This is a genomic window from Kosakonia sp. PSU_27 (genome assembly GCF_039409795.1).
Taxonomy (GTDB): domain Bacteria; phylum Pseudomonadota; class Gammaproteobacteria; order Enterobacterales; family Enterobacteriaceae; genus Kosakonia.
In genome coordinates this window covers 345,714-461,056 of the sequence record NZ_JBCIVK010000001.1, presented here as the reverse complement: position 1 = coordinate 461,056, position 115,343 = coordinate 345,714, and the positions used below count along the sequence as shown (strand labels likewise).

The window sequence follows — 115,343 nt, the reverse complement described above, 5'->3', positions numbered from 1 at the left end:
GCCATCAGCGCAAAAGTCGCTGCGCCAACCCCCATTCCCAGCGAGGTGACTAAACCATGCACACATGAATGCGCCAGTGAATTACGCGCAACGTAAATAAAACTCGGACCTGGGCTCATTACCCCCATCATTAGCACGGCGGCGATCGCAATCAGACTGGACAAAAGCACGGGAAACCTCCTGACAAGGCGAGACTAAAGTGACGTGATGACTCTAGCAGAGAGAAAACATAATGTATTCACCGGGAAAGGATAACAATCGTAAAAATATATTGTACAAAACCCCACCATTTTTGTCTGATATCAAAATTCTAAGTAAATTTAATTAAATATATCGTAGGTTAATCAGTGCAATATTAAATATAAAATTTAACTTAGGACTGGCGCGAATTATTTGATAAGATTTTTCTTAGTGAGACATTATGCTATTAGCAAGGAGAACTTATGCGCTGGGATATTACGGATATGCTGCTTTCCCCAACGACCGGCACGGCGTTTGCTGTCGCCAGGAATAGTGAGCATCTGTCGGTTATTGTCTGGTATCGCGGCAACTATTTTTTACGACCAAACAACTATTTACATACTGATGGCGCACGGGTATCCATTGATGGAAAACCACAGAATTTTCGCGTTATTCATACCATGCCCTTTTTCCCTGCTATCTGGCGCACTTTAAAAACCAGTTGTCATTGTCCTGGTAATGATAACGTTTCATTACGGAATTGTGAAAAGCAGCAGACGTGTTTATTTGAACTTTGTCCCTATGGAATAAAAATGATTTCCTAGGTTAATATCACGTTGATATTTATTCCCTGGACGGACAAATAAATATTCCCCTGTAGATGAAAGCGAAAGAAAATCATCGGCCACTGCGCGTATCTGCCACGTCCTGCTCCGTGAAAGATACGCGCAATATCCTGTTTAAGATTTACCTGATAGCCCGGAGGGCTCCTCCGGGCAAACGTCAGCGTTTTAACGGCTGCCCTGCGGTTTCGCGGGCGCGCAGCACTGTCAGGAAGGTGATGAGCGCCGCGCCCATCACATAGAAGGCGGGCGAAAATTTATCGCCGGTGCTGGTAATGAGCCAGGCGGAAAACCAGGGTGTGATGCCGCCAAAGAAGGCGACGGCAAAGTTATAGGCGATAGACAAGCCGCCATAGCGCACGCTGGTAGGGAAAAGTTCCGCCATTGCGGCGGTACAGGCGCCATCAAATGCGGCGATAAACGCCCCCAGCATCACCATTGCCAGCACAGCAGAGAGCACATCGCCGTTCGCCATTACCATCATGGCCGGGTAACTCAGCAGAATAAACCCGGCGCACCCGGTCAGCATTAACGGTTTACGGCCATATTTATCCGACAGATAGCCCATAAACGGCACCAGCACCGCCACGGAAAAGAGACCAATCGTGGTGATGGCGTAAGCGTTAAGTTTCGAGAAGTGCAACTCGGTGGAGAGATAGCTCGGCATAAAGGTTTGCAGCGTCCAGTGCCCGACCGCTTTGATCACCACAAAACCGACACAGAACAGCAACGCGCCCCACGCGGTGGTTACCGCTTTACGCAGCGGCGCGGATTCGGTTTGCCCGTTTTTCATGGCGTCGAGAAATTCTGGCGAATCTTCCAGATGTTTTCGTAAATACAGACCGACCCAGCCCAGCGGCCCGGCAATCAAAAAGGGAATGCGCCAGCCCCAGTCGCTCATTGTGCTTTCACCGAGCGTTGCCGTCAGCAGAAAGACCAGCCCGGAGCCGACGACAAACGCCATAAAACCAAAGTTATCGATCCAGCAGGTGAAGTAGCCACGGCGCTCCGTGGGGGCATATTCCGCCAGGTAGGTTGTCGCGCCCGAGCTTTCGCCCCCTGCGGCAAAGCCCTGAATCAGGCGCGTTATCACCAGCAGCACCGTCGCGGTAATACCAATCTGATGATAAGTCGGTAGCAGCCCCATTACGAAGGTGGCACCGGAGGTGAGCAGGATCACCGTTGCCAGCACTTTTTGCCGCCCTTTTCTGTCACCCAGCGAACCGAAAAACAGCCCGCCAAGCGGGCGCATAATAAAACCCGCGCCAAAGACCGCGAACGACGAAAGCAGTGCGACGCTCGGATCGCCCGCCTGGAAAAACTGCAGGCCGATAATGGCGGCGAGCGTGCCATACAGGCCAAAGTCAAACCATTCGACAAAGTGACCAATGCCGGTGGCGAGCAGCACTTTGCGTAATTTGCGCGATCCGGCTGCGTGTTCTTGTGTTGCCATCCGATCGAGAGACTCCTGTACTGGCTGTGTCATATCCCCTCCGCCCGATAGTGTTTCTATAATAGATATAATATCTACACTGCTTGTACGAATTGCGCACAGCACGGATGGCGTAAAATGTGATTTCCGCCCTGCTTTTCAATGTGGAAAACCCGACAGGATCACATTTTAGACGCGCAGAAATGAAAAAGCCCCGCAGGATGCGGGGCCAGCAGCGAGGAAGCGTTAGCCGCGTTTTTTTGGCATCATACGCAGCAGTGTGTTGTCTTTAAAATAGTAGTGATGCGCCAGCGCCGCACCGGCATGCAACGCAATGACAAAATAGCCAACATTGGCCAACAGCTCGTGGAACTCTTTAAGCGTATCCACCAAATCATAATTCGCTTCGGCGGCATACGGCATCGTAATACCGAAAGCAATCCACGGACCACCGCGGTTATACATCATCAGCAGGCCAATAACGGGCAAGGCAATAAACAGCAGGTAAATGACCAGATGCCCAAGGTGCGCCAGCCCGGTCATCATCGCTGACGGTTTCGGCTCAATCGGCGGCGTCGGGCTTTTCAGCCGCACCAGCAGACGCGCCAGCATCAGCACCAGAATCGAAATGCCGCATGAAACGTGGACCAGATTGAAATAAGGACGATAGCTGCGCGGGAAGAATCCGCGTAGTTCCATGGCGCAATAAGCGCCAATAACCAGCAGGAACACCAGCCAGTGAATGGCGATTTGTAATCCGGAATATTTGCTACGCATAAGGAACCCCAAAACGAACGAACCGGCGTTCAACATACCGGGCTTTCCTTAAAAATTCATTAACTTTTCCTTATCATTTTTCAGGGACTTACCACTGCCTGAATGGGATTCATTTGCCCAATAACGCCCGCCAGGTTATCACTAAATAAGTGCAAAACGGTGATTCATTACATTCTGATGGAGAAGATCGATGAGCAAAATTGGCATTAATGGATTCGGGCGCATTGGGCGCCTGGTGTTACGTCGCCTGCTGGAAACCAACAGCGGCGCAGAGGTGGTGGCGATCAACGATCTGACCTCACCCAAAGTGCTGGCCTATTTGTTAAAGCATGACTCCAACTACGGTCCGTTCGGCTGGAGCGTGGATTTTACCGAAGACGCGCTGATCGTTAACGGCAAAACCATCACGGTATATGCGGAAAAAGAGGCGAAAAATATTCCGTGGCGCAGCGCCGGTGCGGAGATCATCGTTGAGTGTACCGGTTTTTATACATCAAGCGAAAAATCGCAGGCGCACATCGACGCCGGGGCCAAAAAAGTGCTTATTTCCGCTCCGGCAGGCGAGATGAAAACTATCGTCTACAACGTTAACGACGACACGATTAATGCGCAGGACACCATTATTTCTGTGGCTTCCTGCACCACCAACTGTCTCGCGCCGATGGCCAAGGCATTGCAGGATAATTTCGGCATTAAAGTCGGCACCATGACCACCATCCACGCCTACACCGGTACGCAGGCGCTGGTCGACGGCCCGCGCGGGAAAGATCTGCGCGCCTCTCGTGCCGCCGCGGAAAACATCATTCCGCACACTACCGGTGCGGCGAAAGCCATCGGTCTGGTGATCCCGGCATTGAGCGGCAAGCTGAAAGGCCACGCGCAGCGCGTACCGGTGAAAACCGGCTCCGTTACCGAACTGGTATCCATATTAGAGAAGAAAGTAACGGTCGATGAGATCCATCAGGCGCTGAAAAAAGCCACCGAAAATAATGAATCTTTCGGCTATACCGACGATGAGATCGTCTCGTCTGATGTTATCGGCAGCCATTTTGGTTCCGTTTTTGACGCCACGCAAACCGAGATCACCGAAGCTGGCGGTGTACAACTGGTCAAAACCGTCTCCTGGTACGACAACGAATACGGTTTTGTCACTCAGCTGGTTCGCGTACTGGAAAAATATCGCGCACTGTAATCTCTCCATCCACGCCGGGTAATAACCCGGCGTATTCAAACCAGGCAGCACATGAGAAATATCAGCCCGGAAGATTTACTCACCCTGATGAACGTGGCGGTACAACACGCCACAACGTTCCCCGTCTGGCCAACCGGCGAAGCTCCGGGTGCCGCGGTAAGCCCGGTGAAGTTTCAGCTTGAAGAGCATCATACCGGCCCCTCGCCTTTTGACCGATCCGTCACCGGCGTACGCGCTCCGCACATTACTGTCTACGCGCCACAAAACCCGAACGGTGTCGGTATTCTGGTCACGCCCGGCGGCTCTTATCGCCGCGTGGTGCTGGATAAAGAAGGCAGCGCGCTGGCCCCCTGCTTTAATGCCAAAGGTTACACCCTGTTTGTCATGACCTACCGCCTGCCCGGCGACGGGCATGAGGAAGGTGCGGACGCGCCGCTGGCCGATGTGCAACGCGCGATACGCGTCATTCGCGCCCGTGCGCAGGAGTGGCGACTCGATCCTGAACGTATTGGCATTATGGGTTTTTCCGCCGGCGGCCACGCCGCAGCAAGCCTTGGCACACGCTACAACGAAAACGTCTATCACCCCGTTGATGAGATGGATAAGCAACACGCCCGCCCGGCGTTTATGGCGCTGGTCTATCCGGTTATTACCATGCACCAGGAGATTGACCACCCGATGTCACGCCAGCAGTTGATTGGCGATACGCCGGGCGACGAACAGATCCGTCGCTACTCCGCAGAGCAAATGGCCGATGAAAACACACCGCCGACCTTTCTGTTGCACGCGGTCGATGACCCGGCAGTGAAAGTGGAAAATAGCGTGGTTATGTTCAGCGCCCTGCGCCGCCTTGGCGTGCCGGTTGAGATGCATCTGTTCGAACAGGGGAAACACGGTTTTGGCATTCGCGATGCGCTGGGCTTACCGGTGGCAATATGGCCGGAACTGATGATGGCGTGGATAGCAACCAAAGTATGAAACGAGCCCCCGCCATGTGCGGGGGCTACGTATATCAGGACTGCAGATAGACCATTTGCGTTTGCAGATACTCGTTCAGGCCGTGGCGTCCATCCGCCCCACCAATGCCCGATTTGCGCCAGCCCGCATGGAAACCCTGCATCGCTTCGAAATTCTCGCGGTTAATGTAGGTTTCACCAAACTTCAGCCCCCGCACGGCTTTCATTGCTGTCGTCAGATCGCGGGTATATACCGACGACGTGAGGCCATAATCGCTGTCGTTGGCCATCGCCAGCGCCTCTTCCAGCGTGTCGAACGCAACCACCGGCAGCACCGGGCCAAACGTCTCTTCATGCATGATGGCCATCTCCTGGCGCACATCGAGCAGCAATGTCGGCGGGTAAAAATAGCCTTTGCCGGCGACCGCCTTGCCGCCGAGTACCACGCGCGCGCCTTCAGACACGGCGCGCTCGACCTTCTCTGCAACGCGTTGCAGTGCCGCCGCATTGATAAGCGGCCCCATCGCTATATCGTTGCGCTGCGCCGGATCGCCAAACTGTACCGCTTTCATGGCTTCGCCAAGTCGATTGACAAAGCGGTCATAAATGCCTTTTTGCACATACACGCGTTCGGCGCAGTTACACACCTGCCCGGTATTGATGACGCGGGAATCAACAATCGCTTTCACGGCCAGCTCAAGATCGGCATCATCAAAAACAATTGCCGGCGCTTTGCCGCCCAGTTCAAGACATACTTTGGTGATGTTTTTCGCCGCTGCCGCCATGATTTTCTCACCCGCGCCAACGCTGCCGGTCATGCTGACCATCGCCACTTTCGGATTCCCCGCCAGCTCCTGTCCAACGGTTTCCCCGCGCCCGAGCACCAGGTTAAAAACGCCTTTTGGTAAGCCGACATCATGGACGATTTTCGCGAAGGCGATCGCGTTGTTCGGTGTGAATTCGCTCGGTTTAATCACGATGGTGTTGCCGGTAATCAGCGCAGGTGCCATTTTGCGGGCAATCAGGAAGAACGGGAAATTCCACGGCAGAATGCCGGTGGTCACACCCAACGGGCGTTTAAACACGAAGATGTTTTCGCCCGGACGGTCGCTTTGCAGAATTTCGCCTTCATAGCGCCGCGCCCACTCGGCCATATAGTCGATGTAATCGGCGGTAAAGGAGACTTCCACCTCCGCCAGTTGCTGGATTTTTCCTCCTTCGGCGACAATCAGCGCGCTAATCTCACGCGCGTTTTCACGAATGCCCGCCGCGATTTTGCGTAACCAGCCCGCGCGCTCAATAGCGGGCAGCGCTTCCCAGCCTGGCTGCGCCCGTTCGGCGGCGTCAATGGCTTTGCGCGCGTCTTCGGCGGTGCCATCGGGAATACGCGCCAGGATCGCTTCGGTTGCCGGGTTGATAACATCCAACCACGTATCGCCTTGCCAGCTCACGAATTGACCATCGATAAACATAGGGTGCTGTACCGGTGCTGTCATGCCTCGCTCCTGTAATGACATTGTTTTTAACAAGTGAATTCGTTGTTAAAAATCTATCCGCGCACGACATTTTTCCTACAGACAGGGGCAACTTTTGTGAGAGAACGCATAAAAGGGGCGCTAAAAAGCAACAAAACCGTGACAAGTACAACGGAGGAAATGCCCGTTTGCGGCAACGTCTGCGCAAACGGGCATTGAGGTTACAAAGCGCGGCTACCGAGCGCCGCAGTAAGCGTGGTATCGGCCATTAAAACCTGCCACGCAGCGTCGACTTCCTCCGGGAAATCAACATGAACGATAAAATCACGGCCGTTTGGCCCGTAGCCACTGGCATCATCGCGCAGACGCGGCACTTCCCCCAGCAGCAACGACAAATAACGCTCAACCGACCATAAACCTCGCTGCTGCGGCTGGAATGCCAGCCCCTCGGCCGTGTTGGTTAACTGCGGAGTAAAACCGGGCCAGCTCAGCCAGTGCGGCGCATCGTGACACTGCTGGCTGACGCGGGCAAACGTCGCCATTGTGCGGCGCTGCATGGTGGGATCCTGCACCACCATCACGGTTTTCGGTTTTACCCCCTGCGACATCAGCATATCGATGCTGAACCTGGCGTTCTCGCCGCAGTTGGTGGATTTGTCCTCAATCAGGATCTGTTTCGCATCAATCTGCCAGAACTGGCGTGCGATATCGGCCAGAATTGCCGCTTCGCCGCGCCCGGTGGTACGCACGACGTTATAGCGTGGATGCCGGGCGACAGCCGAATAAAGAAAGGTGGTGGAGTGCCCGACGCCACCGCTTATCAGAAGCGGCGTTTGCTGCGCCGCCGCCAGTGAGCAGGCGGCATCAATCGCAGGAATGACAGCATTACCCGCGAGGATCACCACATCAGCCCGCACGGGCGTGGGCTTACCGACAAAATCATTTTGCGCCAGCCACGCACCCAGCGTATTTGCCGCCGCCAGCGTGCGCTCTGATACGGCAGGAAAAGTCGTCATCAGCATAGAACCTCCTTCGCTTTAACTTACAGCCTACCGCGTCAACACCCGCAGTACAGGGGATCACTCCGAATCCTGTTCGCAGCGGTTCAGGTAAGTTTCTGTAGCCTTTTTGAAACATGTGCAATAACCCACGATGCAGGGATTACCGCTTTATCTGCCCCATTGAAGACAGCGCCTGTAACCCGGCGTTAAGCAGGCAAAACGGCATACTTTTATGCTGCACGCATTCGTGCACTAACGAAACCGCACCTACCGGTCACAACGCTTTTTCGAAACATATCGCTTCCGGCCTGCCAATATAGGTGCCGTAGTTTTCACGGATCCGAAAGCCGTTGCGCTGATAGAAATCAACGGCACGCTGGTTGATTTTGCGCGTCTCCAGCCACAGCGCATGAAAACCGCGCTCCCGCGCATGCTGCTCAAGCGTGCGGAGCAACCGAGCGCCTACGCCGCGCGTGCCGGGGCGCGCATACATGCGCTTGATTTCACCGATCCCGGCGGACAATTCACGAACCGCAACGCAGCCCACCGCCACCGCGTTTTCTTGTGCCAGCAAAAAGAAGCCCCGCTCACCTAAGGCAGCGGCGTCAAACGAGGCTCTGCCGCTGCTGCCTGTGAGGTGTTGCAGGTAATCAGAAAGCGCGTCCTGAAGTTGCAGGCATGCAGGATCGCTTGCCCCGGTAAGCGTAATGGTTAGTGCACTCATTGTGACGTTGTCACCTATAATTGTTTATTTTTATCAATAAAGCAGATCACTTAACGTCAGTAACCTATATTTTTCTTATGCGCTTGCATTGCCTTTGACGGCACAAGTAGAATCATTAGCCCGCTAACCATTCACGTTAACAACCTTTGTTTCTATATGGATTACAGCTGTCCCCCGACATCTTCATGCGCGCACAACTTACCGTCGCGAACGATCACCCTTAGCCCGGTCAGGAAAATGTAATGCGTTTGCCGAAAAGCGACCCGTATAGCCCACGCGAATGGCAGCCGCATGAAAAACCGATGCTGCTGGGTTCGCCTTCCACCCCTTATCACAGCACTCCGCGCCGTATCGCCTATGGTGTCGTTGGCCTGCTGGTTTGCATGACCGGCGCGCTCGGCAACGCGATGGTGACAGCTAATTTGCAAAACCTGCAAGGCACGTTTGCCGCCTGGTCGACGGAGATCGCCTGGCTGCCCGCCGTGTATGTGATGACCAATGTGTCAATTAACCTGCTGCTGGTAAAGTTTCGCCAGCAATACGGTCTGCGCGCATTTACCGAGGGGTTTCTGGTGCTGTATGTACTGGTGACCTTCTTCCACCTGTTTATCAACGATCTCAGTTCTGCCCTGTTTGTCCGCGCCGCGCACGGCATGGTGGCGGCGGCACTCAGTTCGCTCGGCATTTACTATCAGATTCAGGCCTGGCCGGCGAAACATCGCTTAAAAGCGCTGACCATTGGTATTACCGGTTCGACGCTGGCGATTCCGATTGCCCGCCTTTTTTCTACCGAGCTGCTGCAACTGGATGAATGGCGCGGGCTGTACCTGTTCGAACTTGGGCTGGCGCTGCTCTCGCTTGGCTGCGTGATCGCCTTAAAATTGCCGCCGGGCGATCGTAAAAAAGTGTTTGAAAAGAAAGATTTCATCACTTTCTTTCTGCTCGCACCAGGCATGGCGCTGCTGTGCGCGGTGCTGTCGCTGGGTCGGCTGGACTGGTGGTTTGAAGCGCCCTGGATCGGCTGGGCGCTGGCAGGCGCCGTGGTGCTGATCGTCTCGGCGATAGCCTTTGAACACAACCGCAGTAACCCGCTGCTCAACACCCGCTGGCTCTCCAGCGGCAGCATTGTGCGTCTTGGGCTGATTATGCTGCTGATCCGCATCGTGCTCGCCGAGCAGAACACCGGCGTGTTTGGCTGGCTGCAATATGTTGGCCTGCAAAACGAGCAAATGACCAGCCTGGCGTGGTCGATCCTGGCGGGGATCATCTGCGGTATTACCGCCAGTTGCCTGACGATTAAACCCCAGCGACTGGCATGGCCGATTGTCACCTCGCTGGCATTGATGATTATCGCCTCGCTGCTTGATAGCCAGTCCACCAGTTTGACGCGCCCCAATCAGTTGATGGTAAGCCAGTTTTTACTCGGTTTTGCCAGTGCGTTTTTTATCGCACCAGCGATGCTGGCAGGGATTGGCGGCGTGGTGGCGGAGCCGCGCAACCTGGTCAGTTTCTCGGTGCTGTTTGGCATGAGCCAGAATATTGGCGGGCTGCTGGGTTCGGCGATCCTCGGCACGTTTCAGACATGGCGGGAAAAGTATCACTCCAGCCTGTTAGCGGACCAGCTCACTACCTTAAACCCACTGGTCAATGAGCGTTTGCAATATTACAGCCAGATGTTTCAAAGCCAGCTTGGCGACAGCACATTGCTTAGCGCGCAGGCGGTAACGCAGCTGCAAACGGTGTCGACGCTGGAAGCGAATATTCTGGCTTACAACGATACTTATCTGCTGACGGCCAGCATTGCTGCCGCCACGCTGATTTGGATTTTATGGCGCTTGTTGCGCCTGCGTATTACTGCCCGACTTGTGTTGAAGCGGGCCACTGGGAGCAAATAATAATGTTACTGGAGTGTCTATGAGCCAGCAGGATGCCGCCAAAGAGCGGGCCAATACCCGCAGCAACTTACGTGTGGTTTCTCTTTTTTCCGCCGCCGCGATTGGCCTGGTGGGCGTACTGGTGATCCTTTACGCCTGGCAGTTGCCGCCGTTTACGCGCCATACCCAGTTTACTGATAACGCCTATGTACGTGGCCAGACAACATTTATCAGCCCGCAGGTGAACGGCTACATCACCGACGTGCCGGTACAGGATTTCGCCGTCGTGAAAAAAGGCGATCTGATTATGCAGATCGATGACCGAATCTACCGCCAGCGCGTCGATCAGGCGAAAGCCACGCTGGCGATGAAGCTGGCTGCGCTGGATAACAACCTCCAGCAGCGAAAAAGCGCGCAGGCCGTCATTGCCCGCAACGAAGCCGCGCTTGCCAGCGCCAAAGCGCAGGATTTGAAATCCCAGGCAGATTTAAAACGCGTGAAAGCACTGACCGCAGACGGCTCGCTCTCCATTCGTGAACGCGACGCCGCCCTCGCCACCGCCGCGCAGAACACCGCCAGTATTGCCCAGGCACAAGCGACGCTTGAGATGTCGCGCCAGGATCTGCAAACCACCATCGTTAATCGCGGGTCGCTACAGGCAGATGTGGAAAACGCCAAAGCGGCGCTTGAACTGGCACAAATCGATCTGCAAAACACCCGTATCGTCGCCCCTCGCGATGGGCAACTGGGGCAAATCAGCGTGCGCCTTGGCGCGTATGTCACCGCCGGAACACACCTGACCTCGCTGGTGCCATCGCAACGCTGGGTGATCGCCAACCTGAAGGAGACGCAACTGGCAAATGTGGTTGTCGGGCAGCCAGTGCGCTTTACCGTCGATGCGCTGGACGGGCGCAGCTACCACGGGCGCGTGGAGAGCATCTCACCGGCCACCGGCGTGGAATTTAGCGCTATCAGCCCGGATAACGCCACCGGTAACTTTGTCAAAATCGCCCAGCGCATTCCGGTGCGTATCCAGGTGGAGGCGAAACCCGACGAACTGGCAAGGCTGCGCCCTGGAATGTCGGTGCAGGTACATATTGATACGCGGGAGGCAGAGCAATGAAGCGGCGTCTCACCGTTGTCGCGCTGAGTCTCACCCTTGCCGCTTGCCAGTCTGCCGATGTTCAGCAAGCCCAACCGTCGCTGCAGATCCCGGCGGCCTGGCGCAGCGAGGCGGGTCCGGTCAGCAAAACGGATAGCGTCTGGTGGCGTAACTTTCACGACAGCCAGCTAAACCGCTATGTCGACCAGGCACTACGCCACAACAGCGACGTGCTGATCGCCCGCGAGCGGGTCAATGAATATCAGGCGCGGGTTTACGCCGCCGACAGCGCCCTGTTCCCCGAACTGGACGCCGGAATTTCCGGCACCCGCGCCCGGGCGCAATCTGCCGCCACGGGTTTACCCGTTTACAGCACCTTGTACAAAGGCAATCTGACGGCCAGTTACAACGTCGATATCTGGGGAGCCAGCCGCAGCGCGTCTCGCGCGGCAGACGCCTCGCTGGAAGCCCAGAAAGCAGCAGCAGCGGCGGCCGATTTGACGGTGGCAACCAATGTCGCTTCCGGTTATCTCACGCTGCTGTCGCTGGATGCGCAATTACAGGTCACGCAATCCACGCTGGCAGCGCGGGAAGATGCGCTCAAACTTGCCCGGCGACAGTATGAGACCGGCTATACTTCCCGGCTGGAGCTGATGCAAGCGGATTCCGAGTTGCGCAGCACGCGCGCGCAGATCCCGGTGCTGCAACATCAGATAAGCCAGCAGGAAAATGCGTTGAGTGTGCTGCTGGGTAATAATCCGGGTGCGGTGAATCGTGGCGAATTTGCGGCGTTAACACCGCTGACATTGCCCTCGCAATTACCGTCAAGTTTGCTCAACCGGCGGCCGGATATTGTGCAGGCACAGCGCCAGTTGGTTGCCGCCGATGCGACACTCGCCGCGTCGCAGGCGAAATTACTGCCGTCGATTAACCTGACGGCAACCGGCAGTATGCAGGACGATACGCTGCCCGGTTTGCTGGATAATCCGCTGCGGCTGTGGAGCATTGGCGGCAGCATTCTTGCCCCGTTGTTTAACCGCCAGGCGCTGAATGCGCAGGTCGATGTCTCGATGTCGCAGCGTAATCAGGCGCTTTACACCTATGAAAAAACCGTGCGCAACGCGTTCAAAGAGGTGAACGATAGCCTTGATGCCATCACCCGTCTGGGCGAGCAACTCACCGAGCTTGCCGGGCAGGTCGATGTCGCGCAGGAGACGTTACGCATTGCGCAAAACCGTTATCACAACGGTTATTCCTCTTATCTGGACGTGCTGGACGCCCAGCGCACGTTGTTTTCCGCTCAACTGAGCGCGGTGCAGGTTAAAAACAATCTGTTACTGGCGCAGGTGGATCTCTATCGTGCACTGGGAGGTGGCTGGTCCGGGCTGAATTAAGTTTCTAATAAACCAGGAGTAATGCTATGCAGCAGAAGTGGTCCGCGGTTGACGAATACTTAGTAAAACAGCTGATTCCGGAAGATGAAATCCTGACGCAGGTGCTGGCAAATAACCAGCGCGCAGGGCTTCCGGCCATTGATGTTTCGCCCGCTCAGGGGCAATTACTGGCGCTGTTTGTGCGCATGGTGCGGGCGAAGCGCATTCTTGAAATCGGTACGCTCGGCGGTTACAGCACGGTGTGGATGGCGCGCGAGCTGCCAACCGGCGGCGAACTGCTGACGCTGGAAGCCGATCCGCTACACGCGGCGATAGCGCGTGAAAACCTGCAGCTTGCCGGGGTGGCGCATCAGGTCACCGTTGCCGAAGGCCCGGCGCTGCAGACGCTGGAAAACCTCGGCGAACGCCCGCCGTTCGATCTGATTTTTATCGATGCCGACAAACCCAATAACCCGAACTACCTGAAATGGGCGATGCACTATGCCCGTCCGGGTACGCTGATTATTGGCGATAATGTGGTGCGCGACGGCGCAGTGACTAACCCGACGACCACCGATGCCAGTGTGCAGGGCGTGCGTAAATTCATCGAGATGATTGGCGCCGACCCGCGCCTGACGGCCACTGCCATGCAAACGGTCGGCGTCAAGGGATGGGACGGCTTTACGCTTGCCTGGGTGAATGCGTAAGGTTACCGGTGCAAATCATTGCGGATGGGAAACTCGCTTAGCTGGCAACACGCGAAAGCGATGATAGTCGCCCGGTAGGCATCGCAACCGGGCGACTATCTGTCATCAGGCGCTAATCTGCTCCATTGCCTGCAGGATACGCTTATCGGAGATGGGATACGGTGTCCCCAGTTGCTGCGCAAAGTAGCTGACGCGCAGCTCTTCGATCATCCAGCGGATCGCTTTGACATCCTCATCTTCCCGGCGTGCCGGCGGCAGTTTATTCAGCCACTGCTGCCAGGCTTGCTGTGTCTGCTCCACTTTCAGCATCTGTGCGCGGTCGCGGTGCGGATCGACGGCCAGTTTTTCCAGCCGCTTCTCGATGGCTTGCAGGTAACGCAACGTGTCGCCCAGACGGCGGAAACCGTTGCCGGTAACAAACCCGCGATACACCAGCCCGCTCATTTGCGTTTTGATATCCGACAGCCCGAGCGCCATGGTCATATCCACGCGCCCTTTCAGCCGCTTGTTGATATTGAACACCGCCGTCAGGATCTGTTCGACCTGTTTGGCGATCTCCACCACCGTTTCGTTCAGTTCGGCGCGCACTTTTTCATGCAGCGCAGCGAAGCTCTCTTCCGTCCACACCGGGCCGCCCGCGTCATCAATCAGTTTGTCCACGCCACAGGAAATGCAGTCATCAATCAAATCCAGCACTTTGCCGTACGGGTTGAAATAGAGCCCCAGCTTGGCTTTGTTGGGCAATTTCTCGTGCAGGTATTTAATCGGCGACGGAATATTTAGCAGCAGCAGGCGGCGGATACCGCGCCACATCGCCTGTTGCTGCTCCTGCGGGTTATCAAACAGCTTGATCGCGACACTGTCACGTTCATCGACCAGCGCAGGCCAGGCTTTTACCTTGTAGTTACCGCGTTTTTGCTCGTAGCTTTCCGGCAACTGGCCAAAACTCCAGATATGCAAACCGCTCTGCTCGATGCCGTCATCGGCCACCGCAGAAAGAGTTTCCTGCACTTTGCCTTTCAGGCGCTCTTTCAGTTCGGTCAGCGAGCGCCCTTCCAGCAGCTTCTTGTTCTTGTCATCCACTACGCGGAAGCTGATTTTCAGGTGATCGGGCACCTGATCCCAGTGCCAGTCGTCGCGATCGACGGTAACCCCCGTCATCCTGCGCAGTTCGCGCTCCAGCGCATCCAGCAATGGCAGTTCCAGCGGTGTAACGCGCCCCAGAAACGCTTCGGCGTAGTTTGGCGCGGGAACGAAGTTGCGCCGCGTCGGTTTCGGCAGTGATTTAATCAGCGCAATCACCAGTTCGCGGCGCAGGCCGGGAATTTGCCACTCAAACCCGCTCTCTTCGACCTGGTTTAATAACGGCAGCGGGATATGTACCGTGACGCCGTCGGCATCCGCGCCCGGTTCAAACTGATAACTCAGACGCAGCTTCAGGTTGCCCTGATGCCAGAAGTTGGGGTAATCGAGCTTACTGACGCCCTCTGCGCCCTCTTTAATCAGCATGCTCTTTTCGAAGTTGAGCAGATCGGGGGCTTCACGGCTGGCCTTTTTCCACCAGTTGTCGAAATGGCGGGCGGAAATCACCTCGTGGCTGATGCGCTGGTCATAAAACTCAAACAGCGTTTCGTCGTCCACCAGAATGTCGCGGCGGCGGGATTTGTGCTCCAGTTCTTCCACTTCCGCGCGCAGTTTCAGGTTGTCGCGAAAGAAAGCATGCCGGGTTTGCCAGTCACCCTCGACCAGCGCGTGGCGAATAAAGAGCTCACGACACAGCATCGGGTCAATCTGGCTGTAGTTCACTTTGCGCGCCGCAACGATTGGCAGACCATAAACCGTCACTTTTTCCGTTGCCATTACCGCGCCCTGCGCCCGCTCCCAGTGCGGTTCACTGTACGAACGTTTAATCAGGTGCTGCGCTACCGGTTCAACCCATTCCGGATCGATGCGCGCGGCGATGCGCCCCCACAAACGGCTGGTTTCCACCAGTTCCGCAACCATTGTCCACTTCGGCGGTTTTTTGAATAAACCCGAGCCGGGGAAGATGGAAAAACGGGCATTCCGCGCGCCGGTAAATTCCTGTTTATCGGCATCTTTCATACCAATGTGCGACAGCAAACCGGTTAACAGCGCGATATGAATTTCGCGATATTCCGCAGGCTCGCTGTTGACCGGGATCCCTAACTCTTTCACCACCTGGCGCAGTTGGGTGTAGATATCCTGCCATTCGCGCACGCGCAGATAGTTCAGGTAATCCACCCGGCACTGACGACGGAACTGGTTTGACGAGAGCGCTTTTTGCTGCTCGCCCAGGTAATTCCACAGGTTCACAAAAGCGAGGAAGTCAGACTCTTTATCATGAAAGCGCTGGTGCTTCTCGTCTGAAGCCTGCTTTTTATCCAGCGGTCTTTCGCGCGGATCCTGAATCGACAGCGCCGAGGTAATGATCATTGCTTCGCGCACGCAGCCATGTTTTTGCGCTTCCAGTACCATACGCGCTAAGCGCGGATCGACCGGCAGTTGCGATAGCTGGCGGCCCAGCGGCGTCAGTTTGTAGGCGGTCTGCTGCTCGTCGGTGGTGATCGCGCCCAACTCTTCCAGCAGGCGAACACCGTCCTGAATATTGCGTTTATCCGGCGCTTCAACAAACGGGAAGGCGGCGATATCACCGAGCCCTAAAGCCGTCATTTGCAAAATGACCGACGCCAGGTTGGTGCGCAGAATTTCCGGATCGGTAAATTCCGGGCGCGACAGGAAATCATCTTCTGAATAGAGACGAATACAGATCCCTTCCGACACGCGGCCGCAGCGCCCTTTACGCTGGTTGGCAGAGGCCTGTGAAATCGGCTCAATCGGCAAACGCTGCACTTTGGTGCGATAGCTGTAGCGGCTGATGCGCGCCGTACCCGGATCAATGACATATTTGATGCCCGGTACGGTCAGCGACGTTTCCGCCACGTTGGTCGCCAGCACGATGCGCCGCCCGCTGTGCGGCTGGAATACACGGTTCTGCTCACTGTTTGATAAACGCGCATACAGCGGCAGGATCTCCGTGTGGCGCAGATCGCGCTTGCTCAGGGCATCAGCGGTATCGCGGATTTCCCGCTCGCCGCTCATAAAGATCAGAATATCGCCTGCACTTTCGCGCCCAAGCTCATCCACCGCATCAAAAATCGCCTGGAGCTGGTCGCGTTCCGTGTCGTCCGCTTCTTCGACAATCGGCCGATAGCGCACTTCCACCGGGTAAGTGCGCCCGGACACTTCGATAATCGGCGCGTTATTGAAATGGCGCGAGAAACGTTGCGGATCGATGGTGGCGGAGGTGATGATAATTTTCAGATCCGGGCGGCGCGGCAGTAATTCACGCAGATAACCCAGCAGAAAATCGATGTTCAGGCTGCGTTCGTGCGCCTCATCGATAATGATGGTGTCGTACTGCATCAGCAAGCGATCCTGCTGGATTTCCGCCAGCAGAATACCGTCGGTCATCAGCTTGACCATGGTGTTGTCGCTAACGTGATCGCTGAAACGTACTTTGTAGCCAATGCAACCGCCCGGCTCAGTTTTCAGCTCTTCGGCAATACGGTTGGCAACGGTGCGCGCCGCCAGACGACGCGGCTGGGTATGACCAATCAACCCTTTAATGCCGCGCCCCAGCTCCATGCAAATTTTCGGTAACTGCGTGGTTTTACCGGAGCCGGTTTCGCCCGCCACAATCACCACCTGGTTATCGCGGATAGCTTCCAGGATCGCCTGTTTTTTCTGGCTGACCGGCAGGTTGTCCGGGTAATCAATGGTCGGGCGCGCGGCTTCGCGCTGCGCCACTTTTCCGGCGGCTTCGCTTATCTCTTGCGCCAGCGTCTGCAGCAGTGCTTGCTGAGATTCAGGATTTTTAACTTTCTTGCTGCCATGCAGGCGGCGGGCGAAGCGCTGCTGGTCGCGTAGCATCAGGGTGCTGAGCTGCGCGCTGAGATCGGTAATCGTCAATTTCTGTTGTTCTGTCATAGCGTTATTGGGCAGAGCACTGCCGGGAAACATCTTAAGTTCGCAATCGCAGTAGGATAGCACATCGCCGCAATCCTTTTCTTGTTCAAGAAATTCGAACATAGGATTCGATATATTGCGCTATTCATGTAGAGATTTTGTGAATAGAGTGTCATGACGTCACGGGGCAACCCATTGCAAATACAATAAAGGAAACACCCAATGAGCAAAGTTTTAGTTCTTAAATCCAGTATTCTGGCAGGGTACTCACAGTCTGGTCAGTTAGCCGATTATTTCGTTGAACAGTGGCGTGAAAAACACGCGGCGGATCACATTACCGTGCGTGACCTGGCCGCTAATCCGATCCCGGTGCTGGATGGCGAACTGGTTGGCGCGCTGCGCCCGAGCGATGCCCCGCTGACACCGCGTCAGCAGGAAGCACTGGCGCTCTCCGACGAGCTGATTGCTGAGTTGCAAGCGCATGACGTGATTGTCATTAACGCCCCGATGTACAACTTCAACATCCCGACGCAGCTGAAAAACTACTTCGACCTGGTGGCACGTGCTGGCGTAACGTTCCGTTATACCGAAGCAGGTCCGGAAGGGCTGGTGAAAGGTAAACGCGTCATCGTGGTTTCCAGCCGTGGCGGTATCCATAAAGACACTCCGTCCGATCTGGTTGCGCCGTACCTGAAATTGTTCCTCGGCTTTATCGGCATTACCGATGTGAACTTTGTCTTCGCAGAAGGTATTGCTTACGGTCCGGAAGTGGCGACCAAAGCGCAGACCGACGCCAAAGCCGCAATCGACAGCCTGGTGGCTGCCTAAGATTTCCCCCTCTCACCTCCTGGTGGGAGGGTGCTTTTCCCCGCTTTTCCGGCTATTCACCTTCCGCAATATTATCGGCTGGATGCTTACCCGCGCCGCCTGTGGTTACGACACATCCCGCTTTTTTATCAAACCCATGACGCGGTGGCTGATTCACCGGAGTGCGAAAGCGCTGGCAGGTTGCCCCAGCACCTTGCTCAGGAAGGTAACGCGCCGCTTACGGTTTCTTCATCCATTTACCGTTAATGCCCTGCACGTAGTCGCCGGGCTTCGCACGTTCCACCAGTTTCTGTCCGGCCATTCTGGCCACGTCATCCACCGCGATGTTGTTGCGATCGGCCAGTTGCTGGTAGCTCTCAGTGCGCGCTTTGTTAATGCGTTCCACCAGCGCCAGCGTCTCTTTATCCTGGCTTATCGGCGCGACATATCCATTGAGTGTTTCACCGACGCGCCCCTGGGTGCGGGCCTCATCAAGCGTCAGCGCCTGAGCGGTTGCGCTGAAAAGGCCAACGGCCAGCAGCGCGCTTATGACACGTTTTTTCATCATCGCCTCAGAACAAGTCGCTGCGGGTTTTCAGCAGGGTTTCGACGTCTTTATCCACTTTGATGTGAATTTCATGCTCGATCTTCACGTTCATATTGATGGTGATCGGCTCCTTTGGCGCTGCCACCTCAATACGCGGCGTGCAGGCAGCCAGCAGCATTGTCGCCATCAATACGGGCACGGCTTTCAGGGTTCTCATTTTTTATCCTCACACTCTTCGCCCTTCGCGCAGCGGGCTTGCGGTAGCGCCGCGTGTTGCTCAAGCCATGACTGCAAATTGTCGCCAAAACGTAAACTGCGCCATAAGGTGAATACATTCTCCTCATGGGTATAGTTCAAATTCACGGTACTGCTTTTGCCATCGACAAAACTGGTGCCGCGCAGGGTGGCCTGCAGCGTCAGCAGCCCCAAATTATCCAGATTGATCTTCGTCCATGAGCGGGAAATTTCCATATAGCGCAGCCAGTTAATCGCCGCGCCCGCAGCCATGTTGTCCTTCACCACCGCATCAGCGGTATCTTTATCGATCCGCAGCGTCATCGGGCCAGGGTTATGCAGCCAGCCATCTTTAATGATCCATTGCGGGTTATCCAGCCACAGCGGCAGCGCGCCGTCAAACGGCCCGGAAAGCGCGAACTGCTTCGGATTCACTGCGCTTATCAACTCACTGGCGGAAATGTGCTTCAGACGCAGCAGTGCCGGGTCGTGCTGCGGCATACGTAGCTGCTGCATGGTCACTTTTCCGCCCAGTACATCGACGCTGACATCACTTAAAACGAGCGGATTATCCTCGCTCCACGGCCACGCGCCCTGCAAATCAGCGGTGATGTTTTTCGCTGTCACCTGGTTTGTTATCTCACCGATGCGCAATGAAACCGGTCTGCGGGTTCCCAGTTGCCAGCGCCCTTCGCGGTAGCGGAATGGCAGCACAAAATCGACGCCGCTGATTTGGTTGTCCGGCGTCCAGACACTGCCGCTTTTTAGCACGCCGTGACCGCCCGCTTCAAAACCCTGGTCCGCTGCGGCGGAAAAGGCGACCTGCGCATACAGTGCGCCATTGAGCAGCTTCATTTTCCAGTCCGGGGGAATAAGCGGCTGGAATACCGAGAGCGCCTGGCGCGGCCACCATGCCTGCCCGCGTAAACGCTCACCGTCCCAGCGGCCATTAACCTGCACCGGGCCAATCGTGTCGGCCTGCAACGCCCCCTTAAACTGGAACATGGTTGGATCGTTGCCTTCGACGCTGAATGTCAAGGTCGAAGGCGGTAAGACACTTCCCGCGCTGAAGCTGGTTTGCCCGGCATCCAGCGTCAGTGCGCCGGTGAACTGCGGATTTGCCGCGTCACGCACCCACTTTACTGGTGCATCCAGCACTAACCGGGGCGCAGCCATGTGCATCGCGCCATATTGCAACTGGTCAAAGCCGGTCGAGAGATCGTTAAGTGTGATCGTGTTGTTATTCCATTCGCCGCGACCGGCGACATCCCAGCGTGCGTTCATCGGCGTGAAATTGCCGTCGCCCCAGTAGCGCCAGCGCCACAGGCCGTTGTCCGGCAGAAAATCCTGCGCCTGACCATCAAGATGCAGACGGAAATCCCCCATCGCATTTTCATGCGCGCGAAGGATGGCCTGCAAACGCCCGTCAATACCATGCTGAGTGAGTTTGACGCCCGCCAGCGGCCAGCGCACTTCATCTATATTTAACGAATCAATCACCCGTCCGCGCGAGCGCAGCAGCGCGCCAGGCGTAAAAGCCAGTTGCGGATCGTCAATACTGCCGCTCAGATGGGCGGGAAGCACCGCATAAAACACCAGATCGCCCTGCTTTGCTTCTCCGGTCAGTTGCAGCGGCATATCGTTCTTGTCACTACCAAGACGGCCAGGGCCAATTGTCAGTACCGCGTTACCTTTCCCGGCATCACCCTGCGTCAGGACGTTTAACCGGCCACTGAACTGCGCCTTTTCCAGCCCCTGTTGCCAGTTATCCACTTTTAAACCGACCCGACCGCTCAGCGGAAAACCCTGATAGGGCCAGCTCCAGCGTCCATCGCTGATGGTCAATTGGTCGGGCGTAAGCTGCCACGGCAGATCGAGTAGCGGATCGCCCTGATCGCGCGCCATAACCACCAGTTGCCCTTCGTTATCGCGCCAGTCGAGATCGACATCCACCACGCCCGGCTGCTGCGACAGGGTTAAGGTGCTTTCCATATGTCCGTTAACGGGTACGCTGTCTGGAACATCCGGCAGGGTAAATTCGCCACCGAGTGTAAACGGCGGCTGATCATCGACAAGACGCAGCGCCATGCGGCTAACCGTCAGCGTCTGCCCGCGCAAACGGGCATGGAGATCAACGCGCTCGCCGGAGTATGTGAGTTGCTGCACATCCGGTGTCAACGACGCGGATAATTTACCTGCCCACGTTTTCCATGGCGAAACGGTAAAACGCTCCACCGTCAGCCAGCTATAAGGCAGCATGGCTTGCCATTCGGCCAGCGTACGCGGCGCGGCAGAAACAGTTTCACTTTGTGGCAGTTTATTCAGGCAGGCGGTGTTAATATCCAGCGCGCCAATATGAAGCTGCCAGCGGCTGGGGTGTGTGAGTTCGGCGTTCTGTAATGACGCCAGTTGACAATCACCGACCAGATAGCGCAGATCGGGGATGTTTAACGCATGTCGGGTGAATCGCGGGCTCTCCTCCATCGCGATACGCGTGCCCGCCGGCAGCCAGATCCCGACCAGCGTCGGCACCCATTGCGCAAGCGTCAGCAGCAGCGTAAGCGGCAACAGAAGGAACAGTAACACCAGTGCGATGGCGGCTTTGTATTTACCCTTCATGGGTAGCTAATATCCTGATTTTGCATATGATTAAGCCGATTCTGGCGGTTATTGTGGCATGTTTGACCGCCCCTTTGAAGGCGCGAGTCGTTTTAATCATAGTCTGGCGAGTGCATTTTCAGTAGTTACAGAAAATAGTGTTTTAATATCATTAACTTATGGATTCAGCGTATGTTCACGAAAGGCTCTTTAATTCGCGGCTGGTTTATCGGTACCACCGTTTTCACCTGCTTTACCTTCAGCGATTATCTCAGTGCTAACTACTTTCACGACTCCAAAATTCCATGGCTTATCGGCGTATTCACCGCTCTGGCGATCAACTGGAGCGCCATTGGCTCGTTGAAACAATTGCGCTAGCAGCGGATATACTGAAACTGGACACATTCACCGCACCCATGGTTGTCAATAAAATTTGAACGTTTACATAATAATTTTAAAACGTGATAATGTGGGTAGAAAACCATTGGAGAAAGTCTTATGAAACTCGCGATATACAGCACAAAGCAATACGATAAAAAGTATTTGCAGCAGGTAAACGAGAAATATGGCTACGATCTTGAATTTTTCGACTTTCTGTTAACCGAAAAGACTGCCAAAACCGCGAACGGCTGTGATGGGGTCTGTATTTTTGTTAACGACGATGGCAGCCGCCCGGTGCTGGAAGAGCTGAAAAAGCTCGGTGTGAAGTTTATCGCCCTGCGCTGTGCCGGGTTCAACAACGTTGATCTTGACGCGGCAAAAGAGCTGGGGTTGCAGGTCGTGCGTGTTCCGGCCTACTCACCGGAAGCGGTGGCAGAGCATGCCATTGGCATGATGATGACCCTGAACCGTCGCATTCACCGCGCGTATCAGCGTACCCGCGATGCTAACTTCTCCCTGGAAGGGCTGACCGGTTTCACCATGTACGGTAAAACGGCGGGCGTTATCGGCACCGGTAAAATTGGCGTTGCCGCCCTGCGCATTCTGAAAGGGTTTGGCATGCGCCTGCTGGCGTTCGACCCGTACCCGAGCGCAGCGGCGCTGGAGCTTGGCGTGGAGTATGTTGATCTGCCGACGCTGTTTTCGCAGGCGGATGTTATCTCCCTGCACTGCCCGCTCACCCCAGAAAACTTCCACCTGCTTAACCGCGACGCCTTTGCTCAGATGAAAGATGGCGTAATGATCATCAATACCAGCCGCGGTGGATTAGTGGATTCGCAAGCGGCGATAGAAGCGCTGAAAACGCAAAAAATCGGCGCGCTGGGAATGGATGTGTATGAAAACGAACGCGATCTGTTCTTTGAAGATAAATCCAACGATGTTATTCAGGACGACGTGTTCCGTCGCTTATCAGCTTGTCACAACGTGCTGTTTACCGGTCACCAGGCATTCCTGACGGCCGAGGCGTTGATTAGCATTTCCGAAACAACGCTGGAAAACCTGCGCCAGTTACGCGACGGCGAAGCCTGCCCGAACGTGCTGGCCTGATTGTCCGGGGTTCCCCTGCCTGCACGGGAACCCTTTCGGACAAACCCCGATGACGCCCAGGCTAAGCCTGTTAGAATCCCCCACGTGATGGATAACCCCTTAGAGGACGAGATGAAGAAAATTATGACTTTGGTTGCGTTGAGCGTAGTGCTTTCTGGCTGCGTGAGTTCCCGCACCGACACATTGAAGCCACAGCAACTGGCAGATCAGCGTTTTGTGCTGACCACCGTGAACGGCCAGGCCGTGCAGGGTAATGGCCCGGCCCCGGAAATCCGTTTTGATAAAGACCTGCGCGTGTCCGGCAAAATGTGCAACGGCTTTATGGGCCAGGGAAAACTCTCTGAAGGCAAATTGACCGTCAAACAGATGGGCATGACCATGATGCTCTGCCCTGACCAGCAGCGTAATGAACTGGACCACACCATTAATGCGATGCTCAGCGAAGGTGCGCAGGTTGATCTTACTGACAACCAGCTGACGCTGGCGACGGCGACGCAAACCCTGATTTACACGCGCGCGGCGAAGGCTCAGTAACTGCCGCAGCTTCCGGTGGCAAGCGACTGTTCACTGCAGCGTTTGCCATTTGGTAAGGCGCACATTCCCACCATTGAACCATCGAGTTGCCGGGCAACAGACAACGAACCACCAATCATAGCGCAATTTGCCTGACCACCATTTGACATTGCGGCTTTAAGCCCCGGCGCTACGTGTGCTGCGGTCGCTTGCTGAACGGGTTCACTGCTGCATGCCGATAATAATAAAGCGGCACATCCTACTAAAAACGCTGCGCGCATTTCTCTCCCCCTGCCCCTGTATCCTCAGGATAATTAAAAAAAGCGAAACCCAAGCATCATAGGCAGCAAGACGCAATACGTCGAGAGCTGAAAAGCATCTTTATGCGACCTGGAAACATTTTTTTGCGTTTTTTTGGGCGGGTGAACACAATTCGTCGCAAACCGCGATTCAGCGGGTTCGTCAACTCAGGTTCAGTGGCAGGCGTTCCGCAGGCTACATCGCCACGAATGGCACGCTTTGGGCACATCACGCAACTTGGCGGTTTGAGGTAACAACACGGTCGCGTCCTGAAGATTTCGCTGCGTAAAGCGCCTCATCGGCGAATTCAATGAGCATCGCCTCGCGCCCCTTCAATGCGGCGGCAGATCCAGCGGCAACACCAATGCTCACACTCACGACGCCAAGCGGGCTTTGCTGGTGGGGAATATTCGCAAGCTTAATATTATGGCCTATCTTTCTGGCAATATTTCCGGCGGAATTCGCATCCGTTTCAGGCAGAATGACCACAAACTCTTCTCCGCCATATCGGGCGGCCAGAAAAGAAGTTTCGCTAATGGTCTTTTTCAAATTTTCGGCGACTGCCTGTAAACAGCCGTCACCGGCAATATGCCCGTAATTGTCGTTATATTTTTTAAAGTAATCGACATCAATTAATAGCAGTGCAATCTGCTGTTTGTTGCTGGCACATTTTGCCACTTCGTTCACTAAAGCCTCATCGAATTTGCGCCGATTCGCCAGCCCGGTTAAGCCATCTTCCGTGGCCATCACTTGCAATTCGGCATTCTCAGACGCCAGCGACTCTTTTGCTGCCGACAGCTCTTTGCCGATGCGGATACGGTTGCGAACATCCTGAATAAGGTAATAGCTGGAGAAACTGACGCAGCCGATAAGAAACAGGATGATAGCAGCAAGAATTTCAGACTGACGACGCCACGAAGCCATGGCTTCATCGATGCTAACGGCAACGGTTGTCACCAAACCATAGCGTTTATTTTTTTGAAATGAATAAATGCGCTCTATTTTATCGAAACGCGACACTGACGTTGCGATCCCGGAATTCCCTCTTTTTAAATAATCCGTAAATAATGGCGAGTCCGAAATTTCCTTACCCATATATTTATCATCAAAAGGATAACGTAAAAGCACGATCCCCGCGTCGCTGGTTAGCGCAATCGCGCCCTGCTTTCCAATGTCCAGCTTTCCATAGGTTTGCAAAAAATTGGCGATGTTCAGCGTCAATACAGCAACCCCTTTAAAATTCCCTTCGTTATCCTCCAGCCGTCGACTCACGGTGATCACCCACTGGCCATTTGTTCTGCTCACCACAGGCGGGCCGATAAAGATGTCCTTTGAATTATTATCCCGGTGGTGGATGAAGAAAAAGCGGTCAGCGCTATTACTCCTGCCCAAAAAATTCTCCTGCAAAGCGATAACTTTATTTCCTTTATCATCATAAATAATAATGTTATTCAGCTGGGTGAGAAGCAGGTTCTGGTCGGCGAGTATTTTCTTAATATTCACTAACTGAGCGGGATCCATGCCATATATTTCCGTTATGTCAGAAATGTTTTTTATCAACATCTCGCTTTGCCGGATAATTCCCTCTGAATAGGTATCGAGGGTATGGCTCAGGTTGGATATATTCGTATTAAGTTCATTCCGCGTATGGTTTTTGGTACTCAGGATTTGAACAATCAGCGTGATGGATATCGCGAAAAAGACAACAGTAATGAAACTTGCCGCAAAAAAGATCTCTTTTTTTCATCTTATTTTTACCCGCTACGACTCCTTCACAAGCACGACTGTAACTGTAAATCTTAAGTATCAAAAACACACATCTAAAGGTTTGAGAGCATTTAATTCATTAAGTTATTTACTGTACTCAAACGCAACGGCCGATAATAGCAGGATTGCAAATCCTTGTTTGTTAAGAACAGATGACCATCCTCTTTTTAAACAAGGCGCGATTACCCACCGCCATCATTTACCGTACATGGTCATTGCGATGATTCCACGTTCTATTATCGTGCAGCGCGACGATCGTTGCTGCTTTACACGGCCAATTTATGCGGGAAATTGCCGACGATACGCTTTTTTAGCGTCATTAAGACTCTGCGCATTAGCCCCACCGGCCAAATCGGGGTTGTCTGCCTGCAGCGGATCATCTTCCCAGTGGCAAACAGGACAGATTTCCCACGCACCGCTTTCTGTAAGCGTTTCGCCACCGCAGCAAGGGCAGCGCAAAAGCTGTCTTGTCATTGATTTTCTCCCTCATTAAATGCATTCCGGCGCGAGAGTAACAGGCAACGCCCGCACACGTGTCACCAGGTCTCGCCATCACCTGCCATTAAATCGCAATTCATTGATTCCCGTTATACCTCAGGACACAAAAGCGAAAATTGCGCGCGCAGTGGTTTGCTAAAATAACAGGATAACTACAGGGCTTGCCGCCGTTTCACAAGCCCCTTCCTATTGAGCAATGCAAGGGTGCCATATGATTACTATTGACGGTAATGGCGCGGTCGCGTCAGTCGCTTTCCGCACCAGTGAAGTTATCGCCATATACCCCATTACTCCCAGCTCGACGATGGCTGAACAGGCCGATGCCTGGGCCGGAAACGGCCTGAAAAATATCTGGGGCGACACGCCGCGCGTCGTGGAAATGCAGTCGGAAGCGGGGGCGATTGCCGCCGTACACGGAGCTTTGCAGACCGGTGCGCTCTCCACCTCGTTTACCTCATCGCAGGGTTTGCTGCTGATGATCCCCACGCTTTACAAGCTGGCGGGCCAGTTAATGCCATTTGTTCTGCACGTCGCCGCGCGCACCGTTGCCACCCACGCGCTCTCTATTTTTGGCGATCATTCCGACGTGATGGCGGTTCGCCAGACCGGTTGTGCAATGCTCGCTGCCGGTAGCGTGCAGGAAGCACAAGATTTCGCGCTCATTTCGCACATGGCAACCCTGAAAAGCCGGGTGCCATTCATTCATTTCTTTGATGGTTTTCGCACCTCGCACGAAATTAACAAAATCGTGCCGCTGGCGGATGACACCATTCGCAACCTGCTTCCTCAGGCGGAAATTGATGCGCATCGTGCCCGCGCGCTCAACCCGGAACATCCGGTGATCCGTGGTACTTCTGCCAACCCGGACACCTATTTCCAGTCTCGCGAAGCGACCAACCCGTGGTACAACGCGGTGTACGAGCACGTTGCGCAGGCGATGGACGATTTCGCTACCGCCACCGGGCGGCAGTACAAACCTTTTGAATATTATGGTCACCCGCAAGCCGATCGCGTGATCGTGCTGATGGGCTCGGCGATCGGTACCTGCGAAGAGGTGGTCGATGAGCTGCTGACACGCGGGGAAAAAGTCGGCGTGTTGAAAGTACGCCTCTATCGCCCGTTCAGCGCCGCGCATCTGTTGTCCGTGTTGCCGGAAAGCGCGAAAACCGTTGCCGTGCTGGATCGCACCAAAGAGCCGGGCGCCCTGGCCGAACCGCTGTATCTGGATGTGATGACCGCGCTGGCAGAGGCGTTTAATAACGGCGAGCGGGAAACCCTGCCGCGGGTGATTGGCGGGCGTTACGGTCTGTCGTCAAAAGAGTTTGGCCCCGAATGCGTGCTGGCCATTTTTAACGAGCTGCGCGCGGCGAAGCCCAAACCGCGTTTTACCGTCGGTATTTACGACGATGTGACCAACCTTTCTCTGCCGCTACCGGAAAACACCCTGCCGTCGCATGCGAAATTAGAAGCGCTGTTCTATGGGCTCGGCAGTGACGGTAGCGTGTCGGCGACCAAGAACAATATCAAGATTATCGGTAACTCTACGCCGTGGTATGCGCAGGGTTATTTTGTCTATGACTCGAAAAAGGCTGGCGGCCTGACGGTTTCGCACCTGCGCGTCAGTGAAAAACCGATCAACTCGGCTTATCTGGTGTCGCAGGCGGATTTTGTCGGTTGCCACCAGTTGCAGTTTATCGATAAGTACCCGATGGCCGAGCGCCTGAAACCGGGCGGTATTTTCCTGCTCAACACGCCTTACAGCGCCGATGAAGTCTGGTCACGTTTGCCGCAGGAAGTGCAGGCGGTGCTCAACCAGAAAAAAGCGCGTCTCTATGTGATTAACGCCGCGAAAATCGCCCGTGAATGTGGACTTGCCGCCCGCATTAACACCGTCATGCAAATGGCGTTCTTCCATCTCACAAATATTCTGCCGGGCGACAGCGCGCTGGCTGAATTGCAGGGTGCGATTGCCAAAAGCTACAGCAGTAAAGGTCAGGAGCTGGTGGAGCGAAACTGGCAGGCGCTGGCGATGGCCCGCGAATCGCTGTTCGAAGTGCCGCTGGAAGCGGTTAATCCGCAAAGTGCCCATCGCCCGCCGGTGGTCTCTGATTCGGCACCCGATTTTGTCAAAACCGTGACGGCGGCCATGCTGGCCGGTCTTGGCGATGCATTGCCGGTCTCCGCGCTGCCGCCGGACGGCACCTGGCCGGTGGGCACCACGCGCTGGGAGAAACGTAATATCGCCGAAGAGATCCCAGTCTGGAAAGAGGAGCTTTGCACCCAGTGTAACCACTGTGTTGCCGCCTGCCCGCACTCGGCGATCCGCGCCAAAGTGGTCTCGCCGCAGGCGATGGAAAACGCCCCGTCGAGCCTGCATTCACTGGATGTGAAATCCCGCGATATGCGCGGGCAGAAATATGTGCTGCAAGTCGCGCCGGAAGATTGCACCGGCTGTAATCTGTGTGTGGAAGTTTGCCCGGCAAAAGATCGCCAGAACCCGGACATCAAAGCCATCAACATGATGTCGCGCCTTGAACACGTTGAAGAAGAGAAAGTGAATTACGACTTCTTCCTCGACCTGCCGGAGATCGACCGCAGCAAACTGGAGCGCATCGACATTCGCACCTCGCAGTTGATTACCCCGCTGTTTGAGTATTCCGGGGCGTGCTCAGGCTGTGGCGAAACGCCGTATATCAAACTGCTGACGCAACTGTATGGTGACCGGATGATGATCGCCAATGCCACCGGTTGTTCATCGATTTATGGCGGTAACCTGCCCTCGACGCCCTACACCACCGATGAAAACGGGCGCGGGCCGGCGTGGGCGAACTCGCTGTTTGAAGATAACGCCGAGTTCGGCCTTGGGTTCCGCTTAAGTGTGGATCAGCACCGCCAGCGTGTTATGCGATTAGTTGATCAATTCGCTGAACATATTCCGGCGGAACTGAACGCGGCATTGCACGCGGAAGCGACCCCGGAAGCGCGCCGCGCACAGGTGGCAGAGCTGCGCACCGCGCTGGCGTCTGTGGAAGGTGCGCAACAGCTGTTGACCGATGCCGATGCGCTGGTCGAAAAATCGATTTGGCTGATTGGCGGCGACGGCTGGGCGTACGATATCGGCTTCGGCGGCCTCGATCATGTACTGAGCCTGACCGAGAACGTCAATATTCTGGTGCTGGATACCCAGTGTTACTCCAACACCGGCGGCCAGGCCTCAAAAGCCACCCCGCTCGGTGCGGTGACCAAATTTGGCGAGCATGGCAAACGCAAGGCGCGCAAAGATTTGGGCGTCAGCATGATGATGTACGGCCACGTTTACGTCGCGCAGATTTCGCTCGGCGCGCAGCTCAACCAGACGGTGAAAGCCATTCAGGAAGCAGAAGCCTACCCCGGCCCGTCGCTGATTATCGCTTACAGCCCCTGTGAAGAGCACGGCTATGATTTGGCGCTGAGCCACGATCAGATGCGCCAGCTCACCGCGACCGGCTTCTGGCCGCTGTACCGCTACGATCCGCGCCGTGAGGAAGAAGGGAAAGTTCCGCTGGCGCTGGACTCGCGGCCGCCGTCCGATGCGCTGGCGGAGACCCTGCTTAATGAGCAGCGTTTCCGTCGTCTCAATGCCCAGCAGCCGGAAGTGGCGGAACAATTATGGAAAGATGCCGCCGCAGACCTGCAAAAACGCTATGACTTCCTGGCCCGGTTGGCAGGGAAAGCGGAGAAAAACGCAGCGGAGTAAGCCAGCTGCTGAAAAAGCCACCGGTTAACGCTGGTGGCTTTTTTAACGCACCGATTTAGCATGACACCCGCAGGAAGCGCGCTGATAATCACCGTTTCAGTCCGCACGGCAAGGAGCGAATTTATGCATCATCACTCAGTCACCTCATCACGCATCGCTTCTGTCGGTTATGACGAACGCACCCGCACGCTGGAAATCTGTTTTCACGATAAAAGCGTCTACCAGTATCTGGGCGTGCCGGAACGTATCTTTTCTCTGTTTCTTACCGTGGTGTCCAAAGGCCGTTTTTATGATGGCGTGGTAAAAGGCAAATATCCGGAAAGAAAAGTCGCCTGAACAGGTAGCTACCGCTGCATTAATTTCCTGTCAGGATGGAGAGCAGACAACCCGCATCAGGAATCGCTATGTCAGCACTTAACCACCCCACTCCCTATTACGCAGTGATTTTCACCTCCGTGCGCACCGACGTTGATGATGGCTACGGCGCCATGTCCGATCGCATGATGGAACTGGCGGTGACTCAACCCGGCTTCCTGGGCGTGGATTCCGCCCGTGAAGAGGTTGGTATTACCGTCTCTTACTGGACATCGCTTGACGCTATCAAAAACTGGAAGATGAACGCCGGGCATCTGATTGCGCAGAAAACCGGGCGTGAAAAGTGGTATCACTCGTTCACGACCCGCATCTGCCTGGTGGAAAAAGAGTATTCTTTTCAGGCGCTGGACAAGTAACAGTGTGCTCGTGCACCACGCACAATGAGCGCAAAACGCACCGCATTGAACAAATAAGCGCACGCTTTTTCGTTACGCTGTATTCGACATTCAACGGAATGTGATGAAAACAAAGCGAGGATTATGATGACATCCCGGACGCTTGAGCCAACGCCCGTAATCAAACGCCAGCAATTGCAGGACATCACCGTCACGATACTCAGTGACGGTTACCTTGAAGGCAATTTTGCGCTGTTGAACGGTATTGAAACCGACCAGGCCGAAGCGTTACTGACCGCCAGTGGCGTTTCGCCCCTGCCGCGCATGAATATTAATGCCTGCGTGGTCGAAACCGCCGGACACACCATTCTCATCGATAGTGGAACCGGTACGCCCGACGGCGCAAGCGGCGCGTTACCGGCTGCCCTCGCCACAGCGGGCATTGATCCCCGCCGTATCGATACCGTCCTGTTAACCCATGGTCACCGCGATCACATTGGCGGTCTTGCCGGCCCGCAGCAGACTCCTCTGTTCAGTAACGTGCAACGCCTGTTCGTGCATGAGAAAGAGCTCGCCTTCTGGCGGGATGAAACGCTGTATGCCAGCGCACCGGAAGGGCTCAAGCGCTCATATGACATCGCAAGGAATGCATTCAGCGCGTACGACGACCGGCTGGTGACCTTTAAGCAAGAGGATATTCTGTCCGGTATTCAGGCGGTGCCGCTTTTTGGTCATACCCCGGGTCACAGCGGTTTTCTGCTTGGCAATGAGAAAGACGCTTTGCTTATCTGGGGTGATATTGTCCATTTCCCGCACATTCAGATAGCCCGGCCTGATGTCTCGATTGCTTATGACCGCGACCCGGCGCTGGCGGCAAAAACGCGCAGCGCCCTGCTGGATCGCGTCGCGAGAGATAATATTGCCGTTTGCGGTATGCACTTTAACTTCCCGACCACGGCAAAACTCAGCCGTAGCGGTAAAAGCTACGCGTTGCATTACGCGATGTAAGTTTCTCCGGCAGGAAAACCTGCCGGAACCGGCCTTGCAGAGAAGATCGAATGATAAGCCCCGCTTTACACGCCGATGCACGCGAAACAGAAATCCTGCTCAATGAATTACTGGAGCTGGCCTGTTCGGAACTCGCCTTCCCCTGCTGTTGCCTGCGCGCCATGCAAAGCTGGCAGGTTAATAAGTTTCAGGTCGAAGGTACGACCTTCTCCTTCCCCCTGCGCGGCACGTTTCGTTACCGCGAGCAGGATAAGTGGGTCTGCGTACCGCCCGGCGAGATGCTGGTGTTCCCCAACGCCCGTAGCATTGATATTGAGTGTACGCCCGATCCCGACAGCGGCGAGTTTCTCGCGCTGACGGTGTTAATGGCCGAGGAGCAACTGGAGGCCGCCCGGCTGTTACTGCGCGTTTTACCCCCGTCAACACCCGGAAACGTCGGCGCTGAACCGCTGGCACAATTTATCGCCCCGATGACCCGCTGGGTCGCCGCGCTGCGGGCCGGAAACCGGGCACTATCAATACATGCAATGCTTGAGATTGTGATCAGATTGTTTGAGATGGGACATCACGGTTTGTTGCGTCTTCAGCCGCCGGGGATAGCTATGACGATACGCAACATGGTAAGCAGTGATCCGGCGCATCACTGGTCTACCGGTGAGGTTGAAGAGCGGCTCAATATTAGCGGCGCCACACTTCGCCGCCGTCTTGCGGCTGAAAATACCACGCTCAGCGCGGTGATCACCGATGCACGGATTGCCGGTGCGCTTCAGTTACTGATGACAACCCGCATACCGATAAAAACAGTTGCCGCGCGTGTTGGCTACGCGTCGGTCGCCAGTTTCAGCCGTCAGTTCAGTAAACGCTACGGCGCAGAACCTTCCGTTTTTCGCTAAAACAAACAGGCTCAATGGCATATTTAGCGCGAATCGCCTGCGCCCCGTTTCTTTAAGCAATGTCCGGGGCACAGGATTTTACAGCGGGTCGTAAGATTCAGTCTGGCGAAAGCCGTGTTTTTTATAAGCCACAATCAGCAACGCGCACCGATTCAATCAGCTTTGCAAAACTGTTTAAGGAGCACATTCCCTGCGCATTTTTCTCACTGCACGCCTTGAGCGCAAGATCCACCCGTCCCGGCGGGTTATCCAGCGAGAAAGCGCGCCTCTCTCTCATCTCCTGCAGGGTCTGATAAACGAACGACACCTGAACCCAGTCCGTGTTGTCGCTTACCCGTTTCCAGCGTTCGAAAACCAACTCTCCGCCCGGCGGGGTATTATCGGGTTGCGACGGCAGCGACCAGTTAAGATCTAACGCACCGCTGAGATTGGCGAGATTGGTATCATGTCCGGCAATAAACAACACAGAAACAGGAAATGTGATGCCATAGTAATGCTGATCAGCGCCGTTGGTGGTCAATGCCGTGCGTATTAAATCAAGTAAAGGGGTCGCCCGGCTCCGCGCCACTTCAGGTGTTCTTTGTAACAGATCAAACTGGGCATTATGCAGGCTTAATAGCGATTGCCATTCTTTTTCTCCTGCGATCCTTCCCCACGCCACGTCCGCCATCCCCTGGGCTTGCTGCAGGAGGAAGATTTCCGTAAGTGTTGAAGAAAGCCCCCACGCGCCAGGCAAGGAGACGTTATCAGGCTTGATGTTGAGTCTGGTGGGGATATCTTTGGTGAATGAACACGCATGGCTATCCCCGGCGGTTTTGCATTTCTCTGAGGCAGGGAAATTTAAAACGTGCTCCAGAGTCTGAAAAGCTGGCTGATATTTCTGCGTGAATTGCTCAATACTTCCTCCCGCTTTCGTTAAAATCGCCTCATTCACCGCCGATGTGTTAAATGAACATTTACCCGTTTTTATCGGGTTAAAAAGCGGGTCTGTCTTCGATTTGTCTTGCTGATAATGCACAGGAACAGGACATTCAGGCGCCAGCCCCGCCAGGAATGCTTCACCTGTTTTGCGGGTTCGTTGATCGGTGTCGGCAATCACTGCCACATGCCTCTCGTCCGGGCAGGTTTTATCTGTCAGTAACCCCGTATCTGCCAGCCGCAGACGCTGATAATGCCCCAGTGCCGCTATAAGTTGTCCTCCGCGCGGCGTGAGCCATCCCAGCGGCACATCCCACTGGGGCCACTGAAAGGGTGTCACTTCGCGCATTTGTGGCGTGAACTTGGTTGGCGCGCGAACCCCGTGACGACTAACGATCACGACGCGCTCCAGCTTCATTCCGGGGTCTTCTTTTGCCTGTAATTGAAATGAAAAAAAGAAAAGGAGTAACACTCCTGCGCGAACAATCATTGCTCTTATCACTTTTACCTCCCTTCGATGATTAGATAACGGCTTGTTTCTTCACAAGCTGATTACACATCCTGGCGAAAATGATTTTACTCCTCTATTGATGAATAGGTTTTATACCGCACCTGAAAAAAGATGAGCTATGCCCCTTTCATTTATTGCCTGCGCCTGGTACCAGCCGTAAAACGTGCTGGTATTCGCCGCCGGAATCCGTACCATACGCGACATACTTTTGCCTGCTGGTGCTTGACTGCCAGCACAAGCCCATTTTCATCGCCAGTTAATGTGCATGAAAAGGGCAAAGGGTTTACGAAATTTACGGTGCATGGCGAGAGGAAATGAACCAGGATCAGAAAGGCATGCTCATCAGCAGCAGCCCTATCATGATGTGGTTTGCCCCTGCGGTGCCCCTGACGCTTCCAGAGACAAAATAATGATTGAAAAGCAAGAGATTACAAAGAAAGAACAGTACAACCTTAACAAACTGCAAAAGCGTCTGCGCCGTAACGTGGGCGAGGCCATTGCCGACTTCAACATGATTGAAGAAGGCGATCGCATTATGGTTTGCCTTTCCGGCGGCAAAGACAGTTACACCATGCTGGAAATTTTGCGCAACCTGCAACAGAGCGCGCCGGTCAACTTTTCGCTGGTGGCCGTTAACCTCGACCAGAAACAGCCAGGTTTCCCGGAACATATTCTGCCGCAGTATCTGGATACGCTGGGCGTGGAATACAAAATTGTGGAAGAAAACACGTACGGTATCGTTAAAGAGAAGATCCCGGAAGGCAAAACCACCTGTTCGCTCTGCTCACGCTTACGTCGCGGCATTCTTTACCGCACAGCGACGGAACTGGGTGCGACAAAAATCGCCCTTGGTCACCACCGCGATGACATCCTGCAAACGCTGTTTTTGAACATGTTCTACGGCGGAAAAATGAAAGGGATGCCGCCAAAACTGATGAGCGATGATGGTAAACACATCGTGATTCGCCCGCTGGCGTACTGCCGCGAAAAAGATATTGAGCGCTTCTCGGAAGCCAAAGGGTTCCCCATTATTCCGTGCAACCTGTGTGGCTCCCAGCCGAACCTGCAACGCCAGGTGATTGCCGATATGCTGCGTGACTGGGACAAGCGTTATCCTGGACGTATCGAAACCATGTTCAGCGCGATGCAAAACGTGGTGCCTTCGCACCTGAGCGATATTAATTTGTTCGACTTTAAAGGGATCACCCACGGCTCTGAAGTGGTGAACGGCGGCGATCTGGCCTTTGATCGGGAAGAGATCCCGCTGCAACCGGCGGGCTGGCAGCCGGAAGAGGATGATTCGCAACTCGATGAGCTGCGCCTCAACGTCATTGAAGTGAAATAACGTTGTGCCTCTCTGGTGCGCCAGAGAGGCTTTTTGCTTTATTTCAGCAACCGCACACGGCAGGTCTTGCCCTTAATTTTCCCGTTCTGCAATTGCTTCCACGCCTGACGCGCCACGCTTTGGCGCACTGCGACATAAACGTGCGCCGGGTGGAGGGTGATTTTGCCGATATCCGCGCCATCCAGCCCCATTTCTCCCGTTAACGCCCCGAGTACATCACCGGCGCGCATTTTGGCTTTCTTGCCCCCATCAATGCACAACGTTGCCATTTCGGCTTCCAGCGGAACGACTTTGACGTTAGCCGGTGGATTGAGCCAGTTCAGCTTCAGTTGCAGCATCTCGGCCAGAATATTCGCGCGCTGTGCTTCTTCCGGCGCACAGAAACTGATGGCCAGACCGCTGTTACCCGCACGCGCGGTACGCCCGATGCGGTGTACGTGAACTTCCGGGTCCCACGCCAGCTCGTAGTTCACTACCAGCTCCAGTGATTTGATATCCAGCCCACGCGCGGCAACATCGGTGGCGACCAGCACACGGGCGCTGCCATTGGCGAAACGCACCAGCGTCTGATCGCGATCGCGCTGCTCCAGATCGCCATGCAGCGCCAGGGCATCCTGCCCGGCGGCGTTCAGTGCATCACACACTTCCTGGCAATCTTTTTTGGTGTTGCAGAACACCACACAGGATGCCGGGCGGTGTTCGCTGAGCAGCTTTTGCAGCAAACTGGCTTTGCCGCTGCGGGAAACTTCAAAAAATTGCTGTTCTACTGCTGGCAGTGCGTCAACGGTGTCGATTTCAATTGTTTCCGGATTGCGCTGCACACGACCGCTAATGGCGGCAATGGCTTCCGGCCAGGTCGCAGAAAACAGCAGCGTCTGGCGCGAAGCCGGGGCAAAAGCGATAACCTCATTGATGGCGTCGCTGAATCCCATATCCAGCATACGATCCGCTTCATCCATCACCAGCGTTTGCAGGTTATCGAGAGCAACGGTGCTTTTTTGCAGGTGATCCAGCAGGCGGCCCGGCGTGGCAACAATAATGTGCGGCGCGTGCTGTAACGAGTCGCGCTGCGCCCCGAAAGGCTGCCCACCGCACAAGGTCAATATTTTGATGTTCGGCATATAACGCGCCAGGCGACGCAGCTCGTTTGCCACCTGATCCGCCAGCTCACGCGTGGGGCATAAAATGAGGGACTGCGTTTGAAAACGGCTGGCATCGATGTGCTGCAATACCCCTAAGCCAAACGCCGCTGTTTTACCGCTGCCGGTTTTCGCCTGTACCCGGACATCCTTACCCGCAAGAATAGCGGGCAGCGCCGCCGCCTGGACGGGCGTCATGGTGAGATAGCCCAGTTCGTTGAGGTTTTCGATCTGGGCTGCGGGCAAAGTATTCAGGGTTGAAAAAGCGGTCACAATGTTTTCTCGCGATAAAAAGACTTACGTTTAGCAGGCGCGTATCCTCTCAGATCTGCCTTTATAACGCGACATTTTAATCGGCTCTTCATCCGGCGGCGGGTCCGGCATTGGTTGCGGGCGTGGAATCGGGTCGGGGATTGGAACCGGATCGGTTGGCACCGGATCGCTCAACTGCGGGGAAGAAAAATAGAGTGCGTTCATCATTGCCTCCTTTTTGTGGGCTTCTCGTTAAGGGTAGACGGCGAGAACACGGAGGCAAAAAAAAGCCGACTATTAAGTCGGCGTCGTACGAATCAATTGTGCTATGCAGTAATTCAAAAAAGGAAGTAAGACAATATGGAGCGCAACGCCCATCGCTTGACGTTGCATTCACCTGCGAGATGAATATTGCCCTGAACAGGTGTTTCGTTTATTGACCTCGCTCAATTAATGCGGCGTTTTTATGTTCAATTTTTGTTAAAAAAGTGAAATTTTACAGCCAGTTACTACGATGCAACCACCAGGTAACACCACCGATCAGCACCACCAACATCATGCAAAACAGCGCAAAGCCAAAATGCCAGCCACCGCCGGGGATACCGCCAAGGTTGACGCCAAACAACCCGGTTAAAAATGTACTCGGCAGAAAAACCATTGCCATCAAAGACATCGTATAAGTGCGTCGCGCCAGCGACTCCTGCATCACCTGGGTAATTTCATCGGTCATCACGCCGGTACGGGCGATACAGGCATCAATCTCATCGAGCCCGCGACCAAGGCGATCGGCAATATCCTGCATCCGTCGGCGCTGATCGTCACTCATCCACGGTAAACGTTCGCTGGCCAGCCGGGCAAACACATCGCGCTGCGGCGCCATATAGCGGCGCATCACAATCAACTGCTTACGCAGCAACGCCAGGATGCCGCGCGGCGGAATTTGCTGATCGAGCAGGTTATCTTCAAGGTCGATAATCCGGTCGTGCAGCGATTCGATAAACTCGCTGGCGTGATCGGTCAGCGCATCGCACACATCCACCAGCCAGCCGCCACAATCCGTCGGGCCGGTTCCCTCCTCCAGATCGCTGACCACATCGTCCAGCGCCAGCACTTTGCGCTGGCGTGTTGACACAATCATGCGCTCATCCATATAAACGCGCACCGCTACCAGTTGATCCGGCCGCTCGTCCGTGCTGCCATTTATGCAGCGCAAGGTAATTAATGTCCCCTCGCCCATACGGCTTACCCGGGGGCGCATGCTCTCCCCGGAAAGCGCCGTGCGTACGCTGTTCGGCAACACCGGCGTGGTTTCCAGCCACTGGGCGCTCTCCGGGTTGGTATAATTCAGATGCACCCAGCACGGGGTGCTTGCAGTGATAACATCATTATCTTCCAGCGGTTTCACGCCGCCTTTTCCGTCCAACAGCCAGGCAAATACCGCATCCGGAACGTTCACATCAGTTCCTTTAATTGCTTCCACAGGACCTCCACAATCCGCATGGTGTTTTGGCAAGTCTAGCCATATGGCAACGTTAAGCAATCATCACGCTGAATTTATTAACAAATTAACAAACAATGCAAAAAAGAAGGCCCGGTTTCCCGGGCCTTTACGGCTATCACCGCAATCAGAACGAGTGCCAGTAATTTTCCTGCTTACCCAGCAGCGGAGCACTGACGCGTGGAGGGGAGACTTTTGCTGGCAATACCGCATCCTGTGCTTTTACCGCCGCCAGGCGGAATTTACCAATACGTTGCAGTAAGCCCTCCACCTGGTGTTGTAAAACATCCGACGAGCCCGCCAGTTCATCCACCATGGTGACGTTGCTTTGCGTCACTTTTTCCAGCTCCGCCAGCGCCAGTGTGATCTGCGAGATCCCCTTTTCCTGCTGCAGCGTCGTGACGGCGATTTCATCCATTAATTTACTCACCACGCTCGCACCAGAAACAATCTCGTGCATGTTCTGCTCGGCTTCACCAACGACGGTCGCGCCCTGGTTAACGTTATCGGTGGTAACAGCAATCAGCGATTTAATGTTTTTCGCCGCTTCCGCGCTGCGATGCGCGAGACTGCGCACTTCGCCCGCCACGACGGAAAAACCTTTGCCATGATCCCCGGCGCGTGCCGCTTCTACTGCCGCGTTCAGCGCCAGAATATTTGTCTGAAAAGCAATACCATCAATGATGGAGATAATTTCGGTCATCTGACCGGCACAATCGGTTATCGATTGCATATTTTTCGCCACCTGCCCCATTAGCTTGCCCCCTTTTTGCGCGCAGGTTGTGGCATCTTTTGCCCGGGTACTTGCGAGGCGGGTATTGTCAGCGTTGTTCTTCGTGCTGGAAGCCATCTGCTCCATACTGGACGCCGTTTGCACCAGCGCGGCAGATTGCTCTTCCGTTTTAACAGACAGATCGGCGCTGCGTGAGGCCAGTTGCGCCGAAAGCTCCAGCGCGGTATCGGAAGAGGCGCGAATTTCTTTCACCAGGCTCGCGATACTGGCAGAAAGGCTGTTAATGCCCGGAATTAACCGACCCGCGCAATTATTACCAAACTCAGGAATAACGATAGAAAGGTTTCCCGATGTGACTTCTTCTATGCTTTTTTTTACCGTGTTTATCGGCGTCACCAAATATTGCGTCATATAAAACCAGAGAAGCGTCAATGATATGAGGGAAACAACACTTGTCATGGTAAATAGAACGATATTTTTTGAGACAACGATCACTAATACATCAAGAATAAAAAAAGAGCCCAGAAGATATAAAATAATAAATGTTCTTACGCTAATATTTCGCAACATAGGGAAACCTACCTGAACACCGGGGACGGTAAGATCCTTATAGCATCCGCAATCTACTTTTACACGGCGAAATTGATGCCGAATAATGTTCACCTTTAAATAATTTCAATTTCACTTAAGTCGATTTAAATGAGAGGTTTAACTTCCATTCAGCAGATACTGATATAACAATATATTGAGCAAGCAGGATTGCTCGTTAACATATATCATATAAGAAATGATGCATCCCATACTAATGAGAAATAATATTCGCGACTTAAGATAATTTTATCATATGTTAAATCATTCACTTTATTTAAGTTATTGTCATAACAGCCGATGAATAAATAAAGAGCTATTATTAGTTTATTCGCCCCTGCAATAATAAAATTAGCGTAGCCATTAAATTCATTAGGTTAGCTGCTAAAATTAGTGCCAGGATTACATATCATCTTTTTTTGCCTGTGTGGATTGCATGATGCTCTACGTTTCGTGGGACCCCATTCTGATTGGCATCTCTTTTCTGGTCGCTTTCATTGCTTCATTTGTCGCACTGGATAGCGCAGGCAAAGTTGCGACGTCTGAACCGCGCAGCGCAATATTCTGGCGTTTTTCGGGTGGAGCCACCTTGGGGATCGGTATCTGGTCGATGCATTATGTCGGCATGCTGGCGATGAAAATGCCGGTGATGATGCATTACGATTTAGAACTTACCCTCCTCTCATTTATTATCGCGATGTTGACATCCATACTTGCTATCAATATTGCCGTAGCGGGTAAAACACTGCCGACAAAACGTTTACTTTTCGCTTCCTTACTGCTCGGTACCGGCGTTGTATCCATGCATTATCTGGGTATGGCCTCGATGATGGGTTTCCTCACTATTTACTGGAACGTTGCGCTGATTGCGCTTTCGGTAGCCATTGCATTTTTCAGTGCCTGGGTTGCCCTTTGGCTGGCCTTTAGCCTGCGGCAAAATACCCATGGCGTCTTTATTAATCGCGTCTTTGCAGCCCTGGTAATGGGTGCTTCTATCAGTGCGATGCATTATACCGCCATGAGTGCCGCCACATTCAGCAACGATGGCACAGGCATTGTGATCCGCGGCCATGCAACAACGCTGATGAGCCACGACGTCGGCGAATTGGGGCTGTCATTGTGGGTTGCTACGACGACACTGGTGATTTTCGGCATCATGCTGTTCATTTCGATGATTGATTCCCAATTGCGGACATCACGTTTGACGGACAGCCTGCGCCAGCTTAATCAACAACTTGAAAAACAAGCCTATTATGACCCACTAACGGGGCTGGCAAACCGATCCCAGCTCGACAATCTTCTTGATGCTTGCCTTAGCAAGGCCTCGGAGACACGCAGCACTTTCGCCTTGATTTATATGGACTTAGATCGCTTTAAACTGGTCAATGATGCCTGGGGACATCACATAGGTGACCAACTGCTGGTGGCGGTTGCCGGGCGATTATCCGCCTGTATCAGCGAAAAAATGTCGCTGGCACGCCTGGGCGGAGATGAATTTACCCTGCTGGTACCGGACACCCACGAAGACGAAGTTGAGGCGCTGGTAAAACACCTTGTAGCCACCATTCAACAGCCCTTCTGCGAGCTGAACCATGTCATTAATGTTTCACTCAGCGCCGGGATCAGTTACTACCCGCAGCATGGCGATACCGCGCACGAGCTGAAACTGAAAGCCGACACGGCAATGTACAGCGTAAAACAGGAAGGCCGAAACAGCTGGGCTGTTTTTCATGCCGGCATGGCGCAGAAAACCGTCGACGATCCGCTGTTTTTGCAGGATTTATCGCAGGCGTTGTCACGCGATCAGTTTGAACTCTGGTATCAACCGCAGTACCACGCGCCGGAGCATGCGTTGGCAGGTTTCGAAGCGTTACTGCGCTGGCGTCACCCGACACGAGGGGTTTTACTGCCCGCAACCTTTTTACCGATGCTGGAAAAAACGGGGCTAATCATCTCTGTCGGGCGCTGGGTAATTGATGCAGCATGCAGGCAGTTACATCACTGGAACAACCTGGGTTTTCGTCATCTGACGCTTGCTATCAACCTCTCACCCAGCCAGTTTGAGCAGCATGATATTTACGACCAAATCACCGATTCACTGCAACGCTACCATATCGATCCCATGCAGTTGACGCTTGAAATCACGGAGAACACCGCGCTGAAAAACATCGAGCGCAGTGTGCAGTTGCTTAACCAGTTCGCGCAAATGGGTATCACGGTCGCCATTGATGATTTTGGCACGGGCTACTCCAATATGCTGATGCTGAAACGGTTACCGGCAACAGAGCTTAAAATCGACAGAAGTTTTGTGAAGGACATTCGCGATAACAGCCGCAACGTTAAAATTGTCTCCACGATCATTGATATTGCACATTCCATGAACATGCATGTCGTCGCGGAAGGTATCGAAACGGCCGAGCAGCAGGCGTTGCTGACCAATATGGGCTGCGCTTATCTGCAAGGGTTTCTTTTTGCCCGTCCTTTACCGGTCGAGAAAGTGGCGGTGCTGCTACAGCAAAAAAGATTCACTTTATCGCTGGAATGTTCAGATTCGTCACAAAAAAAGCCCGCATAAACCCCTAATTTTCAGGTATGTTGCAAGAAAGTCATTAAATTGCCGCTGATGTGTCACTTGTGACCGCGTTGCAACATACATGATTAAGGGGAGTCGCCATGCTTAAACATCACCTGGATGCGTTGAATGTGCTCTCCACCCCGGTTTGGGTGGTTGCTCCTGACACAGAAGCGTTACTGTTCGCGAATGCGCAAGCGCTGAAAATCGCGGCAGGACGCTCACTCACTGAGATGCGAAACGGAAAATACTCTGCTTATGCGCAACTCAGCCTGGCCATGTACCTGCCCAGCTTACAAAATCATGAAGATGTGGTCGAAATCTGGAGTGTTTGTCCGGATGGTGAAGAGACCACCATCAGTTGCCGTGTCGTGTTGCGCACGTTAGAAAACGCCGGTGAAGTGCTGCTGTTTGAAGGCGTGTCAGGTGCCGCGGCGGCGGCGCTAAAAGCGCACCACTCGCCAACGTATCGCCCGCATAAGCAAGGTTTTTACGCCCGCTTTTTTTACACAACATCCGCGCCAATGCTGCTTATCGATCCCATTCGTGATGGGTTGATTGTCGATGCCAACCTCGCTGCGCTACGTTTTTATGGTTATGACCACGAAGAGATGTGCCAGAAACACACCTGGGAGATCAATACGCTTGGGCGCAGCGTATTACCGGTGATGCAGGAAGTGTCGAACCTGCCTGGCGGGCATAAGCCATTGAATTTTATTCATCAACTCGCGGATGGTTCCACCCGCCATGTACAAACGTACGCCGGGCCGGTTGAGATCTATGGCAAGCGTTTGATGTTGTGCATTATTCACGATATCACCGAACAAAAACGCCTTGAGCAGGAACTGGAATACGCCGCGCATCGCGATGCGCTCACCGGCCTGCTGAACCGCCGCCAGTTTTATCATCTGACGGAACACATTCTGCCGACGGGGCTTGATTTCAGTTTGCTGCTGGTCGACGCCGATCACTTCAAAGGTATCAATGATCAGTTTGGTCATCAAAAAGGTGACCAGGTACTGGTTGAACTGGCGCGAATGCTTGAGACGAACTGCCGCTCAGGCGATTATGTTTTCCGCTGGGGCGGCGAAGAGTTTCTGTTACTACTGCCGCATACCACCACGGATATGGCACTAAACGTAGCGGAACGGATACGTCAGGCCGTGGCCAGTATCAACATCGCGGATCTGCCTGGCTTTACGGTGAGTATTGGTGTGGCGCACCATCTGCCTGATGAAGACCTGGATGCCCTCTTTAAACGCGTGGATGAGGCGTTATACCTGGCGAAAAATAACGGGCGAAACCGGGTGCTGGCCGCATGATAGCAAGCAAAAAAAAGCGCCCGTCTGACGGGCGCATTGCAGTGATGGTGCTGAGTTAGTGGATACCCAGACGCCAGGCAAAATCAATCTCTTCTTTCAGCTCGCTGTGCGACAGCGTCAGCAAATCCGCAAACTCCAGGCGCAATTGTTTGAGTTTTTTTAAGTATTCCGCCGGTGTCAGCGTGGTTTTGTCGCGACGCAGATATTCAATTGCCAGTTGGGTTGGGTCTAATTCAGTCTCCATAGCATCCTCTTTCGTGGTGAAAACCTGACCACTATAGCACACTGCATTGTCTGTTTTTTGACCAAAATCGTAAAAAGGCGGCATTTCGCGGGGGAAGATAATTTTAAACGCCCCATTTAAAAATGGGTTGCGTACTTAGATGATAAAATGAACTTTCTTAATAACGAATCGTTGAGTCAATGATTCAAGGGTATTACGTACGACATTACTTCCAGTTTTTTAGCCCGCGCAACGACGCGGGCTTATTTGTTGAAAAGTCAGGGGAAAGCGTAAAAATGCGTCTCCTTATTTCGTCCATTGTCCCTTCACATTCCCTAAGTAAAATTCGCACCACTCCTGCTCAGACAGGAACCATTCCGTAATCAATGAGTTTCCCCTTACTTCCCGTGACGTAAGGGGATTTTTTTATCAGTGCTTCAGAATATAAAGCGTACGGCTATACGCCACATCTTCGGGGTTATTGATCGGATAACCTTTCAGCCACGGTTTAATCAAACGCCCGTTGGTGTACTGATAAATCGGCGCGATCGGCGCTTTTTCCGCCAGAATATGTTCTGCCTCGTTATAGTCAGCGTTTCGCGCCTGGGCGTTGGTTTCCAGCGCCGCCTGCGCCAGCACTTTGTCGTACGCCGCATCATTGAAACGTGGAATGTTGCCGCTGTTCGTCGAGTTCAGCACCGACAGGAAAGTGGAAGGTTCATTGTAATCACCGACCCACGACGCGCGGATAACATCAAAGTTGCCGCTGTTACGGCTGTCGATATAGGTTTTCCACTCCTGATTCTGCAATTTGACGTCCGCGCCAAGGCTCTTTTTCCACATTGACGCCACCGCAATCGCGATTTTCTGATGGTTTTCTGAAGAGTTATACAGCAGCGTCAGTTTCAGCGGACGTTGCGGGCCGTAGCCTGCCGCCTGCAATAACGTTTTTGCCTGCGCGTTCAACTCGTCCTGGCTCATCTGTTCAATTTGCGAGGGCTGCGGCGTAAATCCGGCGGTAACATCCGGCGTGAAGCGCCAGGCTGGCTTTTCACCGGTGCCCAGCACTTTCTGCGCGATCACCCGCCGATCAATGGTCATGCTCAATGCAAGCCGCACACGCGCATCGGCAGTCGGCCCTTTCTGGGTGTTAAACGCATAGTAATAGGTGCCAAGCTGCGGCGGCGTATAGACCTGTCCGGGGATATCGTTAAGTAACTTTTGATAGAGGTTTTTCGGGAAAGATTCCGTAATGTCGATACCGTTCGCCAGATAGCGTTTGGTGGCCGCAGACTCCTGATTGATCGGTACAAACGTGACCTGCTGGATAACCGTTTTCGCATCGTCCCAGTAATGCTTGTTACGTTCGAGCACCAGCTTTTCGTTCACTACGCGATCGGCAAGTACATAAGCGCCATTGCCCACCAGTTTGCCAGGGCGCGTCCAATCAGCACCGCTTTGCACATTGGCTTTTTGCACCGGGTAAAAGGCAAAACTGGCAGCCAAACTTGGGAACCACGGCAATGGCCGCTCTAGTTGCACCCGCAACGTGCGCGCATCAACGGCGCTGACGCCGAGTTTATCCACCGCCTCTTTACCCTCCGTAATGCTTTTCGCATTCGCAATGCCCGCCAGCGCAGCAAAACTGGCGAAGGGTGAAGTGGTTTTCGGATCAACGAGTCGCTGCCAGCTATAGACAAAATCCTCTGCCGTTACTGGCGAACCATCGGACCAGCGCGCATCGTCCCGCAACGTAAATACCCAGGTGCGGTTATCGCTGCTTTGCCATTTACTGGCAACGCCCGGAACGATTTCGCCCTTCTCGTTCTGATTCACCAGCCCTTCAAAGAGATCGCGGATGACCTGAATTTCCGGCAAGCCAACGGCTTTCGCCGGATCTAACGTTGCAGGTTCATCTTTAACATGGCGAACGACTTCCTGTTTCTCGGCGAGTTGGGTACCCGGCGGCACATCGGCCGCCAGTGCACTTACAGAAAAACCGCACAGCCAGAGCGCGCAGCTCAGCGCTGAAATTCGATGCTTCATGGGATCCCCTCATTGGTATAACTTCCCGGCAAAAGATGAGGTAATTATTTGTTTTAACTTGGGAGAATGCAAACAGCGGACAGCGGAAAATTGAGGCTGGACGCCAAATTAACCCTCATGGCATGATTTGCGTCGCATCGCTTTATGCTCAACACTTGCTGTAAATAAACGACAATAAAAGGAAGCCTATGCCAGCCACACGCCCGCCTGCTCAACGAGGCGCATTTGCCCCCGGCAGTGAAGAGTTTGGTCGCTCGCTGTTAGGCGCGCCGCTGATCTGGTTTCCCGCCCCCATTGCCACGCGTGAAAGCGGGCTCATTATCGCCGGAACGCACGGTGACGAGAATTCGTCCGTGGTGACGCTCTCCTGCGCGTTGCGCACGCTTAAGACAGATTTACGTCATCATCACGTGGTGCTGGCGGTCAACCCGGATGGTTGCCAGCTTGGTCTGCGCGCAAACGCGAACGGGGTTGATCTTAACCGTAATTTCCCGGCGGCCAACTGGAAACCCGGTGAAACGGTGTATCGCTGGAACAGTGCGGCTGAAGATCGTGATGTCGTCTTGCTGACAGGCGATGCGCCAGGTTCAGAACCGGAAACGCAGGCGCTGTGCCAGCTTATCCATCGCATTCACCCGGCATGGGTCGTGACATTCCACGATCCGCTGGCCTGCGTTGAAGATCCGCGCCAGAGCGCGCTTGGGAAATGGCTCGCGGATGAATTTTCCCTGCCGCTGGTCACCAGCGTCGGTTACGAAACGCCGGGATCGTTTGGCAGCTGGTGTGCAGATATCAATTTGCACTGTATCACCGTCGAATTCCCGCCGATCTCCTCTGATGAAGCCAGCGAGAAATACCTTGCGGCAATGACGGCGCTACTGCACTGTGATCCTCAAAGATGAAGTTTTCCGGTGCTGAAATGCAGCGCCGGTTCAACATCCACCGCCAGCCAGGTCGGGCCATCAAGATCGGCAAAACGCACCTGGCTGGCAAGTGGTAGCGCCGCCGCGATGGCGCGCGAGGTACAGATCATACAACCAAGCATTAGCGTGAATCCTTGTTGAGACGCCTCATGCGCCAGCGCCAGCGCTTCGGTTAATCCGCCGGTTTTATCCAGCTTGATATTCACCATTTCATAGCGCCCATGCAGGTGAGCGAGGCTTTCTCGGGTGTGGCAGCTTTCATCCGCGCAAATCGGCAATGGATGGATGAAATTCGCCAGGGTATCGTCCTCATCGGCTGGCAGCGGCTGTTCCAGCATGGCAACGCCGAGATCCGCCAGCAACTGGCATCGCGCGGCAAGCCCTTCACTGTGCCAGGCCTCATTGGCATCCACAATTAATGTCGCTTCGGGCGCGGCAGCGCGAATTGCCACCAGCCTTTCGCTGATCAAATGGTCATCCAGCTTAATTTTCAGCAGCTGAGCGCCCTTTTCGCTGAGCGCGGCGGCGCTGGCCGCCATCTGTTCCGGTGTGCCAATCACCACTGTTTGAGCGGTGATAATAGTTTCCGGCAAACTGACACCAGCGGACTGGGCCAGCGAGATAGCCGCTTTGCGCGCCTGCAAATCCCACAAGGCGCAGTCAACCGCGTTTCGCGCAGCGCCCGGCGGCAGGAGGGTTTGCAACTCTTCACGCGTCAGGTGGTTTTCCAGTTGCGGCACAATTGTCATGATTTGCGCCATGACAGATGCCTCGCTTTCACCATAACGCGGGTAAGGCGTACATTCCCCGGCGGCTTTTATGCCATCCTCTTCCAGCTCGACCACCACCACGCGCGCTTCGTTGCGCGCACCGCGCGAAATCACAAACGGCGTATGCAGCGGCCAGGTTTCCTCATACACTTTGACGCTTCTCATTCCTCACTCCTCTGCCGCAGGTCTAAACCAGTATAGATATGAAAATTGGTTTGCCGTGCTCTCCGTGGATGGCATAAACTAGCGCCGACGTTAACTATATGTAAACAGGAAGATATTATGTCACAACTCGTTCATTTTCAGGGCAATCCGGTTCCGGTTGCAGGCGCTATCCCGCAGGCTGGCGCAAAAGCCAAGCCGTTCACGCTCGTGGCTAAAGACCTGTCCGACGTCGCACTGAGCCAGTTCGCGGGTAAACGTAAAGTGCTGAACATTTTCCCAAGCATCGATACCGGCGTTTGCGCGGCTTCTGTGCGTAAATTTAACCAGTTAGCAACTGAGATGAACAACACCGTGGTGCTGTGCATTTCTGCTGACCTGCCGTTTGCCCAGTCCCGTTTTTGCGGTGCTGAAGGTCTGAGCAATGTCATTACCCTTTCGACGCTGCGCAGTGCTGACTTCCTCGAAAATTACGGTGTTGGCATCTCTGATGGCGCACTGAAAGGCCTTGCGGCGCGTGCTGTGGTGGTGATTGACGAAAACGACACTGTTGTTTTCAGCCAGCTGGTGAATGAGATCACCAACGAGCCGGATTACACCGCCGCGCTGGACGTGCTGAAAGGTTAATTAACCTGACGCCAACAAAAAAGCCTCCGCAATGGAGGCTTTTTCTTTTCTACTCGTCGCCCTTCTTCTGGCTCAAGCCATATTCCCGCAGTTTATTGGCAATCGCGGTGTGCGAAACGCCGAGCCGCTTCGCCAGTTTACGCGTGCTGGGATAGTTGCGATAAAGCTGGATCAGCACCGAGCGCTCAAAACGGCTGGTGATCTCATCCAGCGATCCCTCCATGGCATCTTCGCCCACCGGCACCGTGGCGGCATCATAATCCGGCAGTTGAATATCCTGAGCGCGCAGCTCGTAGCCTTCCAGCTGCGTTAACGCCCGGTAAATGGCGTTTTTCAACTGGCGCACGTTACCCGGCCAGCCATAGCGGTTGAGCAATTGGTGCACATCCTGCGACAGTTTTGGTCGTGGAACGCCCTGCTCATCGGCGAAACGGGCCACAAAAAGCTCCGTCAGCGGCATGATATCCTGCGGACGATCGCGCAGCGGCGGTAAGTTCAGCGTTAGCACATTCAGGCGATAGTAAAGATCTTCACGGAACAGCCCTTTTTGCACCAGCTCCACCAGATTGCGCTGCGTTGCGCAGATCACGCGCACATCCACATGCACTTCATGATCTTCGCCGACACGCCGGAACGTACCATCGTTAAGAAAACGCAGCAGTTTCACCTGCATACGCGGCGACATTTCGCCAATCTCATCAAGCAGCACCGAGCCGCCGTTTGCCTGCTCGAAAAAGCCCTTTTTCCCTTCCGGCGCATGGCCAAACAGCTCGCTTTCGACGGACTCTTCCGGAATGGAGGCGCAATTCAGCGCCAGATAAGGTTTCGCCGCGCGCGGGCTGGCAAGATGGCAGGCATGCGCCAGCAAATCTTTACCGGTGCCGGTATCGCCGGTGATCAGCAGCGGTGCGGTGAGCATCGCCAGTTTCCGCGCCTGCTCCACCACCTGACGCATTTTCTGGCTCACGGCGACAATCTGACTGAACGCGCTGAGATCCTGTTGGCTCAGGTTTTGTAACTGGCGACCCATACGAATAGTCGAACGCAGCATCACCACCGCACCGGTCAGCACCGGTTCGCCGGTCTCGCCTTCCAGGTGTACCGGCGTTATCTCCATCAGGAAATTTTGCCCGGCGATAACGACGTGCTCGTTATGCGAATTTTGCGGGTTACCATCGAGCCAGCGCTGGAAATTAAACCCCGCAATTAGCTGTACCGCGTTGTGGTTACGAAGTTTATCGGCATCCAGGGCAAAAAGCTGGCAGCTGGCCGGGTTCGCCAGTTCCACTTTGCTTTTCATATCCAGCGACAATACCGGCTCCGGCAGCGCTTCGAGCAGCGCGCTCATCGCGCGGTGTTCGCGTTCGGATGGCATCCACAATACGGTACGTACATCCGTCACGCCGGGGATGCGGCGAATTTCAGCCATCAGGCTGCTGAAGGTGTTAAATTCGAGCGCGGCGAAATTCAGGTAGATCCGCCCGACAGGGTCAATTTCTATCCCGCGTAAGTCGATACCGCGCAGCACCAGTAAATCCAGTAATTCGCGAGTCAGACCAAGCCGGTCTTCACAAAAAACTTCAAGACGCATGGGAATTCGCCCTTATTCATTCACGTAATGAAAGGATGATAAGCCAGTTCGCGGTTGGCAGGAAGATATCTGTCAACAAATATTGACAGTTTGCGGAGAAAAGCGGCACTGCGGCGTAAAGGTAAGCGCGCAGCGCCGGTTTTTTAGTCAGCGGAGCGTTTCTGAAGCGTCTCTTTCAACTGGCTAATCAATTGTCTGCGGAAATCGCCAAGGCGCGGCTTATCGTCGTCAAGCCATGGCAGCGGACGGCACAGCTCCATCGCTTTAATACCGAGGCGCGCCGTCAACAGCCCGGCGCCAATCCCCTGCGCCGCACGCGCCGAAAGCCGGGCCGCCAAATCCTGCGAGACCCAGTCCATGCCAATTTCACGAACCAGTTCGCTGGCACCCGCAAAAGCGATATTCAGCAGCACTAAGCGGAACAAACGCAGACGGCTGTAGTAACCGAGTTCAATACCGTACAGCGTGGCGATACGGTTGATCAGCCGCAGATTGCGCCAGGCGATAAAAGCCATATCGACCATCGCCAGCGGACTGACGGCGATCATCAGCGCGGATTCCGCCGCCGAGCGGCTGATTTCACGCCGGGCCTGAGTATCCAGCACGGGCTGAACCAGATGCGCATACAGGCTGACAATTTCTCGATCATTATGCGTTTCGTGGATCGCCGCATACCAGCGCTGTAGCGCCGGGTGTGCCTGATCGATACCTGCCTGCCGCGCCAGTTTTTCGCAAAAAGCCCGCCCTTTCCCGGTGGCGTGGCTGTGCAATAAATCACGCGCTTCATCGCGTTCCTGCGCACGCTGGCGTAAACGCCAAAGCCGTCGCCATTCGCTGGCAACCGAACCGACACCTGCGCCAACAATCAACGCGCCGGCGGCGCAGCCGCCCAGTGCCACCCAGTCCTGAGTTTGCCAGGCGTTCATTGCCCACTGCACACCTTGCCCGACCACGCTTACGCCAAACAGCGTCAACCCGGCGGTGACCATTTTGCGCCACAGGCTCCGTTTTGGCCGCAGCGCAGCTTCGACCACCGCCTCGGCTTGTCCCTCTTCCGGCAGTTCATCAACCACGGCGGGAGCAAAATTTTCCGCTTGCTTATCATTAAAGGTCTGCGCCCGCTTAAACTGCGCGCTGCTTTCCGCTTCCAGCGGGCCTGCGAAATCGATTCTCGGTTTTAGCGGCTCGGTCATCGCAATTTATCTCCAATCAAAAACTCCAGCGCCGCATCCAGGCGGATATGCGGCAGCGGCGTATCAACATCCATCACTGGCGGGCGGAACGCCTCAAAATTAAAACCTTGCTTGTCCCAGAATGCCTGCCCCGGTAACCGCGCGGGCACTTCACCGGGATAAACGGTTAGCGGCGCGCCATCGCTCAGACGATGCCCGCGCAGCGCCGGGATCTTCTCGCCATTCACATCAATGATGCCGCTTTGCGTCGCCTGCACAGAAGCCAGTCCCAGACAATCTCTACTGATGCCTTCAAACGCCGCGTTTTGCCAGGCGTCCTGGATCAGTTGCTGTAACAGCGACACCATATTGGCGTGCTGATCGACGGTAATATGATCGGCTTTGGTGGCGGCAAATAAGAGTTTGTCGATAACCGGCGCAAACAGGCGGCGAAACAGCGTGCGCTGACCGTAGTGGAAACTTTGCATTAGTTGTGTGAGCGCAAGCCGCATATCGTTAAACGCCTGCGGGCCGTTGTTCAGCGGTTGCAGGCAATCGACCAGTACAATCTGGCGATCAAACTTGAGGAAATGGTGTTTATAGAAACCTTTGACGACATGCTCGCAATAATAGTTGTAACGTTCACGCAGCATCCCGGCGTTAGTGTGTTTACCGGCCTGCGCCAGTTTCGCTTCCCCGGTGCCGTCAACGTCCGGCCACGGGAAGAATTGCAGCGCGGGCGCGCCCGCCATATCACCGGGCAGAACAAAGCGGCCAGGTTGAATAAAGTGCAGCCCCTCTCGTTTGCATTGATGCAAATAGTCCGTCCACGCCGCAGCAATTTCGGCCAGCCGGTTTTCATCCGCTGGAGCCAGCGGATCAAGCCCCGCGCACAGGGCGCGCCATTGTGCCGACCACGCCTGACGCTGCCCTTGCAACAAGCCAGTCATTTGCCGCGACCAGCTCAGGTAATCCTGTGCCAGCATCGGTAAATCCAGCAGCCATTCGCCAGGATAGTCGACAATTTCCAGATAAAGCGTGGAGGTCTCTTTGAAATGGCGCAGCAGCGAATCATTGGAGCGAAAACGCAGCGCAAGGCGGATTTCGCTGACGCCGCGCGTCGGCGTCGGCCAGACCGGCGGCGATCCATACAACTGCGCCAGCCCCTCATCATAGGTAAAACGGGGAATACCAAAATCACGCTGCGGCACGCGTTTCACGCCAAGCAGCCGCTCTTCGCGCACGGCGCTTAGCAACGGCAGACGTGAACCTGCGTGAATGTTCAGTAATTGATTAACCAGTGCGGTAATAAATGCGGTTTTGCCACTGCGGCTCAGGCCGGTCACCGCCAGACGCAAATGCCTGTCCATTCCGCGGTTAACCAGCGCATTCAATTCGTTACGAAATCGATCCATCGCCATTGCGTTTTGCCTTAGAGCGTTAGCCGTAATCCCTTATTTTATCTCGTTTTGGGACAGGAAGCGGCGAGAAAATTTATTCGCAGCTCGCTTTAACAACGGCTCCAGCGCGAACGCCAGCAGCAACTTAACCGGGCGTCGGGCGACGGATTTCACCGCCCAGCCCGCAACACCTGCCGGGCCGAAGCGCAGCGCGGTCAGCAACGCCAGCTTTCCGACAATCTGCAAACCGGGTTTTACGTTACGGTGAACCTGTTGCCAGCGTTGATTCATATTTTTCTCCTACAACTGACGGAAACGGCTGCGCAGCGAGAACGTATCTGAGGTGACATAACGTTCCATCTGGCGCAAACGGGTTTCTCCGGCGGCGAGCTGTGCGTCTACCGCGTCCAGCAATTCGCTGCTGCCCGGTACGTTTTCGCTCTCGGCATAATTGTCCGGCAGCGGATCCAGCACAAAAAACAGCACGATGTACGCCGCCACAACAAAGAAAAACAGCCCGAAAAACATCGCCAGAATGGCAAGAATACGCACGACTTTGACGCGAATATCCAGATACTGCGCGATGCCTGCACAGACACCACCGATTTTTCCGCGCTGCGGGATGCGCCATAACTTTTTATTCAGATCGAGGGTTGCCATTAGCGGTCTCTCCAGTTCGGGTGCTCAGCATCAAGAATATCTTCCAGCGCCTGAATACGTTCGCGCATCCTCGTGGCCTCTTCGGAAAGCTGGAGTAAGCGCTGCTGCTCGCTCTGGTTAAGTTCGCCGCGTGAAGTGCGATTGTTGTAATGCAGCCATAACCAGACCGGCAACACAAACAGGATGAAAAGTGTCAGGGGTATAGCCAGAAACAGCGTGCTCATGTGTACTCCTTACAGCGGATGAGGAGCGGCATCTTCTGATGCCGCCGTTATTATTATTCGTTGTCTTGTTTCATTTTGGCTTTCAACTGCGCCAGTTGCTCGCTGATTTCGTCATCGGCACGCAGTTCTGCAAATTGCTGATCCAGCGATTTCTGCTTTCCAAAACCGTGACTTTCCGCTTCGGCTTCCATCTGGTCGATACGACGTTCGAACGATTCAAAGCGCGCCATCGCTTCATCCAGTTTGCCGCTGTCGAGCTGCCGGCGGACATCGCGCGATGAGCTGGCCGCCTGGTGACGTAACGTTAATGCCTGCTGGCGGGCACGGGTTTCGCTGAGTTTATTTTCCAGCTCGCCGATCTCTTTTTTCATCCGCGTCAGACTTTCATCCACCAGCGTCACTTCCTGCTCAAGCGTTTCAATCAGCGCGGTAAGTTTTTGCTTTTCAATCAGCGCCGCACGCGCCAGATCGTCTTTATCTTTCCGCAGCGCCAGTTCGGCTTTTTCCTGCCACTCGGCCTGCTGCGCGCTCGCTTGTTCAATGCGACGCGTCAGCTGTTTTTTCTCCGCCAGCGCACGCGCTGAAGTTGAACGAACCTCCACCAGCGTATCTTCCATCTCCTGGATCATCAGGCGCACCAGCTTTTGTGGATCTTCGGCTTTTTCCAGCAGTGAATTGATGTTGGCGTTCACGATGTCGGCAAAACGAGAAAAAATACCCATAATCTGTTCCTCTTGATTTCTGTAATCGGGCTTAGCCCTGCTGCTGGACTATTACAAACGCCGTGCCAACTTTTTATCTCATTGAATATAAAGCAGATGAATAGTTTTACCGCAACGATAACTTAGGCTAGAGTAGTTAATATCACTAACTAGTGGCGAATTTCATCATGTCGGAACAAAAGGATAACTTACTCGGCGAGGCCAACAGCTTTATTGAGGTGCTGGAACAGGTTTCGCGCCTCGCGCCCATCGATAAGCCGGTGCTGATCATCGGCGAGCGCGGTACCGGTAAGGAGCTGATTGCAAACCGTTTGCACTTTCTCTCTTCGCGCTGGCAAGGACCGTTCATTTCGCTCAATTGCGCGGCGCTGAATGAAAACCTGCTTGATACCGAACTCTTTGGCCATGAAGCGGGCGCGTTTACTGGCGCGCAAAAACGCCATCCGGGCCGGTTTGAACGTGCCGATGGTGGGACGCTGTTTCTTGATGAACTGGCCACCGCGCCAATGCTGGTGCAGGAAAAGCTGCTGCGAGTGATTGAATATGGCGAGCTGGAGCGCGTCGGCGGAAGCCAGCCGCTACAGGTCAATGTGCGGCTGGTTTGCGCCACTAACGCCGATCTGCCGCAAATGGTACAGGACGGCACATTCCGCGCGGATTTGCTCGACCGGCTGGCCTTTGATGTCGTGCTCCTGCCGCCGCTGCGCCAGCGTCAGAGCGATATCATGCTGATGGCGGATCATTTCGCTATCCAGATGTGTCGGGAACTGAAATTGCCGCTCTTCCCTGGCTTTACCGATCACGCGCGCGACGTGCTGATGGGCTATTCATGGCCGGGTAATATTCGCGAACTCAAAAACGTGGTGGAGCGCTCAGTTTACCGCCACGGCAGCATTGATACGCCGCTTGATGACATCATCCTTGATCCTTTCAACCGTGATATCACTCCCCAACCACAAACCGGGCGGGAAGCAGACGGGTTACCAGCGTTGCCGCTGGATTTACGCAAATTCCAGTTCGATCAAGAAAAAGCGCTGCTGCAAACCAGCCTGCAACAGGCGAAATTTAACCAGAAACGTGCGGCGGAGTTACTCGGGCTCACTTACCACCAACTGCGCGCACTGCTGAAAAAGCACCAAATCAGCTGAAATCGCCGACAATAACAGCAGTCGTAAGCAGACATTTGTACGAAGCCATAGCAAGTGCGATACACTTTGCACATGAATTTAAAATCGTTGAAAAAATCATGCGTCTGGTTTTCTCTTCCCTGCTATTGACCGCAAGCCTGGCAACGGGTTTTGCGCAAGCGGCGACACCGCTTTCTGAGCAAGCGGATATTCGCGACAGCGGCTTTGTCTATTGTGTCAATGGCCAGGTCGATACCTTTAACCCGCAAAAAGTCAGCAGCGGTCTGATAGTCGATACGCTGGCGGCACAGCTTTATGATCGCCTGCTGGATGTCGATCCTTATACCTACCGGCTGGTTCCGGAGCTGGCGGAAAGCTGGGAAGTGCTCGATAACGGCGCGACCTACCGCTTTCGCCTGCGCGACGGCGTGGCTTTCCAGAAGACAGCCTGGTTTACGCCGCACCGCACCCTGAACGCCGATGATGTGGTCTTCACCTTCCAGCGCATTTTCTCGCGCAATCATCCCTGGCATAACGTCAACGGCGGCAACTTCCCCTATTTCGACAGCTTGCAGTTTGCCGATTCTGTCGACAGCGTGCGCAAGCTCGATAACCGCACGGTTGAATTTCGCCTGAAAAAACCGGATGCCTCCTTTTTATGGCATCTGGCGACACACTATGCTTCGGTGATGTCGGCAGAATACGCCGCCCAGTTAGAGAAAAGCGATCGCCAGGAGTTGCTTGACCGGCAGCCGGTCGGTACCGGGCCTTATCAACTGGATGAATATCGTGCCGGGCAATATATTCGGTTACAACGTCACGAAAAGTTCTGGCGCGGTACCCCATTGATGCAACAAGTGGTGGTCGATCTCGGATCCGGCGGCACCGGGCGCTTGTCGAAGCTGTTAACCGGCGAGTGCGATGTGCTGGCCTGGCCTGCCGCCAGCCAGTTGACGATTTTGCGTGATGACCCGCGTTTGCGACTCACGTTGCGCCCGGGCATGAACATCGCCTACCTGGCGTTTAACACCAACAAACCGCCGCTGAATAACCCGGAAGTGCGCCATGCGCTGGCGCTGGCTATTAATAATCAGCGTCTGATGCAGTCGATCTATTACGGAACCGCTGAAACCGCCGCTTCAATATTGCCGCGCGCCTCCTGGGCCTATGACAACGAAGCGAAGATCACCGAGTACGATCCGGCGCAGGCTCGCGAACGTCTGAAAGCGCTGGGGCTGGAAAATTTGACGCTGCAATTGTGGGTGCCGACCAGTTCACAGGCGTGGAACCCAAGCCCGTTGAAAACCGCCGAACTGATTCAGGCAGATATGGCACAGGTCGGTGTTAAAGTGGTGATTGTTCCGGTGGAAGGCCGTTTCCAGGAAGCGCGGCTGATGGATATGAATCACGATTTAACCCTTGCCGGCTGGGCAACGGACAGTAACGATCCCGACAGTTTCTTCCGCCCGATGCTCAGTTGCGCGGCAATCAACTCACAGACCAATTTTGCGCACTGGTGCAACCGAGAGTTCGACGAGGTGTTACAAAAAGCGCTGGCTTCACAGCAACTTGCGGCTCGCATTGATGATTATGACGAGGCGCAGCAGATACTGGCGCGCGAATTGCCGGTGTTGCCGCTGGCATCTTCCCTGCGTTTGCAGGCGTATCGCTATGACATTAAAGGCCTGGTGCTGAGCCCGTTTGGTAGCGCCTCCTTTGCCGGTGTTTCGCGGGAAAAACAAGAGGTATCGCCACAATGATTATCTTTACCCTGCGCCGCCTGTTATTACTGCTGGTCACGCTTTTTTTACTGACCTTTGTCGGCTTTAGCCTGAGCTATTTTACGCCCCACGCTCCGCTTCAGGGCGCGTCGCTGTGGAATGCCTGGGTGTTCTGGTTTAACGGTTTGCTGCACTGGGATTTTGGTGTTTCCAGCATCAATGGTCAGTTAATTTCAGAACAGCTTAAAGAGGTGTTTCCGGCCACTATGGAGCTATGCCTGCTGGCGTTTGGCTCCGCCTTGTTAGTGGGAATCCCGGTCGGCATGCTGGCTGGCGTGATGCGCGGCAAGTGGCAGGATAAAATGATCAGCGCTTTTGCGCTGCTGGGCTTTTCAATCCCGGTGTTCTGGCTGGCACTGCTCTTAACCCTGTTTTTCTCGCTGAATTTAGGCTGGCTGCCGGTGTCGGGTCGTTTTGATCTGTTATACGAAGTCAAAACGGTGACCGGTTTTTCGCTGATTGATGCCTGGCTCTCCGATTCGCCGTGGCGCGAAGAGATGATTATCAGCGCCTTACGTCATGTCGTGTTGCCGGTGTTAACGCTGGCGGTGGCACCGACTACCGAAGTTATTCGTCTGATGCGCATCAGCACCATCGACGTGTTCGATAAAAACTACATCAAAGCGGCGGCGACGCGCGGCCTTTCGCGGCTGACGATCCTGCGCCGCCATGTTTTGCATAACGCCCTGCCACCGGTGATCCCGCGTCTCGGCCTGCAATTTTCGACCATGCTGACGCTGGCGATGATAACCGAAATGGTCTTTAGCTGGCCTGGGCTGGGGCGCTGGTTGATCAATGCGATTCGCCAGCAGGATTATGCGGCGATTTCCGCAGGTGTGATGGTGATAGGCTCACTGGTTATTATTGTGAACGTGCTGTCCGATATTCTCGGCGCGCTGGCTAATCCGTTGAAACATAAGGAATGGTATGCCTTACGATAGCGTCTACAGCGAAAAACGCCCGCCTGGCGCGCTGCGAACCGCGTGGCGCAAATTTTACGGCGATACCACCGCGATGATTGGCCTGTATGGCTGTGGCGCGTTAGTGCTGCTGTGTATTTTCGGTCACTGGTTTGCCCCTTACGGCATTGACCAGCAATTTCTCGGTTATCAGTTGCTGCCGCCCTCCTGGTCGCGCTACGGCGATGTTTCGTTTTTTCTCGGCACAGATGATTTAGGGCGCGATGTATTAAGCCGGTTGTTGAGCGGTGCAGCGCCAACGGTGGGCGGTGCCTTTGTCGTTACGCTAGCGGCAACGCTTTGCGGGCTGGCGCTTGGCGTTTTCGCCGGTTGCACTCACGGCCTGCGCTCGGCGGTGCTGAATCATATTCTCGACACGCTGCTGTCGCTACCGACACTGCTGCTGGCGATTATTGTGGTGGCGTTCGCCGGCCCGCATCTCTCGCACGCAATGTTCGCCGTCTGGCTGGCGCTGCTGCCGCGCATGGTGCGTTCCGTTTACAGCCTGGTGCATGACGAACTGGAAAAAGAGTATGTGGTTGCCGCGCGGCTTGATGGTGCGTCAACCATGAATATTCTCTGGTTTGCCGTGTTGCCGAACATTACCGCAGGCATGGTGACAGAAATTACCCGCGCGCTGTCGATGGCGATCCTCGATATTGCGGCACTCGGTTTTCTCGATCTCGGCGCGCAACTGCCCTCTCCGGAATGGGGTGCCATGCTTGGTGACGCGCTGGAGCTGATTTATGTTGCACCGTGGACAGTGATGCTGCCGGGCGCGGCAATTATGGTGAGCGTGTTGCTGGTTAATATTCTTGGCGACGGTATCCGCCGCGCGATCACAGCGGGGGTGGAATAATGCCGCTTCTTGATATTCGTAATCTCACCATCGAAGTGAAAACCGGTGAAGACTGGGTAAAAGCCGTCGATCGCGTCAGCCTGACGCTGGCAGAAGGTGAAATTCGCGGGCTGGTTGGCGAGTCCGGCTCCGGTAAAAGCCTGATTGCTAAAGCGATTTGTGGCGTTACCAAAGACAACTGGCGCGTCACCGCAGACCGTATGCGCTTTGATGATGTTGATCTGCTGCGCCTCTCCTCACGTGAGCGCCGCAAGCTGCTGGGCCACAACGTATCGATGATTTTTCAGGAACCGCAATCCTGTCTCGATCCCTCCGAGCGCGTTGGCAAACAGCTGATGCAGAATATTCCCGGCTGGACGTGGAAAGGCAGCTTGTGGCAACGTTTTGGCTGGCGGAAACGCCGCGCCATTGAGCTGCTGCACCGTGTTGGCATTAAAGATCATAAAGATGCGATGCGCAGTTTTCCTTATGAGCTGACCGAAGGTGAATGCCAGAAAGTGATGATTGCTATCGCGCTGGCTAACCAGCCGCGATTGCTGATTGCCGATGAGCCGACGAACGCGATGGAACCGACCACCCAGGCGCAAATCTTTCGCCTGCTCGACAGGCTCAATCAGAACAACAACACCACCATTATGCTGATCAGCCATGATTTGCAGATGCTGAGTAAATGGGCGGATCGCATCAATGTGATGTATTGCGGCCAGACCGTGGAGACCGCTCCGAGCGAAGAGTTGATCGCAACGCCGCATCACCCTTATACGCAGGCGTTGATTCGCGCGATCCCGGATTTCGGCAGCGCGATGCCGCACAAAAGCCGCCTGAATACCCTGCCCGGCGCGATCCCGCTGCTGGAACAGTTGCCGATCGGCTGCCGCCTGGGGCCGCGCTGCCCTTACGCCCAGCGTAAATGTGTGGAAACGCCGCGGTTAGCCGGTGCAAGAAATCATCTCTTCGCCTGCCATTTCCCGCTGAATATGGAGAGTGAGTGAGATGGTCGAAACCTTGCTTGAAGTGCGCAATCTGAGCAAAACCTTCCGTTATCGCACCGGCTGGTTCCGCCGCCAGACGGTTGAAGCGGTTAAACCGCTGAGTTTTACCCTGCGGGAAAAACAGACGCTGGCGATTATTGGTGAGAACGGCTCCGGTAAATCGACGCTGGCGAAAATGCTGGCCGGAATGGTCGAACCGTCTTCCGGCGAACTGGTGATAGATGATAAACCGTTGCATTACGGCGATTACACGTTTCGCAGCCAGCACATTCGCATGATTTTCCAGGATCCAACCACCTCGCTGAACCCGCGCCAGCGACTGTCGCAAATCCTTGATTTCCCGTTGCGTCTGAATACGGATCTTGAGCCGGAAGTCCGCCAGAAGCGCATTCTTGAAACGCTGCGCATGGTCGGCCTGTTGCCGGATCATGTCAGTTATTACCCCTATATGCTGGCGCCCGGGCAAAAACAACGCCTGGGGCTGGCGCGGGCGTTAATCCTGCGTCCGAAAGTGATTATTGCTGACGAAGCGCTGGCGTCGCTGGATATGTCGATGCGTTCGCAGTTAATTAATCTGATGCTGGAATTACAGGAAAAACAGGGTATCTCTTATATTTATGTCACCCAGCACATCGGCATGATGAAACATATCAGCGATCAGGTTTTGGTTATGCATCAGGGTGAAGTCGTTGAGCGCGGCAGCACCGCCGATGTGCTCGCCTCGCCGCTGCACGATTTAACAAAACGTTTAATTGCCGGGCATTTTGGCGAAGCGTTAACAGCCGATGCCTGGCGAAAAGACCGCTGATTCAATAGTTTCAGTGGTCGGATTAACTCATCCGGCGACTCATGATAGAATCGCCGCGTTTTAACGACGATCGCCCCATATAATGGCGCTCGCCACAACAATGAATATAAGGATTAGAGCTATGGGTTTTCTTTCCGGTAAGCGCATTCTGGTTACTGGCGTCGCCAGCAAACTGTCCATCGCATACGGCATCGCACAGGCTATGCACCGCGAAGGCGCTGAGCTGGCATTCACCTACCAGAACGACAAGCTGAAAGGCCGCGTTGAAGAGTTTGCCGCCCAGTTGGGTTCCAGCATCGTTCTGGAATGCGATGTCGCTAAAGATGAAAGTATCGACGCCCTGTTCACCGACCTGGCGAAAAGCTGGCCGAAGTTTGACGGTTTCGTTCACTCCATTGGTTTCGCACCGGGCGATCAGCTGGATGGCGACTACGTGAACGCGGTAACCCGCGAAGGCTTTAAAATCGCCCACGACATCAGCTCCTACAGCTTTGTGGCGATGGCGAAAGCCTGCCGCGAAATGCTGAATCCGGGTTCAGCGCTGCTGACGCTCTCTTATCTGGGCGCGGAGCGTGCGATCCCGAACTACAACGTAATGGGTCTGGCAAAAGCTTCTCTGGAAGCAAACGTCCGCTATATGGCGAACGCGATGGGTCCGGAAGGCGTGCGTGTCAACGGTATCTCCGCCGGTCCGATCCGCACACTGGCCGCCTCTGGCATTAAAGATTTCCGTAAAATGCTGGCACATTGCGAAGCGGTTACCCCGATTCGCCGCACTGTGACCATTGAGGACGTCGGTAACTCCGCCGCGTTCCTGTGCTCCGATCTCTCTGCCGGTATCTCCGGTGAAGTGGTTCATGTTGACGGTGGCTTCAATATCGCCGCCATGAACGAGCTGGAAATTAAATAATCCCCACCGCCCCTTCTTCTGAAGGGGCGTTTTTCGATATGCCATTCTGATATTTATTATCACCTAACAATCTTTCATCCCTCTCCGTCATTACGCCAGGATTAAGCAGCAAAAAAGATCCGGCGACAATGATATGCCGTCGTATCCGGATCGCCACTTTCAGACCAAGGAACGACCATGGAACAACGCCGGATTGAAGGCAAAAGCCACTGGTATCATGAGACCCAGTCGAGTGCCAGCCGGGCACATGCGCTACCGTTAGTTCCCGAAGCGGCCACAGTAAACGACCCTTTTCTGCTCGACCTCGCCCTGCCGGAGAAACAAAAAACCGACCTTGAAGGCATTGTTTCGCCTGCACGAAAAATCTATGCCCTGCTATTTCCGCAGCGTGTAAACACCAGCCGTTTACGCACCTTCAGCGCCTATGATCGCCTCAGCACCGCCCTTACGGCGGCGCAGGTTTTCGGCGTTCAACGGTTATGCAATCACTACGCCGCGCGGCTGGCGCCGTTATCCGGCCCGGACTCGTCACGGGAAAGCAACTACCGACTGGCACAAATTACCCAACATGCGCGGCAGCTTGCCGCCTCTCCCTCGGTTATTGACGCACGTGCGCGACAACAATTAGAAGACGTAGGATTAACGCTGTATGACCTGGTGATCATCAATCAGATTATCGGCTTTGTTGCTTTCCAGGCGCGCGTTGTCGCCGCCCTGCAGGCATCGCTCGGCCAACCGGTGCGGTTTATACCCGGTATGGAAACCCAGCAAGAAGCGGACGCCGCGCTTTTTAGCGATACCGCCACTGAATGGCAGCCCGGTATCGATAGTGTCGATTTACGTACTGCAAATGCGCCGCAAATGGAGTCACTTGCGCGCTGGCAACCGCTGCCGGAACTACGCCTGCTTGCCCCCTTGTTGGCCCATGAACATCTGCTGCTCAATGAGCTTGGCGAAATGAGCGAACAGGTGGCTAAAATCAGCCCCAATAAACAGCAGAGCTGGCTGGTGGCGGCCTACACCGCGCGCCTCAACGGCAGCACGAGCTGCTTTACCCAACAAGTGCAACGTGGCAGTGACAATGAGTTACTGGCGCAGGCGCTGCGCGCCGGCAGCCGCGAGCTCAATCGTGTGCTGGCAGGGAAAAACAAAGAGAGCGCTCTGGTGCAAGCCGTTCAGATGCTTACCTGCGCGCCGGACAGGTTCAGCCCCGCGCAATTTTTACAGCTTGAGGAACATGGCTACAGCCGCCAGGCGGCAATGAGCTTGCTTGTCGCTTGTGCGCTAAATGGCTGGTTAAACCGGCTGCATATCGCCCTCGGGCAAAGCGTGTAGCCGCAGGCGGGTATAGCGCAGCGTAAGTGCTCTTGCCACTGGTTGCGCAGCATGATTTTGCTGAAACAGCGCTTGCCGCAGCAGGAAGAATCGCGTAAAACTGTCAGCCGCTCTTTTAGCCACGAAAATACATAATTATGCTCCAGGACAACCCGCTGCTAGCGCAGCTTAAACAGCAACTTCATTCCCAGACTCCGCGTGCGGAAGGTGTTGTAAAAGGCACTGAAAAAGGCTTTGGATTTCTGGAAGTCGACGCGCAAAAAAGCTACTTCATTCCGCCACCGCAGATGAAGAAAGTGATGCACGGCGACAAGATTATTGCCGTCATCCACAGCGATAAAGACCGTGAAAGCGCGGAGCCTGAAGAGCTGGTCGAGCCGTTCTTGACCCGTTTTGTTGGCAAAGTGCAAAAGAAAGACGATCGTCTCTCAATTGTGCCGGATCATCCGTTGCTAAAAGATGCTATCCCCTGCCGCGCCGCCCGTGGCGTTGAGCATGATTTCAAAGAGGGCGACTGGGCCGTCGCTGAAATGCGTCGCCATCCGCTGAAAGGCGATCGCGGTTTCTACGCTGAACTGACGCAGTTTATCACCTTCGCTGAAGACCATTTTGTGCCGTGGTGGGTCACCCTGGCGCGCCACAATCTGGAAAAAGAAGCGCCAAATGGCGTGGCGACCGAAATGCTGGATGACGGCCTGCAGCGTGTGGATTTAACCGCGCTGGATTTTGTCACGATCGACAGCGCTAGCACCGAAGATATGGACGATGCGCTGTATGTTGCGCAGACCGCTGAAGGCGAACTGCAACTGACCGTGGCAATTGCCGATCCTACGGCCTGGATTGCCGAAGGCAGCAAGCTCGATGAGGCTGCGAAGATCCGCGCTTACACCAACTATCTGCCGGGTTTCAATATCCCTATGCTGCCGCGCGAGCTGTCTGACGATCTTTGCTCTCTGCGCGCCAACGAAGTGCGCCCGGCGCTGGTATGCCGGATGACGCTGGATGCAGACGGCGCTATCAAAGACAATATCGAATTTTTCGCGGCGACCATTGAGTCGAAAGCCAAACTGGCTTATGACGATGTCTCCGACTGGCTGGAAAACGCCGGTAACTGGCAGCCAACAAACGATGCCATCGCGGCGCAGATCCGTCTGCTGCAGCGCGTCAGCCAGCTGCGCGCCCAATGGCGCCAGAACCACGCGCTGGTATTTAAAGACCGTCCAGATTACCGCTTTGTGCTTGGCGAGAAAGGCGAAGTGCTGGATATCGTTGCCGAGCCACGCCGCGTTGCTAACCGCATTGTTGAAGAGTCAATGATTGCCGCCAATATCTGCGCTGCACGCGTACTGCGCGACAAGCTCGGCTTTGGCATTTATAACGTGCACCTTGGTTTTGATCCGGCGAACAGCGAACAACTGGCCGCGATGCTGAAAACGCACGGTATGCATGTTGATGCCGAAGAAGTGCTGACGCTGGAAGGTTTCTGCAAATTGCGTCGCGAGCTGGATGCGCAGCCTTCAGGCTTCCTCGATAGCCGCATTCGCCGCTTCCAGTCTTTCGCGGAAATCAGCGTTGAACCTGGCCCGCATTTTGGTCTTGGCCTGGAAGCGTACGCGACCTGGACCTCGCCTATCCGTAAGTACGGCGACATGATCAACCATCGCCTGCTGAAAGCGATTATCAAAGGCGAAACGCCGAAGCGCCCACAGGACGATGCCACGGTGCAAATGTCTGAGCGCCGTCGCCTGAACCGCATGGCGGAACGCGATGTCGGCGACTGGCTCTACGCCCGTTTCCTGCAAAACAAAGCCGGTACCGATACCCGTTTCGCGGCAGAAATTATTGATGTCAGCCGCGGCGGTATGCGCGTACGGCTGGTGGATAATGGTGCCGTTGCCTTTATTCCGGCTCCGTTTATTCATGCCGTGCGCGACGAGCTGGTGTGCAGCCAGGAAAATGGCACCGTGCAAATTAAAGGTGAAATCGTCTTTAAAGTGACCGACGTTATTGATGTCACGATTGCGGAAGTCCGTATGGAAACCCGCAGCGTTATTGCCCGCCCGGTGCTGTAACGTTTTTTAATCATGGCGCTTTCCAGCCCTGGGAAGCGCCAAATTTCTGTTGCGATGCCACGCGCATTTTTTTCTGAATTCTTCACACAATCCTGCAAAAACGGCCACAATAAAACCTCAGGCAACTGTTTGTTTACTGCGGCTTTATGCTATTTATTACAGATATTTTTTCGCTACCAGGCCGGGTTTTAACAAAACATTCCAAGAAGAAACAACACGTTCATGCCTGATTACCCCCTTTAAAAAGGCGGTTATCCGTCAATAAATTGTGTACCCGTTGCGCTTTTATGTGGGTTGGGAGATTGCATGAAAGACTTTCAGGAACAGAACCTGCTGTTTCGCTATCTGGGTTCGACAAGCCCCTTTTGGCGTTTAACCGCCGACAGTAACGCACTGCACTTTGCTCCGGACGAAAACGCCGATGTCAGCCAGGTTGTTGCGCTGAGCGACGAGCAAGCAGCGCGGATCCGCGAAATGACGGTCATCACGTCCAGCCTCACGATGCATCTCTCTTTATTCGGCGAGGACGTTGCCGTGCACCTTGTCGGCAGGAAAATATCCCGCAAAGCCTGGGCGGGTAGCGCATCGGCCTGGCACGATACCAAGTCAGTAGCACGCGATCTGGTGCAAGGCCTCTCCTTCGCAGAGCAAGTTGTTTCCGAAGCGAATTCAGTGATTGTGATCCTCGATAAGCACGGGAATATTCAGCGGTTTAATCGTCTGAGCGAAGAATACACCGGCATGAAAGAGCAAGAGGTCATCGGGCAAAACGTTTTTAAACTGTTTATGAGCCGCAGCGAAGCGGTGGCTTCAAAACGTAATATCAGCGGTTTTTTTCGTGACGGTAGGCCATATGAAGTGGAACGCTGGGTTAAAACCCGTAAAGGCCAGCGTTTATTTCTGTTTCGCAATAAGTTTGTTCACAGCGGCAGCGGTAAAAATGAAATTTACCTCATCTGCTCCGGTACGGATATTACCGAAGAGCGGCGTGCGCAAGAGCGATTGCGGGTTCTCGCCAACACCGATACGGTGACGGGTTTACCCAATCGCAACGCTATTCATGAGTTAATTAGCGATGCGATAAGCGCGCGCGGGGAAACGCAGGTCGGCATTGTCTACCTTGATCTGGATAATTTTAAAAAAGTGAATGATGCCTATGGGCATATGTTCGGCGATCAACTCTTACAGGCGGTCGCGCTGGCGATATTGAGTTGTCTGGATGAAGGCCAGGTGCTTGCAAGGCTCGGCGGCGATGAGTTTATCGTACTGGCAACAGACACTTCGCAGAGCCTGCTGGAAGCGATGGCATCGCGCATTCTGACCCGTTTACGCCAGCCTTTCCGTATCGGCCTTATTGAAGTTTACACCGGCTGTTCGCTGGGCATTTCGCTGGCTCCGCAGCACGGTAATGACCGGGAAAGCGTGATCCGCAACGCCGACACGGCGATGTATACCGCTAAAGAGAGTGGCCGCGGCAAGTTTTGCGTCTTCTCGCCGGAAATGAATCAACGCGTATTTGAATATTTATGGCTTGATACCAATCTGCGTAAAGCGCTGGAAAAAGAGCAACTGGTGATCCATTACCAGCCCAAGATCACCTGGCGCGGCGAAGTACGTAGCCTTGAAGCGCTGGTCCGCTGGCAATCGCCGGAGCGCGGCCTGATCCCGCCGCTGGACTTTATCTCCTATGCTGAAGAGTCAGGTTTGATTGTGCCGCTGGGGCGCTGGGTCATGCTGGATGTGGTGCGGCAAGTGGCGAAATGGCGCGACAAAGGCATATTTGTGCGCGTAGCGGTAAACGTCTCTGCGCGCCAACTGGCGGATCAGACAATTTTCAGCGATCTGAAACAAGCGCTGCTGGATCTTAAATTTGAATATTGCCCAATTGATGTGGAGCTGACCGAGAGCTGCTTGATTGAAAACGAGGAGCTGGCGTTGTCGGTTATTCAGCAATTCAGTGCCCTGGGCGCGCAGGTGCATCTTGATGACTTCGGCACAGGTTACTCGTCCCTGTCACAACTGGCGCGTTTTCCGCTGGACGCTATCAAACTCGATCAATCTTTTGTCCGCGAAGTGCATAAGCAGCCAATATCGCAATCACTGGTGCGGGCGATTGTCGCCGTCGCACAAGCGCTTAATTTGCAGGTGATTGCTGAAGGTGTGGAGAATGCAAAAGAAGACGCCTTTCTTACAAAGAATGGCGTCAATGAACGGCAGGGTTTTTTATTTGCCAAACCAATGCCCGCTGCCGTATTCGAGCGGTGGTTCAGGCGTTATCAGGCACGTAAATCGCGTTAGCCCGCTTTCAGCGCCACCGCAGCGTGGCGATCCTGTAACAGGACTAAACGTTCCATATAAGCAATATCTTTCGGTTGCAAACAGAAAGCCGAGTCCACCCAGTCTTCGGTAATGTCCATCAGTTCACTGCGCGGTAACTGCAAAACGCGCTGGCGGGCGCGCAGCATTGCCCGCACACCGTTTAACCGGGGTTGCAGGGTATCGATAAAGGTACGTGTCGCAAGGAACCCCTGCCCGGATTCGAAAGAGACATCCACCAGCCCTTGCGCTTCATACCACTCTGCCGCGTGCGACTCCCCTTTGTAGATCAGTTCTTCCGCCAGTTTCATTCCCGAACGACGCGCCACTAGTGAGTACGCGCCCATACCGGGAAAAAGATTGAAGGCGATTTCCGGGAAACCGAGTCGTGCGTCACGCTGCGCCAGCACGAAATGGTGCGCCAGCGCGGCTTCGAAACCGCCTCCGAGCGCACTGCCTTCGACCATCGCCAGCGAGATGGCTCCCGTGTCAAACCCTCTTGACGCGGCGTGAACGCAATCCACGCAGGCGCGGGCATAGGCGCGCAGGGCTTCGCGTCGACCATTCTTGATACAATCAACAAAAAATTGTAGATCGCCGCCGGTGTTGAACATGCCTGGGACTAACGATCCGGTTACCCAAAAATCAACGGCAAATCCCGCTTGTCGGACAAGCCAGGAAATATTCATGATCTCCTCAATTAACGCATGGTTGAAGCAAGGTCTTGGCCTGGCGCGCAGCATCATCCACACGGTACGGCGCTCCTCCTCGTAATAGCCAGAAAGCTGCGTAAAGCGTTCTTCGTCAGTAAACAGTTTGCAGGTGGTCTGGTTGATAATCGTCATTGCTTTATCCTCCGGTAATAAAAGCGCATTGCGCGCACTGCAAGACTAATCCACCGCCAGAGCCAGCTCTTTGTTGCGTAATGAATATATAATTGGCGCTTATAAGTTTTTGAGATTTCCTTTTTTTCCTTCTCTTTTTAAACTGTTTTCTGCATCATTGAATTCATTCGTTTTTCGACATAAAGGTGAAGGTATGGCAGACATCGACGTGAAACACCTTGCCAGCCGGATAGATACCGTTCTGGATATTCTGGTTGCGGGGGATTACCAATCCGCCATTCGGAACCTGGAAATTTTGAAGGCGGAATTATTGGATCTCGATAACAACGATAAAGCGGCCTCTTCTGGTGCGCCGAAAACACCCTGGGAAATTTAACTACCCTTATTTTCGCCATGACGCGGCAGCCGGGAATGCGACGCGCGTACTGGCGATTCCCTTTCTTCAAACCATTATTCGAAATATGTGGCTATGAATTCCCGACAACAACTTATTTTGCAGACGGTCATCGACAAGGGCCAAATGAGTGTTACAGACCTCGCGCGTATGACCGGGGTATCTGAAGTCACGATTCGTCAGGATCTGAATACGCTCGAAAAACAAAGCTATTTGCGCCGTACGCATGGTTTTGCTGTGCCGCTGGACAGTGACGATGTAGAAACACGCATGATGAACAACTACACCGTGAAGCGTGATTTGGCTGATTTTGCAGCATCGCTGGTGAGTTCGGGTGAAACCGTGTTTATTGAAAATGGCAGCAGTAACGCCCTCCTCGCCCGTAAACTGGGCGAACAGCGTGATATCACCATTATCACTGTGAGCTGCTATATAGCTCATCTGCTTAAAGAAGCGTTATGTGAAGTGATCCTGCTTGGCGGCATTTATCAGAAAAAGAGTGAAAGCATGGTCGGCCCGCTGACGCGCCAGTACATTCAGCAGGTGCATTTCAGCAAAGCCTTTATCGGGATCGATGGCTGGCAGCCGGAAACGGGTTTTACCGGGCGCGACATGATGCGTACTGACGTGGTCAATGCCGTGCTGGAAAAAGGCAGCGAAGCGATTGTGCTCACCGATAGCTCCAAGTTTGGCGTAGTCCATCCTTATACGCTTGGCCCCGATGAACGCTTTCAGCGGGTGATCACCGATTCAGCCCTTAAGCCGGAAGCACATCTTCAACTGCAGCAAAAAGGCCTGATTGTCGATATCGTTAACACTGGCGGGTTTCGCTAATCCTATTAGCCCGCCGGCGCGGGCTATCTCCCTCATATCTGAGACTATTCTGACGTTTCGATTAAGACTATTTACCTGTCTTGTTACCGGTCTGCGCGTAAAATTATTATTAGCGATATAACAGGAAGTGACTATCACTGACGTGATTGAATTACACCTGCGCAGCAAGGTTTCACGGGAAATCTTTAGGTCCGCTCACAGGCACTATACTTAAAGAGAACATTCTTCCGTGAATCGATTATTCAGGAGAAAGTATGATGATGTTAACAAGCAAAAAAATGGCCGCAGCAGTACTCGCAGTTACCCTGGCAATGTCTCTGAGCGCTTGTGGTCACTGGTCTAAACGCGATCGTAATACCGCAATCGGTGCGGGTGCGGGTGCGCTTGGTGGTGCTGTGCTGACGGATGGTAGCACGCTCGGTACGCTGGGCGGTGCAGCTGTCGGCGGTATCATCGGTCATCAGGTTGGTAAGTAATTGGTCATTTAAACGGCGACAATAATAAATAATACTTTCTTTTTCAGGTCTACGTTTCACAGTGTAAATAATAAGGCCGCGATAATGACCGCGGCCTTTCTGTATTCAGGTTTAACCACCCGCTAATTTCACTTTCATCCCTTTGGCTTCCAGCAATGATTTGAGTAAATCACGTTTGTCGCCCTGGATCTCAATGACGCCCTCTTTCACCGAACCACCGCAGCCGCATTTTTTCTTTAATTCTGCGGCCAGCTTAGCCAGTGCTTCATCATCTTCATCAATGCCGGTTATCAGGCACACGCCTTTGCCTTTGCGGCCGCTGGTCTGACGCTGGATACGTACAACACCATCACCTTTCGGGCGTGTATGTTGCTCTTTTGGCTCGTCAATGCGCCCGGTTTCGGTCGAATAGACCAGACGGCTGTTGTCGTCTTTCATTATTCCCCCATACCCAACGATGCATTAATCGCTTTAAGGGTTTTCGCCGGGTCGGCAGACTGCGTAACCGGACGGCCAATCACCATATAGTCTACGCCTGCCGCAAGCGCCTGTTCCGGCGTCATGATGCGGCGCTGATCGCCAGACTCGCTGCCGACCGGGCGTATTCCTGGCGTGACCAGTTTGAATTCCTTGCCTAATGCGTTTTTAAAACGGACAGCTTCCTGGGCGGAGCAAACAACGCCATCAAGGCCACATTGCTGCGTAAGGCGAGCCAGGTGCTCCGCATGCTCTGCAGGCGATGCGTTGATGCCAAGATCCTGTAAATCACTCGCTTCCATGCTGGTCAATACGGTGACTGCAATCAGTAACGGCGCATCTTTACCAAACGGAAGCAGCGCTTCTTTCGCGGCCGTCATCATCCGCGCGCCGCCAGAAGCATGCACATTCACCATCCAGACGCCCAAATCAGCGGCTGCTTTAATGGCGTGCGCTGTGGTGTTCGGGATGTCGTGGAATTTTAAATCGAGGAAGATATCGAAGCCGCGCTGTTGCAGATCGCGCACCAGTTGCGGGCCGAATAAGGTGAACATCTCTTTGCCAACTTTCAGGCGGCAATCACGCGGATCGATACGGTCAACAAACGCCATGGCCGTGTCGCGGTTATCGTAATCAAGTGCTACTACAATCGGGGAAGCAGTAACGGTGCGGGAAGTCGATAAAACAGTAGACGTCATGATCAGACCTTCTGAAATGAGGGCACCCGCTCAGGCGCGAGAAGAATAAACGGCGAGCATTCTACCCGCGAGCGCGTAGAAATAACAGGTTCGATTTTTTTGCTGCTAAGCGAAGACTAGCGCAGATGCCGCATAGTCAAAAAAACGTCACTAGCATGTTGTAACTAATGATGATGTTTTTAAAAATTACTGGCCATCCAGGCCGCGAATCGGTTTAACGGTCGACCACGCCCGACAAGACGGACAATGCCAGTACATGGTAAACGCGGTGAATCCACATTTATGGCAGCGATAACGGGGTTTACTGCGCACCTGCTCGCCCACCATTTCACGCAGCACCATCAGGCTCTCTTTGGCGCGCCCCTCTTCGGCTTCGTTGAGGTGGTAATCCATTAGCTTATGGAAAACGCGCATGGTGGGATGCCGCTGCAGTTGTCGCGTAACATAGCTCTGCGCCGCGTCAGGCCCATCGCGGCGCTCCATAATATCTGCCAACATCAATTCGGCAGTCGCACCGGTGTTCTCTTCCACGCAACGCTGTAAAAATGCCGCCCATTCGTCATTTTTACCCAATTGCTGATAGCAGGTTTGCAGCATTTCCAGCGTTTCGCTGACGAGTTCTTTATCCTGATCGATAACGCGTAACAGGCTCTCCACCGCTTTTGCATAATCGCCATCGGCCATAAACACACGGCCCATCATGATAGAGACGCGCGGGCTGTCACGATCGGCGGCAGCGCCTTTTTTCAGCAATGCCATTGCCCGCCCCATCTCTTCGTTGCCCATCTGCTGCAACGCCAGCTCACAGTAGAAATGCGCGATTTCACCCCGCTGCTTATCTTTGCCGAGTTTTACTAGCCGCTCAGCGACATCGATGGCTTTTTGCCACTCGCTGGTCGCCTGATAAATTTGCAGCAATTGCTGGAGCGCACCGACCCGAAAATCAGTTTCATCCACCAATTGGTTAAACATATCTTCCGCGCGATCGTACATGCCGGCCGCCATGTAGTCGCGGCCAAGTTGCTGCACCGCCAGCAGGCGCTGGTCGTAAGAGAGGGACGCGCTTTCCATCAATGTCTGATGAATACGGATTGCACGGTCAACCTCACCGCGCGAGCGGAAAAGGTTGCCGAGAGTGAGGTGCGCTTCAACGGTGCCGGTGTCCTCTTTCAACATATCGAGGAACAGATCAACTGCTTTATCTTGCTGATTACTCAGTAAAAGGTTAACCCCGGCAACGTATTCACGTGACAGCCGGTTAGCCTCATCCTGTTTTGTCTGTTGAGCATTTCTGCGCCCCATATACCAGCCATAGGCAGCCGCGACAGGTAACAACAGAAACAACAACTCCAGCATAAAATATTATTCCTTCACTGCCGTTGAGCCGGTTGCAACCGTAACAGTTGTGGCAGGAGTAAGCTGGTGCTCAAGACGTTTGATTTTACGTTCGGCGCGCGCCAGAGAAACGCGAACGCGTAGCCAGAAAAGGCCACAAATCAGCCAGCCGATAATAAAACCAGCAGCAAACAGCACGGCCAGCAGCGTGGAAATCCTGTATTCACCCTGTGCGAGCAAATAGTTGAATGTGACTTGCTGATCGTTTTGCGCGCCAAGGGTAATCGACACAACAAAAATCGCTAACACCAGTAAGAAAATGAGTAAATATTTCACATTACGTCCCGTTATGTGCTGCCGAGTGATGAATTTATATGCAACGACTGCATTCAGCCCTATAAACTACCATTTTAGCGCCCGGCGCGAAATGGAAATGCATGATGTTAAATTCTGATTTGCGGGCGAAACAGCGGAAATCAACCCTCTTGATCGCGAGCAATAATTTCCGGTACTTCCTCCGCAGGCGGCGTGAGCGGACCGCAAATACGCTGGGCAAGCCAGGTCGCCAGCGTCACAAGCAGCCAGGATATCAACGTTGCAACCACCAAATCGCGCGGCCAGTGCATGCCTAACAACAGCCGGCTCCCCATCACGCCTATCGCCCACACAAGCAGCACAGCAATCGTCCATGTGCGTCTGCGTGGCCACAGCAACCCCACGGCTAATAATGCCCAACTTGCGGCAAACATGGTATGTCCGGAGGGAAATGCGAAACCCGTCTCTTTTTGCCAGTGTTTACGTAAAAACCCAGGAATATCATGCTGGCTGGAGAGTTGTTTTTTCACTAACTCTCCCCGGTCCTTACGTTTCAAAGTGTAGAACTGTTCGGCCTGAACATCGTGCGTTTTTTCCAGCCACAGGACGAAAGGTCGCGGCTCCTGAACACGCTCTTTGACAAAAGATTTAACCCCCTGTCCTGCCAGAATCGCGCAGCCAAGAATAACGAACAGCATCACTGCAGCCTTGAGGCGAAAACGCAGGCACCAGAGAAACCACGCGCACAATAAGACATGCGTGATAATTCCCCACGGTTGGGTAACGGTTTCTGTTAACCAGTATAAAAAATGCAGCCACCAGCGGGTTTGCCCCGGCTCCCAGTTCCAGCCGGAAATCCACATTATCAGCGGCATTATCAATAAAATCGCCGCACCTGCTGTTGTTCGCATTGCAATGGAAAGCATCTTTTCTCCTTCTGATTTCGCGAACCAATATAACTGAAAAATAACATTTCCGCTGAAACCTACGCATTTGTGCGTTTAAACGGCAATGCGTGGGTCATCTGTAGGCGATGCGTAATGCATTGTGGCAAAATGAGGTTATACAGAAGGCCAACAGGCTAAAGGTGCGCAGTGCACCACTAAAAATCCGGAGATTCACATGCAACTTAAACGTGTGGCAGAAGCCAAACTGCCAACCCCATGGGGCGACTTCCTGATGGTGGGTTTTGAAGAACTGGCAACCGGGCAGGATCATGTCGCTCTTGTTTTCGGTGATATTTCCGGGCAACTGCCCGTACTTGCGCGCGTTCACTCCGAGTGTCTGACCGGCGATGCCTTGTTCAGCCTGCGCTGTGATTGCGGTTTTCAGCTTGAAGCGGCGCTCAATCACATTGCAGAAGAAGGACGCGGCGTACTGCTTTATCATCGCCAGGAAGGCCGTAACATCGGTTTGCTGAATAAAATCCGCGCGTATGCGCTGCAGGATCAGGGCTATGACACCGTTGAAGCGAACCATCAGTTGGGTTTTGCTGCCGATGAACGCGACTTCACGCTTTGCGCGGATATGTTTAAATTGCTGGCGGTAGACGAAGTTCGTCTGCTGACTAATAATCCCAAAAAAGTTGAGATCCTTACCGAGGCAGGAATCAATATTGTGGAGCGCGTACCGCTGATCGTCGGGCGTAACCCGAAAAACGCGCACTATCTCGATACCAAAGCAGAAAAAATGGGGCACCTGCTGAAATAAGCGCCCCATCGGTGATGAAACAGGCCTGCAAATGCAGGCCTTTGTTTTAGTTTAACATATTACGGATCACGTAATGCAGAATGCCATCGTTGCGGTAATAGGTCAGCTCCGTCGAGGTATCAATGCGACAACGGCACGCCAGCGTCTCCTGCTTGCCATCGGCGCGGGTTAATGTCACCAATAAGGTTCCACCGGGCGTGATATTTTGCAGATCGACAACGTCCAGCTTTTCCTCCCCCGTCAAAGCCAGCGTTTTTCGCGTCACGCCTTGTGGGAACTCAAGCGGCAGGATCCCCATACCAATTAGGTTGGAACGGTGAATACGCTCGAAAGATTCAGCAATTACCACCCGAACTCCCAACAAGCGCGGCCCTTTTGCCGCCCAGTCGCGGCTGGAGCCTGAACCATACTCTTTGCCAGCAATCACCGCCAGCGGCGTACCCTCTTGCTGGTAGCGTACCGCGGCATCATAAATAGAGACCACTTCGCTGCCCGGCAAATGACGCGTCATGCCGCCTTCAACGCCCGGCACCATTTCGTTGCGAATACGGATATTGGCGAATGTCCCGCGCATCATTACTTCATGGTTGCCACGTCGCGAACCATAGGAGTTAAAATCCCGGCGCTCGACGCCATGGCTTTGCAGATACCGGCCCGCCGGACTGTCCGCTTTGATACTGCCTGCTGGCGAAATATGGTCGGTCGTGACCGAATCACCGAGCATCGCCAGGATCCGCGCCCCATGAATATCTTCCACCGGTTTTGGCTGCGCCTGCATATCTTCAAAGAATGGCGATAACCGGATGTAAGTCGAGTCATTCTGCCAGCTATACGTATCGGAGTGCTCAACCTCAATCGCCTTCCACTCCGGCGTGCCTTCAAATACCTCGGCATACTCCTTGCGGAACATTTCAGTTGAGACTTGTTCAACCGCACGGGCGATCTCACTACTTGTTGGCCAGATATCTTTCAAATAGACCGGATCGCCCTTCCGATCATGACCGAGCGGGTCAGTAGCGAGGTTGATATTCATATTGCCCGCCAGCGCATAAGCCACCACCAGCGGTGGTGAAGCAAGCCAGTTCGTTTTAACCAGGGGGTGAATACGTCCTTCGAAATTGCGGTTGCCTGAAAGCACCGCACCAACGGTAAGATCGCCTTCACGGATCGCCTGTTCAATAGGTTCTGGTAACGGTCCAGAGTTACCGATACAGGTGGTACAACCGTAACCGACAAGGTTAAAACCCAGTTCATCCAGGTAAGGCGTTAATCGCGCCTGCGCCAGATAGTCAGAAACCACTTTCGAACCAGGCGCCAGCGATGCTTTCACCCATGGCTGACGTTTGAGCCCGGCGGTGACCGCTTTTTTGGCCAGCAGCCCGGCGGCCATCAACACACTGGGGTTTGATGTGTTAGTACAAGAAGTGATCGCAGAAATCACTACCGCACCGTCCGGCAATTCATATTTCTGCCCGTTCAGCACGTACTCGACCGGTTTGCGATCTTTTTGCGCCGTGTTCAGTTCAAGTTCTGAGCTGGCTGCAAAGGCTTTAGGCACATCGCTCAGCGCGACACGATCCTGAGGGCGTTTTGGCCCGGCGAGGCTCGCTTCAACGTCGTGCATGTTCAGTTCAAGCGTGCTGGTAAAGACGGGTTCATCGCCCGGGTTACGCCACATACCTTGAGCTTTCGCATAAGCCTCCACCAACGCGACTTGCTCTTCGCTACGACCACTCAGGCGCATATAATCAAGCGTCACGCCATCGATAGGGAAAAAGCCGCAGGTTGCGCCATATTCCGGGGCCATATTGGCAATGGTGGCGCGGTCGGCAAGCGGCAGCGAATCAAGGCCATCGCCGTAAAACTCAACAAATTTACCGACAACGCCGTGTTTGCGCAGCATTTGCGTGACCGTCAGCACCAGATCGGTTGCCGTGATCCCTTCTTGCAATTTACCGCTCAGTTTAAAACCGACCACATCAGGGATCAGCATAGAGACCGGCTGCCCGAGCATCGCCGCTTCGGCTTCAATCCCGCCCACGCCCCAGCCCAATACACCGAGGCCATTAATCATGGTGGTATGAGAGTCGGTGCCGACAAGCGTGTCAGGATAGGCAACCCACTCTTTGCCCTGCAATTCGCTCCAGACCGCTTTGCCGAGGTATTCGAGATTTACCTGGTGGCATATTCCTGTTCCCGGCGGCACCACGCTGAAACGGCTAAACGCCTGCTGGCCCCAGCGCAGGAAAGCATAACGTTCATGGTTACGTTCCATTTCAAGACGGACGTTCTCTTCGAAGGCGTCATCATCACCGAAGTGATCAACGGTCACAGAGTGGTCAATTACCAGATCGACCGGGGATAGCGGGTTCACTTTAGCGGTATCGCCCCCAAGACGTTTCACCGCTTCACGCATCGCCGCTAAGTCAACGACGGCGGGAACACCGGTAAAGTCCTGCATCAGGACCCTTGCAGGGCGATAAGCGATTTCGCGATCGGCGTGCGCACTGTCGAGCCAACCGGCAAGAGCACGGATATCTTCTTCAGTGACGGATTCCTCGTCCTGCCAGCGCAGGAGATTTTCGAGTAAAACTTTTAGCGACTTGGGTAACCGTGCGATATCCCCAAGTTGTTTAGCGGCCAGCGGCAAGCTGTAGTAGTGATAAGTTTTGTTCTCTGCCTGCAACGTGTCCTTACTGGCTTCGCGTAGGGTTGACGACATGTGCTCCTCCTTAATTACAGGGGTTGCTTACCCTGATGCTCTTCAGGGTCTGTATTAAAGATAACACAAACATATCGTAACGTTTTGATAACAACCAAAATTGCTACAAAAGGGAAAATCTTTCAGGAGAAGGGAAATAAAAAAACCTCGCTGATGCGAGGTTTTTCAATTCATTAGCGAAGGGCAGCCCAGACAATCTGTCCCCAGAAAAGAATGGAAACAGAAAAAGCGGCTAACCACGACCAGTATTTCATTCCGCAATCATTACTCATAAATTTATTACCAGAAAATCTATTCATTAAAACTGAGTCATTACTCAATTCATTTATGCTGTGTATTAATTAAAGAGTACAAAAGAACGCATCAATGAATAGCCGGGATAATTTCCCACGTTTATTCTGATGATATTTTTATTGTTTTTTGATGTCGTCTTCAGAGAAGGCATCAATAAAAGCTTGTTGCTGCGGCGTCAGCTTCCAGGAAGCCGGAATAGAGGTCACAGGTTTCTTTTTCGCTTTAGCTGGTGTGTCATGCAGTTGACATACTTGCTTAACCGGTTCGAATCGACCCGCTATAGCCATTTTAACCCCAGAATTTCCAGATCAATAACGCGACGACTGCCCAAAACACGGCAGAGCCAAGAAATACCGCCAGCCAGGCTTTACGCTTAAGCTCAGGGTCCCTTTGCGGCTCTTCACTTCCTGATGGCATTGCTAACCTCGTACAATCGACATCACTTATCATTTTGGGTACCAACAATCGGTGTAATTAATCATGAGATGAGACAAATCCTAAAAGAACTTTAGCCGAAAATCCAGTGAATTTACTCACCAATTCCAAAGAAATATTTAATCTTTTGACCCGAAATAAATTATTGAAGTAATAAATTTGCAGAGCGGCAATTTAGTTTCTATTTTTGTCGCTAAATAGTGACAGTGTCGGGTTTAAAATTGTGAAGGCAATCACCCGGAAAGGTGATTGTATCAAAGATGAAGATAATTCTAATTTGGCTTTAGGAGACATTATGGGTATCTTTTCGGGCGATAAGATACCCTACGGCATTATTTCTGCGGCAACTTAATATCTTTAAACATCGCTTCTATATCTTCATTAGAACGCAACGCCACGGCTGCATCGACCACATCGCGCGTTAAATGTGGCGCGAAGCGCTGAATAAAATCATACATATAGCTGCGCAGGAACGTGCTGCGACGGAAACCTATTTTTGTGGTGCTGTGGCTGAAGATTTCGTGAGCATCCAGTTTAACAAGGTCCGGATCGGAGATCGGATCCACCGCCATGCTGGCAATAACCCCTACTCCCAGCCCGAGTCTGACATATGTTTTGATAACGTCTGCATCTGTCGCGGTGAAAACGATTCGTGGCGTCAACCCTGCTCGATTAAACGCCGTGTCGAGCTCTGAACGTCCGGTGAAGCCAAAGGTGTAAGTCACCAGCGGGTATTGCGCCAGCTCATCAATACTGACGGACTGCTTAGACGCCAGCGGATGATCGGGTGTCACCACGATCGAGCGATTCCAGTGGTAGCACGGTAACATCACCAAATCATCGTAAAGATGCAGCGCTTCAGTGGCGATGGCGAAATCAGCATTGCCTTTAGAAACCGCTTCTGCAATCTGCGTCGGCGATCCCTGGTGCATGTGCAATGAAACGCGCGGATAGCGTTCGATAAACCCTTTAATCACATTCGGCAGGGCATACCGCGCCTGGGTATGCGTGGTAGCTACATACAGCGAGCCCTTATCCGGCCAGGTGTGTTCCCCCGCCACCGATTTAATTGCGTCAACTTTGGACAATACTTCACGCGCAATGCGGATGATTTCCTGCCCGGCGGGCGTCACCTGAGTGAGATGTTTGCCACTGCGGGCGAAGATTTGTATGCCGAGCTCATCTTCCAGCATGCGGACTTGTTTACTGATGCCAGGCTGAGAGGTATAGAGCCCTTCCGCCGTGGAAGAGACGTTGAGGTTGTGATTCACCACCTCGACGATATAACGAAGCTGCTGTAGTTTCATAACAGACCATCCGAAGTACGCAAACGGGGTTATCGCTTAATACGATTTGATAATAAAAAAGCGGTTAGCTATAACAACTATATCATTTATAGCTTCCGTGTATAGCAGCGAACAAAGAATAATAACGCGCAAATAAAAAGGGCCGGAAAACCGGCCCCTGAAGGTATATGGCTGAAAAAACTACTTTTTAGCTTCAGTCCATTTATTGTCGATATAAAACGCTGACCACCCGGTCGCTTTCCCGTCTTTTTCCGAAGCAACATATTGCTGCCTGGTCTTGCGGCTAAAACGCACAATGGTTTTATTGCCCTGCGGATCTTCCTGCGGGGCGTCCGCAAGATAGCGCAGTTTTTCCGGCAGACGGTCACGGAAGCGGTACAGTTCTTCTACCAGCGGTGCACGTGTTTCGCGAGATTTCGGGAAGGTATTCGCCGCGAGGAACACCCCGGCTGCGCCATCACGCAGAACAAAATAGGCATCCGATTTTTCGCACGGCAACTCCGGCAACGGTACCGGATCCTCCTTCGGCGGTGCAACTTCACCGTTACGCAGGATCTTACGCGTGTTTTTACACTCGTCGTTGGTGCAAGCCATGTACTTACCAAAACGCCCCATTTTCAGGTGCATTTCAGAACCGCATTTTTCACACTCAACGATTGGGCCGTCATACCCTTTGATGCGGAATTCACCCTCTTCGATCTCGTAGCCATCGCAGGTTGGGTTATTCCCACAGACATGCAGTTTACGCTTCGGATCAATCAGGTAACTGTCCATCGCCGTACCACATTTCTGGCAACGACGTTTGGCGCGCAGCGCGTTGGTTTCCGCATCTTCGCCTTCCAGCACATTGAGCACTTCGTTTTCCGGCACCAGGTTAATGGTGGTTTTGCAGCGCTCTTTCGGCGGTAACGCATAGCCGGAACAGCCAAGGAAAACCCCGGTACTGGCGGTACGAATGCCCATTTTACGCCCACATGTCGGGCAGTCGATGCTGGTCAGTACCATCTGATTCGGACGCATACCGCCCGCTTCAGGGTCCTGTTCAGCTTGCTCCAGCTGGCGAGAGAAATCGCCAAAGAAGCTGTCCAGCACCTTGCGCCATTCCGCTTCGTGGTTCGCCACGCGGTCGAGGCTGTCTTCCATCTGTGCGGTAAAATCGTAGTTCATCAGCTCGCGGAAATTCTCTTCCAGACGATCGGTAACAATTTCGCCCATTTTTTCCGCATAAAAACGGCGGCTTTCAACACGCACATAACCCCTGTCCTGAATGGTCGAGATGATCGACGCATAGGTAGACGGGCGGCCGATGCCGCGTTTTTCCAGCTCTTTTACCAGCGAAGCTTCGCTAAAACGCGCAGGTGGTTTGGTAAAGTGCTGTGCCGGCGTTAACTCTACAAGCGAAAGAACATCGCCTTTATTCACCGCAGGCAACGTACGATCCTCATCACCTTTGCGCAGCGCGGGCATCACTTTTGTCCAGCCATCGAAACGCAGGATACGACCACGAGCTTTAAGACGGAAATCGCCTGCGCCCACCGTCAGCGTGGTGGAATCATACTGAGCAGGCGTCATCTGACAGGCGACAAACTGGCGCCAGATCAGCTGATAAAGCTTCTGCGCGTCGGCTTCCATGTCTTTTAACGATTCAGCTAACACCGCGACATCGGAAGGACGAATAGCTTCGTGCGCCTCCTGAGAGTTCTCTTTGCTGGCGTACTGATTAGCGTTTTCCGGCAGGTATTTTTTACCAAAGTTATCAGCAATGTAGCTGCGCACCATCGACACGGCGTCCTGGCTCAGGTTTGTCGAGTCGGTACGCATATAAGTGATGTAGCCGGCTTCATACAGGCGCTGCGCCATCATCATGGTTTTCTTCACGCCAAAACCCAGACGCGTACTGGCGGCCTGTTGCAGCGTAGAGGTAATAAATGGTGCACCCGGTTTGCTACTGGTCGGCTTATCTTCCCGCTCCAGCACCGTATAACGCGCTTTTTCCAGCAGGCTGACCGCCGCCATGGTTTGCTCGCGATTAACCGGACGGAAGGCTTTATCCCCTTCATGAGTCACCTGCAGCGGCAGCGTATCGCCACCAGGCGTCGCTGTAGCAGCGTCGATCTCCCAGAACTCTTCCGGCACAAACGCTTTAATTTCGCGTTCGCGCTCAACAACCAATCGCACGGCGACCGACTGTACGCGACCAGCGGAGAGGCCGCGGGCAATTTTCTTCCACAGCAGTGGAGACACCATGTAGCCCACCACGCGGTCCATAAAACGGCGCGCCTGTTGAGCATTCACACGGTCAATATTCAGTTCGCCCGGCGTTTCGAAGGCCTGACGAATCGCATTCTTGGTAATTTCGTTAAACACGACACGGCTGTAGCGTTTCTCGTCGCCACCGATCACTTCCCGCAGGTGCCACGCAATGGCTTCCCCTTCGCGGTCAAGGTCGGTTGCGAGATAGATGTGGTCGGCTTTTTCCGCCAGCGATTTCAGCTCGGAAACCACCTTCTCTTTACCGGGCAGCACTTCATAATGTGCATCCCAGTTGTGCCATGGGTCGATCCCCATGCGATTGACAAGAGCGCCGCGTTCATCCTTTTTAGGCTTCTTAGCCGTTTTGGCGGAGGCTGAGTCTGCGCTCTTTTTGGGTGCTGAGCCACTGGTCGGCAAATCACGGATATGACCAACGCTGGATTTAACCACATAGTCATTACCCAGATATTTATTGATCGTTTTGGCTTTTGCCGGGGACTCAACGATAACGAGAGCTTTACCCATATTCACCTTTACCTAATTAAATTCTTCCAGAAATTCGTCGCATGTCGCTTCAGACCCACCGGCGACGAGCATTCAATATTGCGGCGGCGTCAATGGATATCAACCCTTTTTTTAACAAAGCGCGTAAAACGGAGCGTTCAGGTGACTGAGTTTACAGGCTTTTTCGCGCCAGGGCGGAGTAGCACAACGATATAACGGTCGAATGTCAAGCAAATCTGTTGCCAGATTGACGAAAGCGTCACACTGTACCTGATAAAATTTGTTACGCAACTTTATTAGCATGCAAAAGCGGATCACGCCAGCACAACGCCCAGGCAAAGCCCTTGCAAAACCAGGGAAAATTTGCCCGGGAACCGGGCCAGCGGTAAACTGACGAAATTTTTTGAGGAGTAGAAAAATGCAAGAGACATCTCAGCCAATCAATCGCCAGTCTCTGCTTGAACTGGCTAATAAAATGATCAGTGAGCATGATGACACGCTATCCGGTATCGTCGCGACCGGCGTCAGCCAGCGTAACGGCGTACTAGTTTTCAGCGGCGAGTATTTTCTTGATGAGCAAGGCTTACCGACGGCGAAAAGTACAGCGGTATTCAACATGTTCAAATACTTAGCGCATGAGCTTTCTGAAAAATATCATCTGATTGACTAAAAGAAAACGCGAGGCCGAAGCCTCGCGTTTTTACATCATCGGTTTTTGCCCGCGCTGCCACCAGCGCATCAGCAAATGATCGATGCTCTCCATCGCACTGCCCGTAAAACGCTCCATCAGTTTTTTACGCTGCTGATAGCGCACACCAATCACTTCGTGATCTTCGATAAGCCCCAGCAGCAGATCATCGCTGGTGCCAATGGCGTCGATCAGCCCTTTATCAAGCGCCTGGGAGCCGTACCAGTGCTCACCCGTCGCCACGCTTTCAATGTCCAGTTCAGGCCGCATCTGGTGAACAAAACCTTTAAACAGATCGTGAGTTTCGTTCAGGCTCTCGCGAAATTTCTGCCGCCCTTCTTCCGTGTTTTCACCAAGCAGTGTCAGCGTACGTTTGAACTGACCCGCCGTGTGCAACTCAATGTCGATCTCTTTGCCTTTGAGAAAGCGGTTAAAGTTGGGGATCTGCGCTACCACGCCGATAGACCCGATGATCGCGAACGGTGCCGCAACAATTTTATCGGCCACGCAGGCCATCATATAGCCGCCACTGGCAGCCACTTTGTCGACGGCGATGGTCAACGGGATATGCTTGTCGCGCAAACGTTGTAACTGGGAAGCGGCAAGACCGTAGCCATGCACCACGCCTCCCGGGCTTTCCAGGCGCACAACGACTTGATCCTGCGGCGTTGCCACCGCCAGCACTGCCGTAATCTCTTCACGCAATGCGTTGACTTCGCCCGCGTCCATACTGCCTTTGAAATCGAGCACATAGGCACGCGGCGCGCCTTTGTCTTGCTGTTCGCCGGCCTTCGCCTTCGCTTTTGCCGCTTTCGCTTCCAGCTTCAGTTTTTTCTTCTGCGCTTTGTGCCAACGTTTCTGTTGGTGATCATCCAGCAAGGACACCGACATCTCCTCCTGCATCTCTTTATATTGCTCACTCAAACGGGTGATTTTCAGTTCTCCCCGCTGGCGTTTGCGCTGTGTCAAATTAACAATCAGCACGGCCACAACAGCAATCGCCACGACGACAGTCGCGATTTTGGCCAGAAACAGGCCATACTCAGACAGTAATTCCATGCATACCACCTCGATTACACCACTCGACAATCGCACCAGTGTACATGAGCGATGCTGGCACGTCTCGCGTAAGCCATTGGTACAATGTGCCATGTTGCTGAATTTTTTCGTAAAGGTTGCGCAACCTTCCCGCAGGCTGATTGAAATAGCCCTCTGTTTAAGGCATAAAGCCAACATGTGAAGGCGATAACAGGCTCCGGCCTGAGGAGAGAGTGTGCATTATCAGCCACAACGCGATTTGTTAAACGATCGCATCATTCTGGTGACCGGTGCCAGCGACGGCATCGGCAAAGAAGCGGCGCTGACCTACGCCCGCTACGGCGCCCGCCTCATTCTGCTGGGGCGAGACGACGCGAAATTACAGCAGGTTGCGCGCGATATTGAACAAGAAGGCCAGCAAGCGCAGTGGTTTACCCTCGATATGGCAAGCTGCACCCCGGAAATGTGCCAGCAACTGGCTGATACCATTGCGGCCACCGTGCCGCGTCTGGATGGTGTATTGCACAATGCCGGTTTACTCGGGGATGTATCGCCAATGATCGAGCAGGTTCCAGCAGTCTGGAACGAGGTGATGCAGGTCAACGTGAACGCCACTTTTTATCTCACCCAGGCGCTTCTTCCTTTATTACTTAACTCGGACTGCGGCTCTCTGGTTTTCACCTCCTCGAGCGTTGGCCGCCAGGGACGTGCTAACTGGGGCGCTTATGCTGTGTCGAAATTTGCCACCGAAGGGATGATGCAGGTGCTGGCCGAAGAGTATCAAAACCGGGTGCGGGTCAACTGTATTAACCCAGGCGGTACGCGCACCAAAATGCGTGCCAGCGCCTTTCCGACCGAAGATCCAGACAAACTGAAAACCCCCGCCGATATTATGCCGCTTTATCTGTGGCTGATGGGCGATGACAGCCGCCGTAAAACCGGTATGAGTTTTGATGCCCAACCGGGTCGCAAACCAGGAATTTCACAATGAGCGAAGAACGATATCAGCAACGCCAGCAGCGCGTGAAAGAGCGTGTCGATGCGCGCGTCGCTGCCGCACAGGATGAACGCGGGATCATTATTGTTTTTACCGGAAACGGTAAAGGGAAAACCACCGCCGCATTCGGTACGGCAACACGCGCAGTCGGCCATGGTAAAAAAGTGGGCGCCATTCAGTTTATCAAAGGGACGTGGCCGAATGGCGAACGCAACCTGCTGGAACCGCTGGGCGTGGAATTCCAGGTGATGGCAACCGGTTTTACCTGGGATACGCAAAACCGCGAAAGCGACACCGCAGCCTGTCTGGCGGTCTGGCAACATGCCGAACGAATGCTGGCCGATCCCGCGCTGGATATGGTGCTGCTGGATGAACTGACCTATATGGTGGCCTATGATTACCTGCCGCTGGAAACGGTACTTGACGCGTTACGCAAACGCCCGGCAAACCAGACGGTGATTATCACCGGACGCGGCTGCCACCGCGATATTCTTGACCTGGCGGATACCGTCAGCGAATTACGACCGGTGAAACACGCTTTTGAAGCGGGCGTGAAAGCGCAACAAGGTATCGATTACTGACGCGACGTAAGGCTGCCGTCATTGCAGGCAGCGCTTTTTACCCCTGGAGACCGGGCCGCAGACCTTAGCAAGCAGCTACAGCTACCGCGTGAGATTTCACGCAAGCGATCGGGCTGAACCAAATCAGTTCCACATCCACTGACATGATTCTTTGGTGAGCAACAAAAAAGGGGCTTTCGCCCCTTTCTCATATTCTTTATTAGGATCAGTCGTTTTTATTACGCGAACTGCCAGGACGACGACCACCACCGGACTTGCCAGCCGGTTGGCTGTGACGTTTCACCGCGCGGCGGATCTGGTTCGCTTTCATGCGACGGCGATCTTTCTCCACGGCCACTTTGGATTGCGTTTCCGCATCCAGCCCCACCAGCTCACGCAGGTAGTTCGTTTGCGCCAGATCGAGTTCCGTCCAGCCACCGCGAGGCAAACCTTTTGGCAGCGGAATATCACCGTAACGTACGCGGATCAGGCGGCTAACCTGTACGCCAACCGCTTCCCACAGACGACGCACTTCACGGTTGCGCCCTTCGGTCAGGGTGACGTTATACCACTGGTTAATGCCTTCGCCACCGCTGAACTTGATGGTTTTAAACGCCGCCGGGCCATCTTCCAGCTGCACACCGCGCGACAGATCGCGCAACTTCGCGTCATCAACTTCGCCAAAAACACGTACCGCGTATTCACGCTCAACTTCACGGCTCGGGTGCATCAGGCGGTTCGCCAGTTCACCATCGGTGGTAAACAGCAACAGACCGCAGGTATTAACGTCGAGGCGACCTACCGCGATCCAGCGCGCGCCGCGCAGTTTCGGTAGACGATCAAAAACTGTCGGGCGTCCTTCCGGATCGTTACGCGTACAGAGTTCGCCTTCCGGTTTGTAGTACGCCAGCACGCGGCAGATCTGCTCCACGGACTCTTTCACTGAAATGAGGTGGCCATCGATACGGATTTTCAGCGCAGGCGTTACTTCCACGCGATCGCCCAGTGTGGCGATTTTGCCGTCCACGCTTACGCGGCCAGCCTCAATAATAGATTCGATTTCACGGCGGGAACCGTGGCCAGCTCGCGCCAGCACTTTCTGTAGTTTCTCGCTCATAGAGCTTCCTTCAGGTGTCGCCTTCACAGGCGTCGAATAGGGTCATCAGGTCGGCGAAGCCGCTGTTGAAATGGCCGCGTAGTATAGCGGCTTGCGCCACTATAAGAAAGGCTTAACGTCGCCAACCCCTTCGCGAATAACCTCGGGTGTCGATTCCGTTAAATCGACCACCGTCGTCGGTTGTTGGCCGAGATAGCCACCGTGGATGATTAAATCCACCATTTTTTCCAGCCGATCTTTAATTTCATCCGGATCAGATTCGGTAAAATCACTGCCCGGCAGCATTAACGAGGTGGAGAGCATCGGTTCGTTGAGCGTTTCCAGCAGCGCCAGCGCAATCGGGTTCGACGGTACGCGCAGACCAATCGTTTTGCGTTTTTCCTGCAATAAACGGCGCGGCACCTCTTTTGTCCCTTTCAGGATAAACGTGTAATTGCCGGGCGTATTATTTTTAATCAGACGAAAAGCCACGTTATCGACAAAGGCATACGTCGACAGCTCCGATAAATCGCGGCACATCAGCGTAAAGTTGTGACCATCCGGCAGGTGACGAATGCGGCAAATACGCTCCATCGCCCCTTTGTCTTCAATTTTACAGCCCAACGCATAACCGGAATCGGTGGGGTACACGATGACGCCGCCTTTACGCACAATTTCTACCGCCTGGTTAATCAACCGCGGCTGGGGGTTTTCCGGATGAATATAAAAAAATTGACTCATACTTCCCTCTCTCTGTTCTGTTGCGGCTGCTCCCATTTCAGCCATACGCCCTCAACACCGGCCGGAAGCCAGAGTTTGCGCCCCAGTTCAATCCATGGGCAAGGCTGATGGAAATCAGAACCTTGCGACGCCAATAAACCAAACTGACAGGCATACGCGGCGAGCTGCGTTCGCTCGTTGGGAGCCTGCTGGCATTGGGCGACTTCCATCGCCTCACCGCCGCACTGTGCAAAATACGCCAGCAGCCTTTTCAGCCATTTAGCAGAAAGGTTATAGCGACCAGGGTGGGCCATTACCGCCGTTCCGCCAGAATGATGAATCACATCAATAGCTTGTTCTATTGTACACCACTGGGGAGGAACGTATCCCGTTTTGCCCCGTGCCAGATACTTTTTAAACACATCGGCAATATTGCTCGCTTTGCCCTGTTCCACCAGGAAACGGGCAAAGTGTCCGCGCGTTACATTCGCCCCCTGCGCCAGCCGTTGCGCGCCTTCCCAGGCACCGGGAATGTGCGCTTTTTCTAAACGCTCAGCAATCAGTTTCGCCCGCTGGACCCGGCGTTCAGATTGCGCCTGCAAAAAAGTACGCAGCGTCGGGTGGTCAATATCAATATTCAGACCAACAATATGTATTTCGTGGTTTTCCCAGACGGTGGAGATCTCCACACCGCTGATAAGCTGCAAATCCAGTCCGGCACGGACAATTTCCGCACGGGCTGCAGGAATGGCATCGGTGGTATCGTGGTCGGTTATCGCCAGCGTACCGACGCGCATTTCTACCGCGCGATGCACCAGTTGTTCCGGGGAAAGCAGACCGTCAGAGGCCGTCGTATGGCTGTGAAGATCGTAAATAATGGCGTAATTCGTGTCGCTCAAAGCGGCTCCGCTAATTCATCTGGACGTCGGTTTGTCGCCTATCATACAGTCCAGAGAATATTTTCTGAATTCGAGGTTGACTTTCTTTTCCTGAACCAGTTAACTAGTACGCAAGTTCACACAACAAGGTATCGCAAACATGAATGCACATTTCTCTGTTACTCGCTGGTGGCGCACTCCCTGACAAGGGCTGTGAGATCACGTGCGCATTCAGCATACCGATACCAGGCCCGCTCACCCAGCGGGCTTTTTTTTGAACAAAATAAATAATGAGAGCGACTATGCAAACGCAAAAACCAGCACTCGAACTTCTGACCAGCAACGCCAGCTACCGCAGTAACCCGACGGCGTTGTTCCATCAATTATGCGGTGCCCGCCCGGCAACTCTGCTGCTGGAATCAGCGGATATTGATAGTAAAAGTGACTTAAAAAGCCTGCTGTTGGTTGATAGCGCATTGCGTATCACCGCGCTTGGTGACACTGTCACCATTACAGCATTAACTGAAAATGGAGCAGCACTCCTGGCGCTGCTGGATAACGCCCTTCCAGCCGGTGTTGAAAACACCCTGCTGCCCGATGGGCGCGAGCTGCGATTCCCGCCGGTCAGCAGCCTGCTGGATGAAGACGCCCGCCTCTGTTCGCTCTCTGTGTTTGATGCTTTTCGCTTATTACAAAACCTGGTCGACGTCCCTTGCGATGAACGCGAAGCCATGTTCTTCGGCGGCTTGTTCGCGTATGACCTGGTAGCCGGTTTTGAAGATTTACCGCAGCTTACGCACGATCGCCGTTGCCCGGACTACTGCTTTTACCTCGCCGAAACCTTACTGGTGATCGACCACCAGAAACAGCAAACCCGTATCCAGGCAAGCCTGTTTACGCCTTCAGCAGAGGAAAAAGACCGCCTGCTCCAGCGAATCGACACCCTGCGCCAGCAGCTGGATCACCCGGCCGGTGCGTTGCCGGTGGAGAAAGTTGAACATATGCGCTGCGACTGCAACCAGAGTGATGAAGAGTACGGCGCAGTGGTTCGCGAAATGCAAAAAGCGATTCGCGCGGGCGAGATTTTTCAGGTAGTACCGTCTCGTCGCTTCACCCTGCCTTGCCCTTCACCGCTGGCGGCTTACGAAGTGTTAAAAAAGAGCAACCCCAGCCCGTACATGTTCTTTATGCAGGATAACGATTTCACGCTGTTCGGTGCCTCACCGGAAAGCTCGCTGAAATACGACGCCAGCAACCGCCAGATTGAGATCTACCCTATCGCCGGCACCCGTCCGCGTGGACGCCGTCCGGATGGTTCACTGGATCGCGATCTCGACAGCCGTATTGAACTGGAGATGCGTACCGACCACAAAGAGCTGTCAGAACACTTAATGCTGGTGGATCTGGCGCGTAATGATCTGGCGCGCATCTGCACACCGGGTAGCCGCTATGTCGCTGATTTAACCAAAGTCGATCGCTACTCCTACGTGATGCACCTGGTTTCACGCGTGGTGGGTGAGCTGCGTCAGGATCTGGATGTTCTGCACGCCTACCGCGCCTGCATGAACATGGGCACCTTGAGCGGTGCGCCAAAAGTGCGCGCAATGCAGTTAATTGCTAAAGCGGAAGGCACACGTCGCGGTAGTTACGGCGGCGCGGTGGGTTATTTCACCGCCCATGGCGATCTGGATACCTGCATCGTGATTCGTTCTGCGTGGGTGGAGGACGGTGTGGCAACGGTACAGGCAGGCGCGGGTGTCGTGCTGGATTCCGTTCCGCAATCTGAAGCCGATGAAACCCGTAATAAAGCTCGCGCGGTTCTGCGCGCTATCGCTACCGCACACCACGCTCAGGAGACTTTCTGATGGCTGACATTCTGCTGCTTGATAACATCGATTCCTTTACTTACAACCTGGCGGATCAGCTGCGTGCGAGCGGACACAACGTGGTGATTTACCGTAACCATGTTCCGGCGCAGACCTTGATCGACCGCCTTCAGACAATGCAAAACCCGGTGCTGATGCTTTCTCCAGGCCCAGGCGCACCGTCTGAAGCGGGCTGCATGCCGGAGCTGCTTACGCGGTTGCGCGGCAAGTTACCGATTATCGGTATCTGCCTCGGCCACCAGGCGATTGTTGAAGCCTATGGCGGCTACGTCGGCCAGGCTGGTGAAATCCTCCACGGCAAAGCCTCAAGTATCGAACATGATGGCCAGGCGATGTTCGCGGGGTTAAGTAACCCGCTTCCCGTTGCGCGTTACCACTCACTGGTGGGCAGCAACATCCCGGCAGGATTAACCATCAATGCCCATTTTAACGGCATGGTGATGGCGGTGCGTCACGACGCCGATCGCGTTTGCGGTTTCCAGTTCCACCCGGAGTCGATTTTGACCACGCAAGGCGCACGTATGCTGGAACAAACGCTGGCCTGGGCGCTGCAAAAACTGGAGCAGACAAATACGCTGCAACCGATTCTGGAAAAACTGTATCAGGCGCAAACACTCAGCCAGCAGGAGAGCCACCAGCTTTTCTCTGCGGTGGTACGCGGCGAGCTGAAGCCGGAACAACTGGCGGCCGCGCTGGTGAGTATGAAAATTCGCGGTGAGCATCCCAACGAAATTGCCGGAGCGGCCACCGCACTGCTGGAGAATGCCGCGCCGTTCCCGCGCCCGGACTATGCTTTTGCCGATATCGTCGGCACCGGTGGCGACGGCAGCAACAGCATCAATATTTCCACCGCCAGTGCATTTGTCGCTGCTGCGTGCGGACTGAAAGTCGCCAAACACGGCAATCGCAGCGTGTCGAGCCGTTCCGGCTCATCGGATTTGCTGGCGGCATTTGGTATTAATCTGGATATGAACGCAGATAAATCGCGTACCGCGCTCGATGAGTTGGGTGTCTGTTTCCTGTTTGCGCCGAAGTATCACACCGGTTTTCGCCACGCAATGCCGGTCCGTCAGCAGTTGAAAACCCGCACGCTGTTCAACGTGCTCGGCCCGTTGATTAATCCGGCGCACCCGCCGCTGGCGCTGATCGGCGTTTATAGCCCGGAGCTGGTGCTGCCGATTGCCGAAACCCTGCGCGTCCTCGGTTATCAGCGTGCGGCAGTCGTACACAGCGGCGGCATGGACGAAGTGTCACTGCATGCGCCTACACTGGTTGCCGAACTGCACGATGGCGAAATCAAAAGTTACCAACTCACCGCTGCCGACTTTGGCCTGACGCCATACCATCAGGAAGCGCTGGCTGGCGGGACACCGGAAGAAAACCGTGACATTCTGACACGCTTACTCCAGGGTAAAGGTGAGGCCGCGCATGAAGCCGCCGTCGCCGCCAATGTCGCCATGCTGATGCGTCTGCACGGCGAAGAGGATTTACAGGCCAACGCGCAGAAAGTTCTGGATGTGCTGCACAGCGGAGCAGCCTACGACAAAGTCACCGCACTTGCGGCAAGAGGGTAAAAAATGCAGACCGTTTTAGCGAAAATCGTCGCCGATAAAGCCGTATGGGTAGCGGCGCGCAAGGAGCAACAACCGCTGGCCAGTTTTCAGAACGATGTCGTGCCAAGCACACGTCGCTTCTACGATGCCCTGCAAGGCACGCGGACAGCGTTTATCCTGGAGTGCAAAAAAGCCTCGCCCTCCAAAGGCGTGATCCGCAATGATTTTGACCCGGCGCGCATTGCGTCTATTTACAAACATCATGCGTCGGCAATTTCCGTGCTGACGGATGAGAAATATTTCCAGGGCAGTTTTGATTTTCTGCCGATTGTCAGCGGCATCGCGCCGCAGCCAATCCTGTGCAAAGACTTTATTATCGACGCTTATCAGATTTACCTGGCGCGTTACTACAAGGCAGATGCGTGCCTGCTGATGCTTTCGGTACTCGACGATGAGCAGTACCGCCAGCTTGCCGCCGTCGCGCACAGTCTGAATATGGGCGTGCTGACGGAAGTCAGTAATGAAGAAGAGCTGCAACGCGCTATCGCGCTGGAAGCGAAAGTCGTCGGCATCAACAACCGCGACCTGCGCGACCTGTCCATCGATTTGAACCGCACCCGTGAGCTTGCACCGCGCCTTGGCACAGGCGTGACGGTCATCAGCGAATCTGGCATCAATACTTATGCTCAGGTGCGTGAGCTCAGCCATTTTGCCAATGGTTTCCTGATTGGCTCCGCGCTGATGTCCCATGACGATCTCGATGCGGCAGTAAAACGCGTTTTGCTGGGTGAAAACAAAGTGTGCGGGCTGACCCGCCCGCAGGACGCGCAGGCGGCTCATCAGGCCGGTGCCATCTACGGTGGTTTGATCTTCGTGGCCAGCTCCCCGCGCGCCGTAACGGAAGTGCAGGCACAAACGTTGATGCAGGCCGCGCCACTGCAATATGTTGGTGTGTTCAGTAATGCCGCGCCCGAAGACGTGGTGGCTAAAGTTAACGCGCTCAATCTGGTAGCCGTCCAACTGCACGGTGATGAAGACCAGGCTTATATCGATACGCTGCGCGAGCGTCTGCCGACAAAGACGCAAATCTGGAAAGCGCTCAGCGTTGGCGACAGCCTGCCCGCGCGGCGCTTCCGGCAGGTCGATAAATATGTGTTTGATAACGGCCAGGGCGGCAGCGGTAAACGTTTCGACTGGTCGCTGCTGGCAGGCGAACCGCTGGATAACGTGATTCTTGCTGGTGGCCTGAGCGCAGATAATTGCGTGCAGGCGGCCAAAACCGGCTGTGCCGGACTCGATTTTAATTCAGGCGTGGAGTCGGAACCGGGTATCAAAGATGCCAGCAAACTGGCCTCGGTTTTCCGCACGCTGCGCGCTTATTAAGGAAAGAAGATAATGACAACACTACTGAATCCCTATTTTGGCGAGTTTGGCGGAATGTTCGTTCCGCAAATCCTGATGCCGGCATTGCGCCAGCTTGAAGAAGCCTTTGTCAGCGCACAGAGCGATGCCGAATTTCAGCAACAGTTTAACGATCTGCTGAAAAACTACGCCGGACGTCCGACCGCGCTGACCAAATGCCAGAACATTACTGCCGGTACGCGCACCACGCTTTACCTCAAGCGTGAAGATTTGCTGCATGGTGGCGCGCACAAAACCAACCAGGTGCTGGGTCAGGCGTTGCTGGCAAAACGCATGGGCAAAACCGAAATTATCGCCGAAACGGGAGCGGGTCAGCATGGCGTGGCCTCGGCGCTGGCGAGCGCCCTGCTGGGCCTGAAATGTCGCATTTATATGGGCGCAAAAGACGTTGAACGCCAGTCGCCAAATGTGTTCCGCATGCGCTTAATGGGCGCGGAAGTCATCCCGGTACACAGCGGTTCCGCCACGCTGAAAGATGCCTGTAACGAGGCGCTGCGCGACTGGTCTGGTAGCTATGAAACCGCGCACTATATGCTGGGAACTGCGGCAGGTCCGCACCCTTTCCCGACCATTGTGCGCGAGTTCCAGCGCATGATTGGTGAAGAGACCAAAGCGCAGATCCTCGAAAAAGAGGGGCGTCTGCCGGATGCAGTTATCGCCTGTGTGGGCGGTGGTTCTAACGCGATCGGTATGTTTGCCGATTTTATCGACGAAACCTCTGTCGGCCTGATTGGTGTCGAACCGGCGGGTCACGGTATTGAAACCGGCGAGCACGGCGCACCGCTGAAACATGGCCGCGTTGGCATCTATTTTGGTATGAAATCGCCGATGATGCAGACAGAAGAAGGCCAGATTGAAGAGTCTTACTCTATTTCTGCGGGTCTTGATTTCCCGTCAGTCGGACCGCAGCATGCGTACCTCAACAGTACGGGGCGTGCCGACTATGTTTCGATCACCGATGACGAGGCGCTGGAAGCCTTCAAAACCCTGTGCCGCCATGAAGGGATCATTCCGGCGCTGGAATCCTCGCACGCCCTCGCCCATGCGCTAAAAATGATGCGCGAGAACCCGGACAAAGAACAGTTGCTGGTGGTTAACCTTTCCGGACGCGGCGACAAAGATATTTTTACCGTACATGACATCCTGAAAGCGCGAGGGGAAATCTGATGGAACGCTATGACAATTTATTTAAACAGCTGAGCGCGCGTAAAGAAGGTGCATTCGTTCCCTTCGTCACGCTGGGCGATCCGTCCCCGGAACAGTCGTTAAAAATCATTGATACGCTGATTGAAGAGGGTGCGGATGCGCTTGAGCTGGGGATCCCCTTTTCCGACCCGCTGGCGGATGGCCCGACCATCCAGAACGCCACGCTGCGCGCCTTTGCCGCAGGCGTGACACCGTCACAATGTTTCGAAATGCTGGCAACCATTCGCCAGAAGCATCCGACCATCCCTGTTGGCTTGCTGATGTACGCCAACCTGGTTTTCAGTCGGGGAATTGACGAATTCTATGCCCAGTGCGCAAAAGTCGGCGTCGATTCTGTGCTGGTGGCGGATGTGCCGATTGAAGAGTCCGCACCGTTCCGCCAGGCGGCTTTGCGCCATAATATCGCGCCCATTTTTATCTGCCCGCCAAACGCGGACGACGATCTGCTGCGCCAGATTGCCTCTTATGGCCGGGGGTACACCTACCTGCTTTCGCGCGCTGGGGTCACGGGCGCGGAAAACCGTGCGGCGCTGCCACTGCACCATCTGGTGGAAAAACTTACCGAGTATCACGCTGCGCCCGCGCTGCAGGGCTTCGGTATTTCCGCACCGGATCAGGTTAGCGCTGCCGTAGAAGCAGGTGCCGCCGGGGCGATTTCCGGTTCAGCGATCGTGAAAATCATCGAGAAAAATCTCGCCAACCCAACGGCTATGCTGGCTGAACTGAAAGCCTTTGTGCAAAGCCTGAAAGGCGCTACTTTACCGCGTTAACCTCCCGCACCGCCTGTTGATTCAGGCGGTGCGCTTTCCTGTTTATCCCCATGTTTTCCAGACGCATTGTTAAAAGGTTCATATTTTCTGTGGAATAATAATCCTAAAAATTATGACACCGATAAAAACACCATGCGTGAAACCCCTGATTCTTGCTGGCAACGTCGCTGGCTGGCCCTGTTGCTGACCGGGTTGCTTTCCGGCGCGGCTGGTATGTTGATCGCCCTTCTGCTGCATGCCATCCAGCACCTCGCTTTTGGTTATAGCCAGCAATCGCTAATCGGCGGCGCACCATTTCTACAGGGCGTAACGGATGCCAGCGCCCTGCGCCGTTTTGCTTCTCTTGCTGCTGCGGGTGTGGTGGCAGGCTGGGGCTGGTGGCTCCTGGCGCGCTATGCAAAAAAACGTGTCGGTGTGGTCGCTGCGCTAAAAGATGTTCAGCGCCCGATGCCTGCTTTCACCACCTTAACCCATGCGCTCTTGCAAGTTGTTACCGTGGCGATGGGCTCGCCGCTCGGGCGTGAAAGCGCACCGCGTGAAGTTGGTGCCCTGTTTGGCGGTGGGATCGCACGGTATATCGGCTTAAATGCGCAAGAGACGAGGCTGGTGATCGCCTGCGGCGCAGGTGCCGGGCTGGCGGCGGTATATAACGTCCCGCTGGCGGGCGCGATTTTTACCCTTGAGGTGTTGCTGGTCACGATCAGTTGGGATGCGGTCATTGCCGCCATTGTCACCTCCGCTCTCGCTGCGTTCGTGGCATCGCTGGTGCTGGGCAACGAGCGACAATATCTTTTTACCGCCCCCGCCGCGCACCTGTCCTTGATTATCTGGGCTACCTTGTCCGGCCCGTTGTTCGGCTATGCCGCCAGTCTGTTCCGGCGGATGACCAAAAACGCGCGCGCACAGGTGAAAACCAACTGGCAGATGCCGGTCTTCTGTTTTATCGCTTTTGCCTGTCTCGGCTTGCTCGCTATCTGGTTTCCGCAATTACCAGGCAATGGGCGCGGTCCGGTGCAACTCAGTTTTGGCGGAGACGTTACGCTGCCGCTGGCGGCAATGTTGATCGGGTTGAAAGTGCTGAGTATCTGGATGGTGCTGCGCAGCGGAGCCGAAGGCGGCCTGCTCACGCCAGGTCTGGCGATTGGTGCCCTGCTGGGAGCGCTGATGTTCCTGCTGGTTGGGCAATTTTTCCCCGGTGGCAGTATGGCGGAATTCGCGCTGACCGGTGGCGCGGCTTTTCTCGCCTCGTCGATGCAAATGCCGCTCACTGCCATTGTGCTGCTTATGGAATTCACCGGCATGGATTTCAGCTTTTTTGTGCCGTTGACCCTCTGTGTTGCGGGTGCGTATATGACGTGCCGCTATTGCGAGTCACGCGTTCGTTTACGGCGCTGAATGCGCCATCAGGTTTCTGATAGCTGCGCGAAAAAACATTAAACGCTGACATTCGTAATGCGTCATCTCGCAGTTGGCCGCGCAACATGAGGTCTGGACAAACGAGGGTTTATCCCGCGGCTTACGGTGATCTTTGTGGTTGGTGCGCGTAGCGTGATGGCGCTGGGGAGCGGTTACATATGCTAAAAGAAATCCGCATGGTGATACGGCATAGAAGTGCGTGGAAACTGGTTATTGTGAAACCAGTTTCCACAATACGCTTAAAAACGATAACCAGCAGAGAACATAAATACCCACGGATCCAGGCGAGTATGTACGCTTTGTTGCTCACCATTCGCTTTAAAACGCACATCCGTATCAATATCCATCCACCAGACTGACATGTTAATCAGCCAGTTGCGGTTGATTAAGTAATCCAGACCGGCTTGCCCCGCCACGCCCCAGGAGTCTTTCAGACTCAAATCCGACAGCCCGGCCGCTTTCCCGGTATCGTTAAATTTCTCATCAAAGAAAGTGGTGTAGTTTACGCCTGCCCCAAGATATGGGCGCAATTTGCTCTGTGAATCACCGAAATACCACTGCGCCATCAATGTCGGCGGCAGGTGGTGCACAGTGGCGATGTCGCCGGTTGGACCGGTGCCAACGCGGTGGCGAAACGGCGTCGCGGCCAGTAATTCAACGCCGATGTTGTCGGTCGCCATCCAGCTCATCGTCACACCAAGTTGGGTGTTATTGTTGACATTAAAACTGCCCAGAGCGCCTAAAACGTTATCAGAACCTTCCGTCGGACGTACCGTCGCAGAACCGGCTCGAATGAAAAACTCGCCAGCTTCATGCGCGTATACACCTGTAGAAAGACTACTCAGGATCAATGCTGCCACGGCTAACTTCTTCATATCCACTCCATGTTTAAGGTTTTTATCGCGCCGTGAATATACCTATAACTGAGTACAAAGTGATCCAACACAGATCACACTTGACCCCGTAATTTAACATTCATTGATCTGGGTTAATTTTCACCACTCGTTACACTCATTACCTTTTGTATTTAAATCAATTTCCGCTTTGTGAGGCGGTTAAAAAAATACCTGTTCGCCCATCTTGTGCGCGTTCTGCGGCAGCGATAATTTATTGGCCTGACAATTTATGTTGATGCGTGGTTAAGTGCAGGTGTGCTATGAGTGATGTGAATCCGTGCATGTCGTGCGGAGCCTGTTGTGCGTATTTTCGAGTCTCTTTCTATTGGGCTGAAGCGGATGACGCTGGCGGCCCTGTCCCGGCTCAACTCACCGAGCCGCTAACCCCCTTTCTGCGCTGCATGAGCGGAACCAACCAAAAGCAGAGCCGCTGTACGGCGCTGCAGGGTACGCCCGGCGAGTCGGCCAGTTGCAGTATTTATGCGAACAGACCCTCTCCCTGCCGGGAATTTGCGATGTCCGGCGAAGACGGAAAGGTTAATGAAGCCTGCGATCGTGCTCGCGCGCGCTACGGTTTAGCGCCTCTTTACAAAGATATGCTTTTCCATACAAGCAGCGATGCTGCCACTGAGAGTGTATTCGGGGTACAATTGCCCGCAATTTAACACCGCTTTACTCAAGGAGAGTGCATGTCTATCACGGCGAAGTCCGTTTACCGTGACACGGGGAATTTTTTTCGTAATCAGTTCGTTACCATTTTACTGATCGCGTTGCTTTGTGCGTTTATCACGTTCTTACTTGGGAGCGCCTTTAAGCCCAGTGATGAGCAACTCTCCATTTTAAGTGAAGGGGATAATCTTGCAGGCAGCGTCGGGTTGTTTGAACTGGTGCAAAATATGACGCCGGAGCAGCAACAAGTGCTGCTCCGCGCCTCTGCGGCGTCGACGTTTTCCGGCCTTGTTGGCAATGCGATTCTCGCTGGTGGCGTGCTGCTGATGATCCAGATGATTTCTGCGGGTCAGCGCATCAGCGCGTTGCGGGCGATTGGTGCCAGCGCCCCACTGTTGCCAAAGCTATTTTTACTGATCCTGATGACCACGTTTATCGTGCAAATCGGCATTATGTTTGTGATTGTCCCGGGCGTCATTCTGGCGATCCTGCTTGCTTTCGCCCCGGTGATACTGGTGCAGGATAAAACAGGGATTTTCGTTGCCATGCGTAACAGCATGCGTCTTGCATGGGCGAATATGCGTCTTGTCGCTCCGGCAGTGTTAGGTTGGTTACTGGCGAAAACATTCCTGCTGCTGTTTGCACATAACTTTGCGGTGTTCACTGTAGAAGGCGGCGAAGTGATTGCCAATACGTTGAGCAACCTGATTTCCGCAGCGCTGCTGGTTTATCTGTTCCGCCTCTATATGTTGATGCGTTCGTGATTGTTCCGGTTGCCCACGTCTATGGGCAACCCCTTATGATGGAATCGTAGAATGAAGCAGTTTCTTGATTTTCTGCCGTTAGTGGTCTTTTTCGCCTTTTACAAACTGTACGATATCTATGCGGCGACCACTGCGCTGATCATCGCGACCGCTATCGTGCTGATATACAGCTGGGTGCGCTATCGCAAAGTTGAAAAGATGGCGCTGATTACTTTTGTGCTGGTCGCGGTATTCGGCGGGCTGACCCTTTTCTTCCATAACGATGAGTTTATTAAATGGAAGGTGACGGTGATTTACGCCCTGTTCGCTGCTGCGCTGCTCTTCAGCCAGTGGGTAATGAAAAAGCCACTGATCCAGCGCATGCTCGGCAAAGAGATCGCACTGCCGGAAGCCGTTTGGGGCAAGCTGAACATCGCATGGGCACTGTTCTTTATTTTGTGTGGTCTGGCGAATATCTACATTGCCTTCTGGCTGCCGCAAAATATCTGGGTGAATTTCAAAGTGTTTGGCTTAACCGCCCTGACACTGCTCTTCACCGTGCTGAGCGGTGTTTATATCTACCGCCATATGCCCGCGCAGGACGACAAATCCTGAGAATGAAAGCCAGGCTCTCGTGCCTGGCTTTTTTCTTTCCGAACGCCCCGCATTCGTAGTAGCATCCCGCCATAAATCCCTCATAGCAGAAGAGATAACAATGACAACCCTTCAGGACACTCCCCAGGGAGATCTTGTTTTACGCACATTAGCAATGCCAGCAGACACCAATGCCAACGGCGATATCTTCGGCGGCTGGTTAATGTCACAAATGGATATTGGCGGGGCAATACAAGCCAAGGAAATTGCGCATGGTCGCGTGGTGACGGTGCGCGTTGACGGCATGACTTTTCTTCGCCCGGTCGCGGTGGGCGACGTGGTGTGCTGCTACGCCCGCTGCGTTAAACGGGGCAACACATCAGTGACGATTAATATTGAAGTGTGGGTGAAGAAGGTCTCATCCGAGCCAATTGGTCAGCGCTATAAAGCAACGGAAGCGCTGTTTATTTACGTCGCCGTGGATAATGAAGGTAAACCGCGCCCGTTACCTCAGGCATAAGAAAAAAGCCTCCTTACGGAGGCTTTTTTTATTCCATTGAGGCACCGCCGTTCAGGCGGAACACAATATTCACAATTAATCCCGAACCCGGTTTCCCTGACTCATAACGCCACTTGCGCATTGCCGCTTTTACTTCACGCTCGAACATATTCGCCGGTTGCGCCGACAATACTTCAACATTCTCAACACGGCCATCTGAGGTGACGTCAAATTTCACTTTTACCCGGCCTTCGATGCGCAGCGCTTGCGCGCGGGCCGGATACTGCGGCTGATTGCGACTCAGCGCGCGCGGGCCGGCAGGAACAGCCGGCGCTGGCTGGGTTGTTGCCGACGGCGTCGGATTCGCGACCGGACGTGCGGGCGCGTTATTCTGGAACGGCGAGGCCGGTTGCGGCGTTACCGGTTTGACTTCGCGCTTCGGCTGCTCGACCTTTTTCTCCGGTTTTGGTTTTGGCTTAGGTTTTGGCTGCGGTTTGGGCTTTTCAATCACCACTGGCGCTGTTTTCGGAGGCTCAGGAACGGGTTCCGGCTCGGGCTCCGGTTCAACCACCGGCTCCGGCGGCTGAGCAACCTGGGGAGGTTCCAGATCGGCAGGCGAAACCATCGTTACCGTAATCGGCTGCGCGGGCGCAGGAAGCTCAACGACCTGATGTACCGACGTATAGAGCAAACCCACCACGACAGCACCGTGAATACCGATGGACAATAGCGTCGGCCAGGGAAAGCGGCGAGGTAAATCGAGGGTCATTGAAGTCATAATCGTGTCAGTTAAAAAACCAGAGCTAGATTTTAAATGCAAATAGCAATCATATTCAACAAGCCATCGCATGCGCAGGCCATTTAGTCGGGTAAATGGGTAAAAAAGCCGCATACTTTGCATGGCTGTTACCGCATTGTCATCTTTACATTGCAGTCGTTTCACCTTTCACATAGGGTATGGCTTTCTTATCTGTAAGGAGTTCTGCCCGTGCTGTACGTTATTTTTGCTGAAGATATTGCTGACTCGCTCGAAAAACGTTTGTCCGTGCGCCCTGCCCATCTGGCGAGACTGCAACTGCTGCATGATGAAGGCCGCCTGCTGACGGCTGGCCCAATGCCGGCCGTTGACAGCAACGATCCGGGAGCGGCGGGTTTCACTGGCTCGACGGTGATTGCTGAGTTTGAATCGCTGGAAGCGGCGAAGTCCTGGGCAGAAGCCGATCCCTATGTCGCTGCCGGGGTTTACCAGAACGTAACGGTGAAGCCGTTCAAAAAAGTATTCTAAAAAGAAAAGACCCGCCACTGCGGGTCTTTTACATTACAGGCGGCTTCAGAACCCGGCAGCATTTCACATCCGGCTGATGAGTTGATCGCCTGTGCAAATCGCGGAGTATTAACGAACTCGCCCGCGACTAACATATACCCGCTTCCTGCGGTATATATAGACAGGCAGATCGCCTGGTCGGGTTTTTATTATTTAATGCCCAACGCTTTTGGAAAAAAGATTAATAATCACCACCCCGGCGATAATTAACCCCATCCCCATGATTGCCGGCATATCCAGTTTTTGCCCGTGTACAAGCCAGCCAGCAAGACCTATCAGCACAATACCTGCACCTGACCAGATGGCATAAATCACCCCGGTAGGCAGAGTGCGCATCGTAATTGTCAGGCACCAGAATGCAATGCAATACCCGGCGATACTGATAATAGCGGGTAACAAACGGGTAAAGCTGTCGGAAGATTTCAGCGCCGTGGTGGCAATCACTTCCATCACAATGGCAATACTAAGAAAGATAAAGGCTTCTTTATTCATATGGGTTACCGGACAATATTAACGTTTACTCAGCGCCAGACGGGTGGCAAACAGCAAAAAGACCATGCCCGTGCAACGATCCATCCAGCGTATGACTTTTTCTTTACGCAGGAATGACGCCAGCGGGCGCGTGGCAGAAATCAGTAGCGTCGACCAGCAGGTGCCCAGTAAAAGATGAATAAAAACCAGGCCAAACGTCCACGCGATCGGCGGTTGCCCCTGCGGAATAAATTGCGGCAAAAATGAGACATAAAAAATGCCCACTTTCGGGTTAAGTACGTTGCCGAACATCCCTTTGATAAACCAGTGCTGCGATTTCGTATCACTTGCGTCTACCGCCGCAAACGATCTGCGCGGGCGCAGCAACATGTTCAGGCCCAACCAGCATAAATAGGCAGCACCGCAATATTTCAGGATATTGTACGCCAGCTCAGAGACTGCGATCAGTGCGCCCAGACCAAACGCCACCATTGCGCCCCAGATAAGGCAACCGGTGTTGATTCCCATCTGTGCCTTGAAGGCCTCTTTGCGCCCCTCAACGGTCGCGGTGCTTAGTATCAGCGCCGTGTCCAGCCCCGGTGTTAATGTCAAAAGCGTGGCGGCGAAGGTAAAAGCCAGCAGACTATCCATTACCGACATACGACAACTCCCTCTTTAGCACTAAGTCCAGAAACGATCGCGGGCACCTGTTCGGTGCCCGGATATTAAAGATCGTAAATAGCGAATAACAGCACATTACGATGACGGTTTACGCCACATTTCCTGATGGCGTGGATGCGCATATTGCGACGTGATTGCGCTTCCAGCCAGCGCGCTTTACGGCGGCTCATCTGCCGCAGCATACGCCAGCGCCCCACTTCCGTTCGACTACGCTTCATTTTTACAACTCAAAACTTAACAGAAACGCCATTATAGTCCGTCAACTTCGCCAGGCCAGCGCTTTTCGGCGTTTTTATTTGCCAGATGAATGCGGATGCGTACACTCATGAAATACGGTTTTTAAAAAGGATTTTTATCTATGTCCGCTTTTTACACGGTAATGAGTTGGCTGATTGTCCTGGGTTACTGGCTACTGATTGCTGGTGTAACACTGCGCATATTGATGAAGCGCCGCGCGGTCACCTCCGCGATGGCGTGGTTATTGATTATTTACATCCTGCCACTGGTTGGGATCATCGCCTATCTTTCCCTGGGTGAGCTGCACCTTGGAAAACGTCGTGCCGAGCGCGCCCGCGCTATGTGGCCTTCGACTGCCAAATGGCTGAATGATCTGAAAAATTTCAAGCATATCTTTGCCACTGAAAACAGCGGTGTGGCGTCGTCTCTTTTCAAGCTTTGCGAGCGACGTCAGGGGATCGCCGGGGTTAAGGGCAACCAGTTGCAGCTACTCACCTCAACCGATGATGTCATGCAGGCATTGATCCGCGACATCCAGCTAGCCCGCCACAATATTGAGATGGTGTTTTACATCTGGCAACCCGGCGGGATGGCGGATCAGGTGGCCGAATCGTTAATGGCCGCAGCGCGCCGCGGCGTACACTGTCGCCTGTTGCTGGACTCTGCCGGCAGCGTGGCGTTTTTCCGTAGCCCGTGGGCAACCATGATGCGAAACGCCGGCATTGAAGTGGTCGAAGCGCTGAAAGTAAATTTAATGCGTGTTTTTCTGCGCCGCATGGATTTACGCCAGCACCGAAAAATCGTGTTGATAGATAATTACATCGCCTACACCGGCAGTATGAATCTGGTTGATCCGCGCTTCTTTAAGCAAGATGCTGGCGTCGGTCAGTGGGTCGATTTGATGGCGCGCATGGAAGGTCCGATCGCTACGGCAATGGGGATTGTTTATTCTTGCGACTGGGAAATTGAAACCGGAAAACGCATTCTTCCCCCGCCGCCGGACGCCAACATCATGCCTTTTGAGGAGGCCAGCGGGCACACCATTCACACCATTGCTTCCGGGCCTGGTTTTCCGGAAGATCTGATCCACCAGGCATTGCTGACCGCTGTCTACGCCTCGCGCGAATATTTAATTATGACCACGCCCTATTTCGTGCCCAGCGACGACCTGCTGCATGCGATTTGTACGGCTGCTCAGCGCGGTGTGGACGTGAGTATTATTCTGCCGCGCAAAAACGATTCGCTGCTGGTCGGCTGGGCCAGTCGGGCATTTTTTGGCGAGTTGCTGGCCGCAGGCGTAAAGATTTACCAGTTCGAAGGCGGTCTGCTGCATACCAAAAGCGTGCTGGTGGATGGCGAACTGAGCCTCATTGGTACTGTAAATCTGGATATGCGTAGCCTGTGGCTGAATTTCGAAATCACACTGGTGATTGACGATGCCGGTTTCGGTGGCGATCTGGCGGCCGTACAGGATGATTACATCTCCCGCTCCCGCTTACTTGATGCGCGATTGTGGGTAAAACGGCCGTTCTGGCACCGCATTGCTGAACGACTGTTTTACTTCTTCAGTCCGTTGCTGTAAAACGTGCCCAACAGACGCGAAGAGGTAATCATGGAAATGGATCTGAATAATCGCCTGACCGAAGACGAAACCCTTGAGCAGGCTTACGACATCTTCCTCGAACTGGCAGCGGATAATCTCGACCCGGCGGACATCATTCTTTTCAACTTACAGTTTGAAGAGCGTGGCGGCGCTGAGTTGTTTGATCCTGGCGAAGACTGGCAGGAACATGTGGATTACGATTTAAACCCGGACTTCTTCGCTGAGGTGGTCATTGGCCTTGCGGATACCGATGGCGGCGAAATCAATGACATCTTCGCACGCGTCTTACTGTGCCGCGAAAAAGATCACAAACTTTGCCATATTCTCTGGCGCGAATAAGCGCGGAAAGAGAAAAGAAAAAGGGCTGACAGTTGTCAGCCCTTTTTTATATGCGTGGATTATAGCGGGTCGACTTTCAGGCAGGAGACCGCATGACGGAAGCTGCCCTCCAGCACCGGACGTGTCTGCGCGCACTCAGGCCCGGCAATCGGGCAGCGAGTACGGAACACGCAGCCCGACGGCGGGTTGATTGGTGACGGCAAATCCCCTTCCAGCAACTGTATCGTCTTGTTCTTTTCCCGATCCGGATCCGGAACCGGCACCGCCGACATCAGCGCTTTGGTATATGGATGCAGCGGGTTCTGATACACCTCGTCATAAGTGCCAAGCTCTACAGCATGGCCGAGATACATCACCAGCACACGGTCGGAGATATGCTTAACCACCGCCAGGTCGTGGGCGATAAAGATTAGCGACAGCCCCATTTCACGTTGCAGTTGCTGCAGCAGGTTAACGACCTGCGCCTGGATTGAAACATCCAGCGCGGAAACCGGCTCATCACAAATGATCAGCTTCGGTTCGAGGATCAGCGCGCGGGCAATACCGATACGCTGACACTGACCGCCGGAGAACTCATGCGGATAGCGGTTAATCAGGTTCGGCAGCAGCCCCACTTTCATCATCATCGTTTTAACGCGATCGCGCACTTCCTGGCGCGACATTTTCGGATGATAGGTGCGCAGCGGTTCGGCGATGATTTCACCGATAGTCATACGTGGGTTCAGTGATGCCAGCGGATCCTGGAATATCATCTGGATATCGCTGCGCACGTCGCGCCACTCTTCCTGCTTCATGCCCAGCAGATCTTTACCCAGCCAGGCCACTTTTCCGTCGGTGGCTTTCACCAGGCCAATAATTGCACGGGCGAAAGTCGACTTGCCGCAACCGGATTCGCCCACCACACCAAGGGTTTCCCCTTCGTACAGACGCAGCGTAACGCCATCAACCGCTTTCAGGGTTTTCGGCGGTTGCCAGAACCACTGCTTGCCATCTTTGATGTCGAAATGCACCTTTAAATCGGCGATTTCCAGCAGCACTTTTCTCTCATCAATCGCGGTATTCATACCAGTTCCTCCACCGATTTAAAGCAGGCGCGCAAACGGCCCGGGGCAAACTCCTCCAGCGGTGGAGCACTGTTACAGATTTCCATCGCGTGCGGGCAGCGCGGCTGGAACGGGCAGCCTTTCGGCAGACGCAGCAGGTTCGGCGGGTTGCCAGGAATGGTCAACAACGCTTCGCCTTCAGTGTCGAGGCGCGGTACGGCATTGAGCAGGCCGATAGAGTACGGATGGGATGGCTGATAGAACACATCGCGCGCTTTGCCATACTCCATGGTACGGCCAGCGTACATCACCAGCACTTTGTCACAGATACCAGCAACAACGCCCAGGTCATGGGTGATCATAATGATTGCGGTGTTGAATTCGCGTTTCAGCTCGTTCAACAGGGTCATGATCTGCGCCTGTACGGTCACGTCCAGCGCAGTGGTCGGTTCATCGGCGATCAACAGTTTTGGCCGGCATAACAACGCCATTGCGATCATGACACGCTGGCGCATACCGCCGGAAAACTCATGCGGATACATGCGCATGCGTTTTCGCGCTTCCGGCATTTTCACCGCGTCGAGCATTTTTACGGACTCTTCAAATGCTTCCGCTTTGTTCATGCCTTTGTGCAACATCAGGACTTCCATCAACTGCTCACCCACGCGCATATACGGGTTCAGCGAGGTCATTGGGTCCTGGAAAATCATCGAGATCTGCTCGGCGCGCAGTTTGTTCAGCGCCTGCTCCGGCAGGTTAAGGATCTCTTTGCCGTTGAACGTCGCCGAGCCGCCAATACGCCCGTTCGCCGCCAGCAACCCCATCAGAGCAAACGCCGTCTGGGATTTACCGGAACCCGATTCACCCACGATACCCAGCGTTTCACCGGCACGCAGCGAGAAGTTCAGGTCATTCACCGCCGTGACGTCGCCATCCGGGGTCTGGAAGGTCACACGCAGATCTTTCACGTCCAGCAGGAGATTGGATTGCTGCTGCGTCGCCGACGCGAATGAGGTTTCAGTTATGCTCATAACAGCACTCCTTAACGGTCTTTCGGATCGAGGGCATCACGCAGGCCATCGCCGATAAAGTTAAAACAGAACAAAGTGATAACCAGGAAACCTGCCGGGAACAGCAGCAACCACGGCGACACTTCCATCGAGTTCGCACCATCGCTTAACAGCGCGCCCCAGCTGCTCAGCGGCTCCTGGGTACCCAGACCGAGGAAGCTCAGGAAGGATTCGAACAGGATCATGCTTGGCACCAGCAGTGAGGCATACACCACCACCACGCCCAGTACGTTTGGCACAATGTGGCGCACAACAATATTAGCGGTAGAAACCCCACCGACCTGCGCCGCTTCGATAAACTCTTTCCGTTTCAGGCTCAGGGTCTGACCACGCACAATACGCGCCATATCGAGCCAGGAAACCATGCCGATAGCAACAAAGATGAGCAGAATGTTTTGCCCAAAGAACGTCACCAGCAGGATCACAAAGAACATAAACGGGAAGGAGTTGAGGATCTCCAGCAAACGCATCATCACCGAGTCCGTTTTGCCGCCCAGGTAGCCGGAAAGTGAACCGTACAGCGTTCCCAGGATAACGGCCACCAGCGCCGCAGCGATACCCACCATCAGCGAGATACGTCCGCCGATTGCCACACGCACCAGCAGGTCGCGCCCGGAAGAGTCAGTACCAAAATAGTGACCGGACTCCATATCCGGCTTGCTGGACATCATGCCCCAGTCGGTATCGAAATAACTAAACTGCGACAGCATCGGTGCTAATGTCACAAACAGGGCTATCAGCAACAATACGATCAGGCTTGCTACCGCAGCACGGTTATGCATAAAGCGACGGCGTGCGTCCTGCCACAGGCTTCGTCCTTCGACTTCCAGTTTCTCACTGAAGTTTTCCAGCGCCTCGCTGTTTTTCTTACTTAACATCATGGCGAACTCCAGTATTAATAACGAATCTTCGGATCGATAACGGCATACAGCACATCAACAATCGCGTTAAACAGAATGGTCAGCGTGCCAACCAGAATGGTCAGGCTCAGCACCAGCGAATAGTCACGGTTCAGCGCGCCGTTAACGAACAGCTGGCCGATACCCGGCAGACCATAAATGGTCTCGATAACCATGGAACCGGTAATGATGCCGACAAACGCCGGGCCCATATAGGAGAGCACTGGCAGCAGTGCGGGTTTGAGCGCGTGGCGGAAAATGATCCGGCGCATCGGCAACCCTTTGGCACGCGCAGTGCGAATAAAGTTTGAGTGCAAAACTTCAATCATCGAACCGCGAGTGATACGTGCAATGCTGGCAATATAAGCCAGAGACAACGCCACCATCGGCAGGATCATGAATTTCAGTGCCCCGCCATTCCAGCCGCCCGCGGGCAGCCACTTCAGCACGATGGCGAAGATCATCACCAATAACGGCGCGACAACGAAGCTCGGGATAACGACCCCGGTCATTGCCAGCCCCATCACCGTATAGTCCCATCGGGTATTCTGGTTAAGCGCGGCTACGACACCGGCCGTAACGCCAAAGACAATCGCCAGAATAAATGCCGCCGCACCTAATTTTGCGGAAACCGGGAAGCTTGCCGCTACCAGGTCATTCACGGTGTAGTCTTTGTATTTGAATGACGGCCCGAAATCGAAATGCGCCAGCTGTTTCAGATAACTGAAATATTGCGTGGTGATCGGGTCGTTTAAATGATATTTCGCTTCAATATTCGCCATGACCTCTGGCGCCAGCGCACGTTCACCGGTGAATGGACTTCCCGGCGCGAGACGCATCATAAAGAACGAGATGGTAATAAGAATGAAAAGTGTTGGGATCGCTTCAAGACAGCGACGTAGGATAAATTTCAACATTGCCCGTACCTTCTGGCCTGTGCCTTTTACACATTCTCTTTCAGGCGGTTAAGCCTGCGACCGATGTGTGTTCTGGTGCGATAAAATAAGACACTGTGGGGCAGGTTGCCCTGCCCCACTCATTGCCATTAATGCTTGATAATATACAAGTTTTTAACGTAGATATTATCCATCGGGTCTTTACCGGTGTAGCCACCAACCCAGGTTTTCACCAGACGGGCGTTCACGTAGTAGTAAACCGGAACGATCGCCGAGTCTTTATCCAGTTGCTGTTCAGCTTTGGAATAAAGCTCGCTGCGCTGTGCTTCGTCAGTGACTTTCAGCGTGTCGCCGATCAGCTTGTCAAACGCCGGGCTCTTATAGTGCGCGGTGTTGTTGGAGCTGTCAGAGAGCATGGTATTCAGGAAGGAGGTCGGTTCGTTGTAGTCCGCACACCAGCCCGCACGTGCAACATCAAAGGTGCCCTGATGACGCGTGTCGAGGAAGGTTTTCCACTCCTGGTTTTCCAGCTTAACGTCTACGCCAAGGTTTTTCTTCCAGATGGAAGCCACAGCGATCGCCAGTTTTTTATGCAGATCGGAGGTGTTATACAGCAGGCTGAACGACAGCGGTTTGTCTGCGGTGTAGCCAGCTTCGGCCAGCAGTTTTTTCGCTTCCGCGTTACGCTGTTCCTGGGTCATTTTGAACCAGGCCGGTTCAGTCAATTTTGCGCCATCGGTGTACGGCGGCGTGTAGCTGTATGCCGGCAGATCGCCCTGGTTTTTCACTTTGTTGACGATGATGTCGCGATCCAGCGCCAGTTTCAGCGCGGTACGAACGCGAACGTCAGTGAACGGGGCTTTCTGGTTGTTGATTTCGTAGTAATAAGTACACAGGTACGGGTCGACGTGTACTTCTTTAGGAATCTCTTTTTTCAGCTTCTGGAACAGTTCGATCGGCATGTTGTTATATGTCATGTCGATTTCGCCGCTGCGGTAACGGTTAACGTCCGTTACTTCAGAAGAGATTGGCAGGTACGTTACCTGGTTAATAACGGTTTTCGCGTTATCCCAGTAATTGGTGTTGCGCTCAAGAACGATACGTTCGTTGACCACCCAATCTTTCAGTTTGTAAGCACCGTTGGTCACGATGTTCGCCGGCTGGGTCCATTTTTCGCCGAATTTTTCAATGGTGGCTTTAGGCACAGCGGAAACAGATGGGTGAACCAGCAGTTTATAGAAATAAGGAACCGGCTCGCTCAGGGTGACTTCAAAGGTGTAATCATCAATTGCTTTTACGCCAAGATCGCTGGTCGGTTTTTTGCCAGCGATAACATCGTCGATATTGGCGATGTGGCCGTACTGCAGATAGCTCGCATACGGAGAAGCGGTTTTCGGATCCGCCAGACGCTGCCAGCTATAAACAAAATCATGCGCCGTTACAGGCGTACCGTCGGACCATTTCGCGTTTTTACGCAGATGGAAGGTCCAGACTTTAAAATCTTTATTATCCCACGACTCTGCGACACCGGCAGTCGGGTGACCCTGAACATCGGAGATCAGCAGACCTTCAAACAGGTCGCGGTTGATGTTGGATTCAGGAACCCCTTCGATTTTATGCGGATCGAGAGATTGCACTTCAGAACCGTTGTTACGAACCAGCGTTTGCTTCTCCGCCAGTTGTACTCCTGCCGGTACATCGGCAGCCATTGCCGCGTTACCGGTAATTAGTGCAGTCAAAATCCCCGCAGCTACCAGACTTTTCTTTGTGATGATGGACATTGTGTTGTTACTCCACTCATTATAATTACTGACGTTCACGCCAGCGTGTTTCATCCCCTGTTGGGGGCCTGTATAGCGCAGGAGCTTTTTGGCGCTATCAGACATCTTTTTTACTGCTGCTATCACCGACTTTTTTTATTACGGACTGCTCAAACGGCAATCTTGCGTCGATTCTGTTACGCGTCTCCCCTGTCGAGACGCGCGGTATTCATTATGACGACCGTTTCATATGAAAACGATCCTCATCTGAGCTGTTTATTCTGCAAATTATAAGGTCGAGAAACATAATGGGCGGAAAATAACAAATGCCCTCTGCTGCCGCCAATACATTTTGCAAATTTGTTAACCATTTCTCTTTTACGACACAGCATCAAGCGCAAGGCGATAGCTTTTCAGCCTCCCTGTTAAATTTTTATCTATTATTATCAATGAGATAAATGAACATCACCACCATGTGATGTTTTTCGACTGACGCTGTGCTTTTTTGCACAAAAAAGCAACAATTGACTACTTTTTAGCACATTCATCTGCGAGAAGATTGAAAGTACTAATATCATTTCAATTATGTCACGGCAAGCCCAATAGTATTATGTGACAGAAATAACAGGTGCGATTGCGCGAATTCCGCACAGCAGAGATTCGTTATACTTATAATTCGCTGATTGACAACAGATTTTCTGATTAGTGTAATTTATTATACTTTCCGCCGTTTTGCGCTTTCGTCATATGTTTTGCTGATTTTGCGCGTTCCTTGACAGCCATTTTGCAACGTAAAACGGTCATCGCTATATAGAAGAAAGCATAACGACAACCTTTTTATTTCCTTATTAAAGGAAGAAGTGAATCAGTTCAGCAAACCAGGAAATAGCGATCTCGTCCCCGCGACAATAAACTCAATACCCAGCGCCATAAGTAACAACCCCATAATACGTGTAATAACGTTGATACCCGTTTGCCCAAGCAAACGCACCAGCCAGGGTGCGATACGAAATAGCCCCCAGGAGCTGAGCGCAAACAGCGCGATCGCAACGGTAAAACCGATCAGATGCTCAACGGTGTGATAGCGTGTTCCCCAGACAATGGTGGAACTGATCGCCCCCGGCCCCGCCATCAGAGGCAAAGCTAACGGCACAACGCCAATACTTTCGCGGATGGCTGTCTCTGACTTTTCTTGTTTATTCTGCTTATCTTCACCCAGTTTCCCGCTGATCATCGACATGGCAATAGTCACCACCAGAATGCCCCCGGCAATGCGGAACGAATCGATCGAAATACCAAACAGCTGCAATATGGCATCGCCAAGAAACAGAGATGTCCAGAGAATAATGGCCACGGACAGATTGGCGGTGAGATTCGTTTTATTGCGTGCGGCGGTCATCTGGTAGCTGGTCATGCTAATAAAGACCGGAATAATGCCGACCGGATTGACCAACGCAAACAGGCCAATAAAAAATTTAAAATAGAGGGGAAGATCGAACACGATGTGCTCCACAGTAGGTTTCGTAACGTTGTCAGATAAATAACCTATCGGCACGACAGGAAAATCCATGCAGAAGATACGCGTTTTCGCTGCGTAGTTCATCATGATTTCCGTGGAAATTCGCAGCAATACAGCATGTTATTCAGTTGTGGGAATTGTGATAATCTTAGAGCGCGCCTGGCCATATGCCATTAACATTTGCTACAAACGCCCAAAAATGGGCTGCTGAAAGGTGTCAGCTTCGCTGAAATTTGATGTAGATCACGCAACACTTACTCAGAAGTGGGTAATCTTGATGACACGAAAAGAGCTCAAAAGTGTCAGTAAGTGCGTAGTATCCTCGAGGCTCTTTCAGTAAATCAGTGGTGGATGGTTTAGCGTTAACTCTTTGTTTTTATGAAATTTACGCAACCTGCAGCCGGTCTGTCTATACTATCCAATTAGGCAGCTGGTTTACTAAAAGAGTTTAAACATTATCAGGAGAGCATTATGGCTGTTACTAATGTCGCTGAACTTAACGCACTCGTTGAACGCGTGAAGAAAGCCCAGCGTGAATATGCCAACTTTACTCAAGAGCAAGTAGATAAAATCTTCCGTGCAGCCGCTCTGGCCGCCGCAGATGCTCGTATCCCGCTGGCAAAAATGGCGGTTGCCGAATCCGGCATGGGTATTGTTGAAGACAAAGTGATTAAAAACCACTTCGCTTCCGAATATATTTACAACGCGTATAAAGACGAGAAAACCTGCGGCGTTCTGTCAGAAGATGATACCTTCGGCACCATTACCATTGCAGAACCAATCGGCATTATCTGTGGTATTGTTCCGACCACTAACCCAACCTCTACCGCTATCTTTAAATCACTGATTAGCCTGAAGACCCGTAACGCCATCATTTTTTCCCCGCATCCGCGCGCTAAAGATGCCACCAACAAAGCAGCTGATATCGTACTGCAAGCAGCCATTGCCGCTGGCGCCCCGAAAGATCTGATCGGCTGGATTGACCAACCGTCTGTAGAACTGTCTAACGCATTAATGCACCACCCGGATATCAACCTGATCCTCGCCACTGGCGGCCCAGGCATGGTAAAAGCGGCGTACAGCTCCGGTAAACCGGCGATCGGTGTAGGTGCAGGTAACACCCCGGTTGTGATTGATGAAACTGCTGATATTAAACGCGCAGTGGCATCCGTACTGATGTCTAAAACCTTCGATAACGGCGTTATCTGTGCTTCTGAACAGTCCGTAGTTGTAGTTGATTCTGTCTACGATGCGGTTCGTGAGCGTTTCGCCAGCCACGGCGGTTACCTGCTTCAGGGTAAAGAGTTGAAAGCCGTTCAGGACATTATCCTGAAAAATGGCGCCCTCAACGCCGCTATTGTTGGTCAGCCTGCTTATAAAATCGCTGAACTGGCCGGTTTCACCGTTCCAACGACCACTAAAATCCTGATTGGTGAAGTGAAAGTTGTCGATGAGAGCGAGCCGTTCGCCCACGAAAAATTGTCCCCGACGCTTGCCATGTACCGCGCGAAAGATTTCGAAGACGCGGTCGAAAAAGCAGAGAAACTTGTTGCCATGGGTGGTATCGGTCATACCTCTTGCCTGTATACCGACCAGGATAACCAGCCAGATCGCGTTGCTCACTTCGGCCAGAAGATGAAAACCGCGCGTATCCTGATTAACACCCCGGCTTCTCAGGGTGGTATCGGTGACCTGTATAACTTTAAACTCGCGCCTTCCCTGACCCTGGGTTGTGGTTCCTGGGGTGGTAACTCCATCTCTGAAAACGTTGGTCCGAAACACCTGATCAACAAGAAAACCGTTGCTAAGCGAGCTGAAAACATGTTGTGGCACAAACTTCCGAAATCTATCTACTTCCGCCGTGGCTCTCTGCCAATCGCGCTGGATGAAGTGATTACTGATGGTCACAAACGCGCGCTTATCGTGACTGACCGTTTCCTGTTCAACAATGGTTATGCAGATCAGATTACTTCTGTACTGAAAGCGGCCGGCGTTGAAACCGAAGTGTTCTTTGAAGTTGAAGCAGACCCAACACTGACCATCGTACGTAAAGGCGCTGAGCTGGCGAACTCCTTTAAACCAGACGTGATTATCGCGCTGGGTGGCGGTTCCCCGATGGACGCTGCGAAAATTATGTGGGTGATGTACGAACATCCGGAAACCCATTTTGAAGAACTGGCGCTGCGCTTTATGGATATCCGTAAACGTATCTATAAGTTCCCGAAAATGGGCGTGAAAGCGAAAATGATCGCTATCACCACCACTTCCGGTACCGGTTCTGAAGTTACGCCGTTTGCGGTAGTAACCGATGATGCCACCGGTCAGAAATATCCACTGGCAGACTATGCACTGACGCCGGATATGGCGATTGTTGACGCCAACCTGGTGATGGATATGCCGAAATCCCTGTGCGCCTTCGGTGGCCTGGATGCGGTCACTCACGCACTGGAAGCGTACGTATCCGTACTGGCTTCTGAGTTCTCTGACGGCCAGGCGCTGCAAGCGCTGAAATTGCTGAAAGAGAACCTGCCAGCGTCTTACAACGAAGGTTCAAAAAACCCGGTTGCTCGTGAACGCGTTCACAGTGCCGCTACCATTGCCGGTATCGCCTTTGCCAACGCCTTCCTTGGTGTGTGCCACTCCATGGCGCACAAACTGGGTTCGCAGTTCCACATTCCGCACGGTCTGGCTAACGCCCTGCTTATCTGTAACGTTATTCGCTATAACGCGAACGACAACCCGACTAAGCAGACCGCGTTCAGCCAGTATGACCGCCCGCAGGCACGCCGCCGTTATGCAGAAATCGCTGACCATTTAGGTCTGACTTCTGCCGGTGACCGTACTGCAGCGAAAATCGAAAAACTGCTGGCATGGCTGGAAAGCATCAAAGCTGAACTGGGTATTCCGAAATCTATCCGTGAAGCTGGCGTACAGGAAGCTGACTTCCTGGCCAACGTGGATAAGCTGTCTGAAGATGCGTTTGATGACCAGTGTACTGGTGCGAACCCGCGCTACCCGCTGATCTCCGAACTGAAACAGATCCTGCTGGATACTTTCTACGGTCGTGAATACAAAGAAGGTGAAGTAGCGGTAGTGAAAGCTGAAGCTGCTCCAGTTAAAGCAGACAAAAAAGCGAAGAAACCCGCTTAATTGTTAACGCTAATAAAAAAACCCGCTTCGGCGGGTTTTTTTATTGCGAAAGAGAGGAAGCAAAAACTAACCTCTGACGCGTTGCTGAATCGTCGTTAAAGAGCCCTCTTGCAGGGCTTCTTTGTAGTGTTTGCGGCACACGGATACATAGCGTTCATTGCCGCCAATGACCACCTGTTCTCCTTCGTTATAAGGGCGCCCGTCTTGATCAAGGCGCAGCACCATACTGGCTTTACGCCCGCAGAAACAGACAGTTTTCAGCTCAACCAGTTTATCTGACCAGGCCAGCAAATATTGGCTACCTACAAATAACTCACCGCGAAAATCCGTGCGCAGACCGTAACAGAGCACCGGAATATCCAGTTGATCGACAACTTCCGATAACGCATAAACCTGTTCACGCGTTAAAAACTGGCACTCGTCGACCAGAACACAGTGCACAGCTTGTTGTTGATGCTCTGCGTTGATTTCGTCAAACAACGAGGAGTTGTGATTAAACAACCGCGCGGGTGAAGATAAGCCGATACGAGAGCTAACCTTGCCTGCTCCGAAACGATCGTCAATTTCGGCGGTGTAAACCACCGTGCGCATCCCTCTTTCTTGATAATTGTAAGAGGATTGTAGTAACGCTGTTGATTTCCCCGCATTCATTGCTGAATAGTAGAAATAAAGCTGTGCCATTGCGTGCAAAACCCCAATCAAAGTGTGATATTCCCGGCGAGGAGTGTACCATATTTTATCTGCTCCTCCTGTGGTCGCTCCGCGATTGAAGTAAATCCATCCTCAATAGCAGACTCATAGATATTCCAATAGTTAATCCTTTGAGTTGTTACTGCCAAAGAAACAGCAATAAGAAATTCATGATCTTACAAATTTTTTTAATCGGAACATTCTCACCCAGGCATACGGAAATTATTAATAATTTAAGGAAGAAGCACTTTCAACGCTGGAATACTTAAGGTCGATATTTATCCATAATGGCTATAAACACGGATCAGATTAATCAGAAGTTCGTGCATAAACACGCCGTAAACGGCGCTGCCAGTACATCGGTATAAGTGG

108 protein-coding genes, 1 pseudogene and 1 other annotated feature (1 of these 110 only partly in view) are annotated in these 115,343 nt (G+C 53.7%); of the genes and pseudogenes, 53 read left to right on the top strand and 56 right to left on the bottom strand.

Annotated elements, in window-relative coordinates; translation table 11 throughout:
* Window positions 1–170, bottom strand: the 5' portion of a protein-coding gene (locus AAIG26_RS02195; protein WP_343179513.1) for a LysE family translocator. The gene continues 460 nt to the left of window position 1, outside the view; 170 of the gene's 630 nt are visible here — the first part of the coding sequence; it begins with the start codon at window positions 168–170; its stop codon lies beyond the left edge, outside the window.
* A 273-nt stretch (window positions 171–443) separates the two neighbouring features.
* On the opposite strand from AAIG26_RS02195, the gene AAIG26_RS02190 reads away from it, so the two are divergent.
* Window positions 444–785 carry a hypothetical protein gene (locus tag AAIG26_RS02190; RefSeq protein WP_071925195.1) on the top strand — a complete coding sequence of 114 codons (342 nt, stop codon included), beginning with the start codon at window positions 444–446 and terminating at the stop codon, window positions 783–785.
* Window positions 786–963: 178 nt separating this feature from the next.
* Here the strand turns inward: AAIG26_RS02190 and AAIG26_RS02185 are convergent, their stop codons facing one another.
* Complete coding sequence (locus tag AAIG26_RS02185; RefSeq protein ID WP_016495941.1) at window positions 964–2,256, bottom strand: MFS transporter; 1,293 nt, start codon at window positions 2,254–2,256, stop codon at window positions 964–966.
* Window positions 2,257–2,481: 225 nt separating this feature from the next.
* A complete protein-coding gene (gene cybB, locus AAIG26_RS02180; RefSeq protein ID WP_097405956.1) occupies window positions 2,482–3,012 on the bottom strand; it encodes a cytochrome b561 in 531 nt (176 codons plus the stop codon).
* 190 nt (window positions 3,013–3,202) lie between these two features.
* Between cybB and gap the strand changes: the two genes are divergently transcribed.
* Both gap and AAIG26_RS02170 read left to right on the top strand, forming a co-directional pair.
* Window positions 3,203–4,204, top strand: coding sequence for a type I glyceraldehyde-3-phosphate dehydrogenase (gap, locus tag AAIG26_RS02175; protein ID WP_045508149.1), 1,002 nt, complete (start codon window positions 3,203–3,205; stop codon window positions 4,202–4,204).
* A gap of 51 nt (window positions 4,205–4,255) precedes the next feature.
* Window positions 4,256–5,182 carry an alpha/beta hydrolase gene (locus tag AAIG26_RS02170; protein WP_343179512.1) on the top strand — a complete coding sequence of 309 codons (927 nt, stop codon included), beginning with the start codon at window positions 4,256–4,258 and terminating at the stop codon, window positions 5,180–5,182.
* A gap of 34 nt (window positions 5,183–5,216) precedes the next feature.
* Here AAIG26_RS02170 and aldA read toward each other — a convergent pair whose 3' ends face one another.
* The 3 genes from aldA to AAIG26_RS02155 all read right to left on the bottom strand — a co-directional run bounded on the left by aldA (window position 5,217) and on the right by AAIG26_RS02155 (window position 8,360).
* Window positions 5,217–6,656: an aldehyde dehydrogenase gene (aldA, locus tag AAIG26_RS02165; protein WP_343179511.1), complete on the bottom strand. Its 1,440-nt coding sequence runs from the start codon at window positions 6,654–6,656 to the stop codon at window positions 5,217–5,219.
* A gap of 200 nt (window positions 6,657–6,856) precedes the next feature.
* A complete protein-coding gene (locus tag AAIG26_RS02160) occupies window positions 6,857–7,657 on the bottom strand; it encodes a YdcF family protein (RefSeq protein ID WP_343179510.1) in 801 nt (266 codons plus the stop codon).
* Between the two features lie 253 nt (window positions 7,658–7,910).
* Window positions 7,911–8,360 carry a GNAT family N-acetyltransferase gene (locus AAIG26_RS02155; protein WP_343179509.1) on the bottom strand — a complete coding sequence of 150 codons (450 nt, stop codon included), beginning with the start codon at window positions 8,358–8,360 and terminating at the stop codon, window positions 7,911–7,913.
* Between the two features lie 242 nt (window positions 8,361–8,602).
* Here AAIG26_RS02155 and AAIG26_RS02150 point away from each other — a divergent pair, with 242 nt between their 5' ends.
* The 4 genes from AAIG26_RS02150 to AAIG26_RS02135 are packed head-to-tail and all read left to right on the top strand — an operon-like array spanning window position 8,603 to window position 13,416.
* The gene (locus AAIG26_RS02150; RefSeq protein WP_016495934.1) at window positions 8,603–10,255 is read left to right on the top strand and encodes an MFS transporter; all 1,653 of its coding nucleotides are present in this window, start codon (window positions 8,603–8,605) and stop codon (window positions 10,253–10,255) included.
* A gap of 19 nt (window positions 10,256–10,274) precedes the next feature.
* Window positions 10,275–11,357 (top strand): HlyD family secretion protein, encoded by a 1,083-nt coding sequence (locus tag AAIG26_RS02145; protein WP_016495933.1) that lies wholly within the window; start codon window positions 10,275–10,277, stop codon window positions 11,355–11,357.
* Window positions 11,354–12,730 carry an efflux transporter outer membrane subunit gene (locus tag AAIG26_RS02140; RefSeq protein WP_343179508.1) on the top strand — a complete coding sequence of 459 codons (1,377 nt, stop codon included), beginning with the start codon at window positions 11,354–11,356 and terminating at the stop codon, window positions 12,728–12,730. Before AAIG26_RS02145 ends, AAIG26_RS02140 begins: the two co-directional genes overlap by 4 nt.
* Window positions 12,731–12,756: 26 nt before the next feature.
* Window positions 12,757–13,416 (top strand): O-methyltransferase, encoded by a 660-nt coding sequence (locus AAIG26_RS02135; RefSeq protein WP_016495931.1) that lies wholly within the window; start codon window positions 12,757–12,759, stop codon window positions 13,414–13,416.
* A 105-nt stretch (window positions 13,417–13,521) separates the two neighbouring features.
* Here the strand turns inward: AAIG26_RS02135 and hrpA are convergent, their stop codons facing one another.
* Entirely contained in the window at window positions 13,522–17,424 is a 3,903-nt protein-coding gene (gene hrpA, locus AAIG26_RS02130; RefSeq protein ID WP_343179507.1) for an ATP-dependent RNA helicase HrpA, read from the bottom strand.
* Between the two features lie 201 nt (window positions 17,425–17,625).
* On the opposite strand from hrpA, the gene azoR reads away from it, so the two are divergent.
* The gene (gene azoR / locus AAIG26_RS02125) at window positions 17,626–18,231 is read left to right on the top strand and encodes an FMN-dependent NADH-azoreductase (RefSeq protein ID WP_016495929.1); all 606 of its coding nucleotides are present in this window, start codon (window positions 17,626–17,628) and stop codon (window positions 18,229–18,231) included.
* Between the two features lie 217 nt (window positions 18,232–18,448).
* Here azoR and AAIG26_RS02120 read toward each other — a convergent pair whose 3' ends face one another.
* From AAIG26_RS02120 to AAIG26_RS02110, 3 genes are read right to left on the bottom strand one after another with little or no spacing between them, the layout of a single operon-like run.
* Window positions 18,449–18,775, bottom strand: coding sequence for a YdbL family protein (locus AAIG26_RS02120; protein ID WP_016495927.1), 327 nt, complete (start codon window positions 18,773–18,775; stop codon window positions 18,449–18,451).
* Between the two features lie 7 nt (window positions 18,776–18,782).
* On the bottom strand, window positions 18,783–18,974 hold the full coding sequence (locus tag AAIG26_RS02115; protein WP_016495926.1) for a YnbE family lipoprotein: 192 nt from the start codon (window positions 18,972–18,974) through the stop codon (window positions 18,783–18,785).
* Complete coding sequence (locus AAIG26_RS02110; protein WP_343179506.1) at window positions 18,971–21,610, bottom strand: YdbH family protein; 2,640 nt, start codon at window positions 21,608–21,610, stop codon at window positions 18,971–18,973. Before AAIG26_RS02110 ends, AAIG26_RS02115 begins: the two co-directional genes overlap by 4 nt.
* 171 nt (window positions 21,611–21,781) lie before the next feature.
* On the opposite strand from AAIG26_RS02110, the gene AAIG26_RS02105 reads away from it, so the two are divergent.
* From AAIG26_RS02105 to hslJ, 3 genes are all read left to right on the top strand, one after another.
* Window positions 21,782–21,967: a hypothetical protein gene (locus AAIG26_RS02105; protein ID WP_016495924.1), complete on the top strand. Its 186-nt coding sequence runs from the start codon at window positions 21,782–21,784 to the stop codon at window positions 21,965–21,967.
* A 120-nt stretch (window positions 21,968–22,087) separates the two neighbouring features.
* Window positions 22,088–23,077: a 2-hydroxyacid dehydrogenase gene (locus AAIG26_RS02100; protein ID WP_016495923.1), complete on the top strand. Its 990-nt coding sequence runs from the start codon at window positions 22,088–22,090 to the stop codon at window positions 23,075–23,077.
* 111 nt (window positions 23,078–23,188) lie between these two features.
* Window positions 23,189–23,611 carry a heat shock protein HslJ gene (hslJ, locus tag AAIG26_RS02095; protein WP_016495922.1) on the top strand — a complete coding sequence of 141 codons (423 nt, stop codon included), beginning with the start codon at window positions 23,189–23,191 and terminating at the stop codon, window positions 23,609–23,611.
* On the opposite strand, the gene AAIG26_RS02090 is transcribed toward hslJ, so the two are convergent.
* The 3 genes from AAIG26_RS02090 to AAIG26_RS02080 all read right to left on the bottom strand — a co-directional run bounded on the left by AAIG26_RS02090 (window position 23,605) and on the right by AAIG26_RS02080 (window position 26,131).
* The gene (locus tag AAIG26_RS02090; RefSeq protein ID WP_071925194.1) at window positions 23,605–23,871 is read right to left on the bottom strand and encodes a DUF333 domain-containing protein; all 267 of its coding nucleotides are present in this window, start codon (window positions 23,869–23,871) and stop codon (window positions 23,605–23,607) included. The genes hslJ and AAIG26_RS02090 overlap by 7 nt on opposite strands.
* 247 nt (window positions 23,872–24,118) lie before the next feature.
* Window positions 24,119–25,411: a sensor domain-containing diguanylate cyclase gene (locus AAIG26_RS02085; protein ID WP_343182130.1), complete on the bottom strand. Its 1,293-nt coding sequence runs from the start codon at window positions 25,409–25,411 to the stop codon at window positions 24,119–24,121.
* A gap of 525 nt (window positions 25,412–25,936) precedes the next feature.
* Entirely contained in the window at window positions 25,937–26,131 is a 195-nt protein-coding gene (locus tag AAIG26_RS02080; RefSeq protein WP_072051622.1) for a CPCC family cysteine-rich protein, read from the bottom strand.
* Between the two features lie 235 nt (window positions 26,132–26,366).
* Here AAIG26_RS02080 and nifJ point away from each other — a divergent pair, with 235 nt between their 5' ends.
* The 5 genes from nifJ (at window position 26,367) to AAIG26_RS02055 (ending at window position 32,502) form a co-directional block, all read left to right on the top strand.
* On the top strand, window positions 26,367–29,891 hold the full coding sequence (gene nifJ / locus AAIG26_RS02075; RefSeq protein WP_343179504.1) for a pyruvate:ferredoxin (flavodoxin) oxidoreductase: 3,525 nt from the start codon (window positions 26,367–26,369) through the stop codon (window positions 29,889–29,891).
* A gap of 123 nt (window positions 29,892–30,014) precedes the next feature.
* On the top strand, window positions 30,015–30,227 hold the full coding sequence (locus AAIG26_RS02070; protein WP_343179503.1) for a KTSC domain-containing protein: 213 nt from the start codon (window positions 30,015–30,017) through the stop codon (window positions 30,225–30,227).
* Window positions 30,228–30,295: 68 nt separating this feature from the next.
* Complete coding sequence (locus AAIG26_RS02065; protein WP_343179502.1) at window positions 30,296–30,622, top strand: antibiotic biosynthesis monooxygenase; 327 nt, start codon at window positions 30,296–30,298, stop codon at window positions 30,620–30,622.
* A gap of 123 nt (window positions 30,623–30,745) precedes the next feature.
* On the top strand, window positions 30,746–31,609 hold the full coding sequence (locus AAIG26_RS02060) for an MBL fold metallo-hydrolase (protein ID WP_343179501.1): 864 nt from the start codon (window positions 30,746–30,748) through the stop codon (window positions 31,607–31,609).
* Window positions 31,610–31,659: 50 nt separating this feature from the next.
* A complete protein-coding gene (locus tag AAIG26_RS02055; RefSeq protein ID WP_343179500.1) occupies window positions 31,660–32,502 on the top strand; it encodes a helix-turn-helix transcriptional regulator in 843 nt (280 codons plus the stop codon).
* Between the two features lie 121 nt (window positions 32,503–32,623).
* Here the strand turns inward: AAIG26_RS02055 and AAIG26_RS02050 are convergent, their stop codons facing one another.
* A complete protein-coding gene (locus AAIG26_RS02050; RefSeq protein ID WP_343179499.1) occupies window positions 32,624–33,910 on the bottom strand; it encodes an AppA family phytase/histidine-type acid phosphatase in 1,287 nt (428 codons plus the stop codon).
* Window positions 33,911–34,084: 174 nt separating this feature from the next.
* Here AAIG26_RS02050 and AAIG26_RS02045 point away from each other — a divergent pair.
* Together AAIG26_RS02045 and ttcA are read left to right on the top strand one after the other, a co-directional pair.
* Window positions 34,085–34,341 (top strand): annotated as a pseudogene (locus AAIG26_RS02045) (hypothetical protein); the annotation flags it as partial.
* Window positions 34,341–35,276, top strand: coding sequence for a tRNA 2-thiocytidine(32) synthetase TtcA (gene ttcA, locus AAIG26_RS02040; RefSeq protein ID WP_016495912.1), 936 nt, complete (start codon window positions 34,341–34,343; stop codon window positions 35,274–35,276). The pseudogene AAIG26_RS02045 and the gene ttcA, both read left to right, overlap by 1 nt.
* A gap of 38 nt (window positions 35,277–35,314) precedes the next feature.
* Here ttcA and dbpA read toward each other — a convergent pair whose 3' ends face one another.
* The 4 genes from dbpA to AAIG26_RS02020 form a co-directional block, all read right to left on the bottom strand.
* Window positions 35,315–36,688: an ATP-dependent RNA helicase DbpA gene (gene dbpA / locus AAIG26_RS02035; RefSeq protein WP_097405924.1), complete on the bottom strand. Its 1,374-nt coding sequence runs from the start codon at window positions 36,686–36,688 to the stop codon at window positions 35,315–35,317.
* A gap of 30 nt (window positions 36,689–36,718) precedes the next feature.
* Window positions 36,719–36,895: a hypothetical protein gene (locus tag AAIG26_RS02030; RefSeq protein ID WP_158539524.1), complete on the bottom strand. Its 177-nt coding sequence runs from the start codon at window positions 36,893–36,895 to the stop codon at window positions 36,719–36,721.
* Between the two features lie 268 nt (window positions 36,896–37,163).
* Window positions 37,164–38,147, bottom strand: a complete 984-nt coding sequence (gene zntB, locus AAIG26_RS02025) for a zinc transporter ZntB (protein WP_016495909.1) — start codon at window positions 38,145–38,147, stop codon at window positions 37,164–37,166.
* A gap of 145 nt (window positions 38,148–38,292) precedes the next feature.
* On the bottom strand, window positions 38,293–39,468 hold the full coding sequence (locus AAIG26_RS02020) for a methyl-accepting chemotaxis protein (RefSeq protein WP_343179498.1): 1,176 nt from the start codon (window positions 39,466–39,468) through the stop codon (window positions 38,293–38,295).
* A 457-nt stretch (window positions 39,469–39,925) separates the two neighbouring features.
* Between AAIG26_RS02020 and AAIG26_RS02015 the strand changes: the two genes are divergently transcribed.
* The gene (locus AAIG26_RS02015) at window positions 39,926–42,061 is read left to right on the top strand and encodes an EAL domain-containing protein (protein WP_044489641.1); all 2,136 of its coding nucleotides are present in this window, start codon (window positions 39,926–39,928) and stop codon (window positions 42,059–42,061) included.
* Between the two features lie 98 nt (window positions 42,062–42,159).
* On the top strand, window positions 42,160–43,380 hold the full coding sequence (locus AAIG26_RS02010; RefSeq protein ID WP_045508101.1) for a sensor domain-containing diguanylate cyclase: 1,221 nt from the start codon (window positions 42,160–42,162) through the stop codon (window positions 43,378–43,380).
* Window positions 43,381–43,435: 55 nt separating this feature from the next.
* On the opposite strand, the gene AAIG26_RS02005 is transcribed toward AAIG26_RS02010, so the two are convergent.
* Complete coding sequence (locus AAIG26_RS02005) at window positions 43,436–43,624, bottom strand: YdiH family protein (protein WP_044489640.1); 189 nt, start codon at window positions 43,622–43,624, stop codon at window positions 43,436–43,438.
* A 408-nt stretch (window positions 43,625–44,032) separates the two neighbouring features.
* A complete protein-coding gene (locus AAIG26_RS02000) occupies window positions 44,033–45,649 on the bottom strand; it encodes a peptide ABC transporter substrate-binding protein (RefSeq protein WP_016495904.1) in 1,617 nt (538 codons plus the stop codon).
* A 188-nt stretch (window positions 45,650–45,837) separates the two neighbouring features.
* Here AAIG26_RS02000 and mpaA point away from each other — a divergent pair, with 188 nt between their 5' ends.
* Window positions 45,838–46,551, top strand: a complete 714-nt coding sequence (mpaA, locus tag AAIG26_RS01995; protein WP_343179496.1) for a murein tripeptide amidase MpaA — start codon at window positions 45,838–45,840, stop codon at window positions 46,549–46,551.
* Here mpaA and ycjG read toward each other — a convergent pair.
* Window positions 46,542–47,507 (bottom strand): L-Ala-D/L-Glu epimerase, encoded by a 966-nt coding sequence (gene ycjG, locus AAIG26_RS01990; RefSeq protein WP_343179495.1) that lies wholly within the window; start codon window positions 47,505–47,507, stop codon window positions 46,542–46,544. The two genes, mpaA and ycjG, sit on opposite strands and share 10 nt — an antisense overlap.
* Window positions 47,508–47,624: 117 nt before the next feature.
* Between ycjG and tpx the strand changes: the two genes are divergently transcribed.
* Window positions 47,625–48,131, top strand: coding sequence for a thiol peroxidase (tpx, locus tag AAIG26_RS01985; RefSeq protein ID WP_017457215.1), 507 nt, complete (start codon window positions 47,625–47,627; stop codon window positions 48,129–48,131).
* A 49-nt stretch (window positions 48,132–48,180) separates the two neighbouring features.
* Here tpx and tyrR read toward each other — a convergent pair whose 3' ends face one another.
* From tyrR to pspA, 7 genes are all read right to left on the bottom strand, one after another.
* Entirely contained in the window at window positions 48,181–49,722 is a 1,542-nt protein-coding gene (tyrR, locus tag AAIG26_RS01980; RefSeq protein WP_016495900.1) for a transcriptional regulator TyrR, read from the bottom strand.
* A 143-nt stretch (window positions 49,723–49,865) separates the two neighbouring features.
* Window positions 49,866–50,915, bottom strand: a complete 1,050-nt coding sequence (locus tag AAIG26_RS01975; RefSeq protein WP_097405918.1) for a YcjF family protein — start codon at window positions 50,913–50,915, stop codon at window positions 49,866–49,868.
* Complete coding sequence (locus AAIG26_RS01970; protein ID WP_343180307.1) at window positions 50,912–52,309, bottom strand: YcjX family protein; 1,398 nt, start codon at window positions 52,307–52,309, stop codon at window positions 50,912–50,914. Before AAIG26_RS01970 ends, AAIG26_RS01975 begins: the two co-directional genes overlap by 4 nt.
* 39 nt (window positions 52,310–52,348) lie before the next feature.
* On the bottom strand, window positions 52,349–52,585 hold the full coding sequence (gene pspD / locus AAIG26_RS01965; protein ID WP_016495897.1) for a phage shock protein PspD: 237 nt from the start codon (window positions 52,583–52,585) through the stop codon (window positions 52,349–52,351).
* Between the two features lie 9 nt (window positions 52,586–52,594).
* The gene (gene pspC / locus AAIG26_RS01960; RefSeq protein ID WP_045508091.1) at window positions 52,595–52,954 is read right to left on the bottom strand and encodes an envelope stress response membrane protein PspC; all 360 of its coding nucleotides are present in this window, start codon (window positions 52,952–52,954) and stop codon (window positions 52,595–52,597) included.
* The gene (pspB, locus tag AAIG26_RS01955) at window positions 52,954–53,178 is read right to left on the bottom strand and encodes an envelope stress response membrane protein PspB (protein ID WP_343179493.1); all 225 of its coding nucleotides are present in this window, start codon (window positions 53,176–53,178) and stop codon (window positions 52,954–52,956) included. The genes pspC and pspB overlap by 1 nt, the downstream gene beginning before the upstream one ends.
* Before the next feature lie 53 nt (window positions 53,179–53,231).
* Window positions 53,232–53,900 carry a phage shock protein PspA gene (gene pspA, locus AAIG26_RS01950; protein WP_016495894.1) on the bottom strand — a complete coding sequence of 223 codons (669 nt, stop codon included), beginning with the start codon at window positions 53,898–53,900 and terminating at the stop codon, window positions 53,232–53,234.
* Window positions 53,901–54,052: 152 nt separating this feature from the next.
* Between pspA and pspF the strand changes: the two genes are divergently transcribed.
* The 10 genes from pspF (at window position 54,053) to pdeR (ending at window position 67,041) form a co-directional block, all read left to right on the top strand.
* Window positions 54,053–55,048: a phage shock protein operon transcriptional activator gene (pspF, locus tag AAIG26_RS01945; RefSeq protein WP_174240575.1), complete on the top strand. Its 996-nt coding sequence runs from the start codon at window positions 54,053–54,055 to the stop codon at window positions 55,046–55,048.
* Between the two features lie 98 nt (window positions 55,049–55,146).
* On the top strand, window positions 55,147–56,787 hold the full coding sequence (gene sapA / locus AAIG26_RS01940) for an ABC transporter substrate-binding protein SapA (protein ID WP_016495892.1): 1,641 nt from the start codon (window positions 55,147–55,149) through the stop codon (window positions 56,785–56,787).
* The gene (gene sapB / locus AAIG26_RS01935; RefSeq protein WP_269231082.1) at window positions 56,784–57,749 is read left to right on the top strand and encodes a putrescine export ABC transporter permease SapB; all 966 of its coding nucleotides are present in this window, start codon (window positions 56,784–56,786) and stop codon (window positions 57,747–57,749) included. Before sapA ends, sapB begins: the two co-directional genes overlap by 4 nt.
* Entirely contained in the window at window positions 57,736–58,626 is an 891-nt protein-coding gene (gene sapC / locus AAIG26_RS01930) for a putrescine export ABC transporter permease SapC (protein WP_016495890.1), read from the top strand. Before sapB ends, sapC begins: the two co-directional genes overlap by 14 nt.
* Window positions 58,626–59,618, top strand: coding sequence for a putrescine export ABC transporter ATP-binding protein SapD (gene sapD / locus AAIG26_RS01925; RefSeq protein ID WP_016495889.1), 993 nt, complete (start codon window positions 58,626–58,628; stop codon window positions 59,616–59,618). The genes sapC and sapD overlap by 1 nt, the downstream gene beginning before the upstream one ends.
* A 1-nt stretch (window position 59,619) precedes the next feature.
* The gene (sapF, locus tag AAIG26_RS01920) at window positions 59,620–60,426 is read left to right on the top strand and encodes a putrescine export ABC transporter ATP-binding protein SapF (RefSeq protein WP_016495888.1); all 807 of its coding nucleotides are present in this window, start codon (window positions 59,620–59,622) and stop codon (window positions 60,424–60,426) included.
* Between the two features lie 121 nt (window positions 60,427–60,547).
* On the top strand, window positions 60,548–61,336 hold the full coding sequence (fabI, locus tag AAIG26_RS01915) for an enoyl-ACP reductase FabI (RefSeq protein WP_016495887.1): 789 nt from the start codon (window positions 60,548–60,550) through the stop codon (window positions 61,334–61,336).
* A gap of 177 nt (window positions 61,337–61,513) precedes the next feature.
* Window positions 61,514–62,671 (top strand): CMD domain-containing protein, encoded by a 1,158-nt coding sequence (locus AAIG26_RS01910; protein WP_343179492.1) that lies wholly within the window; start codon window positions 61,514–61,516, stop codon window positions 62,669–62,671.
* A gap of 137 nt (window positions 62,672–62,808) precedes the next feature.
* Window positions 62,809–64,743, top strand: a complete 1,935-nt coding sequence (locus tag AAIG26_RS01905; RefSeq protein ID WP_343179490.1) for an exoribonuclease II — start codon at window positions 62,809–62,811, stop codon at window positions 64,741–64,743.
* 306 nt (window positions 64,744–65,049) lie between these two features.
* Window positions 65,050–67,041 (top strand): cyclic di-GMP phosphodiesterase, encoded by a 1,992-nt coding sequence (pdeR, locus tag AAIG26_RS01900; protein ID WP_016495884.1) that lies wholly within the window; start codon window positions 65,050–65,052, stop codon window positions 67,039–67,041.
* Here pdeR and AAIG26_RS01895 read toward each other — a convergent pair.
* Entirely contained in the window at window positions 67,038–67,904 is an 867-nt protein-coding gene (locus AAIG26_RS01895; protein ID WP_016495883.1) for a crotonase/enoyl-CoA hydratase family protein, read from the bottom strand. The genes pdeR and AAIG26_RS01895 overlap by 4 nt on opposite strands.
* A gap of 193 nt (window positions 67,905–68,097) precedes the next feature.
* Here AAIG26_RS01895 and AAIG26_RS01890 point away from each other — a divergent pair, with 193 nt between their 5' ends.
* From AAIG26_RS01890 to osmB, 3 genes are all read left to right on the top strand, one after another.
* The gene (locus tag AAIG26_RS01890; RefSeq protein WP_343179489.1) at window positions 68,098–68,280 is read left to right on the top strand and encodes a hypothetical protein; all 183 of its coding nucleotides are present in this window, start codon (window positions 68,098–68,100) and stop codon (window positions 68,278–68,280) included.
* Window positions 68,281–68,373: 93 nt separating this feature from the next.
* Window positions 68,374–69,132: a DNA-binding transcriptional regulator YciT gene (locus AAIG26_RS01885; protein ID WP_343179487.1), complete on the top strand. Its 759-nt coding sequence runs from the start codon at window positions 68,374–68,376 to the stop codon at window positions 69,130–69,132.
* Window positions 69,133–69,389: 257 nt separating this feature from the next.
* Window positions 69,390–69,608, top strand: coding sequence for an osmotically-inducible lipoprotein OsmB (gene osmB / locus AAIG26_RS01880; RefSeq protein ID WP_025263597.1), 219 nt, complete (start codon window positions 69,390–69,392; stop codon window positions 69,606–69,608).
* Between the two features lie 111 nt (window positions 69,609–69,719).
* On the opposite strand, the gene yciH is transcribed toward osmB, so the two are convergent.
* From yciH to pgpB, 5 genes are all read right to left on the bottom strand, one after another.
* Entirely contained in the window at window positions 69,720–70,046 is a 327-nt protein-coding gene (yciH, locus tag AAIG26_RS01875; RefSeq protein WP_016495879.1) for a stress response translation initiation inhibitor YciH, read from the bottom strand.
* Complete coding sequence (gene pyrF, locus AAIG26_RS01870; RefSeq protein WP_343179486.1) at window positions 70,046–70,783, bottom strand: orotidine-5'-phosphate decarboxylase; 738 nt, start codon at window positions 70,781–70,783, stop codon at window positions 70,046–70,048. Before pyrF ends, yciH begins: the two co-directional genes overlap by 1 nt.
* A 186-nt stretch (window positions 70,784–70,969) precedes the next feature.
* Window positions 70,970–72,139: a lipopolysaccharide assembly protein LapB gene (lapB, locus tag AAIG26_RS01865; RefSeq protein ID WP_045508065.1), complete on the bottom strand. Its 1,170-nt coding sequence runs from the start codon at window positions 72,137–72,139 to the stop codon at window positions 70,970–70,972.
* 6 nt (window positions 72,140–72,145) lie between these two features.
* Window positions 72,146–72,454 (bottom strand): LapA family protein, encoded by a 309-nt coding sequence (locus AAIG26_RS01860; protein ID WP_045508064.1) that lies wholly within the window; start codon window positions 72,452–72,454, stop codon window positions 72,146–72,148.
* A gap of 140 nt (window positions 72,455–72,594) precedes the next feature.
* Window positions 72,595–73,359, bottom strand: a complete 765-nt coding sequence (gene pgpB / locus AAIG26_RS01855) for a phosphatidylglycerophosphatase B (RefSeq protein WP_343179485.1) — start codon at window positions 73,357–73,359, stop codon at window positions 72,595–72,597.
* A gap of 196 nt (window positions 73,360–73,555) precedes the next feature.
* On the opposite strand from pgpB, the gene ribA reads away from it, so the two are divergent.
* Window positions 73,556–74,143, top strand: a complete 588-nt coding sequence (gene ribA / locus AAIG26_RS01850) for a GTP cyclohydrolase II (RefSeq protein WP_016495874.1) — start codon at window positions 73,556–73,558, stop codon at window positions 74,141–74,143.
* A 46-nt stretch (window positions 74,144–74,189) separates the two neighbouring features.
* On the opposite strand, the gene acnA is transcribed toward ribA, so the two are convergent.
* From acnA to topA, 6 genes are all read right to left on the bottom strand, one after another.
* A complete protein-coding gene (acnA, locus tag AAIG26_RS01845; protein ID WP_343179484.1) occupies window positions 74,190–76,865 on the bottom strand; it encodes an aconitate hydratase AcnA in 2,676 nt (891 codons plus the stop codon).
* A gap of 173 nt (window positions 76,866–77,038) precedes the next feature.
* Window positions 77,039–77,137 carry a small membrane protein YmiC gene (gene ymiC / locus AAIG26_RS01840; protein ID WP_228007861.1) on the bottom strand — a complete coding sequence of 33 codons (99 nt, stop codon included), beginning with the start codon at window positions 77,135–77,137 and terminating at the stop codon, window positions 77,039–77,041.
* Between the two features lie 138 nt (window positions 77,138–77,275).
* Entirely contained in the window at window positions 77,276–77,446 is a 171-nt protein-coding gene (locus AAIG26_RS01835) for a hypothetical protein (RefSeq protein WP_016495872.1), read from the bottom strand.
* A 1-nt stretch (window position 77,447) separates the two neighbouring features.
* The gene (locus AAIG26_RS01830) at window positions 77,448–77,609 is read right to left on the bottom strand and encodes a YmiA family putative membrane protein (RefSeq protein WP_082071763.1); all 162 of its coding nucleotides are present in this window, start codon (window positions 77,607–77,609) and stop codon (window positions 77,448–77,450) included.
* Window positions 77,610–77,926: 317 nt separating this feature from the next.
* On the bottom strand, window positions 77,927–78,901 hold the full coding sequence (cysB, locus tag AAIG26_RS01825; RefSeq protein WP_016495871.1) for an HTH-type transcriptional regulator CysB: 975 nt from the start codon (window positions 78,899–78,901) through the stop codon (window positions 77,927–77,929).
* 180 nt (window positions 78,902–79,081) lie between these two features.
* Complete coding sequence (gene topA, locus AAIG26_RS01820; RefSeq protein WP_016495870.1) at window positions 79,082–81,679, bottom strand: type I DNA topoisomerase; 2,598 nt, start codon at window positions 81,677–81,679, stop codon at window positions 79,082–79,084.
* A gap of 397 nt (window positions 81,680–82,076) precedes the next feature.
* Here topA and AAIG26_RS01815 point away from each other — a divergent pair, with 397 nt between their 5' ends.
* Window positions 82,077–82,328, top strand: a complete 252-nt coding sequence (locus AAIG26_RS01815) for a YciN family protein (RefSeq protein WP_016495869.1) — start codon at window positions 82,077–82,079, stop codon at window positions 82,326–82,328.
* Between the two features lie 30 nt (window positions 82,329–82,358).
* On the opposite strand, the gene sohB is transcribed toward AAIG26_RS01815, so the two are convergent.
* Window positions 82,359–83,405 (bottom strand): protease SohB, encoded by a 1,047-nt coding sequence (gene sohB, locus AAIG26_RS01810; protein WP_016495868.1) that lies wholly within the window; start codon window positions 83,403–83,405, stop codon window positions 82,359–82,361.
* Between the two features lie 214 nt (window positions 83,406–83,619).
* Here sohB and AAIG26_RS01805 point away from each other — a divergent pair, with 214 nt between their 5' ends.
* Together AAIG26_RS01805 and cobO are read left to right on the top strand one after the other, a co-directional pair.
* Window positions 83,620–84,375, top strand: a complete 756-nt coding sequence (locus AAIG26_RS01805; protein WP_343179483.1) for a YciK family oxidoreductase — start codon at window positions 83,620–83,622, stop codon at window positions 84,373–84,375.
* Entirely contained in the window at window positions 84,372–84,962 is a 591-nt protein-coding gene (gene cobO, locus AAIG26_RS01800) for a cob(I)yrinic acid a,c-diamide adenosyltransferase (protein WP_016495866.1), read from the top strand. Before AAIG26_RS01805 ends, cobO begins: the two co-directional genes overlap by 4 nt.
* 205 nt (window positions 84,963–85,167) lie before the next feature.
* Here cobO and rluB read toward each other — a convergent pair whose 3' ends face one another.
* The 3 genes from rluB to rnm all read right to left on the bottom strand — a co-directional run bounded on the left by rluB (window position 85,168) and on the right by rnm (window position 87,656).
* The gene (gene rluB, locus AAIG26_RS01795) at window positions 85,168–86,058 is read right to left on the bottom strand and encodes a 23S rRNA pseudouridine(2605) synthase RluB (RefSeq protein WP_016495864.1); all 891 of its coding nucleotides are present in this window, start codon (window positions 86,056–86,058) and stop codon (window positions 85,168–85,170) included.
* Window positions 86,059–86,157: 99 nt separating this feature from the next.
* Window positions 86,158–86,778, bottom strand: a complete 621-nt coding sequence (locus tag AAIG26_RS01790) for an L-threonylcarbamoyladenylate synthase (protein WP_313625556.1) — start codon at window positions 86,776–86,778, stop codon at window positions 86,158–86,160.
* Entirely contained in the window at window positions 86,775–87,656 is an 882-nt protein-coding gene (gene rnm / locus AAIG26_RS01785) for an RNase AM (RefSeq protein WP_097405901.1), read from the bottom strand. Before rnm ends, AAIG26_RS01790 begins: the two co-directional genes overlap by 4 nt.
* Window positions 87,657–87,816: 160 nt before the next feature.
* Window positions 87,817–87,911, top strand: a sequence feature (Trp leader region).
* Window positions 87,912–87,937: 26 nt separating this feature from the next.
* On the opposite strand from rnm, the gene AAIG26_RS01780 reads away from it, so the two are divergent.
* From AAIG26_RS01780 to AAIG26_RS01755, 6 genes are all read left to right on the top strand, one after another.
* Window positions 87,938–89,500, top strand: coding sequence for an anthranilate synthase component 1 (locus tag AAIG26_RS01780; protein ID WP_343179482.1), 1,563 nt, complete (start codon window positions 87,938–87,940; stop codon window positions 89,498–89,500).
* Complete coding sequence (gene trpD, locus AAIG26_RS01775; RefSeq protein ID WP_343179481.1) at window positions 89,500–91,095, top strand: bifunctional anthranilate synthase glutamate amidotransferase component TrpG/anthranilate phosphoribosyltransferase TrpD; 1,596 nt, start codon at window positions 89,500–89,502, stop codon at window positions 91,093–91,095. The genes AAIG26_RS01780 and trpD overlap by 1 nt, the downstream gene beginning before the upstream one ends.
* A 3-nt stretch (window positions 91,096–91,098) precedes the next feature.
* A complete protein-coding gene (gene trpCF / locus AAIG26_RS01770; RefSeq protein ID WP_343179480.1) occupies window positions 91,099–92,457 on the top strand; it encodes a bifunctional indole-3-glycerol-phosphate synthase TrpC/phosphoribosylanthranilate isomerase TrpF in 1,359 nt (452 codons plus the stop codon).
* A gap of 12 nt (window positions 92,458–92,469) precedes the next feature.
* Complete coding sequence (trpB, locus tag AAIG26_RS01765) at window positions 92,470–93,663, top strand: tryptophan synthase subunit beta (protein WP_016495858.1); 1,194 nt, start codon at window positions 92,470–92,472, stop codon at window positions 93,661–93,663.
* A complete protein-coding gene (trpA, locus tag AAIG26_RS01760; RefSeq protein WP_343179478.1) occupies window positions 93,663–94,472 on the top strand; it encodes a tryptophan synthase subunit alpha in 810 nt (269 codons plus the stop codon). The genes trpB and trpA overlap by 1 nt, the downstream gene beginning before the upstream one ends.
* A gap of 132 nt (window positions 94,473–94,604) precedes the next feature.
* Window positions 94,605–95,867, top strand: coding sequence for a chloride channel protein (locus AAIG26_RS01755; RefSeq protein ID WP_343179476.1), 1,263 nt, complete (start codon window positions 94,605–94,607; stop codon window positions 95,865–95,867).
* 260 nt (window positions 95,868–96,127) lie between these two features.
* Here the strand turns inward: AAIG26_RS01755 and ompW are convergent, their stop codons facing one another.
* The gene (gene ompW / locus AAIG26_RS01750; RefSeq protein ID WP_016495855.1) at window positions 96,128–96,763 is read right to left on the bottom strand and encodes an outer membrane protein OmpW; all 636 of its coding nucleotides are present in this window, start codon (window positions 96,761–96,763) and stop codon (window positions 96,128–96,130) included.
* A gap of 281 nt (window positions 96,764–97,044) precedes the next feature.
* On the opposite strand from ompW, the gene AAIG26_RS01745 reads away from it, so the two are divergent.
* The 4 genes from AAIG26_RS01745 to yciA all read left to right on the top strand — a co-directional run bounded on the left by AAIG26_RS01745 (window position 97,045) and on the right by yciA (window position 99,310).
* Window positions 97,045–97,449: a YkgJ family cysteine cluster protein gene (locus tag AAIG26_RS01745; RefSeq protein ID WP_044489346.1), complete on the top strand. Its 405-nt coding sequence runs from the start codon at window positions 97,045–97,047 to the stop codon at window positions 97,447–97,449.
* 24 nt (window positions 97,450–97,473) lie between these two features.
* Complete coding sequence (locus AAIG26_RS01740; protein WP_343179475.1) at window positions 97,474–98,217, top strand: YciC family protein; 744 nt, start codon at window positions 97,474–97,476, stop codon at window positions 98,215–98,217.
* Window positions 98,218–98,268: 51 nt separating this feature from the next.
* On the top strand, window positions 98,269–98,811 hold the full coding sequence (locus tag AAIG26_RS01735; RefSeq protein WP_016495852.1) for a septation protein A: 543 nt from the start codon (window positions 98,269–98,271) through the stop codon (window positions 98,809–98,811).
* Between the two features lie 100 nt (window positions 98,812–98,911).
* The gene (gene yciA / locus AAIG26_RS01730; protein ID WP_017457174.1) at window positions 98,912–99,310 is read left to right on the top strand and encodes an acyl-CoA thioester hydrolase YciA; all 399 of its coding nucleotides are present in this window, start codon (window positions 98,912–98,914) and stop codon (window positions 99,308–99,310) included.
* Between the two features lie 28 nt (window positions 99,311–99,338).
* On the opposite strand, the gene tonB is transcribed toward yciA, so the two are convergent.
* A complete protein-coding gene (gene tonB / locus AAIG26_RS01725; protein WP_343180306.1) occupies window positions 99,339–100,058 on the bottom strand; it encodes a TonB system transport protein TonB in 720 nt (239 codons plus the stop codon).
* Window positions 100,059–100,277: 219 nt separating this feature from the next.
* Here tonB and AAIG26_RS01720 point away from each other — a divergent pair, with 219 nt between their 5' ends.
* A complete protein-coding gene (locus AAIG26_RS01720; RefSeq protein WP_016495849.1) occupies window positions 100,278–100,574 on the top strand; it encodes a YciI family protein in 297 nt (98 codons plus the stop codon).
* Between the two features lie 192 nt (window positions 100,575–100,766).
* On the opposite strand, the gene AAIG26_RS01715 is transcribed toward AAIG26_RS01720, so the two are convergent.
* The 3 genes from AAIG26_RS01715 to AAIG26_RS01705 form a co-directional block, all read right to left on the bottom strand.
* On the bottom strand, window positions 100,767–101,105 hold the full coding sequence (locus AAIG26_RS01715; RefSeq protein WP_016495847.1) for an SMR family transporter: 339 nt from the start codon (window positions 101,103–101,105) through the stop codon (window positions 100,767–100,769).
* A gap of 18 nt (window positions 101,106–101,123) precedes the next feature.
* Entirely contained in the window at window positions 101,124–101,744 is a 621-nt protein-coding gene (locus tag AAIG26_RS01710) for a LysE family translocator (RefSeq protein ID WP_343179474.1), read from the bottom strand.
* A 65-nt stretch (window positions 101,745–101,809) separates the two neighbouring features.
* Window positions 101,810–101,983, bottom strand: coding sequence for a YciY family protein (locus AAIG26_RS01705; RefSeq protein WP_017457170.1), 174 nt, complete (start codon window positions 101,981–101,983; stop codon window positions 101,810–101,812).
* 140 nt (window positions 101,984–102,123) lie between these two features.
* Here AAIG26_RS01705 and cls point away from each other — a divergent pair, with 140 nt between their 5' ends.
* Window positions 102,124–103,584, top strand: a complete 1,461-nt coding sequence (gene cls, locus AAIG26_RS01700; protein ID WP_016495845.1) for a cardiolipin synthase — start codon at window positions 102,124–102,126, stop codon at window positions 103,582–103,584.
* Window positions 103,585–103,614: 30 nt separating this feature from the next.
* Window positions 103,615–103,944, top strand: a complete 330-nt coding sequence (locus tag AAIG26_RS01695) for an HI1450 family dsDNA-mimic protein (RefSeq protein WP_016495844.1) — start codon at window positions 103,615–103,617, stop codon at window positions 103,942–103,944.
* Between the two features lie 59 nt (window positions 103,945–104,003).
* Here the strand turns inward: AAIG26_RS01695 and oppF are convergent, their stop codons facing one another.
* From oppF to AAIG26_RS01665, 6 genes are all read right to left on the bottom strand, one after another.
* Window positions 104,004–105,008, bottom strand: coding sequence for a murein tripeptide/oligopeptide ABC transporter ATP binding protein OppF (gene oppF / locus AAIG26_RS01690; protein ID WP_016495843.1), 1,005 nt, complete (start codon window positions 105,006–105,008; stop codon window positions 104,004–104,006).
* The gene (locus AAIG26_RS01685; RefSeq protein ID WP_045513483.1) at window positions 105,005–106,018 is read right to left on the bottom strand and encodes an ABC transporter ATP-binding protein; all 1,014 of its coding nucleotides are present in this window, start codon (window positions 106,016–106,018) and stop codon (window positions 105,005–105,007) included. The genes oppF and AAIG26_RS01685 overlap by 4 nt, the downstream gene beginning before the upstream one ends.
* A gap of 11 nt (window positions 106,019–106,029) precedes the next feature.
* Window positions 106,030–106,938: an oligopeptide ABC transporter permease OppC gene (oppC, locus tag AAIG26_RS01680; RefSeq protein ID WP_016495841.1), complete on the bottom strand. Its 909-nt coding sequence runs from the start codon at window positions 106,936–106,938 to the stop codon at window positions 106,030–106,032.
* 14 nt (window positions 106,939–106,952) lie between these two features.
* Window positions 106,953–107,873, bottom strand: a complete 921-nt coding sequence (gene oppB, locus AAIG26_RS01675; protein WP_016495840.1) for an oligopeptide ABC transporter permease OppB — start codon at window positions 107,871–107,873, stop codon at window positions 106,953–106,955.
* 128 nt (window positions 107,874–108,001) lie between these two features.
* Window positions 108,002–109,633: an oligopeptide ABC transporter substrate-binding protein OppA gene (oppA, locus tag AAIG26_RS01670; RefSeq protein ID WP_016495839.1), complete on the bottom strand. Its 1,632-nt coding sequence runs from the start codon at window positions 109,631–109,633 to the stop codon at window positions 108,002–108,004.
* An 844-nt stretch (window positions 109,634–110,477) separates the two neighbouring features.
* Window positions 110,478–111,125: a YchE family NAAT transporter gene (locus tag AAIG26_RS01665; RefSeq protein WP_343180305.1), complete on the bottom strand. Its 648-nt coding sequence runs from the start codon at window positions 111,123–111,125 to the stop codon at window positions 110,478–110,480.
* 477 nt (window positions 111,126–111,602) lie between these two features.
* Here AAIG26_RS01665 and adhE point away from each other — a divergent pair, with 477 nt between their 5' ends.
* On the top strand, window positions 111,603–114,281 hold the full coding sequence (gene adhE / locus AAIG26_RS01660; RefSeq protein WP_016495837.1) for a bifunctional acetaldehyde-CoA/alcohol dehydrogenase: 2,679 nt from the start codon (window positions 111,603–111,605) through the stop codon (window positions 114,279–114,281).
* A 66-nt stretch (window positions 114,282–114,347) separates the two neighbouring features.
* Here adhE and tdk read toward each other — a convergent pair whose 3' ends face one another.
* On the bottom strand, window positions 114,348–114,962 hold the full coding sequence (gene tdk, locus AAIG26_RS01655) for a thymidine kinase (RefSeq protein WP_097405895.1): 615 nt from the start codon (window positions 114,960–114,962) through the stop codon (window positions 114,348–114,350).
* Between the last annotated feature and the right edge of the window lie 381 nt (window positions 114,963–115,343).

Coding starts and splice junctions, on each gene's coding strand:
- oppB (WP_016495840.1), bottom strand. CDS start 107,873: ATGTTGAAATTTATCCTACGTCGCTGTCTTGAAGCGATCCCAACACTT.
- AAIG26_RS02060 (WP_343179501.1), top strand. CDS start 30,746: ATGATGACATCCCGGACGCTTGAGCCAACGCCCGTAATCAAACGCCAG.
- AAIG26_RS01910 (WP_343179492.1), top strand. CDS start 61,514: ATGGAACAACGCCGGATTGAAGGCAAAAGCCACTGGTATCATGAGACC.
- AAIG26_RS01815 (WP_016495869.1), top strand. CDS start 82,077: ATGCAAGAGACATCTCAGCCAATCAATCGCCAGTCTCTGCTTGAACTG.
- sohB (WP_016495868.1), bottom strand. CDS start 83,405: ATGGAATTACTGTCTGAGTATGGCCTGTTTCTGGCCAAAATCGCGACT.
- AAIG26_RS02170 (WP_343179512.1), top strand. CDS start 4,256: ATGAGAAATATCAGCCCGGAAGATTTACTCACCCTGATGAACGTGGCG.
- lapB (WP_045508065.1), bottom strand. CDS start 72,139: ATGCTGGAGTTGTTGTTTCTGTTGTTACCTGTCGCGGCTGCCTATGGC.
- AAIG26_RS02135 (WP_016495931.1), top strand. CDS start 12,757: ATGCAGCAGAAGTGGTCCGCGGTTGACGAATACTTAGTAAAACAGCTG.
- pdeR (WP_016495884.1), top strand. CDS start 65,050: ATGAAAGACTTTCAGGAACAGAACCTGCTGTTTCGCTATCTGGGTTCG.
- AAIG26_RS02115 (WP_016495926.1), bottom strand. CDS start 18,974: ATGAGAACCCTGAAAGCCGTGCCCGTATTGATGGCGACAATGCTGCTG.
- pgpB (WP_343179485.1), bottom strand. CDS start 73,359: ATGCTTTCCATTGCAATGCGAACAACAGCAGGTGCGGCGATTTTATTG.
- tpx (WP_017457215.1), top strand. CDS start 47,625: ATGTCACAACTCGTTCATTTTCAGGGCAATCCGGTTCCGGTTGCAGGC.
- AAIG26_RS01715 (WP_016495847.1), bottom strand. CDS start 101,105: ATGAATAAAGAAGCCTTTATCTTTCTTAGTATTGCCATTGTGATGGAA.
- AAIG26_RS02020 (WP_343179498.1), bottom strand. CDS start 39,468: ATGTTGCGAAATATTAGCGTAAGAACATTTATTATTTTATATCTTCTG.
- nifJ (WP_343179504.1), top strand. CDS start 26,367: ATGATTACTATTGACGGTAATGGCGCGGTCGCGTCAGTCGCTTTCCGC.
- AAIG26_RS02110 (WP_343179506.1), bottom strand. CDS start 21,610: ATGAAGGGTAAATACAAAGCCGCCATCGCACTGGTGTTACTGTTCCTT.
- AAIG26_RS02070 (WP_343179503.1), top strand. CDS start 30,015: ATGCATCATCACTCAGTCACCTCATCACGCATCGCTTCTGTCGGTTAT.
- cobO (WP_016495866.1), top strand. CDS start 84,372: ATGAGCGAAGAACGATATCAGCAACGCCAGCAGCGCGTGAAAGAGCGT.
- tonB (WP_343180306.1), bottom strand. CDS start 100,058: ATGACCCTCGATTTACCTCGCCGCTTTCCCTGGCCGACGCTATTGTCC.
- AAIG26_RS02145 (WP_016495933.1), top strand. CDS start 10,275: ATGAGCCAGCAGGATGCCGCCAAAGAGCGGGCCAATACCCGCAGCAAC.
- AAIG26_RS02080 (WP_072051622.1), bottom strand. CDS start 26,131: ATGACAAGACAGCTTTTGCGCTGCCCTTGCTGCGGTGGCGAAACGCTT.
- trpB (WP_016495858.1), top strand. CDS start 92,470: ATGACAACACTACTGAATCCCTATTTTGGCGAGTTTGGCGGAATGTTC.
- mpaA (WP_343179496.1), top strand. CDS start 45,838: ATGCCAGCCACACGCCCGCCTGCTCAACGAGGCGCATTTGCCCCCGGC.
- AAIG26_RS01895 (WP_016495883.1), bottom strand. CDS start 67,904: ATGACGATTATCAACCAGACCACCTGCAAACTGTTTACTGACGAAGAA.
- AAIG26_RS02120 (WP_016495927.1), bottom strand. CDS start 18,775: ATGAAAAAACGTGTCATAAGCGCGCTGCTGGCCGTTGGCCTTTTCAGC.
- AAIG26_RS01780 (WP_343179482.1), top strand. CDS start 87,938: ATGCAAACGCAAAAACCAGCACTCGAACTTCTGACCAGCAACGCCAGC.
- AAIG26_RS02030 (WP_158539524.1), bottom strand. CDS start 36,895: ATGATGAACGCACTCTATTTTTCTTCCCCGCAGTTGAGCGATCCGGTG.
- pspA (WP_016495894.1), bottom strand. CDS start 53,900: ATGGGTATTTTTTCTCGTTTTGCCGACATCGTGAACGCCAACATCAAT.
- sapB (WP_269231082.1), top strand. CDS start 56,784: ATGATTATCTTTACCCTGCGCCGCCTGTTATTACTGCTGGTCACGCTT.
- AAIG26_RS01740 (WP_343179475.1), top strand. CDS start 97,474: ATGTCTATCACGGCGAAGTCCGTTTACCGTGACACGGGGAATTTTTTT.
- gap (WP_045508149.1), top strand. CDS start 3,203: ATGAGCAAAATTGGCATTAATGGATTCGGGCGCATTGGGCGCCTGGTG.
- oppA (WP_016495839.1), bottom strand. CDS start 109,633: ATGTCCATCATCACAAAGAAAAGTCTGGTAGCTGCGGGGATTTTGACT.
- azoR (WP_016495929.1), top strand. CDS start 17,626: ATGAGCAAAGTTTTAGTTCTTAAATCCAGTATTCTGGCAGGGTACTCA.
- AAIG26_RS01970 (WP_343180307.1), bottom strand. CDS start 52,309: ATGGATCGATTTCGTAACGAATTGAATGCGCTGGTTAACCGCGGAATG.
- AAIG26_RS02000 (WP_016495904.1), bottom strand. CDS start 45,649: ATGAAGCATCGAATTTCAGCGCTGAGCTGCGCGCTCTGGCTGTGCGGT.
- AAIG26_RS02100 (WP_016495923.1), top strand. CDS start 22,088: ATGAAACTCGCGATATACAGCACAAAGCAATACGATAAAAAGTATTTG.
- sapC (WP_016495890.1), top strand. CDS start 57,736: ATGCCTTACGATAGCGTCTACAGCGAAAAACGCCCGCCTGGCGCGCTG.
- AAIG26_RS01835 (WP_016495872.1), bottom strand. CDS start 77,446: ATGGCTATAGCGGGTCGATTCGAACCGGTTAAGCAAGTATGTCAACTG.
- AAIG26_RS01710 (WP_343179474.1), bottom strand. CDS start 101,744: ATGTCGGTAATGGATAGTCTGCTGGCTTTTACCTTCGCCGCCACGCTT.
- trpCF (WP_343179480.1), top strand. CDS start 91,099: ATGCAGACCGTTTTAGCGAAAATCGTCGCCGATAAAGCCGTATGGGTA.
- AAIG26_RS01685 (WP_045513483.1), bottom strand. CDS start 106,018: ATGAGCATAACTGAAACCTCATTCGCGTCGGCGACGCAGCAGCAATCC.
- AAIG26_RS02190 (WP_071925195.1), top strand. CDS start 444: ATGCGCTGGGATATTACGGATATGCTGCTTTCCCCAACGACCGGCACG.
- ycjG (WP_343179495.1), bottom strand. CDS start 47,507: ATGAGAAGCGTCAAAGTGTATGAGGAAACCTGGCCGCTGCATACGCCG.
- yciA (WP_017457174.1), top strand. CDS start 98,912: ATGACAACCCTTCAGGACACTCCCCAGGGAGATCTTGTTTTACGCACA.
- rluB (WP_016495864.1), bottom strand. CDS start 86,058: ATGAGCGAGAAACTACAGAAAGTGCTGGCGCGAGCTGGCCACGGTTCC.
- AAIG26_RS01695 (WP_016495844.1), top strand. CDS start 103,615: ATGGAAATGGATCTGAATAATCGCCTGACCGAAGACGAAACCCTTGAG.
- AAIG26_RS02085 (WP_343182130.1), bottom strand. CDS start 25,411: ATGGATCCCGCTCAGTTAGTGAATATTAAGAAAATACTCGCCGACCAG.
- cybB (WP_097405956.1), bottom strand. CDS start 3,012: ATGCGTAGCAAATATTCCGGATTACAAATCGCCATTCACTGGCTGGTG.
- AAIG26_RS01905 (WP_343179490.1), top strand. CDS start 62,809: ATGCTCCAGGACAACCCGCTGCTAGCGCAGCTTAAACAGCAACTTCAT.
- trpD (WP_343179481.1), top strand. CDS start 89,500: ATGGCTGACATTCTGCTGCTTGATAACATCGATTCCTTTACTTACAAC.
- acnA (WP_343179484.1), bottom strand. CDS start 76,865: ATGTCGTCAACCCTACGCGAAGCCAGTAAGGACACGTTGCAGGCAGAG.
- sapD (WP_016495889.1), top strand. CDS start 58,626: ATGCCGCTTCTTGATATTCGTAATCTCACCATCGAAGTGAAAACCGGT.
- trpA (WP_343179478.1), top strand. CDS start 93,663: ATGGAACGCTATGACAATTTATTTAAACAGCTGAGCGCGCGTAAAGAA.
- AAIG26_RS02015 (WP_044489641.1), top strand. CDS start 39,926: ATGCTCTACGTTTCGTGGGACCCCATTCTGATTGGCATCTCTTTTCTG.
- AAIG26_RS02050 (WP_343179499.1), bottom strand. CDS start 33,910: ATGATTGTTCGCGCAGGAGTGTTACTCCTTTTCTTTTTTTCATTTCAA.
- adhE (WP_016495837.1), top strand. CDS start 111,603: ATGGCTGTTACTAATGTCGCTGAACTTAACGCACTCGTTGAACGCGTG.
- oppF (WP_016495843.1), bottom strand. CDS start 105,008: ATGAATACCGCGATTGATGAGAGAAAAGTGCTGCTGGAAATCGCCGAT.
- tyrR (WP_016495900.1), bottom strand. CDS start 49,722: ATGCGTCTTGAAGTTTTTTGTGAAGACCGGCTTGGTCTGACTCGCGAA.
- AAIG26_RS02065 (WP_343179502.1), top strand. CDS start 30,296: ATGTCAGCACTTAACCACCCCACTCCCTATTACGCAGTGATTTTCACC.
- AAIG26_RS01745 (WP_044489346.1), top strand. CDS start 97,045: ATGAGTGATGTGAATCCGTGCATGTCGTGCGGAGCCTGTTGTGCGTAT.
- aldA (WP_343179511.1), bottom strand. CDS start 6,656: ATGACAGCACCGGTACAGCACCCTATGTTTATCGATGGTCAATTCGTG.
- AAIG26_RS02090 (WP_071925194.1), bottom strand. CDS start 23,871: ATGCGCGCAGCGTTTTTAGTAGGATGTGCCGCTTTATTATTATCGGCA.
- hslJ (WP_016495922.1), top strand. CDS start 23,189: ATGAAGAAAATTATGACTTTGGTTGCGTTGAGCGTAGTGCTTTCTGGC.
- ttcA (WP_016495912.1), top strand. CDS start 34,341: ATGATTGAAAAGCAAGAGATTACAAAGAAAGAACAGTACAACCTTAAC.
- AAIG26_RS02155 (WP_343179509.1), bottom strand. CDS start 8,360: ATGAGTGCACTAACCATTACGCTTACCGGGGCAAGCGATCCTGCATGC.
- AAIG26_RS01890 (WP_343179489.1), top strand. CDS start 68,098: ATGGCAGACATCGACGTGAAACACCTTGCCAGCCGGATAGATACCGTT.
- ribA (WP_016495874.1), top strand. CDS start 73,556: ATGCAACTTAAACGTGTGGCAGAAGCCAAACTGCCAACCCCATGGGGC.
- cysB (WP_016495871.1), bottom strand. CDS start 78,901: ATGAAACTACAGCAGCTTCGTTATATCGTCGAGGTGGTGAATCACAAC.
- AAIG26_RS02105 (WP_016495924.1), top strand. CDS start 21,782: ATGTTCACGAAAGGCTCTTTAATTCGCGGCTGGTTTATCGGTACCACC.
- AAIG26_RS02010 (WP_045508101.1), top strand. CDS start 42,160: ATGCTTAAACATCACCTGGATGCGTTGAATGTGCTCTCCACCCCGGTT.
- yciH (WP_016495879.1), bottom strand. CDS start 70,046: ATGAAAGACGACAACAGCCGTCTGGTCTATTCGACCGAAACCGGGCGC.
- cls (WP_016495845.1), top strand. CDS start 102,124: ATGTCCGCTTTTTACACGGTAATGAGTTGGCTGATTGTCCTGGGTTAC.
- AAIG26_RS01975 (WP_097405918.1), bottom strand. CDS start 50,915: ATGACCGAGCCGCTAAAACCGAGAATCGATTTCGCAGGCCCGCTGGAA.
- AAIG26_RS01885 (WP_343179487.1), top strand. CDS start 68,374: ATGAATTCCCGACAACAACTTATTTTGCAGACGGTCATCGACAAGGGC.
- AAIG26_RS02140 (WP_343179508.1), top strand. CDS start 11,354: ATGAAGCGGCGTCTCACCGTTGTCGCGCTGAGTCTCACCCTTGCCGCT.
- pspC (WP_045508091.1), bottom strand. CDS start 52,954: ATGGCAACCCTCGATCTGAATAAAAAGTTATGGCGCATCCCGCAGCGC.
- hrpA (WP_343179507.1), bottom strand. CDS start 17,424: ATGACAGAACAACAGAAATTGACGATTACCGATCTCAGCGCGCAGCTC.
- AAIG26_RS02150 (WP_016495934.1), top strand. CDS start 8,603: ATGCGTTTGCCGAAAAGCGACCCGTATAGCCCACGCGAATGGCAGCCG.
- AAIG26_RS02055 (WP_343179500.1), top strand. CDS start 31,660: ATGATAAGCCCCGCTTTACACGCCGATGCACGCGAAACAGAAATCCTG.
- AAIG26_RS01830 (WP_082071763.1), bottom strand. CDS start 77,609: ATGATAAGTGATGTCGATTGTACGAGGTTAGCAATGCCATCAGGAAGT.
- sapA (WP_016495892.1), top strand. CDS start 55,147: ATGCGTCTGGTTTTCTCTTCCCTGCTATTGACCGCAAGCCTGGCAACG.
- ompW (WP_016495855.1), bottom strand. CDS start 96,763: ATGAAGAAGTTAGCCGTGGCAGCATTGATCCTGAGTAGTCTTTCTACA.
- pspD (WP_016495897.1), bottom strand. CDS start 52,585: ATGAATCAACGCTGGCAACAGGTTCACCGTAACGTAAAACCCGGTTTG.
- AAIG26_RS01790 (WP_313625556.1), bottom strand. CDS start 86,778: ATGAGTCAATTTTTTTATATTCATCCGGAAAACCCCCAGCCGCGGTTG.
- pyrF (WP_343179486.1), bottom strand. CDS start 70,783: ATGACGTCTACTGTTTTATCGACTTCCCGCACCGTTACTGCTTCCCCG.
- oppC (WP_016495841.1), bottom strand. CDS start 106,938: ATGATGTTAAGTAAGAAAAACAGCGAGGCGCTGGAAAACTTCAGTGAG.
- fabI (WP_016495887.1), top strand. CDS start 60,548: ATGGGTTTTCTTTCCGGTAAGCGCATTCTGGTTACTGGCGTCGCCAGC.
- AAIG26_RS01705 (WP_017457170.1), bottom strand. CDS start 101,983: ATGAAGCGTAGTCGAACGGAAGTGGGGCGCTGGCGTATGCTGCGGCAG.
- ymiC (WP_228007861.1), bottom strand. CDS start 77,137: ATGAGTAATGATTGCGGAATGAAATACTGGTCGTGGTTAGCCGCTTTT.
- AAIG26_RS02005 (WP_044489640.1), bottom strand. CDS start 43,624: ATGGAGACTGAATTAGACCCAACCCAACTGGCAATTGAATATCTGCGT.
- AAIG26_RS01755 (WP_343179476.1), top strand. CDS start 94,605: ATGCGTGAAACCCCTGATTCTTGCTGGCAACGTCGCTGGCTGGCCCTG.
- sapF (WP_016495888.1), top strand. CDS start 59,620: ATGGTCGAAACCTTGCTTGAAGTGCGCAATCTGAGCAAAACCTTCCGT.
- AAIG26_RS02185 (WP_016495941.1), bottom strand. CDS start 2,256: ATGGCAACACAAGAACACGCAGCCGGATCGCGCAAATTACGCAAAGTG.
- pspB (WP_343179493.1), bottom strand. CDS start 53,178: ATGAGCACGCTGTTTCTGGCTATACCCCTGACACTTTTCATCCTGTTT.
- topA (WP_016495870.1), bottom strand. CDS start 81,679: ATGGGTAAAGCTCTCGTTATCGTTGAGTCCCCGGCAAAAGCCAAAACG.
- tdk (WP_097405895.1), bottom strand. CDS start 114,962: ATGGCACAGCTTTATTTCTACTATTCAGCAATGAATGCGGGGAAATCA.
- AAIG26_RS02160 (WP_343179510.1), bottom strand. CDS start 7,657: ATGCTGATGACGACTTTTCCTGCCGTATCAGAGCGCACGCTGGCGGCG.
- AAIG26_RS01735 (WP_016495852.1), top strand. CDS start 98,269: ATGAAGCAGTTTCTTGATTTTCTGCCGTTAGTGGTCTTTTTCGCCTTT.
- osmB (WP_025263597.1), top strand. CDS start 69,390: ATGATGTTAACAAGCAAAAAAATGGCCGCAGCAGTACTCGCAGTTACC.